Raw genomic sequence first — 111267 nt, forward strand, 5'->3', positions numbered from 1 at the left:
TCACAGCCTGACTGGTGATGTTGACCACCCGTCCCCAGCCGCGCTCCATCATCCCGGGCAGGCTGGCCTGCATCAGCGCGATCGGGGTCAGCATGTTGCCATCCAGCGCCTTGATGAAATCGTCGCGGGTCCAGTCGTTCCACATCCCCGGCGGGGGCCGCCCGCGTTGGTGACCAGAATGTCGATCTGCCCGGCGGCGTCGAGCACCGTGCGGCGTCCCTCGTCGCTGGTGATATCCGCTGCAACCGCGATCACCTCGACGCCGTACTTCGCGCGGATCTCGGCGGCTGCCGCCTCCAGGGCCTCGACCCCGCGGGCGTTCATCACGACTGTGCAGCCCGCCTCGGCCAGCGCCTCGGCGCAGCCGCGGCCCAAGCCCTTGGACGAGGCGCACACCAGCGCGCGTTTTCCCTTGATCCCCAGATCCATACCCATGTCTCCTGCTGTTTCCCCAAGACCTAGCACCCGTCCCCCTCGGCGGCAACGCGCAGGCGTGCGCAACCGCCCGCAACCGCCGATTGACGTTCAACACCCCCTACCCGTAGTATCGCGGCTTGTTCACCCGCAGCCGGAAATCACCCATGTCCGCCCAGCCCCTGACCGCGCGCTCTTCGGCCCCGGCTGCGCATGCGGTCACGGTCTACGCCGCCGACGGTTTGCGCGTGCTCTCTGGCGCGAATGCAGGCGACCCGTTGCCTGCGCCGGTGGACAGCATCCATGGCGATTATTACCGGCTGGCCGAGGACGCCGCACCGATCACCCTGATGCTGGACCTCGAGGCCGGGCGACTGGCCGACGGCAGCGCCTTTGGCCGGGCTGGGGACGCTGTGCAGCTGCAGGGCCGGCTGTCCCTGATGGCCCCCGATGGCGATCTGGTCGAAGTCCTTGTGCTGGCTATCGGCGGTGCGCGGGTTGCGCTGCCGCTGTCCCCGCTGCGCACCAAGCTGACCTATACGCTGATTGCCACCGATGACGCACCCGGCCCGATCCGGCTGGCCGATGTCGTTGCCGGGGCCTTCGCGCGCGGCACCCGCATCGCGCTGGCCGACGGGCGGCAACTGCCGGTCGAGGATCTGCAACCGGGCGACGTGGTGATCACCCGCGACCATGCCGCGCAACCCCTGCGCTGGAAAGGCGCTGTAACGCTGCGGGCGGAAGGGGCTTTGCCCCGGTCGTCGTGTTGCCCGGCGTGATGGGCAATCCCGGCCCGCTGTCGGTCAGCCCCTATCACCGCCTTTTCCTCTATCGCCGCGACGCCCGCGCGCTGGCGGGCGCGGCCGAGCTGCTGGTGCAGGCCCGCCATCTGGTCGATGACGCAACGATCCTGCGCCGTGAGGGCGGGTTTGTTGAGTACTTCTCGCTGGTCTTCGACGCCCACGAAGTCATCTACGCCGAGGGTGTTCCCTGTGAGAGTCTGATGGTCTGCCCCTCGGTCCTGACCCGCCTGCCCGAAGATCTGGCCGCGCCGCTGCGCGATGCCTTCCCCGGTCTCAGCCAACGCCTGCACACCGGCGCCGATCTGCGCCCCGAGCTGGTCTCGCGCCTGCGCGACCGTCCCAGCGCCCTCCGCGCCTGAAAGTCCGCCATGCCCTTTGCCTCTGTCATCGCCGCCACTGACCTTACCGACCGCTCGGCGCAGGTGCCGGGCCGCGCCCGTCTTCTGGCCCGGCAGCCCGGCGCGCGGGTCTTGCTGGTGCATGTGCTGCCCGATGAGGGCAAGAAGCGCCGCAACCGCGATGAGATCGAGGCCGCGCTGACCCGCGTTGCCAGCGACGCAGGGTCGAACGGCATCCGTGTGCTGAGCGGCGAATCCGGCGCGGCGCTGGCCGAGCTGGCAACAACCGAACAGGCCGGACTGATCGTGCTGGGTCTGCACCGCGAGCGGCGGGTGCTGGACCTGTTGCGCCTGACCACGATGGAACGCATCGTGCTGGCCGCCCCCTGCCCCGTGCTGATCGCGCAGCTACCGCCCGAGCGGCCCTATCGTCAGGTGCTGCTGGCCACCGATTTCTCGCCCGGTTCGGCGGCGGCGCTGATCGCTGCCGCGCGGCTGGCGCCTGAGGCCGAATTCCACGCCATTCACGCGCTCGAACCCGGCTCGGCGTTCAGCCGGGGCAGCCGCGACAGCGAGGCCGCGCTGGAAAAGGCCGAAGCCGCGCGCGATGCCTTCCTGCGGACCCCCGGCCTGCCCACGCTTGCCGAACCGCCCGAGATCGTCCCCGGCGGGGTTCATCAGGTGCTGGCTTTCCGGCGCGAGGAACTGGGCGCCGACCTGATCTGTCTGGGTGCGCAGTCGGGCAAAGACCCTCAGACCCTGGGCAATTACGCCCGCGACCTGATGCGCGCGCCACCCACCGATGTGCTGGTGGCCAAGGCCCCCTGACGTCAGGCCGACGCCTCGTCTTCCCAGCGTTTCTGCATTTGCGCGGGCGTGACCGATTCGACGGTTTGCGACAGGATCCAGCGGTGGCCGAACGGGTCCATCACCGTCGCCGTGCGCTCGCCAAACGACTGATCTGCCGGGGCGCGCAGCACAATGGCCCCGGCGTCAGCGGCGCGAGCGACGTCAGCATCGACGGCTTCGGTCGCCAGATGCAGCGTCACCGCTGTGCCGCCCAACGTATCAGGGCTGACCGCGCCGAAATCGGGATACTCATCGCTCAGCATGATCCGTGAGGTGCCGATGGTCAGTTCGGCATGGCCGATGCGCCCGTCACCGGGGTCGATCATGCGGAATTCTTCAACCGCGCCGAAGGCTTGAACATAGAATGCGAGGGCCTTTTCAGCCCCCTTCGCGACCAGATAGGGCGTGACAGACAGCGGCATTGTTTGATCCTTGGCTTGCTTCATATTTATATTTACGTTACGATCCGTAATATAATGAGTCAAGACATCCCCAAACCCCGTGGCCGTCCGCCCAGTCAGGCCGCAAAGCGCAAGGCCTTGGCCGCTGCCTTCGAGATCCTCATGCAGGATGGTTTTGGCCGCCTGACCATCGAAGGCGTCGCGGCGCGGTCGGGCGTTGGCAAGCCGACGCTTTACCGCCACTGGGCGAATGCCAGCGAACTGGCGATGGCCGCCTTGATGGAGGGGCACCCCGCCGCCGCCGCACATCCGACGGGTAGCCTGCACGACAGGCTCGAACAGCAGATTCTGGGTATTGTGACCGCCTTTGCCACCACGCGGGGGCGGCAGATCGGGCTGGCACTGGCGGCAGCGGATCGCGACAGCGAGATGACGCGCGCGTTCCGCAACCGCGTCATCCTGTCCGGGCGCGAGGCTGGGCGGGCGCTGATCGCCGAGGCTGTGGCATCGGGTGAAATCACCGCGCCCCGCGACGGGGACGTATGCCTCGACATGATCTACGCACCGATCTTTTACCGGCTGCTGGTCGGGCATCTGCCGCTGGACAGGGCCTTTGCGTTGGGGCTGGTCGCGCAGGCGATGGCACTGCTGAAGGCCGCGTGACCGCCAAGCCATCTATCGCGGTTCGGCGCTCACCCGACGCGCCGACCGCCGGGTCTGGCAGGTGCTACAGCGCGCCGCGGCCGAGGGCGGCGGCGAGGGCAGCAGGCTCGGGCAGCTCAAACAGGATATCGGCGGTCAGGGTCTGCCCGGTGGCGGCTTCAAGATCGAGGATCATCTCGGTGATCATCAGCGAATCCAGCCCCTGATCGGCCCAGGCGAGCATCGGGTCGACCGCGTCCACGTCTTGCTGCGTGGCAACCGCGATCCAGTCGGCGAAAAAGCCAAGATAGGCGGCATAGGGGTCGCCCGTCCCGGCCAATGCCTGTTTCAGCCGGCCTATCGCCGCGGCGCGCGACTGCGCCGTCTCAGACGCAGCACGTGGGGACCAGTCCAGCAAAACCCGCTCCGGTGTCTCGGCAAGCGCCGCGTCGCTGTCGGCGCGGCGCAGTTTGCCGCTGGTTGTCCACAACAGACTGCCCGTGCGCAACAACAAGACATGCGCCGCCTCAACCCCCGACTGGTCCAGCAACTGCCGCCAGATCTGCGTGGCCAGCGCCTCGCCTTCTGCCAGCCGCCCGGGCGTGATCTCGCACAGCACCGCCACCGCGCCGTCCGGGCGCTGATGCACCGCAACCCGCCCCCGGCGCAGACCGGGGTCGACGCCCTCAAGGCTGGTCTCCAGATCCGACGCATGCAAGGTGCGCCCGTGCCACAGCACGACGTCCTTGATCCGGCCGGTCACGAACAGCTCACCCTGCCACAGAAACCCCAGATCACCGCTGCGCAGATAGGGGCCGGACCCATCGTCCAGCCGGGCACCGAAGGTTGCCTCGCTGGCGTCAGGGCGGTTGTGATAGGCCGAGCCGAGGCTGTCGCCAGCGATCCAGATCTCGCCGATCCTGTCCGGCGGACAGGCGCTGTGCGCGTCGGGATCGACGATGCGCATGGGGTGTGAGGTGCGCACCGGGCCCGACGACACCAGCCGCCGCCCCTGCCCCTTTGCCACCTCGGTCACCTGCCGCTGGTCCAGTGCCGTTGGGTCAAACCATGCGGAAAACGCGCCGTTGCCGCGTGTCGCTCCGGCGACCAGCAGCGTTGCCTCGGCCAGACCGTAGCAGGGCATGACGGCACCGGGCGACAGGCCTGCATCCGCGAAAGTCTCGACAAAGGCGTCGATCGTCTCGGGGCGCACCGGTTCCGAGCCGTTGAGCAGCACGCGGCACGACGACAGGTCCAGTTCGGCCCGACGGGCGGGCGATATGGTGCGCACACAAAGCTCGAAGGCGAAGTTGGGCGCGACGGTGATCGTGCCGCGATACCGGCTGATCGTGTCCAGCCACAGCACCGGACGGCGCACGAAGCTTTGCGGGGACAGGATATAGACCGACCCGCCAAGCCAGCAGGTGAACAAGACACCGCCGACAAGCCCCATGTCATGCTCGGGCGGCAGCCATGTGACGCAGCGTTCGTCCTCACCACTTTGCACCGCGCGCTGGATGGCGTGCATCTGACCCAGCAAGGCCCCGTGCGTCACCACAACGCCCTTGGGCGCGCCGGTCGAGCCCGAGGTATACTGAAGAAAGGCGATATCGTCCGGGCTGGTTTGCGGCGCGATCACCGGCGAGTCGACCGCCGTGTCGACCCGCAGACACCGCGCGCGCACGATTTCGGCGGGCCAGCTGTCGGGCACACCGGCAAGGGTTTGCGTGTCGGTCAGCACCGCCGCGCAGCCGCTCTCGCGCAGGATGGCATCGGCGCGCCCGCGCGCCTTGGCGCTGGACGGAACCGCGACCGGCACTGCCGCGCAACCGGCAAGGAACGCGCCCAGCAGGGCGACGGCAAAGTTCAGACCGGGCTCGAAAATCAGCGCGACCCGCGCGCCCTTGCCACAGTACGCCGCGCGCAGCATCCCGGCGACACCCGAGGCACGCGCGAGCAACGCCGTATAGCTCAGCTCTTCCGGCTCGGACGCAGGCCCGACAAAGGCATACGCCAGTGCTTCGGGCCGCCGCGCGGCGTTCCGGGCGATCTGCTGCGGCAGCAGAAGGGCTTGCAAACTCACGCGCAGTTCACCGGTGCAAGAGCCAGGTCTGGCGGCTGCTCTCGATCTCGAACCCGTGCTCATGGGCAAAGGCCTTGATGTGATCCTGCATGACAAATTTGCCGGTCTCATCCGGCCAGAGCCAGTCGTCGCCGCTCAGGATCGCATGGGGATAATAGGCATAGGCCGCATCCAGATCGTCGCGGTGCTTGAACGCGTCGATATAGATCATCTCCAGCGGGATCTGACGTTCAGAGAGATAGAACAGCGCCTCGGGCGAGAAGCGGCGCACGGGGATGAAGCGCTCTTTGTAGAGCCGCAGGTTGTTCAGCGCGACGCCGTAGTTGCCATACTGGCGCAGCATCTGGACGATGCGCGCGACCTCGGCGTCGTCCATGTGCCAGACGTGACGCGCCATCTGCGGATGGTTCACCATCCTCTCGACATAGGCCGCCCAATTGCCATCCCAGGGGTCCACGCCGATCACGGTCAGGTCGGGCTTTGCCTCCAGCCAATGCCGAACGGACCCGCCCAGAAAACAGCCGACCTCGGCCATCAGGGTGACGTTCTTGTCGACGATCTCACGCGTGATGATCTCGCGCCCGCCCCGTCCGTTGGCGTCGAGGGCCAGCATGAACGGCGCGTGCTCGCCCCAGGGAAATTCCGGCCACGGATTGTCCCGGCGCAGAAACTTGAGCCCGAAGGTGATTTTCGAGCCGGGGAAGACGTCTTCTTTCGGAAAGGACGGCGGCGCTTTGGGGGCCGGTGCAGGCGCAGGCGCGGCAGCAACGGGAACCGACGTGGCGTCAGCGGGGGAGTGCCCGCCCTTGCGATAGAAGAAAATGCTGTGGCCAGACACGCCCTTCCACGCCTCAGCCGGGATAGCGGCGCGGCGCAGGGTGTCCGGTTCAAACAGCGCCAAGGGGTCGATCAGATGCGTCCCGGGGCCCCAGACCTGCGCCAGCAGCGCTTGCATATCCTTGCCGCCAAACACCCGCACATGGTCTTCCTGGCCGAAGCGTTCCTTGCGCGCGGCCTCGGTCAGGGTGGGCGACAGATCCTCGATCGTCGTGTCACCGCGGATCGGCACACAGAGGAAATGCAGGCCGCCCGGCGCAAGAATGCGATCAAGCTGCTGCAACACGCCCGTCACATCGCAGGGCACATGCTCGAGCACATGGCTGTGCACGATGAGATCGTAGCTGTCATCGGCGATCCCGGCGAGATCGCTGCACATGTCCATTTTGCCGACCGTGAACACCTTGCTTTTATAGCGTTCAGGATCGAGATCGACGGCATGATATTTCTCGCCCGACAGCGCCAGAAACCGCCGCCCCAGCCCCAGTTCGGGGGCAAAATGCAGCACGCGCTTGCCCGCTTCAAAGCCGCCCAAGCGTTCAAGCGCCATGTACATCAACCGCGTCCGCTCGACGCCCAGACAGGTTGAACAGCGCGCGTCGCGGCGCCCGCCAAAGTCCTGAAACGTGGTTCCGTCGCAGATCGGGCATTGCTTGGTGGCGGTCATCGGGCTGTGATCCTTCGTCGTCAGGGTCGGTGATGCGGGCGCAGCGGCCCCTGTGCGGGATGTCTGCCGGGTTGCAGTTACAGGGCCCAGTTTACGCATAACGAAGGTCGCGTTGGTGTTACATGTCTCGAGCACGCCACTGCGCCGCACAACAGACAGATGCCCGCCCAGCGAGCGGATCAGATCCGTCAGATCCGCGCCATAGTCAGTGTACACCAGACACGTCGAGCCATCACCCGAGTTATGATACACCGGCGGCTTGAGGTTGATCTCTTGCCCGTCGCGGATTTCGACCCGCGGGCTGGTCGTCTCGGGAAAGGGAAAGTCATTCGGGATCGAGCAGACGTGACACCCACCGGGTCGCAGCACGCGCAGGATCTCGGAAAATGCGGCCTCGATATCGGGCAGATGTTCCATCACGTCGCTGGTGATCACCAGATCAAAACTGTCATCGGCAAAGGTAAGCTGCGTCAGATCCTCGTTGCGCACGCCGTCATCGCGGGTGCTGCCCAAGGGCAGTTCGGGGGTGAAATAGGACTGCACATAGCCGGGCAGACCACGAAAGCGGCGAACGAACGGCCCCCGCAGCGCGGGCTCGAAAATATCGACCGCGTCAAGCAGTCCCTGCGCGATCAGCGCATCCAGCGAAACCGCCTGCCCGCGCGCGAACTCGTCCAGAATGACACCGGCCTGATCGCGCCACCGAAGGGTGAACCGGCACTTCGGACAGGGGTAGGATTCGCGCACAGACCGGTGGTCGCCGCGCACAAACGTACCCGCTGCACCGCAAATCGAGCAAAGCCCGTCGACATCACGTCCCGTCAAAGCCACGCCTTTCCCTTGTCCTTGCCGCGCCACGCGCGGGTCAGTCGTCGTCACCCGGCAAACGCGTCGCGCACCAGATCCCGCAACAGCCCGCTGGCCATCGCAGGCATGCCGACGTGATGGGTGGTCGCCCCCGGAACGGCGATGACCGTCGCGTTGGCGATCCCCTTCACCGCGTCACTGCGCGCGACATCCGGCGCATAGCTTTCGCCGATAACCAGCATCAGATGCGTCTGCGGCTGGCCCGCCAGTACCGGCCTCAGGTCCACCGGCTCGTTGGCCTCGCGAAACAGCTCGGCGTCGCCTTGCCTGAGATGCGTTGCATCGGCGTCGTGGTCGCGCGGGGGCGCAACCAGCCCGGCCAGCGATATCACCGCGTTTGCCTTGATCGCCAGACCAGCGCGCAAGGCGGCGTAGCCCGCCGCCGAACTGCCCATCGTGACGATCTTTGCGCCGCCCAGCTCAGCCGCCAGCCGCTGCAGCCTGTCGTGCAAGTCTTGTTCCCCGGCACCAATCCCGGGCAGGCCGTTCAGAAAGGCCCGCCCAGAGGGATCGCGCAAATAGACGACATTCACCGCAAGATCGGCAAACAGCGCATCCAGATTGCGATTGGGCACATAGTTTACGCCGCCCAGAAAACTGCCGAACACAAACAGCGTCCCTTGAGGATTCTCGGCCCTGACCACGCACAGATCCGCATCCTGCAGCACCCCTGCCCGTGGCGGCGCGTCGCCCAGCGCCTCAAGCGCCGCCAGCACGGAAAGCGCCGTCTCACCGATGCGCGGATCCTGCGTGAGCTGCCGCAGAACCCGCTGCGCCATATCCGCCTGCCCCGCGCGCAGGGCAAACAGGGCGAATTGCAGCTGCCAGTTCTGATCAACCTCGCCACGCTCTGCCTGCGTCGCCAGACGCGCGTACACGGCGGTATCCTGCGCGGCAGGTAGGAAGACCCGGTTGAGCCGGTAGAGCACTCGCCAGTCTGCCGGAAACAGATCGAGCGCGCGCATCAGAGCACGCTGCGCCTGCTCGAAATTGCCCGCCGCTGCCGCAAAGCGGCACAGGCGGCACAGCGCTTCCGAGGTCTCATGGCCCTGACTGATGTCCTGCGCGACGCGCTCGGCCGAGTCGGCCATGCTGGCCGTCATCGGATACAGACGGCTCTGGATGCTTTTGGCATAGGCGGGCAGCGGCCCTGTTTCTTCGGCCTTTTGCAGCAGTTGCAGGGCAAGATCGAAGTCGCCGACCTGCATCGCACGGCTGGCAAGACGCAGCTGCACGGTGCGGCTGTCGGGCTGCCGGGCAAGCGCGTCTTTCAGAAAAGCGACCTGCGCAGACCAGCTGCCCAGCGCGGGCAACAGCCCGTTCACCGCCGCCGCGAGCGCGTTATCATCGGGCGAGAGACGCGCCTGACCATCGCCGAACAATGCAACGGCACCCTCGATGTCACGGTCCTGCGTCAGGGCCTGAATGCCCAGCGCCCAGACCCAAAGATTGTCGGGTGCATCGGCCAGAAGCTGCGTTGCCAGGGCGCGCGCCTCGGCCAACTCACCCGTCGCCAGAAGCAACCGCACCCGCGCGATCCGGGGCGCGACCGACGTGGGTTGCTGGTCCAGAAACGCGGCGATCTGCGATGCGGCGTTAGCGTAGTCTTTCTGTTCGATCAGCCGATTGACCCGTGCATGATCCCAGGTTTCGCTCTTGGCCTGATCCATTATGCCCCTCATTCGCTCTGACGCCCAAAACAAGCGGACACACAACCGAAACGTGTTAGCCGTATCACTACGATACCCGAAGCACCTTTTCCAGCGCGGCGTCGGGATCAGGATCGTCGAACACCGCCGCACGCCTCTGGCGCGGCTGCTCGGCCGTCGCCAGATCGCGCACGGCCTGCCAATGCGCGTGCAGGCGTGTTCCTATCGCGGGATCGAGAGACCGGCGTGGCGCGGTCACAAGCGCAGGCAGGTCGGCCAACGCGGCGGGCCAGTCTGGTGCCAGCTCGTCCTGACGGGACGTTTGCTCGGCCTGCCCCATGAACTTGTGCAGCGCCGGCACCGCCACCAGCCGCGCGGGCGTTCCATAGGCGACCGCGGTGATATGGCCGTGCAGCGAGGCTCCGATATGCACCTGCGCGCCTGCAATCACCGCCGCCACGTCGCGCAGCGCCTCGGCCTCGTCGAAGGGTGCCGTGCGGTCGGGGATCAGGCCGTGCAGCTCTTGCACCAGCGTGTGATCGCCATGGCATCGCCCCAGCGCCAGCAAGATCCCCACCGCGCCAGCCTGCCCCAGTGCCGCATCCAGCGCCGCCGCAAAGCGCGCGACATCCAGCGCGCCAAGGCTGCGGCGCTTGACATGCACGGCGACAACCGGCGTTTGCGCCGTCACGCCGAGGCTGTCCTTGACGGTGCCGAACCGCGCCGCCAGCGATGCAGGAGACCACAGGCGCGGCAGGTCCAGTGCCGTGTCAGGCAGAACCTCTGGCCTGCGCCCCGACCACTGCGCCAGCGCGCGGGCGCTGGCCTCATCGCGCACCATGAAATGGTCGGCCGCCTCGACAACCCGCCGCAACCACGCTGGCGGCGCGCCCGGATCACGCGGTGCCAGCACCCCGGGCGCGTTCCATAGCACCGCTTTGCCGTGCAGCACCGCATGCGCCGTGGCACCGACCCAAAGCGACGGGTAGGCGCTGGCGGCATAGGTCGGCAAACCGAAATCGTGCAGGTGGATGATATTGCCGCCACCAATCAAGACAGCATCGAAACTGTCGATTGTATCGGTCAATTCCTTGAAAGATATGGGCCGGATCGCATCGCGATAGCGGGTCAGTTCCGAGGTCGGCGAAACGGCAACAATCTCGATGCCGATCTCTGCCAGACACGCCTGCGCAATCAGCGGGAACAACAAATCGCCGTAATTCTCGACGTCAAATGTGCCCAGGATGGCGACGCGACGGGTCTGGCGTGCTGCTGCCATCTTCAAGAGCCGCTTGTTTTCGACATGACACCCGTTACCCCTGCATCGGACCATGGAACGCTCGCCGTCGATCCCCTGCCTTCTACCGTTCTGAATTGATTTGCCTATTGCATTAGTAAATCATCCCGGCAACACCCTCAGCAACCGCATTCGTGCGTTTTGACCAAAAGAACCGGACCCTGCGACAGCGCCATGAAAACTCTGGACGGCAAGACCGCGCCGCATCTGACGAACGGCCCCGAGCAAACCGCGCAAGCGCGTTCTTCAGACACGGACAGCGCCTCTTATACTGCGCTGTTAAAACAGGGCGAAGCCCAGTTCAACGCGGGTCAGTTTCACCAGGCCGAGCACCTTTATTCGCAAGCGCTGGACAGGGCCGGACCGACGGCGGTGGTCTTGATCCGTCTGGCCGATATTTGCATTAAAACCGGGGCGCTGGCGGCCGCAGAAACGCATCTTGCGACCTTGCGCAACATCGCGCCGGCATTCCCCTGGACACCGCTGATAGAAGCCGACCTGGCGTTGTGCCACGCTGACAGTGATCGCGCGCTGGTTCATCTGCGGGACGCGCATGCGCGCATGCCGGACAACGCGAAGATCAAGACCCGGCTCGATAAGCTGGCCGAAGAGGTCGAGAAACGGCGCAGCCGGACCGCGCCCGCGCCGCTGCGGATCTGGCCCGCGAAAGGGCTGGCAGATTTCCTGACCGCGACCCCGCAAGAGCGGGTGCTGGTTGTGTCCTGGGACATAGGCCACAACGTGGTGGGTCGGGGGATCACCATGGCGGAAACGATCAGCGATGCCGTGCCCACTGCCGTCGCCGGACCGATGTTCCCGATGTATGGCACCGAGCTGTGGCCGCCGCTGGCCGACGCCGACCGCGCGGTGCCGATCATAGGCTGGAACGCCCCGCATTTTCGTCACCTCGTTGAAGGCTGCTTGCGGCTGGTACAGGAATGGCCGGCAAAGACGGTGTGGATCTCGAAGCCGCGCTTCCCGTCGATGCTGATCGGTCTGCTTTACAAACACGTGCACGGCGCAACCGTGCTGTGCGACCTCGATGACGATGAGCTGGCCTTTGTGAACGGCGAAGCGCCGCGCGATTTTCAAAGCTTTGTCGAGCGCATGGAGCCGCAGGACTGGCAACGCCCGCAAGGCAAGATCTGGACTGAGCTGGGGATGGGCATGGTGCCGATGGTCGATGGCCTGACCGCCTGCAACCCGGTTCTGAGCGCGCGCCACGGTGCGGCTCTGGTCCGGCACGGTCGCCGGGGTTCGGACGCCGAACGCGCGATTGCTGCGCGCGCGCAAACTCGCCTGACGCACGGGTTTGCGCCGCGTGACCGGGTGGTTCTGTTTCTGGGCACCCCGCGTCGGCACAAGGGCCTGTTGGAACTGGCGCAGGCGGTCGTGGCTCAGAATGATCCCGATCTTGTGCTGTGCATTGCCGGATCCGCGGTCGATATCGACATGGAAAACGCGCTCAAGGCCCTGCCCGGCCTGCGCCTGAAACGGCTGTACGAGCAGCCGTTCTCTAGGGTGCTGGACCTGAATGCGATGGCGGATCTTGTGGTGCTGCTGCAAGATCGCGAAAGCCCGATCTCGCACAGCCAGACCCCGGCGAAACTGACCGACGCCGTGGCCGTCGGCTCGCCTGTGCTGATCACCGATGTCCCGCCCGTTGCCGATGTCATCAAGGCCGGGGCCGCCATGGCGATTGCCAAAGGCGAGGTTCTGAGCGAGCGCCTGCGCGCGGTTCTCGCCCAGCCGCGCCCGCAAGGCGTGCATCCGTTCTTTGCGCAAGAGATGGCGTACGGCCCCAACCAGCGTCGCGCGCTGGACGCGATCACGACCGCCCGTCAGTCCACCAAGCGCCTGACCGCCGATGGAGTACGCCTGCTGCAGTTTATCGACACCGAGATGCCGGGCGTCTTGCCCACGGATCTGTCGGCCCTTGCGGCACCGCATTTGCGCAGCGCCCCGCCGCTGTCCCGCACGATCGACCCCGACAAGCCGATCAACGTGGCCTTCTTCTGGAAACAGAACGATTCCGGGCTGTATGGCCGCCGTCAGGACATGCTGGTGCGCGAATTGGCGCGCCGCCCCGAGATCGGGCGCGTCCTGCATATCGACGCGCCGATTGCGGCCAAGCAATTGCAATTCAACGCCAACCCGATGCGCGCCCCGGTTGATAGCGAGCGGCACATGACATCAGCCAACGCGTTGTTGCGGTTGGCGGGACTGGCGGACGAGGGCAATCTGTTTCGCCGCAGCTTTGTGACGGGAACCGCGGGTGACACCGTGCTGGGCACGCGCCTGCTGTCGCCTGACAGCTTCCCCAATGTGGTCGAGTCCTGGCTGCGCGGGCTGGATATGGTCGACAACTGCATCGCTTGGGTCTGCCCGGTGGTCGACGGGTTTTCCGATGTGCAAGCACGGCTCAACTTTCCCTTTATCGTGTCAGATTACATTGACGACCAACGGTTCTGGACGAACTCGGCGCTCAAGGATCAGATGATCCGCGAGAACTATCGTTTCATGGCGCAGCATACCGATTTGGCGCTGGCCAATTGCGCGCCGGTTGCCGACGCTCTGGCTGGCGAAGGGTTGCAGGCGCTGATGGTCCCCAATGGCGTCGACACACCGGCGGCACCCCCGCGCCCGGCGGATGAGATCACGCGGCTGGGGGGGCCGGTGGTCGGTTATTGCGGCAATATGAACGACCGCTTCGATTTCGATCTGGTCGAGTCGCTGTCGCGCGCACGGCCCGATGTGCAGATCGTGTTGATCGGCAAGCTGTCCCTCAAGGCCGAACGGGCGCGGATGCTTGCCTTGCCGAATGTGCATGTTCTGGGGGTCCGGCGTCAGGACGCGGCGCAGGCCTGTATCGCGGGCTTTGATGTCGCCATCGTTCCGCATATCCGCAACGAGATGTCCGACCGGATGAACCCGCTGAAAGTGTACGTCTATCGCTCGCTGGGGGTGCCCGTGGTCACCTCCGGCGTCGCCAATCTGGACGACATGCAGGGCGAGATCCGCGCAGCGACCGACACCGACGGCTTTATCCGCGCCGTAAATGACGCGCTGATCGAAGCGAGCACTCAGCCACGCAAGCAGATGCCCGATGCGCTGAAGAAAGCGCTATCGTGGGAAAGCAAGATGGACACCATCTGGGCGCATGTCAGCGAAGGGTTGCGCGCGCGGTTCGTATAGTGCTCAGATCGCGTCAACGATCAGCGGGCACCGCTCGTAGCCCGAAATGACCGACCAGGTTGCAGGCACGCGCTGCGCTTCCGGCGTCGGTTCGGGCAGGCTCAGCCGCCAGCTGTCCAGCAGCGCATCCAGAAAACGCGCCAGAAACAGACGGCTTGCCAGGGCGCCGGTACAGCCCAAAGGCCCAAAGGCGAAACTTGCGGTCACAGCGCGCGGGCGATCCAGACGCAGCGCATCGGGCGCGTCCCAGATCGCCGGATCGCGATTGGCCGAGACCAGATCGACCAGCACCACACTGCGGGGCGGCAGTGTGACATCGCCCAGATCAAGTGGCTGTAGCCCGGTCTGACGCCACACGTAGCGCAGGCTTCCCAAAAGGCGTTCGACCTCCAGCAGATAGGGGGTGCGCAACGCGGGCTGGGCGCGCAGGCGCTCTTGCAAGGCAGGCGTTTCGGCAAGATTGCACATCATGTTGACGATCAGATGCGTCTGGCCAATCAGCGCCAGAAAGGCCGCAACGACCCAATGCAGGGCGGGTACGTCGGCGCAGGTCGAATTCTCCACGCCCAGCTGTTCAAGCAAGGCGACCGCCGCGGCCGCGCTCGGTTGCACACGCGACATCTCGGAAAAACCCAGCGCTTCGACGTCGTAGATCGTCTGGGCAAGACGGGCATCGGTTGCATTTGCCAGCGCCTCGTCCAGCCCGAACGCCGTCGCCCGCCACCGACCGATCAGCGGTTGCACAAGCCCGGCAGTCACCTCGACGGGTTCCGGCCCGCCGAGACGGTCGCGCAGAAAACCCGCAACATCGAGATGCGGCACCTGCTCGGCCAGACGCTTGGTCAGGGTCATGACCGAGCGCCGCTCGGCATCATTGGGCAGGCGATGGCTGCGACCGGCGCCCCTGAGGATCATGACCAACGCAGGGTCGATCTCTTTCTGGCGTTCGATCTCGCGCTCCAGCGATCTGGACATCACATGATCGACCGTCGCCGCGGGATGGGACAGCACGCTGCGGACATCCGCCATCCGCGACACGCGCCACTTGCCGAACCCGATCCGATGCGGCGCAGCGCTGATGATAGGATCGCGACAGGCATCCGTAAGCGTCGCCCGCCGCCGTGCCTGATTGTCCGCATGGGGCATTGTTGCAAAGGCCTGACGTGACTATGGTCCGGTCAACCTAGGCCTTTCACATCATTGAGGAAAGCGAAATTGGCCGACTCTCCTGAAATCTCGGTTGTCGTGGTTTGCTGGAACATGGCGCGCGAGTTGCCGCGCACGCTTTGGTCATTGTCGCGCGCTTTTCAACAAGGCATCAATGATCTGCGCTACGAGATCATTGTCGTGGACAATGGCTCGGACACCTTGCCCGTTGCCCCCGAGATGGAGCCCGCGCCGCAGATCCGCCGCGTCTCGCGGCCCAGCGCCTCGCCGGTCGGCGCGATGAACGAGGCGCTGGCGCTGGCAAAGGCCCCGCTGATCGGCGCGTGGATCGACGGGGCGCGGTTGGCCTCGGCCAATCTGCTGGCTTGTGTCCGGGCGGCGGCGGCCCATCACCCTGCCCCCGTCATCGCCACGATGAACCGCCAGTTCGGCCCCGCCCACCAGTCGGTCAGCGCGCGCGACGGGTACAACCAGACCGTCGAGGATGCGTTGCTGGAGACGGCGGGCTGGCCAAACCCCGAGGCGGATCTCGTCGCGGTGTCCTGTCCCGAAATGTCCGGCACCTCGGCGGCAATACTGGAAACCAACGCGCTGTTCATGGCGCGGCACACCTGGGACGCTTTGGGGGGCTACGATCCGGCCTTTACCGACGCTGGCGGCGGGATGTGCAACCCGGACATGCTGACGCGCGCCGTGGCCCATCCGGGTACACAGTTGATATACATGAAAGGCGTCTCGACCTTTCACCAGATCCACGGCGGCACATCGACCAGCGATGCGGACAAGACGGTCGCAATGGTCAAGCAAGCCTCGCGGGCCTACAACGCGCTGCGCGGGCATCCGCCGCGCATGGTTCGCAAGAAAGGCTGGGTCTTTGACGCGGCCACCGGCACGCTGGCCAAAGGCTAAGCGCCGTCGAGCTGCGCCGCCTCGGCCGCGACAATATCACGGGATCGTTGCAGGATCGCCTTGTGGCGGCGCAGCGCCTCCGGCGACAGGGCCTTGTCGGGGCGTTGCTCGAGATCGTAGGTGCCGTGATCGCGACCCCGCACCAGCGTCGCAAACCCCCGGCTGCCCTGCCGTTGCGCCACATCGCCGGCGATATAGCGGATTGCAAAGCCGATGCGCCGACCGCTGGGTGCTCGGTTCGGGTGCGACCCATGGACCAGCATGACATGGTGCATCGACATTTCGCCCGGACGCAGCGGGCAATCGACGATCTGGTCCTCATCCACCTCCAGCGCGACCTCTTCGCCCAGCGGCAACATGCTGGACGGCGCGTTGCGGATGGCGTGGCGAACCGGGGTCTTGTGGCTGCCGGGGAGCACGCGCAGGCAGCCCATCTCGGGCGTGCTGGGGGTCAGCGCCAGCCAGACGGTCAGCGCCTTGGGCTGATCCAGCCCCCAACAGGTGCCGTCCTGATGCCACGGCACGGTGTCATCGGACCCGGCGTCCTTGGAGAAAAAGCTCGACCCCCAGCACAGCAGGTCCGGCCCAAGGATCTGCGCCACGGCGTCCAGGATGCGGGGATCGTGAACGACGCCCCACAGGAAGGGAAACAGCAGATGCGCCTTGGCGTTGATCGCCATCGGGAACTGCCCGCCGAACCGCGCTTCTGCGGCCAGCAGCTGGGACAGGATCGCCTCGACCTCGGCCGTTTCTAGCACGGGGATCGGCGCGGCATAGCCGCTCTGGGCAAAGCGCGTGGACAGGGTGTCGGTCATGGCTGGTCCACCGGTTTTGCCGACGAAGCCGCCAGATGCGCCAGCTTGCCGTTTTTGATCACCCGCCCGGCACGGCGGACGATGTCGCTGTGGCGGGCCAGCGCGTCGGGATGCATCTCGCCTTCGGGCGCGCGTTCAAGCGCCATCCCTGACAGGTTGCGGCCCCGCACCAGCGTTGCGGTCGCGCCCTCTTGCCGGACACTGGCCGCGACGTAGCGGATCACAAAGCCCAACCGGCGCTGCGCCGTCGTGTTCCGACCCGAGCCATGCAGCACCAGCGGATGATGCAGCGACATCTGGCCGGGGTTCAGGATCAGCGGGCGCGCCTGTGCCGGATCGACCGTGACCGCCACTTCTTCGCGCGCACCAAGCATGTTTTGCGGATCTTGTGTGTCGAAGTGGCTTAGCTGCCGGGTGTGGGTGCCGGGGACGACCGCCATGCAGCCGGACGCAGGAGTCGACGGGGTCAGCGCCAGCCACGCCGTCGCGCCATCGGTGGCGCTGAGCCCCCAGAAGGTCGCATCCTGATGCCAGGCGACATACCCGTCGGATGCGGCCGGTTTGTCGATCGAACTGCACCCGATGCACAAGATATCAGGCCCCAGAACGCTGGCCACCGCGTCGACGATGCGCGGGTCGTGGACCACGTCCCACAGGAACGGTAGCAACAAATGCGGCTTGATCCGCACCAGCCCGGACAAGCGCCCGTGGCGAGTCTCCTCGATCCGCTCGAAATCGGCCAGCAACTGGCGGGCGTCCGCTGGCGGCAGGGCGTTGATCGGCGCAACCACCCCGTCGCGCGCGAACTGCGCGACGGCTTCGGCGGAAAGCGCATGGGGCATGGGGTGGGCGTCGGTCATCTGTCAGAACGGCTCCTTGTGCGCGACGTCGCCGCCAGACAGGGCCGCTGCCCTGTCGCGGGCGGTGGTGTAGGGAAGCATGGCCCAGAGTGCGTTCTGCTGGCGCATCCCTTCCCCCATCGACAGCGCCGCAAACCGCAGGCGGGCAGCACGGCGTGGCGTGGCCCCGCCGTTGATCGCAGCCGCGATCTGGTTCCAATGCTGCGTCAGCGCACGCTGGACGCCGGACGACAGCGTGGTGTGCGGCTGGCCGACGGCATCAGACAACCGGCCCAGCGCCTGCGCCCAGTCGTTCACCTTGTCCGCGTCCCGGTCCAGATGCTGCACCAGACCGTCGAACTTGCGGTACGCCGGACGCGCGACCAACAGCCCCGGCGTGCCATAGGCAGCCGCGGCAATATAGCCGTGCAGCGACGATCCCGCATAGGCCGAGGCATACGCGATCAGCGCCGCAATATCGCGCAACTGTTCGGGCTGATCGAGCGCCGCGTTCTGGCAGCCCATCGCGGTCAACGCCGCCGACACCTCGCGTGCGATCCGGTCGTCGCTATGCGCACTGCCCAGACCGATCATCACCGGCGTCAGGTTCAGAGCCTTGCACCGCGCGCCCAAGTCTTGCGCAAATACGGCGACGGGCACATCGCCCAGCGAGCGGCGGCGCACGCTGACGGCCAAAATCCCGTCGCGCGTGGTCAACCCGAGGCGCTGCGCCAGCCGGTCGAAATCGCCGCGCAAGCTGGCTTTGGGCCACATCCGCGCAAGGCCGAGCACCGGGTCAGGAACCACCTGCGCTGGGCCACCGGCAGCCAAACCAGCCATGCGGACCGAACCCGGGTCGCGCAGCGACAGGTAATCCGCCGCGTCAAAGGCGGCAGCCGCGAGGCGTTGAAAACCGGGCCGCAGCGGGTGCGGAACCCCGGCGCGTTCCACGCCAGCGGCACATCGCGCAGCGCCGCCGCCAGCGTCGCGCCCAGCCACATCGACGACGCGGCACAGGCCCCGACACCAAGACCGCGGTATTCGTGCAGCATGTCCATGCGGTGCGTGTGGACCAGATACCCGCCGCCGATCACCACGGCGGCGCAGGGCAGATCCGGGTCGAACAACTGCGCAATCGACTGCGACGGCATCGCATCGCTCAACCCGGTTGCCGCACCGGTCGGCGACACGGCCTGCACGCTGTATCCGTGCAGACCCAGCTCATGCTCGGCAATCAGCGGGAACAACAGATCGCCAAAATTGCGCATGTCGAACATGCCGCAAATCATGACGTCGCGGACGTCCCCCCGCTGATCTGCCGCCGTTGTCACGCCGCCGCAGACCTGTCCTTGAGCCGCCTTGCGATATGCTGGGACAGCTCGGCGACGCTGGGATGATCAAAGACTTCAGTGGGGCCCACCTCGATCTCATAGGTCTCTTCCATCATGCCGCACATGATCGTAATCTCAATGGAATCAAGACCATAGTTGTCAAATCGTTCGGCAACCGGGAAAGGGTCCGCAGGAACATCGATGACCGAGGTGATATAGGTCACCATCCAGTTCTGGATAGCCTCGGCATCGGCAGGGTGTGACAGGTGCGCGTCGGAGGTCATGAAGCGCCTTTCATAACAAGAGGGAGGCTGCGAAGTGCGCTTTGAGTATCCCTTACCTTCGTGCGCTGCGCAACCAGACCGCGAATCGAATGAAGGTTGGTTATTGCCGCCTTTATTTGTCGGTTAATTTGATCGCTTTCTACCTGCACTTCTACCGCACGATATGGAGGGTGTGGGCGGGAAAAACGAAATGGATGTCGAGCGGCCGGGCACGCTCGATGATATCGCGGATCGCCCGATGCTGCGCCGCGACAGGCACAGGGCAGGCGCGCAGACCGAGCACCCGCAGCGCAAGACGGACAACAGCGGGCAAACCACTCTCCTTGATGGCCCCAAGGCAACGGCCTACCGCATCTTCGCAAAGTTCTTGGCACACAGCGCGGCTTTGTCGCCCAGTGCGGGCCAAGGCGGTGCGCGCCCCCTTGAGACGCGGCGGGAACCAGTCCAGACAGACCGCACACTTTTGGGCCGCCGTTGCGGCACGGCTCCGACCATGGGACGGACCACCCACTGTCAACGGTGGCGCTCTGCAGCCAATGCCTTGGAATATAAGGATCATCTTTCGTGAAAATCGGCGTCTTTGGCCATCACCCGGACCTGTATCCCGGCTTCAATGCCTTGATGTCCGCCAATTTCGTGTATGGGTTCGCGCGCCTCGGCCATGATGTCACGCTGCTTCTGCCCGAGGTCGGGGTCCGCTCGCAGCACGCGCGGCTTGCCAAGCTCGGCAAGAGCGTGAGCGACCTCGATACCTTCGAGGCCGAAGCCTTCGACATCCGCGTCATTGACCCGGACACGGATCTGGGACGCTTCGATCTGGTCATCTGGCAAAGCTATTTCAAAGAAGATGAGGCCTTCTGGCCCGCCATCCGCAAAGCTGCGCGGCTCGTCGCCAAGAATACACCGCGCCTGCTGGTCGGTGACCCCGATCGCGATGCCCGGATCTTCAAGGGCATCACAAACCGCTATGATATCGTTGGTCTGGCCCTGAACAGCGACTTTGCCCTTGCCGCTGAAAGTTTTGCAACCAGCCAACCCGAAGCCCTGAAGCGCTGCCTGTACCAGCCGCGCGGTTTTCGTCAGGACTGGCTGGTGCCCGATGACACCTTTGACGGCGCGCCGGTTTTCGGCATCGAAAAAGGCGTCGGTGCGTCGGGCGATGAATATTCCTATCTGGCCCCAGTTCTTGAGGAATTGCGCCGTCGCCATGGCACCGTTGACCTGATCGGTGCGCGTTTCGACGACCCGCGCCTGACCACACGGCGCATTGGCCTGTTGCCCGCACGACAATTCTACCGCCAGTTCCTCGCGCCGCTCTGGGCGTATCTGATGATCAATGTCGACCACTCGCGCCAGTCGAAGAACGCCTTTGTCATCAACGGCCGCACCGTTTATCCCGGGCTTTACGAAAACCAGGTCGTCGAGGCCCAGATGGCCGGTGCCGCTGTCGTCGGTCAGGCAGATGCCTTGCCCGAAGAACTGGTTGCGTCGACGATGACGGGGCTACGGTTTGATCGGTACTCCCAGACGGACGAGATTGTCGAATTTCTGGATCAGGTCATCCGCAACCGCCCCACCGTCAGCGCCTCGGCCAAAGCCTGGGCCCGAACCCACCATTCCATCGACGCCATGATCGCACCCCTTCTCGCGATGGCGGCATAAAGCGCCCTATTCCGCCCGCTGGCGCATGACACCGCAAGCGCCGGACCGGCTGAAACGCATCAGAATGTTCTGAAAAAGGAAAAGGATGGTAGCGGAGGAGCGTTCCGGCCAGAAACCCCACGACCTAATGCTTTGTAAAATAACGCTTTGTAAGCTTCGCCAAAGGGGATGAAGGTGGCAAGGGGGACAGTGCCACCTTCGAATCGCCTCTGCAACTGGGCTCGCACACAATCACCCGAAGATTCTGCCGTCAGGAACCGGCTCTCAGAGGACCCTGTGCTGCGCATACTGCCCTGCCCCGTCAAAAGTGGTCCTCGCTGACGTAGACTTTCGAGCCAGAATAAGGCCGAAGGAATAGGACAGAAGAGACATAAGCCGGAAGAGATAGTCGTGAAGATTCGGCAAGCGGACGTTCTGGTATCGGAGGGTCGTCAGTTGCCGAGGCGGTGCGGTCCACCTGGGTAACGCCGTTCACTTACTGCCGCTGGCGCAAGGAGTTTGGCGGTCTGACGACCGACCAGGTGAAACGCCTGAAAGAGCTGGAGAAGGAGAACGAGCAGCTCAGAAGGGACGTGTCGGATCTGGCGTTTGAGAATTTGATCCTGCGCGAACACCCCAGGAAACTTCTGAGCTCCGCCCGTCGCCGAGCCTGCATCGATCACGTGCGGACAATGTCCGGTGTCTCGGAGCACTTGGCCTGCCGGGTGCTCGGACAGCATTGCTCCACTCAACGGACGGTGCCGCGGGGCCGATCCAACGAAGACACCCCAACCGCGAACATCGTCGCACTTGCCTCGCAGTATGGGCGCTACGGCTATCGCCGGATCGCCGTGCTTCTCCGGGAAGCCGGCTGGGTCGTGCACGTGAAGCGTATCGAGCGGATATGGCGACGGGAGGAGCTGAAGGTGCAGCAGAACCAACCGAAGAAAGGCCGGCTCTGGCTGAACAACGGGTCATGCATCCGGCTGCGCCCCGAACATCTGAACGATGTCTGGTCCTACGACTTCGTCGAGAGCCAGACGCATGACGGAAGAAAGTTTCGCATGTTGAACATCGTCAACGAGTTCACCCGGGAGTGCTTGGCGATCCTGATCGACCGGAAGCTCAATTTCATGGCGGTGATCGACGTTCTGACCGATCTCTTTATCCTTTGAGGGGTGCCGACCATGTTCGGTCGGATATTGGCCCTGCGTTCATCGCAAAAGCCGTGTGGGACTGGATCGCCGCGGTCGGGGCGAAGATAGCGATCATCGAACTGGGGAGCCATTCGGGAAACGGTTGCTGCAAGAGCTTCACCTCAATCCTACACCTCAATGGCCGCCCGGGATCATACCGTCGGCGGCGGCGAAATTGCACCCGCTCCTCGGACACTAACGGCAGGGGCCAACCAATTCGTGTGGTCCCACCGAAATTTTGGTTGCGTGAGAGAATTGTGGCGTCGCATTCTACCTGAAGAATTTGGAGTTCTGTGAAATGGTGTGGCGTTTATTTGGGATCGGGTTTGTTATCGCGCAATGCTTCGGCGTCGATGCTGCAGCCCAATCGCTGGGGCCTTGGCATCCGGCCCAATCTTGGTATGCCCCTGGGCATGAAGCCTGCACCAACAATTCAGGTGGCGAATGCCTGAGTCTTCACTGTGCACATGCGGGTCTGACCACCTTGGAGGTCCGTCTCGAGCGGGAGATCACCGAAAGCATTGGAATCACCGTTGATGGGCGCCCGCTGGTGACTTTGCCGGCGGTCCAAGGACGGGCATTGATTACGGACCCACAGCAACACCCGGGGCTGCTCGAGGCTCTGTCCGCCGGACATCGAGCGACATTTAGCACGGGGCAAACCGTCAGCCTGTCAGGGTCGGCCCGTGCCATTCGCGAGACGCTGGAAACCTGCGCCGCCCAGCAACGCGCCTTTGCTACCGGGATGGAAACTTTCGCAGCAGAATTTGATCGTTTTTCCAACGAAAGCACGACGTCTTGGCCCCCTGACGGTCAAGACATCGAATGGGATAGATACCGCAATCAGGGCAGCTTGGTCGCAGATCTGCGCGGACCGGACACCGACCCCTTCATGCGTGGATTGACGGCGCCGCAATGTGAGGAAATTTGTCGCCAGACACGGCACTGTTATTCCTACACCCATTTGAGAGAGCGAAATTCCTGTTATCTTCGGTCGAGCCGCGGAACGTTGCGCGGGCGAAACGGCGCGATCAGCGGCATCCCCATCGGGCGGTGGCATGCCTTATTGACCCCTGTCGCGGCCGGGGGCGGCACGGTGGTCGACCCCACCATGAGCTGGCGGCCGGATGATACGCTGACCTCGTGGACCGAGCGCCGGCGCCATGGCGCGCAACGCTTGGGACTTGCGTGCGGCGTGACCCAGTCCATCGGGCAGACATTTGCAGACGGGCTACGACTGCGGCTTCCGTGGCAGAACATTGTGAGCGTCGGAGATACACTCGAGCTGACCTGGCAAGGTGCGGATCTCGACACCAGAATCCCGATTTGGCTGATGGTGAGTACCAGCGGCCCGGTACGCTTCCACGGGAGCGGTTATTATGCCTTGGGCCCCGAAGCCCCGAACCCTTTCGGCATGACAACCGGCGCCGGGCGCCACCGCGCACTTGTCGCTTTCCATGCGCGGGGGGCAGGTCCCTCGGGAAGTATCCGGATCGAGCCACTGCAGGAAGGTGCGCTGGTCTTGGATGTGCAGGTTGTTGCCTACCAGCGGTCCTGTCGTCGCGAAAGCGTCCATTCTGCGTCACGCGTGTCGGTGGCGGTGCAACCCGGAGAAGCGCGGCTGGTGCTGAACAATCTCCTGGGGCGCCAGACCTATACGCACGAGTTGGATCTCCCCGAGCACGGGCGGAGGATCCTGTTCAACGAGAATCGCCTTTTGGTTCTGGATCGGGCCTCAGGAGCGGAAGTCTTCGAGCGCGGCGGGCAATATTTGAGCCTCTCTCCCACCCATCGTTTTGTCGTGGCACAGCGTGACGGCGCCTTTGACGTCGTGGACATTCTGGACGGTCATGTCGCCGGCCAGCTGAGGGGGGAATTGATCTACTGGGGTATCGGCGACAGCTTTGCGCTATCCAGTTCGACCCCGTGGGGCAAAGTGGATCTCATTTCAACCTTCGGAGATTCCTTTCAGTTGCCGCGAACGCTGACCGGGCCGTCATGCTGCAACATTTCCGAGCGCACGACCCACATCGGCATTGATCTGGAGAATGCGGCGGTGACGATTTGGGGGGGCTCGGGGTACTATGTCGGAGCGTTGCAGAACCCGAATTACAACGTTCGCGAGGACGCACATGGAGGATATTCATCCAGCGGCGCGGGAAGCTTGGCGCTTTATCACCACGCGCTGAATTCTCTTGGCACCGTGGCACCGGTTTCCCTGAGCATGGGCTTCGACGTCGTAGGCGGTCTCACTCAGACTTGGGAGTACCGCGAAAATTTCATCCCCTTTACGGAAGACCGCATCCCCCAACCCTTCGCCGAACGCCTAAGCGCGACTTTCGGCCGCGTTGGATTGGTGCCGACCCCGCTTGATCAAGGGCCGGTCGCCCGTGACCCGCGCACGGCCTTTCACTTGTCGCGTCTTGGCCTTGCCTTGATGGATATGACGGAGGCAGAAGTCCGCCTCGCCTCGTCACCCGAAGTCCCTGAGCATCTGACCAGAGATCCGGCAACGGGTGCCTTTGTCCCGAGCTTTCGCTCGGGCTCCCTCGCGGCGATGCCCTTTGTCGAGCCGATGGCAGAAGAAGCCCGCCAACACGGCTGGCGGTTCACATGGTCGGATGAAAGCCCCGCTGCGATGATGTCCGAATGCTACCACTCGGACTTGAATCAGAATGAGGCTTCAGCGACGCAACTGATGCTTGTGCGGGACGTGGACCGGCTGATTCTGCCTGGACACCGGCGCCGCTCCGCTTTGGGTCAGTCAGGTCTGGTGCACTGCCGGCGCCACCTATGGCTCGCTGCGGCCAACCACGGTGCTCTACATTCACGATTTCGCCGGGCCGGTTCCGCGGGTCAGTGAACAACTCCCGCAATGGCAGGCTTTCTTCTTCGAGAACGCTTCGAGGCCACTGTGGTACGATCACCCCTTTGACATCCGCGGGAACGCGCAGTTCGTACTGTTGATCGCGCGTGGCAACGGAGTCATCGCGTTGTATGACCGCAAGGAACGGGCCCTTGTCAGAACCTTCGAGACCCTTCCTGATGGCGATCTGCTGAGGAGCGCTTATCTATCTGCAGATCAACGCTTCATCGTGCAGGAAAACTCAGATGGCGGGTTTCATATCCATGACGTGATGAATGGCCAGCTTCGGCTGTCCGGGCGCATCGTCGATGACGAGGTGGCGATCTGGACCGAGGACTACCGCTTCGACGCCACGGCCGATGCCGCGAATCTCATTGATCTCGCTTTCGCCGGCCGGTCCCGTCAGTACAGCCTCGACCGCTTTGCCGCCACCCGGCGCATCGACGGCCTGTTGCAAGCCGTTCTCTATGAGGGCCCTGCCGTCAACGTGCCGAGCATGCAGATCCCACCGGACATCGCCGGCAGCATCACCTTGGCGGGGGATCAGATCGAAGCCGCAATTGACGTGGTCTCGGGGAGTGTCACGACGCTCAGCGTGTTTCAGGATGGTGTCCTTACAGATATCGTGCCGCGAGAGGGCTCGCTGGACGGATTGCGGGTGCCGCGACTGCCCGGGGCGCGCTGGGTTTCCATCGTTGCGACAAATGCTCAGGGGCTGGCGAGCAACGCGCAATCGGCCGATCTTGGCCCGAGCGAAAACGATCGGCCTTCTCAAGCCCTGATCGTTGCGGTGAATACCTATAACGACTCGGAGATCCCCTCGTTGGACTTCGCGCTGCGTGACGGCGGACGTTTTGGTGAGGCTCTCGCAGAGGCCGGCAACGAGGTCACCTATCTCGGCAACCTCAATGCAAGCGTGGAGGCGATTCGCGACGCCGTCGCAACACTGGCTGGCGGGCTCACGCCGGGCGAGCAGGGCATCCTGTACTTTGCGGGACATGGCGTGCAGGACCCGTCGGGAGCACTCTATCTCGCGACCTCTGAAACGCGGCTCGACGACCTGCCGGGAACGGCACTGGCCTTTGACGAAATCTCGCGGCTGCTCGCCGAAACCGAAGGTCGAATAACCATTCTCCTCGACACCTGCCATTCGGGGGCCGCAGGGCAAGGCACCTTTGCGACGATGGATGATGTTGTGCGTGGCCTCTCCGAGGTTCCTTCTAACCTGACCATTCTTGCCGCGTCAAAGAGCGGAGAACTGAGCTGGGAGGGCAGCGAATTCGGAGGGGGCGTCTTCACATATGCCCTTCTCAGCGTAATATCCTCAGACCGGGAAGAGCATGATCTCGACCGGAATGGTCGGATCGAGGCTTCCGAACTGGTTCAGGGGGTCAGGTCAATTGTCGCGGCGGCCTCTGGCGACAGGCAAACGCCATGGCTGATGAGTTCGAGGATGGTTGGCGATTATGCGGTTTTCTGACGTTTTCGGTTTCAGCATCGCGTTTTTGGCATCACTTCCCTTGCCGGCGCTGGCCAGTGACTGCTTCGTCTGTGATGACGTCGCCGAACTGGATAGCAACAGTGCCGCCTGTTTCCTTAATTTTTATGACGGATTGCAGGCACAGCTTGACATGGCGCAGACGCCGCGGGTGGAGGTGGACCTGAGTGATTGCGTCGAGGGCGGAGCCGGAAGTACATCGCGTGGCGTAGACCCTTTTCCGATCTTCTTGGGCGGCGGCGATGACACTCCGGCGACAGTGCGTTCCTTGCTGCGATCGCGCTATATTATCGAAAGAAGGAATCTTGGTTGTCTCGCCGACTACCTGCGGCAATATGAGGCTCCGATCGACCCGTCCATTACCATCAACCTGAACGAGGTCTGCCCTTGAACAGAAAAGGCAATGGCTCCATCTTCGGATGGCCCCTGAGCAAGGTGGAGGGTGTCGCACATCTCGTCACCGCATTCGGCGCTTTGCTTGGCGCGGTGGGGGTCATTCTGGCCGTCGTCCAGTACTTTGCCGCGCAAGAGGCGGAACGTGCATCCCACACCCTGTCCTTGATCGACATCTGGGAAACACGTCACTACCGCGACGATTTTGTGGCCCTGCGCGAATCCGCCATGGCCTTTATGGCCAGCGTCCCCGAAGAAGAACAACGCGAGGCGCGCGAAAATGAAACGGCGCGCGCCAATCTTTGGGCACAGATGCGGCGGCATGTGTTTTCGGTTGAAGACGCTGAGCGCCGTTTCGATCGTGTCGTTTCGTTCTTCAGTCGCCTCGGGCTTTGCATCGAGGCGCGTTTGTGCTCAAGGGAAACCGCGCTGCTCTTTTTTGACGATTCCGTCTCCGGCTTCGTTTCATTCTTCGGGCCGGAAATCGAGGGAAGGCAAGATGCTATGCAAAGTTATGGATCGGGCATGATGCTGCTCTACGGGGCTCGCCAGTGAGCTATTCTCGATCACTTGGAAAGTCTTCGCGCTGGTTCAAGCTGTACTCTACCCCTGCTTGTCGGTTTCGAGCTGATTGAAGTAGACCAACGCGGGCGGCGTGGAGCCGCCGGTGGTTGGAGATGGTTATCTACCGGCCAACCCCAGCCTTTGAACCGCACCGGGTTTGCCGGAGGCTAATTGACGTCAGTTACGCGGCCATGGTCTCAGTTTCCAGAGCTGCGTAGAATTTGGCCTCGGCTTCAGCGGGCGGGATGTTCCCGATGGGCTCGAGCAGGCGGCGGTTGTTGAACCAGTCCACCCATTCGAGGGTCGCGTATTCCACGGCCTCGAAGCTGCGCCATGGTCCGCGGCGGTGGATGACCTCGGCCTTGAACAGCCCGTGGATCGTCTCCGCCAGCGCGTTGTCATAACTGTCCCCCACGCTACCCACCGAGGGCTCGATGCCTGCCTCGGCCAGCCGTTCGCTGTAGCGAATGGACAAGTATTGCGACCCGCGGTCGCTAAGGCGAACCAACCCCTTGTCCTTGCCGGGACGGCGATCATGCACCGCCTGCTCCAGGGCATCGAGCACGAAACCGGCATGTGCCGACGTGCTGACGCGCCAGCCGACGATGCGGCAGGCATAGACTTCGATGACGAAGGCGACATAGACGAACCCTTTCCAGGTGGCGACACAGGTGAAATCCGACACCCACAGCCCGTTCGGCGCGGGCACCCGGAACTGGCGGTTCACCTTGTCCAGCGGACAGGGCGCCTTCCTGTCGGGGATCGTCGTCCTGAGCGGCTTGCCGCGGATAATACCCTGAATACCCATACTATCATCAACCTTGCGACCGTGCAGCGGGCCACATCGAAACCCTCACGGCGAAGCTGCCGCCAGACCTTGCGAACGCCGTAGACCCGCCAGTTCTGTTCAAACACACGCCGGATCTCGGGGCCGTAGCGCCTCATCCCTGCGCGCACGGTCCGACCGCCGGGCGGGATCAGCCCGCTTGGCCAGGTGATCGTAACATGTGGACGGGGCAATCGGCAGAACGCTGCAGATCGGTTCGACCCCGTGCGCATTCCGATGCGCATCAATGAAGCCCACCATCACTTCGACCGGCGGTCGAGCCTCTCACGCATCGCTCGAAGCGATGCCGCTCTGCCTTCGAGCATCGCAAAATACGCGCTGGCCTTGCGGAGGATCTCGTTGGCCTGGCGCAGTTCGCGGTTCTCCCGCTCCAGCGCCTTCATCCGCTCGGCCAGTTCGGTGGGGACGCCCGCGCGCTTGCCCCTGTCGACCTCGGCCTTCTTGACCCAGTCATTCAGCGTATGCGCCGAGCAGCCGATCTTCGCGGCAATCGATACGATGGCCTGCCAACGCGATCCGTGCTGGCCTTCGGTGTCCAGCACCAGCCGCACAGCGCGTTCGCGCACTTCAGGGGAAAACTTGTTCGTTGTCTTGCTCATGATGCTCCATCCTACTCAAGAGTTGGAGCCTCCGGCAAACCCGGTGCGGTTCAGAGGTTCACATTGTACTACTCAGACGTCCCGAAACTTGCGCTTGGGAATATCCACCTATCGTGAGAATCTCGAACTGGTACCCGCCAGGAGGCTACCGCGACGAGCTTGAAGGTCGATTTTGTAGCCCAGGTGTAGCCCCAGCCGAAGCGAGCAACCGCGACCACCATAGCTGTGCCTGGAGATCACTGAGTTTCTTCAGGAAAATGTGGTAGCGGAGGAGGGACTTGAACCCCCGACACGCGGATTATGATTCCGTTTAAGTTTGTTGAGAAATAAGGAAAAAATACCAAAATCCCATCCAAGACGACCTAACGAATTCAAGCACTTATCGGCACTCCGCAAACCGGAAAGACGATACCCTTCAAGGATTGCCTTGACGTTCCACGCGGTCCGCATCAGCCCGGCAACTTAAGACTCGATCACGCTTTGCACGACAGCAGTGGCGCTGCGCTCGGTGATGCCCGGCGTCTCACCCCGGCTCACCTGAGGCAGGGCATCGCCGACCGTTATCGACCGCCACGTCGCTTCTAGTTCCGCCTTGGCGTCGTGTCCGGCTCACTCATCACATCGTCGCGAAGGGCGGAGAGCAAACCTTCCTCGCCCTGAATCCCACCGCCACGCAATCGGCATTCCTGCTCACTGCGGACCTTCGACCCAGGCGCGAGGCATGACCGGCCTCAGCCCGAACCGGCAGTTATTCCCTGAAAAACAAAGTTCTGATTTAGGTCGCAGCCCCCTTTTGAGCAAGCCATCGCTGGGAGCGAGACTACCATTTGAGTTTCCGGCTTCTGTGCCTTCATGGTGAAGGAGTGGAGCCAGAGAAGATTGCGCGCATCCAGAACCTGAACTCGGCCACGATCCAAAAGATACTTCAACAGTACCACGGCAAAGAGGGGCGTATTGCCGGACCTACGGAAGTAGGGAGCTGACTGTTTGCAGATGCTGTCACATCGAAACCAGCCCTGCGCGGATTGGTTGCGTCACCTTATCGAAGGTGAATCACGATCCGGGGGCCTGTCGCCGCCCCTGGAAACCCAGCTCGTCAGACGTCGACATTTGCCTCTCCACCGACACCGAACCATACATGAAGGTCCGGCGGCCTGGCACGCGGCGCTGAAGTGCTGAGAGGTGGCTAGAACTTGTTGCACTTCACCTCACCTGTCTCTACACCTTGTGCAGTAGATCCTGTTCCGACCTGTGACCCACGCGCCATATGCCCGCTCTGAGCGCCGCCAGAACGTCTTTTGTTCTTGTTGTGTTCACGCTTGGCGTGTAGCAATCCTAGAAAAAAGGTTCAGGCCCCTCAGCACAGGAAACCCTATCCATGAATTCAGTCGCTTCATCTGCTCTCAGTCCTGAGACCGACTCCGCCGACTCCCCATCATCCTCCAGCAGCAACCCGTCCCGCTACGGCTACTCATCCTCTACAGGGCACTTTGCCGGATTGATGCACGGCGATTCCGCAACAATGCTGAAGAGCCTGCCGGATGACGTTTTCAACGTGGCCGTTACCTCACCTCCATATTTCTGGGTTCGGGATTACGGCTATGACGGCCAGCTCGGTCATGAAGAGTCGGTCGAAACTTATATCGACGCATTGATGGAGGTTTTTGACGAGGTGAAGCGGACGCTTCATCCCGAGGGCGTCTTCTTTTTGAATATCGGTGACACCTATTATTCCGGAAACGGCCAGCCACACGGCAGCGATCCGAAATGCTCATCGCGCAATTTTCTGCGCCGGAAAGTTCGCCCCGTTGATGTTGGCGGATGGGATATCCCGAAGAAAAGCATGATCGGGGTGCCGTGGAAGGTCGCCTTCGCCATGCAGGAACGTGGATGGACGCTCCGTAGCTCGATCATCTGGAACAGGTGCAATTCCTTCGTCGAGCCGACTGCCCGCGACCGTCCGTATCGCCAGTACGAATTCGTCTTCATGTTCGCCAAGAGCCGTTTCTACAGCTTCGACCGCTCAAAGCTGGTCGAGGAAGACGTCTGGAACATTCCCATTGAGCGCAACCGCCGCGCCAACCACAACGCTGCGTTCCCCTCCGAGCTAGTACGGCGCTGCATTGAAGTCGGCAGCCCACCTAACGGCCATGTCCTGGATCCGTTCGTCGGCAGCGGCACAACCGTCCTCACCTCGCTCCTCAACCATCGAAATGTTGTGGGTATAGACATGAGCGGCGACTACATCGACTATGTTCAGGGAGTTGTGGAAGCCGAAGGATTCGAATCAGCAGCGTGGAATGCGGTCACCGACGGTCTGAAACGACCCTCCGCACTCTGGGATGACTGGGCCGGAAACCGGAACAACTTCCGCAAACCAGGGACGAAGAAAAAACAAGAGTGATGCGTGCAGTATTTCGACATACCCACCATAAAGGCGTCCATCGAAGCCCTTAAAGGGATCAGCGCCAACTGGCTGATCCCGGCGTTCGTCTTCGCCGCGAATGATGTTGGAACAGGCGAACTGGTTGATATGTCGAAGAGTCGGGGGACCGACCAGTTCCTCGACAATTACTTCAATGGCAGCCTGATCGGCTTTCCGCCCTTCAGGAGCGGAAACAATCTGCTGCGTCCCCGTCTCAAGGGCGTCAAACAGGAGTTCCCCGGTGACGATGTGATCCGGCAGGACACGAAGATGTGGGGCAACTTGTTCTCCAGTCGCGGATACCGCGAGATGCGTCAGCGCGGGGAACTGGAAGGTGAGAAAGCGACGGTGCGCTTGACCGATGCCTTTCAGCCCGCCTTCGAAGGTGCAATCCCTGCGGCGTTTCAGTTCGAGGATTTCCTAGTCTGGCTGTTCGCCTTCTCAGGCTTCCCGGATGAAATCTCATCATGGCAAGTGCTGTACGACCATCTTGTGACGACCGTTCTGGAACTGCACGAGTTTCAGGAGCCGTACCGGGGCCGCTTCAAGCTGACGCCGGGCCGTGCCTGGCCGCAAACCATTGCGGCCCGTCCCGATAATGGTGTGTTTCAGGAAGAGCTTGCCCCCGCCCAGAAAGCGTTTCTCGCCGCGCCCGCTCCAGAACCTGCGCCCGAAGAGGAAGAAAAGAAACGCCGCCTGAGTCCCGATGACTGGGTTCTCGCAAAGATACGCAGCGCCATTGCGAAAGATAGCGGGCGCTCATTCCTCCTTGCTGGACCGCCGGGAACAGGCAAAACGCGCTACGCGCATGACATTGCCGAGTTTCTTGCGGACGGGGACGAAGATCGCACGCACTTTTTGCAGTTTCATCCGGCCTTCGGCTATGACGACTTCGTTGAAGGGTTCCGTCCGGCGGTGCCCGATGGCGAGGGTGATGAAAAAGCCTCAACGGGCGTCACCTACATTCTTGACCAGCGGCATTTCCTGAAATTTGCCGACAAGGCTCGCCAGAACCCTGAGAAGCTATACGTTCTGGTGATAGACGAACTTAACCGGGGTGATGTTGCGCGCATTTTTGGCGAATTGCTGACATACCTAGAGCTGGATTACCGTGGAAAGGAGTTCAAGCTCGCCATTTCAGGCAAGCCCACGTCGCTGCCCCGAAATCTGATTGTCCTAGCGACCGCCAACCCCTTTGACCGCTCGGTCACCGATCTGGATGACGCGCTTCTCCGGCGTTTTATCGTTATACTGATGGAGCCGGACAAATCGGCCCTCGAGCGCTACCTGAAGGAGAAGGGCGTCGAACAGCGCGTTCTGTCACGGACGCTCAGGCTATTCGACATTCTGAAAGATGCGTTCCCCGCCGGGTTCGGTCACACGAATTTCCTCGGGGTCACAACCATGGAAGACCTTGATGATGTTTGGACGGGGCGGGTGCAGCTCGGACTACAGCGCACGCTCCTGCATGACACGCAGAGATTCGAGGCCCTGCGCGGCGAAATCGAGCAACTGCTTAAAATAGACGAGGAAGCCGAAGCCGCCGGCCAAGACGACGAAGAGGCATAGGGGGTATGGTATGACCGCCCCGGCTCGTGTCATCGAAATCCAGGAACGCGGCTGGCGTTACTTTCCGCGCACCGATCTGGCCGACAAACATGGCAGCTCTCTGATCCTGCCGGAAACACGCAAACTTCAGGCCGTCGAGATCACGGATGTGCCTAACGGTGCGCGGCTAATGGCCTTGGGTTTGATCGGCTATCTGCCGCTGACCAGCGCGATCACGCTTAACATTGTTCCCAAGTTCCCGATCCAGAACCTCTGGACGATGCTGGAGGTGGGCGGGGAGTCCTATGCCCGCATACTTCCGACGCTGCGCCGCTATCAGACCACTTCAAACCCCGCGCCGATCCAGCTTCTTGCGCGCAGTTTCTGCCATTATCTGAAAAACGCCCTCTCCGCAGGGTTTGAGCGTTCATACTACAGCAGGACTGTGAACGGCTATTACAAGCCCCGCGTCGAGTTTGGACAGACGATTGGCAGCTATCTCTCGCGGGGTAATCCGGTCGAAACCGTATCAAGCGTTTTCGAGTTCGGCATCGACAGTCCTATTAATCGCATCGTTAAGGCCGCTTGCCTGCGTTTTTCGGCAATCATGCCGCGGGCAGCGGATTGGGACGAAGACAGAAAGCTCATCGGCTTTGCGCTCGACGCCTTGCAACGTGTGCGGGCGCAGGAGCCAGGCATCCATGACTTCACACTCGATCAAACCGTGTCGTTTCGACTGCGGGCACATTATTCGGGCCTACTGCGGGTCTACCAGCTACTCCTGACTGGAGGCGGGATTGCCTTCACGTTCGAGCCAGGCGGAAAGGAATTACCTTCATTTCTGTTCAATCTTGAAGATATCTTCGAGCGATTTATCCGGCAGACTTTCCTTATCGCGTTACGCGAAAGGAACATCGCTGTTCTGGACGGGAACAAGCATATGGGGCGCTTGTTTGAGGACAACAGATCTTTTCCGACCAAATCCGATTTAATCTTCCGATACGGCAAAAGAAACGTCATCGGGCTTGGGGAAGTGAAGTACAAACCCAAGCTCAAGGAAATCGACCGCTACCAGATTATCAGCCATGTTACAGCCGCCAAGGCGCCGCTTGGCATCCTGTTTTCTCCAGCCAATGAAGGCGAAAGCCAAAAGCTGGAGCGCCTTGGGCGGCTTTCTACGGGCGCACAGTTTTACCACTATCGCGTCGATATCCAGGGCGACATTCGCGCAGCCCAGGCACAGATGGTTGCTGACGTCAGTGCGCTTCTGAATACTCCAGATGCCTAACCATGCTACACGACGCCATAGATGACCTGTTGGGGGTGCCGCACCGCAGCAACCTGTTGCATCTTGTGCGGCGGCTATGGGCCGTGAGTGAACAGCAGGCGTTGTCGATACACGGATCGTTATCGACATCCTAGCCAGACGTCACGAGCACCTTCGCCCTCTCATCACCCCGAAGACCGTTCACACTCTTCGCGAGTAGCTCCCCAAGTACGGCGGGTGCATTTCACCAGCCGCCCATGATCGGGTTATGCTCGCGGGCCGTCTCCGACGGCCGCACGCGGCAGGCCGCTGCCGGTTGAACGCCATGAACGTGCCCGCGTCGCAGCAGAGCTGTTCCGCCACCCTCTTCAACCCACGCGCCGCCAGCCCGCTGCCCGGCGCTAGAATGGCGCAAGGGTATCGCTCAAATCTCCGGGTCGGGCACAAACTGGAGGCCTTGCCCGGCAAGGATTGCCTCGGCGTTCCACGCGGTTTGCATCGGCCCGGCGACCGAGAACACGCTCATGCTCTGCGCGGCTGCGATCGCGCTGCCCTCTGTGATGCCCGGCGTATCTCCCCAGTTGACCTGCGGCATGGCATCGCCAGCCGCCATCAGCCGCCACATGGCTTCCAACTCGGACGTAGCGCTCATGTCCTGCATGAGCCGGTGCGTGGGCGGGGTTTCAAACGTGGCGCTGGGGTCTTTCGCGCAGACCTTCCGGCCTTGGGTGAAACTGTTCGGCCCCCGACCCATCGCCTGAAAGACGATGGACAGCTTGTCGGCCTGAGCCTCGGGAACAATGATGATGCACGGTACTTGGGCCATGTCAGGCGCTCCAATGGTTGTGAAGTTTGAGAATTTCGGCAGGGGTCGCTGCGCGGTCGATGACAAGAGCGTCGGAAATTTGGCCGGACCAGAAGCCGGTAGCCGTGCCTCCCGAGTTGAGGGCGCCGATTGCCATGTCAACGGTGGTGTTCACCGATCCAACCTGTGCATCGGAGTACACCTCTGACCCGTCGAGATAGAGTTTAACGGTGGTGCCGTCCCAACTCACCGCACCTGCATGCCATGCGTTGCGAAGGTCAGGCCCGGCTGAGAGGACACTTGCGCTTTGCAAGCCAACCCCCGCCGCCAGCCTGCCTGACGAGTCCAGAACCAGCCGCGCATGTCCGTTCGGCCCGAGGGTGCATCCGAGTAAGGCCCTGTTTGGCGCGTCTCCATTGAACCGCGACATAATCGTGCCACTCAGACCCAGCTTGAGCGTCGTCATCAGCCGGTCGTCGCTGCCGTCGAAGGAAAGGCCGGTGCTCTGGTAGGTCGGGCGAGCGCCTGCCGTTGGCTGCACGCCGTGGTAGCCAGGGATTTCGCGCACCGACATGTTGTCGATCTCGACATACTGTCCCGGCGCGGTCGGTATGGCGGTGCAGCCGACGTACATAGTTTCCGCCGTTGCTATGAAAACTTCGTTCAGATCGAACGAGCTCGACATGATCAGCCCCGACGCAAGCGCTGCGTTCGCGGCGAGCCGGTTTGAGATATTGCCGACAGTTCCCGTAAAGCCCGTCTGGGTCACACGGTAGAACCCGCCAACCACAAGGCCGGTGATCTCTTGAGACACGCCCATAACTGCCGCCGACGCTGCCGTTACACGGATACGACCACCAACCGAGGTGATAACCTCCGACCCTCGCGCCGCCGACCAACCGGCGACAGCGCTGCCGTCGCCGTTGATCAACTTCTCAGGCCCGGGCGTGGGGCCGGGCGTCTTGCTCAAGATCAGACCCGCAGGGTTTCCCGGCGCGGAAACATTCGTGATGCCCATGCTTGTCAGATACTGCGTGGCCGGGTCGCGGGCATCGAACAAAAGGCCCGTGTCGGACGGGCCGAAGATGGCGGCAGGGGTCCAGCGACGGCCCCCTGCCCGCGTCTGCGTGAGGCCCAGCCCAAGGCCAAGCGACAGCATCAGTCGATCCCCACGATGTTCGTCGCCGTCGTGCCAGTTGCCAGCACCCGCGCCACCCGGAACGGCAAGAGCGATCCCGCCAGCACGCCCACGATCGGCACCGGATCGCCCAGCTCGCCCCCGTTCCAGGGAATAACCATCAGATCGCCATCGCCGCCGACGTAAAGACCGCGCGTCACAAACGCCAGATCCGCGTCGTCGCTGGGCGTGATCGGCCACAGATTTTCACCAGGTGACCCGTTGTGACGGGAAATATGTGTTGCCTTGTCTTTCATAGTGTTTCTCCAAGGGTGAACAGTGTTTCAGGCGCTCGATCGCCACCGCAGCCTATTCGTGGCGAAGGGCGGCACTCAGCCAGTCGGCACAGGCAAGCGTGCGGGCGTTCTGGCGTGCCAGGGCGGCATCGAGGCGCAGGACAGCGACGTCCAAGCGCTCGCCCGTGAGCACGCCGCCGCGCGTGGTGCGGCGACAGTCCTCAGGCGGGGTCGCAAACACCTCGGCCACAGCCGGGGCGGCGCGGGCCGTGCCGATCGAGCGACCGGCAGCAGCAAGGCGCGCGGCGTCAGTTTGCGCGCAGGCGGCGCAGCAGATCGGGACCGACAACGCAAGCAGGGTCAACAGTCGTTTCAAGGCGGTAGTCCTCCAATTGCGCCGCGCGCGCCTCTGCCTCGGCCTCAGCCTCGGCGACGCGCCCGCGCAGTCCCTCGGCGGCGGCGGCAGCGGCCCTTTGCGCCTTGCGCAGGGCGTCGAGCTCGGCCAGCGCGGCGTCACGCTCAACGGCCAGCACATAGCCCGTGCGCGCCTCAGTCACGGCGGCGCGGCGGTCGATCAGGTGCCAGGAATAGGTCGCGACGGCCAAGCCCAGGCCCGCCGCCGCGCCAATCGCCAGGCGCGACGGCATCAGGCCGCGCCGCCCGCGTACCAGGTGCCGACAGTGAAACCGGGGCACGCCTTGGGGGCGTATTGGTTATGCCCGCTCAGGGCCATCGACCCGCCGACCCGGCCCTTGATCGCCTCGATCAGGCGGCGCAGGGCTGCGTCTTGGGCAGGCGTGAAGTTGTCGGCGAAAGCGTCGCGCACCCCCGACCCATGCCCGCCGATCAGGCTGACCCCGATCGTGCCCGCATTGTGCCCCGCAACATGCGCGCCGATTTCGGTCTCACTCCGGCCAGCCATCACCGCGCCGTCGCGGTCGATGATCCAGTGATAGCCAATGTCACGCCAGCCGCGATCCTGGACATGCCAGCGCCGGATCTCGGCGACCTTGTCGGCCAGCGGGCGGTCGTGAAACCAGCTCGGACGGGTTGCCGAACAATGCACGATGACTTCGCGCACCGGATGCCGGGCGCGGCCTTGATAGATCATGGTCTTTCCTTTCAGGGGGTGCGCAGGATCAGCCCTGCGCGGGCGGGTCGAAGATCTTGCCCCTGCGCCTTCAACCGAACATTTTGAACATGACGGGCAAGGCAACCAGCAGCACGACGAAGACCGGGATGCCGACCCGTATGGTGTGCCAGAAGTCGGCGCAGGGTGAGCGCTCAGGGCGGCGCAGGACCGGGTCAGGCATCGTCGCCCCCCTGCTGCGGCGCGATCGACTTGCCGTCGATCAGCCGCTCGATCAGGGTCACGGCCATCAGGCCAACCAGAAAGGAAGCCGCGCAGAGCGTGCCGAGGGCACCCGCGACGTCATCCGGCAAATCGCCGATCCACGGGCGCAGGATGAAGGGCGCGAGAACGCCGACACCAAACGCGGTTGACCCGCCCATGAAGACCACGCGCAGACCTTCGCGCCAGGTTGTCTTGAGCGCAGCCGAGCGAACCGCACCGCCGAGCGCGCCAAAGAACGTGAGCAGTGCGCCCCGTTCATTGAAGATCTGTTGCCACAGGTTCCAATCCATGCGGGCCTCTCACTTTGGGAATTTCGTTGCAATTTGCGAGAAATACGCCGGAAGGCGCGAGATCAGCGGAAGCGACTGCGGCACGTTTCAAAAAACTCCGCGAATTGCCCCAATGTTGTCTAATTTTTTGACGACCACACCGTGTCTCGCCCACTTCAGGGGGGGCAGCCACCGGACCTTTGGTGCCAACCTGGTCCGGTGGCACTTGCCATACCTGCAAAATCCTCTTGGCCTTTAGCCGCGTCAGAGATGACCCTGGGGAGGCAGCAGGCCGTCAGGCTGCCGTCTAAGGCACAGCCCAACGGCATTGGGTCAGTCACTCCGAACCGGCAGCGTCGCCAGAACGTCGGCATCGGTCGGCAGCGTCCGTGCCTCTGCATGCGCGGCATGTTGCCGACACGCGTCGTCACAGGAGGCGGCGGGTGGCAACCCCTTGAAGAATCATCCGAGTACCGTTCAAGTTGTGGACAGCTACGCCGTCGCCCTTCGTTGACGGGGTGGTCAGCCGCCGGGTCTGTGTTCGCCAACCTGGCTCGGCGGCGTTCTTCAATGATGCGTTAGGAGCGACGGCGTCAGGCTGTTGGCCAAGCTTCACACCAGCGGCTTTTGCTCAGTCACTCCAAACCGGCAACGCAGCCAGAACGTCGCCGGCGGTCGGCAGCGTGCCAGCCCCCGCGTGCGCGACCTGCTGGGCGTATGCCTCGACCCAGACGGCATCGCGCCAGGCGATGAAGGTCTGTGCCTCGGCTGACCAGGCCGGGACCGTCGAGTCGCGATATCCGGCGCAGGCGGCGGCTGAGTTGTAGCCAAGCGCCCGCGCCTGCGCCTCGACAAGCGCGTCGATCGCAGCGGTGATCTGCGCTTGCAGCGTTGCCAGCGCCTCGGCGGCGCGGGCCTCGGGGGTCTCGATCGTCAGGGTAAAGCTCATGAGGCGGGTTCCTCGATCCGGGTAGCGGGAAGGCTGATCGCGCCCGAGGACACGGTGACGGTCCAGTCGGTTGCAGGCTGATCGGGCGCGGCGGCGTCGCCCAAGATCACGCGCACCGTGCAGCGGATCTCGCCGCCTTCACGGGTGATCGTGCCGACAAAGGGATGCTCGCCCGAGGGCGTGGCGACTGCGCCTTCGGGCACGCCCGACAGATCAAACGCAGCACCGTCGACGCTCAGGACGTCGCCCGCGACAGACAGGGTGGTTTCGGGTGCGCCGGGCAAGCCCCGGCAGGGAGACAGGGTGATGTGCATGGGGTTGTCCTCAGAACCAGTGACCGACGGCGAAGACATCGACCGTCACGTCGGTTGCATCCGTGCCACTGCTGAGACGGGATGCGCGGATATAGGTGATGCCCGTTGCCGAGGCCGCAGAATTGGAGACGGCAAAGAACCGATCCGCGATCGGCACCGGCGCGCCTTGGCCCGCGAAGGGGAAGAATTTCGGCGGGGCAACGAAGGCCGCAGGCAGCGTCCAGTCCTGCGGCCCGGTGTAGAACGGCGAGGCGCGGGTGCCTGCGCCATTCGCGACCGGACTGCCAAGGTTGAGGCTATGCCAGCAATACTGCGTGCCATCGGCAAAGCGCACATAGCTGCCGTTGGCATTGCTGCCGCGCTCGATCATAGCGCCGGTCGGCACGCCGCCAGCCTGTGACACCGTCCCGAGCATCGAGCCGGTGTGGTGCAGCTTGTACCAGGCCCCCAAGGCACCGCCCGCATAGCGCGCGACATAGAGCGGCGACGTGTTCAGCGCGTTTTGTCTGGCGGCAATCTGCACGCCGTTGTTCTGGTTGAAACCGCCCATGTCGAGCACGGACCAGTTCGCCGACCCCGTCTCGGGCGCGCCGGTCGCATCGGAATAGGCGTAATAGAAACCGGCGCGGCGAACGCTGCCAAGATCGGCCAAGGGACCGTGCGACGCGCCCAGACCAAAGGCACCGACCGGCAACAGCCGCCCCGCGGTTGCGTCGATCGCGCCCGATTGAACCGCGGTGCCGCTCAGCATGCCGGTGATCTCAGCACCGCTGGACATGAGCCGCAGGCGCAGCGCGCCGCCCGTGGCGAACCCGAGGACGTTTGCGCCCTGCCGAAACATCCCCGTGTCAGGGTCGGCGGCGAAGGACAGCGCGGGCGCAGCGACCGTGCCATTCGGAAACAGGCCATTGCCCGAGCCGACAATCGCGACAGCGATCGCTGCTGCCGCCGCTGCCTCATCGCGGAACCCCAGGGCTTTCGCCGCGTGGTGCAGCGCCGAGAACTTGCCCGGCTTTACCGCTGCATCTTCCGGCTTCTCGGCCCAAGCCTCGGCCAGCGCCAGCGCCTCAAGCACCTGCGCAAGGATCGGCGAGACCGGCTGCGCCTGATCCATCAGATCCGCCAGCGTTGCCGTCGCCTCGGGCGGAACCGCGATCAGCACTGCGTAGGTCTCGCCCGTAGCAGGCCAGACCGTCAGCGCGTACTTACCTGTGTAGAGCACGGCGCTGAACTCGCCGCTGGCCCCGGAATGACCGGTGACGATCTTGGGAATGATCGTGGCGCTACCACTGCCGACGATCCCGCCCGCGCGCGAGATCCGGTAAGGCGCGCCCGCAAGCGCGATCCCGCTGGGGTCAACCAGCGTGCCTGTAACTGTGCAAGTCATGGGGGTGCCTCAGGGTTTGGGGGCGGCGGTGCGCGCAAGGGTGTTGCGGGGGCTGGCTGGCGCGATCATGGCGCGGTCACCCGGTACTCGGACCAGAAGAAGGTCGCGCCGCCAAGGTTGATGCGGTACTTGGCACCGGCGGGAACCTCGGCAGAAACGTTCGAGTAAAATGCACCTGACTCGACAAAATGGCCTGCGTTTACCCAGGTCGAACCGCCGTCGTGCGACACTTGGAAATACACGCCCACTCCCCCGCGTCAGCGGTGATCGAGACGTGCAACGGCAGGGGGGTATCGTTGGTGTAGACGGTCACACCCGTGCGGCTGGCGGTCACATCGTACCATTTGCGCGCCGATAGCAGCGCCGCGAGCTTTGCCGGGCTGATCACCGTTTCCGTCGTGCTCACGCCCGCATTCCAGACCGCCTGCGACGCGCTTGTCAGGGTCAGATACCCCTCAAGCTGCGCGAGGGTCACGGCGTCAGCCGGGTCGGTGCCTGCGGCCAGCCCCGTGACCTTGTTGCCCCCCATGGCAAGGGCGGTCGTCGCCGCGCCGAACAGCGACAGCGGATGCACCCAGGCGGTGTTTGCCGGGTTGCGGATCTTCAACGCGCCGCTGGACGTATCGGCCCAGAATTGCCACGGCACAAAGGCCGTCGGGGCCGAGGCCCCGCTATGGTGCGAATTGACCGCCCCAACCAGCGCGTTGATGTTCTGGCGGACCTGCTGCGCGAGGTCGTTCTCGACCGAGAGACTGGGAACCTGTGTCATGCTACCTCATCAAAAGTGACGCGCAGGACCGTGACGATCGGCGCGTAGTCGATAGTTTTGGTGGACAGAAGCGCGCGCGCCTGAACGCCGCGCGCGGTGATTTCGGTGGCATTGATCCGCCGCCACGCCGACCAGCTCGGCGAGCCGGACGGATCGTCAGGCGTGGTGCGCAACTGCACCTCGGCGTCGCACTCGGCATTCTCGGTGCCATCGAAATCGCCCCAGCCGTCGATCGGGCCGGTGCGGCTGTCGAAGATATCGTTGAGCGCGACCGATTCCATGGTGACCACGGCACGGGCGCGCACCGTCTTTGCGGCCCCAAGATCAAGCGTCGTGGCAAAGGTATAGAGGCCCGACAGGGTGATCCCGAACGGCAGATCCCAGCTTTGCACGTCGCCGATGTAGCCGGGGATATCGTCAAACAGCGTTGTGCCCGCGAGCGTCAATTCACCCGCATCAACAGCGGTGCCGTCATGCGCCCCCGAGAACGCGGTATCGGCCTGCAACAGGCCAGCGGTCGAGAACGCCACCGCCTGCGCCGCGTCGGTCTCGACCTGACTGACCGGGCCGGGAATGCCCGTGCTGTCGATCGCGCGCACAAGATAGGTGCCCGGCAGCAACGGCACGATGGCAATCGTGGTGTTGCCGGTCACCTCATCGAGCAGCACCGAGTTTGTCCATTGCGGCGACGCGCTGGACGAATGGCGGATAACGACGCGGCCCCCGATCAGCACGTCCAGATCGAGCGGCACGCGCCACTTGAGGACAGCAAGCCCTCCCGCCGACTGGATCGACACGTCCTGCAAGGCTTGCGGCGGTTGCAGCAGGCCGTGGATCTCTTGCTCATAGGACGCCCAGGGCGAGCGAACACCGAGCTTGGAAATCGCCGCCACGCGGAACGCCCACGGCCCCGGCGTGATATCCTCGATCACGGCGGTTGTGCTGGCCGTGTCGGTCAGCCGGACCCAGTCGCCACCATCCAGACTGCCCTCCAACTCATAGCGCAAGATGCCGTTATGGCTGGACGGCGACCAGGTGATCGTTGCCCGCGCCTTGACCCCGTCGCCCGCGCGCGTGGCATAGAGCGTTTCGACAACATTGGTGATACCGGGCGCGGCCACATCAAAGGCGCTCGGCAGCGTTGTGCGGGGCGCAGCCGCGTAGATCTGTTCCTCGGTCGCGTCCCAAGAATAGACCAGCGGCGAGGTCTCAGACAGGCGCAGCACCGGCATAAGCCCGATGCCATCGGCGACGGGTTGCAGGGTCAGCCCGGTCGCGGCGAAGGGCTTGGCATCGGCCCCCCAGCGGGCGCGGGTCAGCGACACGGTATCACCGGGGCGCACGCGCAAATGCGTCAGGTGCGCCGGCCACTCGACACTGAGTTGGCGGCGCGAAATCTCCAGCTCGATCTTGGCGATCCGTTGGGCCGCGCTTGAGGAGATCGTGAACGGCAGCGTGATATCGCGCCACGCGCGCCGCCCGTTATCCTCGGCCAGGTACACGTCCGACGCATAGATCGGGAAGTCATCCGGCTGCCAATCGTTCTCGGGCGAGATGAACGTGCCGCGCACCGCGTTGAAGCTGCTGGCCCGCGACAGCCGCGTCACCAGCTTGAGCGGCCCCGCTGCGTCATCGTCGGACAGGCTATGCTCGGGCGTGCGATACGCCCCCGACAGGATGCGCCAGACGCCGCCCGAGCGCACCACCTGACCCGCCATCGCCGTCAGCATCGCCTGAATGATCGCCTGCGGCGTCGCACTGGTATCGACCACGCCGTTGATGGTGTAGCGCGGCTCAGTGCCGCCGTCGGCCAGCGCGATCTCTTCGTCGCAAATGTTCGCCTCACCGATCAGATCGTCGCCGTCGATGCCCTGCGGATCACCAATGCCCGCGCCGAGGCCGAAGTCTTCATTTGCCATGTAATCGGCAAGGCACAGGGCGGCGTTGGTGGTGTAGCCGCGCTCGCCGGTGCGCGGGTCCAGAATGTCATTCTTGCCGCGCACAATGGCGGTGACTTTGGGCACGCCCTGCGGATAGGTGTCGGTATCGTAGAAGAACCGGATCGCGATGGCAGCGCACCCGGCAAGGCGGTGATCCGCCGTCCACTTCTCCGTCCAGCCGGGCGCAACGAACGCGGTCTGACCGTCCGTGCCCAGCCGCTTTTCGACAGCCGCACGGTCATAGTATCGGCCTTGCGGAATGCCCTCGGCGTTGAACGCCAGCTCATTGTTGAGATAGATCTCGTCGATCCCCGCGACTTCATGCGCGGCAAGGACGATCACCAGGTGATACAGCTGCTCGCCAAACCGGTTGCCCTCGGCGCTCGATCCCTTGAACACGATGGTGCCGCCCTTGCGGACACGGCCATAGACAATCTCGCGCGGCGCAATCGGTTGCGTGATCGAGACCGTGCGCGAGTTGTTCGCCTGCCCGCGCTGCGAAAGGGCCTGCCCGGCGGCGGACAGCAGCAAGGATGCGCCAAAATTGGCAATCGTTGCGACAAACCCGGTCAGGCCGAACGCGCCCGCAACACCGAGCGTGGCAATTTTTCCGATGATCGCAACCGCGATAGCCATGGCTCACACCCTCCAGGCGGCAGAGCACTGGCCGAGCCGGGCATAGATCAGCCCGGCCTCGCCGACGAAGGCCGCCGACGCGCCGACGCACACGCCAAAGGTCTGCCCATCCATCACCACGTCACCGCGCCGCGCCATCAGCACCGGTATAGGCGCGCCCAAAGCGGCCCCGGCCCCGGTTGCCAGATCCGGCCACCCCAACCGGCGCATGACGCGCGCCGCGCCGATCTCGGTCTTGTAGCGCCCGCGCCAGGCTTGGGCGGCGCTCTCGGTGCCGGTCAGGGCGGCGCGCACATCAGCCGCCCAGGTGGCGCAATCATGCACGCCCCACTGAAACGGTCGCAGGCGCGCAGCCTCGATCTGCTCGGCCAGGATGGTTTCCCATCCGGCGATCCGGGTCACTCGCCCCATGTGTCTTCCTGATTCTGAATGGTGGTGACAAACTCGAACCCCAGATCGCCGGGGTGTTTGACCTGCTGATCTTCATGCGTGTAGCGGCGCACGCGCGGGCGCTGCAGGTCGATCAGCTGGTTCTCATAGCTGATCGAAATGGTGCAGCTGTCGTCGCCCTCATCAATCTGCGGCACGTCCAGCAAGCCGCCGAACAGAAACACCGGGTCCGCAATCAGCGCCCCGGTTTCCTCGAACATGCCCAGCCAGACCTTGCCGCTGTCGCCTTGTCGCGCTTCATCAATCGCGATCTGCACCAGATCCAGCGGCACGCCCGACAGCGCCACGGTCAGGCCCTGCGCGACAACGCCGTTCGATTCCTCGATCGGTGACACCGCGAGCAACTGCCCCGCGCCCGTCCATTCGTGCCCGCCCCAGCTGATCGGGCGGAGGCCAGACCACAGACGCAACGCGCCGCTTTCAAACTGCCCTTCCACGAACAGCGCCAGGCGCGGCGTCTCACTGCGGGCAATTGCGGCGATTGCCGCCGCCGTCATGTCCCGGCTCATAGCGCTTCGACCGCCTCGACCGTGAAGCGCAGCAAGCCGAATTCCACGCCGGTAATCACGGGCGACACCGCCCGCAAGCGAACCGCAGGCGCGGCGATTTCGACGGTCGCGCCATGCTCGGGCGCAGCGCGCAGCGCAGGCACGAAGTTGAGCGTCGCGGCCCCGCTGGACGGCACCACGTCGGCGGTCAGCTGATAGAGACGGGTTTCGTCACCCGTGCCGAGGCTGAAGAAATCGCCCGCCACCAAACCGACGACAGTCCATCCCGCCGTGATCAGGCTGTTGCCCGATTGCCCCGCACCGTTGACCGTGACCGTTGAATGCGCGGCATTGGCAATCGTCGGATCACGGAAAATGAACGGGCGGCGCTTGTTCAGCGTCTGGCTTGCGAAGGCTTCAAACAGGCGACCGCGCGCCTTGACGCCGATGGTGTAAGCCCACCGCTCGCCGCCCCAATCCTGCACCTGCCCGGCATAGGAAAACGGGCTCTGCGTCGCGACCACGGCGCTTTGCAAAAAGCGCTCGGTCTTGGCGCTGCAATTGACGGGAAAATCGACCATCAATACCCCCGCATCTGCGCCGATTTGGTCGCGAGCATTGCCTGTTGAACAAGCGCCGGGGTCCGTGCATCCAGTTGCGCCGCGATTTCCTCGGCGACGCCGCGCTGCGCCCCGCGTGCGTCGATGTTGTAGACGATCGACGGTGCCGCCCCCGCCGAGCGCAACAGCGATGCGGTCTCAAGCGCGGGCGTGATCGCTGCGCCGACCGGCAAATTGAGGATTTCGGGGCCTTCCTCGCCGACGATCGACGGGCCACCGCGCCAACTTTTGGTGCCGCGCGCGTTTTTCCCCAGCAGCCCCCCGATGATCGAGAAGATACTGCCGCCGCCGCTCGCCCCGAGGGATTGAAACCCGCGCATTGCCTGCATGCGGGCCAGTTCAAGGATCAGGCTGACAACCGCCCGCCGCCCCTGCTCGCCGCCCTGTGCCATTGCCATGAAAATGTCAGTGACAGCCCCGATGCCGCGCTCGCCCGCTTCCTGCACGCGCCGCATGCGCTCTGCGGCCTGCTCGGCATTGTCGCCCGCCGTGACATAGGCCGCCGCCATCGCGTCAATCTCGGCGGTCAGTTCGGGCGTGATTGCGCGCCCCTCGGCTTGGGCTGCGGTCAGCAGGCGGGCACGCTCGCGGGCATACTCGATCGCGTCGGCATACTGGATGCCCGAGGCCGCGACCTGCGCCAGCGATGCCGCCTCGGCCAGCAGCGCCTCGGTGCGCTCGCGAATATCGGCCACCGTGCCCGCATAGCCGGTTTCGCTGCCGCCACTGCCGCCGCCAGATTGAACCGGCGGCAAATCAAAGTCGATGTTACGCGGTGCAGGTGGCGGGGCGCTGGCGCGACGACCGCCTTGCATGTCTTGCAACATCGGCACGCCATCAAGCGGCGCGCCTGTATCCATTCCGTAAGGATCGCCCGGCAGTTCCGACGCGAGGCCTCGCGCCTCGGTACGCGCCAGAGCCAATGCCCGCTGCAAGGCCGCAATCTGCGCCTGCGCGTCAGTAGTCGTCACACCGTCAATCTCGCCGAGCGCGGTCAGCGCCTCACCCGCGCGCGTTACAGCGGTTTGCAACTCGCGCTCAAAATCGGCGGCGCTGATTTCACCCGCCTGAAACCGGGAAACCAGTTGCTCCATATCTGCGATCACTGAGTCAAAACTCAGCATTTCGTCAACCATGCCAAGGTCAGACAACTGCCCGGTAACGTCGGCCATTGACCGGGCAACGCGGGTCACATCGCGATCGACGCCGTCAGCCAAGCGCGACACGCCATCAAGCGCCGCCTCGGTACTGTCCGACAGCTCGCGCGTCTCCGCGATCAAAGTGTCGAACCCCAAATCACCCAACACGGCGCGGGCGCGCTCCAGCGAGCCAAACATCCGCTCCAGCATGTCCGCAGGCGTTTCGATGCCGCCCGCGAAAACCCCAACCGCAACGGTATGGAAGAATGCTTGTGCGCGCGCGGTCAACGTGTTGAATTTTTCCTCAAGGATCGAGGCGCGCACAATCAAGTCGCGCTCTACGACCAGCCCGAAATCCCGAGCATTGCCGATCAGTTCTTCCAGCCGATCCGCGCCTTGCGCGACAACGCTGACAAAGCGCTCACCCGCCGTGCCGCCAAAAATCTCATCGCCGATCCGAATGCGGCTCGCATTATCCACGCCTTCCAGGCGGCGCATGATTTCCAACAGCAGCGCCGAGGGGTCTTTCAGGCGGTCAGACAGATCGGCGGCGGTGAAGCCCAGGCGGGTAAACGCCTCAGCTGCCGAGCCGCCGCCCGTCACAATGAATTCGTCGGCGCGCAGGTTCAGCTCGCGAAACCCATCAGCGACGACGTCTTGGCCGACGCGAAACTGGCCGAACACATAGCCCCATTCCTGGAACGCCTCGGGGGTCACGCCCGCATTGCGCGCCGCATCGCCGATCTGCGCCACGTCGCGCATGATGCCACGCACCGCGATCGCCGAGGTCGCAAGCGTCGCCCCTACAGCCGACAGGCCAAGAACGCTTGAGGTCATCCCGCGAATCCCCGCGCGAGACCCGCGTGAAACCCGGTTGCCTCTTGCCGCGCGCCACTCAGGCCGCGCGAGAATTCCGCCGTATCCAACCCCAGCGACGCGCGCAGCCGACCGATATAACCCGCCATCAGTTCCCCCGTTTCTGGCCGCGAATGCGCGCCCGGTAATCGTCCATCGAAATTGAGCCGATCTTTGACGCCATGCTTTGCAGGGCATGGCCCTGCGCCTCTGGCGGCAATGTCTTGCCGGGCGTTGCTTCCAGATCGTCCAGGAAGCGGCGCAGCCCGTCGCCGTCGACATGAGCGCCAACCCATGCCGCCAGCGCGGCATCGGCCAGGCGACGGCGCTTTGCCAGCGCCTCGCCTTTGAGCGCGCGTTGCAGCGCGCGCGGTGTTTGTGCCCAGAATGCCCCCGGTTCAAAGCCTGCGGCGATCCACTCGACCGCAAGCCCGTCAGCCCAAACTCTCAGGCCGACGGGGGCGGCGGATTTCCCGAGGCGTCACCCTCGGCCTTTACCGGGGCAGAGCGTTTTAGCGCCTCGGCGAGACCGTCGCGCAGCGCTTGCCCGTTCTGATCCAGCAGGTCGCCGACAGCCTGCACCGTCAGGCTGGGGTGATGCACAACAGCACAGGCCCAGATCAGCGCCCGCAGGGCTGAAATAGTGCCGCGAAACCCCTGCTCGACCCCGACCAACTCGCGCAGCGGGTCCAGCCCGGCGCGCGACACTACGCTTTCAAATTCGCACAGCGCGTTGACGTCGGCACGCAGGTAAAGGGTGGCCCCGTCAGCCAACGGGACCGCGACCTTTTCAAAAGGGGCGCTGCTCATGCTGCGTTCGCAACCGTCGCCATCAAGCGCCAGGTTGCCCGCATCATGATAACGCCTTTCAGCGCGCCCACCGGCTTGTAATCTTTCAGATACCCCATGCAGGTAACCTGCTTTTTGTTCACGCCGGTGCCGACCGTGATTTCGACCAGGTGCAGTTCTTTCTCGCCGGTCGTGCTGTCGCGAACGTTAAGCTCGGTCAGGGCGGTGTCACCGTCGGACCCGGCGTCCAGCAGCATTTCTTGCGTCCAGTCGACAGCAGGCAAGAGACCCGGCTTGTTTTCCTCGGTCGCACCCGGTGACGCCTGGTGCGTCACATCAAGGTCAGCGGGCATGCGGTCGGGCCATTCGACGTTTTGCAGGCCCTTCATGGAGGTCCAGGAAGGCGTTTCACCGCGACCGACGCGCAGGGTCGACCCGTGCGAAAGCGCGGCAGCAATGGACGTAGCGGGGGCGGGCATAGTGTATCCTTTCAGAGAGGGAGATTGCGGGCGCGCGTGGTTGTCGCGCCAAAGGTCAAAGTCAGAGTTCCGATGCGGGGCGACCCCTCGCCGGAAATCTCGATCGCCGAGGACCGCAACGCAAAGTCGCGGCCCTGCGCTTGCACCCCGGCCTCGATCGGCCCGACCAGCGCCTCGGCGTCGTCGTCAAGGGTATCTTCAAGCTCGGTGCCGTCGCCGCCCTTGTGCGCGCGCTTGACGACCACGACGGCAACGAAGTTCTGGAAATCAGTGTCCTGCGCCGCCGCGTCGCGTTCCTCGGTCGGCGTTGCAATGCCGATCACCGGCAGAGCGTCGGGCGAAAGATTGGTGGTCCAGGCCGAAATGATCGACTTGCCCGCCCAGGTCGGGTTGCCCGCCATTACCACAGCGACAGCGGCGCGCAGATCCTCGCGCAGGGCCTTGCGCTCGGCACTCATCCCGCCACCACCTCAAGCTCGCAGATCAGGTGCGCGTCGGGGGCGGGCGAGCCTTGCGGCCAGATATTCAAGACACGCAAGGTGCCGTCCGCGTCCGAAACCCGATCATCGCGCGCCAGCTCGGGCACCAGATTACGCCGCACGCGCCAGGTCGGCGCGGTGATCAGCACATCGACCCCGTCGGGACCGATCGCCCGCACAGGCGTGCGGCGCAGAATGGACTTAACCACGCGCGCCGAGCCGCCCTGCGGGGTGTAGGGCACGCCACTGCCAAGAACGGCAGCGGCGATCCCGGACATGCCGTCAAACAGCGACGTCACCGCACGGCACCGTCCAGCAGAACGACGCCAAGTGCCGACGGGTTGGCGGCGATTTCCGCCGCCGTGCCCGCCAGCGTGTTGCCGCTGGCCGTGGTGGTAAACACGAAATTCGTGTTGTCCCAATACAGCTTTGCCCCGACGGTCCACGCCTGCGCGGACGTCTTGGCATGGGTGAACACGCCCCGGCGCTGGATCTCGACCTGTGCGCCGGTCAGGGCGTCATTCAGCGCGATGCCCAACAGCGAGCCGATCAGCACGCCCTCGCCCGACTTGACGTCACGCGGGGCGAGGACGCCGACGACCTCGCCCGGTTGAATGTAGTTTTTCATCTTTCAGCCTTTCTCGACAGGGCACCACCGCCCGAAATGCAAAGGGGCGGCACTGCTGCCGCCCCGTTTGGGTTCAGATCATGCGCAGGTCAGATCACGCGCCGCCGTTGAACCAGCCACCGACCCGACCGGCAGCACCCGCGCCGAAATCGTGCTCCAGCGTCCAGGACATGCCCGCGCGCCCAAACACATCTTCTTGGCGCATGCGCGGTGCGCTCGACCCCTCAAGGAAGCCGAACACAAAGAGCGCAGCGTCCGCAGGGTTTGCCAGCAGATACCAGCCGTTCCCGGTCAGTTCGGCGGTCGACATGACCTCAAGCTTGCCCGAGAACGGGTTGGCCTTGTCAGCATCGGCAGGCGTCAGCGGTGCGACGACCTGCTCGGCGACCGTTTCCTTGTCCGGCGAGACCAGCAGGATTTTCGGCGACAGGTTCAGCTTTGCCCCGCCGATCGACGTGTGCTTGCGGATCGCGGCGCGTCCCGCCGCCAGCGTGGTGATGCTGATTGCCGCATTCGCCCCGGCCTTGGTGCCGTCGGCTGCGTTAAAAACCGCGTTGCCGTCGGACAGGTTAGGCCCGGCACCGCCGTTGCCGAAACAGGCCGCAAAGAACGTCGCTTCCTCGAACCGGGCCACCATGCGGCCCTGATCGGCGATCGCATCGGCAATGGCGCCGATATCGTCGTTGATCAGGGTTTGCCGCGTCACGTCAAAGCGGATGCCATACGACCCCAGCGCGACGGTTTCTGCCGACTCGCCAATGGTGCCCGACTTGATTTCTCCGCCTTCGCCCAGCGGGCGCATCATCGGGAAGTCACCGGGGCGAATGATCGAATGCGCCCGGAAATCCTTGAAGGATTTCTCGCGCGCAATCTGGCGGTAAATCGGCACTTGCTCGCGGTAGCGATCGGCCAGCGCCTTATTCAGCGCATTGGACAGCGACAGCGGAAAATCCGACGTCGTGTGCATGTCCATGAACACGCGCAGCCGGTCGTCGGCGGTGCGCAGCGACCCACGGTAGCCCGAGGCGGTCGCCGCCATTTCCGCAAGCGACATGGACATGAACGGGCGGGCGCGCGTGTCGGTCGGATCATTGCGAGCGAATTGCGCAACCAGCGCAGCGGTCATACCCGCGCGGCGCGTGTCGCGCTCATCACGGGTGATACGGGCGCGCGGCCCGGTCGGATTCGGCACGGTATTTCCTCTTTGCTGATAGTGGGCGACAACTTGGCGATAGGTTTGGCGACGCGCGATGAAATCGCCTGCAACCGCTGCCGACTCGCCGTGCATCTCCACCAGGTGACAGATCGCCGACGCATCGCTGGCGGCCGGATCTTCTTCTTCACCGTCTCCGCCGGTTGTGGTGTCGTCACCTTCACCGGAGTTCGTGGTGTCATCCCCCTCGCCGCCGGGCGTGGTATCGTCACCCTCGCCGCCGGTCGTGGTGTCATCGCCCTGCCCTTGGGTCAGGTCGTCGTCGATTTCATCCGGGTCCATGCCCATTCCTTCCATTGATGAACTTGCGGGATTAACCCCGCCGATCCAGGCCATGACGGCCTGACGTGAGGGGCCAGAGGCCCGAGACCCTGCCAGCAAATGCTGGGGGGCATGCTGATAGGCCGCATAGGAAAAGGCGGCGGCGTTTTGCGCGGCGGCATCCTCGGCAATGTCGGCAAAGCCTGCGGCGATCGCCTCGGAGGGCGTGAACCACGTTTCCGCGCGCATCACGTCGCGCGCCGCTTGGGGCGTGATCCCGGCACGGGCGGCATAGATCGAGGCATAGCCGTCAGACATGCGGCCCAGGGCGTCGGCGGTTTCGCGGTGCTCGGCCTCGGTGCCGCGCCCGTCGACAAAAGGCACCGCCGGGTCATGGATCATCAGAACGGCACCGGCGCGCATGGTGATCGTGCTGCCCGCCATCGCGATCAGACTGCCCGCGCTGGCCGCAACGCCGACGATCACCACGTCAACGCCCGGCGCGTAGTCGCGCAACGCGTGGTAAACAGCCAAACCCTCGGTCGCCAAGCCACCGGGGCAGTTCAGCAGGACCGTCACGCGCTCGCCGTGGGCACGCGCCAGCATTGCCCGCACATCAGCGCCGGTAAAATGCGGCTCATCGGGCCACGGCGGTGTGCCGACCATGCCCTCCAGATAGAGATCAGGCATCAAGGTTCCTTTCGGTTTCGGAGGCGTCGCCGGGTGCTACCTGCGGCGTCGCGCCAGGCGCTTTGATCGCGGCGAGATTGGCGCGGCGCTTCATGTCGGCGTCGATTTCGGCGTCGATTTCGGCGGGGTCATAGCCCGACTTGCGGATCTCCGACCGGCGCGAGGAAAGGCCCGCCTCGATCCGCTGAACCGACACCGCCGTTTCAGCTTTCGGGTCGGCGATCACCGGCGGCGGCGGGGTCCATTCAATCCGCGCCTCTTGAAGCGCCTGCGCGTTGTGGCGGTTGCCTGCGTCATAAGCCCATTGCAGCATTGTCCAGGTGCCGATCGGTCGGCAAAGACGCGGGATTGCCATGTGCCACTGCCAGCGCTCGACATTTTGCCCCATGCCGATACGCCCGAGGCGCGCCGAGGAAAAATTGACGTTCGACAGATCGCCGGTCATGTCCTCGTAGGTGATGCCCAGACCGCGCGCGATGCGGCGCAAATGAATGCGCCCGAAGTCATCATATCCGGTGACGTCGGGCGGGCTGGCAAAACTCACCTCATCACTGATCCCGATCCGCTGGATCAGCCCAGGGGCCAGCGATGCGGGAATATTCTGGTTGTCTGCATCCTCGGTGCGCCAGAACGCCGCAAAACAGGCGGCGATCTTCTGGCGCATCAGCTGCGCCTCGTCATTGTCAGACAGCGCCACCAGGTCATCCAGGACACTCGCGAACCAGGTCACGCCGCGCCGCTGGCCGGGCCGATCGACCCGGAACAGGTGTGCAACCCGCGACGCCTCGACCCGGCTGGACGTCAGGCCGCGCATGTTCGACCCGAGCACGGGCGAGCCGGGGTGCTCATCATACAGGTGATAGGCGACCACCCGGTCGCCATCGTATTCGATGCCATCAAAGATCAGGTTGCGCCCGCGCCCGACCGGGCCTTGCAGGCGATCGTCCAGAAACTCAGCCTCAAGCACCTGCACCGAGGCCCCGCGCGTGCCCGGAAGGGGCCAGACCACCAGCGCCTCGCCGTCGGTCACGCACGCGCTGAACGCGAGCGCCTGCAACCCGCCCAGCGTGGACACGCCGTCAACGTCGATCGCCAACGTGTCAAAGCGCGGCTTGATCAGGTCCGCCCAGTCGCGCTTAAGACCCTTGTCCTTGCTTACCAGGCGCGGCTCGATCCCCGTTCCGATCACGTTATTGACGATCACCGACAGCGCCGAGGCGGCAATCGGGTTATTGCGGATCACGTCGCGCGCCACCAGCGACAGGCCGCGCCGGGCGTACATCGCCACCGCGTCGGCGTCGCCATTGACGGCGCGCAGGCTTTCCGAACGGCGGGTCAGATCGCCCGCGCGGTAATGCGCCATGACGCGCATCGCCTCACGGGCTTGCGCACGCTTCACCGCCGCAGCGGGCGAGACCTGCCCGACAATCCAGTCGATTGCGTTCATTGCGGACGCCTCACAAACTGGGGGTAAACCTGCGCCGAGGGGCGCGCCGGGCCTGCTACCTCGGCTTCCATCATTGCGAGGGTCTGCCGCATTTCGGATAAGGTCCGAAACGTCACCATTTCGTCGCCGATCTTGACCGACGCCGCACCTTTGCCGATCGCGCCCTTGAGCGCGTCGACGTCTTCTTGCGTCCAACTCACAACCATTTTCCTTTTCTCGGTGCGATCCACGCGGCGCGCGGCGGCGCGGCGGGGGTCGGCTTTGGGGCCTCGACAGCGGCGCGCGGCCCGACCCAATCGGCAAACGGGTTATCGGCGTCCAGCCGCGCCCAGAACGGCGGCGAACCTTCGGTGATCGTCTCGCCCTTGATCTGGATATGCAGCGCGCGGGCCTGCACCAAATGGTCCAGACTTTCGTTGCGCTGCATGCCCGGCTTCTTGACCCAGCCTTTCGGCCCCCGGCGCTCTGCCGTGAATTCCGCCGTCTCAGCCTCGCCGAACCATTCCGGCAGGCCGCACCAGTTGCGGCCCGGCTCGGTCAGACGCAGCGACGACGCGACCGCGTCTTTCAGCCGATCCGTCGCCATGTGCAGGATCTCGACGTCAGACGCCGCGCGGCGGCGCTTGTTCGCCGAGCGCTCAGGCGCGCGCAGCCAGACGCGGTCGCGGTGCTCGCCCCCCTCGCCCCGTGTCAGAAACCACAGCTTGCCCTGCCCCTCTTTGCGCCGCCCGCGATAGAAACGGTAAGCGTGTTCGGTGGTCGAGCCGCCGCCGTGCATGTCGACGGCCAGCGCCACCGGGCGCAAAACCCAATGCGCGCCGTCAACCGGCCAGCTGCGCGTCGCCAGCCCGTCCAGCACCGCCCAATCCTCGGCGATATCAAAGGGCCTGATCCCGCGCGACGCGCCACCCGGCGCGCCCTCGGGCGGATTGACCAGGTCGAAACGGTCGATCGGCTGGTGCCGACCATCCAGCCCCCAAGCCGTGACACCGACAACAAACCGCCCGCCCTGCACGTCAACCGAGACCGTCAGATACGCGGTCCAGCTGGGCGCGGTTCCCTGCGGCGTCGAATTGCCCGCCGCCTTGTCGCGCAGCGCCTGCACCGACAACTCGCCATCGGCCCCGGCATGGCGCGGCAGATACGGGCGACCAATCGCGGTGTTGGTCACTGTTTTAAGTTGTTCCTCATCCCCGGTGCGATCGAAGGCGGCAACCGCCGTGACCCACAGCCCGACGATTTCTGCCCAGGTCGCAAAGCTCGCCGCCGCGCCGTCAAGCCAGTAAGACGCCATGTCGGTGCGCCGGATCGCCGGATCGCCGAGGCGCACCAGCTCGCGCCCGTTCGCGGCCTCATGCAGCCAGCGGCCCGCCGTGTTCAACTCGCCCTTGAGCTCATGCCCGAAACCCTCGCGGCAATGCGGGCAGATCATCTGCGCCGTGGCCCCGCATTCGGCAGGGTCATTGCTTTCCGCCCACCGCAGCCGCGCAAAGGTCGGTTCAAAGAACGCCCCGCACTCAGGGCAAGGCCAGTACCACCGCCCCCGCGTGCCCGCCGGATAGAGGCTCAGAACCCCGCCCGCGACCGGCGGCGCATCGTGCGGCGTCTTGGCCCGCCACGATTCATCCGTGATCGCCCGACCCGGCGACGACTCGATCACCACCGAGCCGCGCGAGCGCAGCGTGCGGGTGCGCGCCCGCATCATCACATAGCCCGACCCCTCGCCGTCGATCGAGTCTGCCCAGCGGTCAAAGTCGGTGCCCATCACCAGCCGCCCGGTGAAGCTGGCAAGTTTGGTCGCGGTCGGCCAGTCAAAGGTCAACTCGGTGCCGCCGATAAACCGCTTTGAATACTGGTTATCCGCGCCCCTGCCCGCGTCCCGACGCTTGGCGACGTCGGGCGAGTTGCGCACCATCGGCGACCATTTGTTGCGCTCGAATTCCGCTGCCGCCTCGCGGGTCATCTGAAACAGCGCCACCCGCGACGGCTGCGAACAAACCGCGTGAACCGACGCCGCTTGCAGCATCAGCGTTTTGCCCGACTGCGACGGCCCGCAAAACACCGTCGCCGCATAGTCACGTGACACGGTCGTGTCCTGCGGCTCGACCATGTAGGGCGCGTCGGCGCGCCGGTACGGTTGCCACTGCCCGCCGGTATAAACCCGCATATACTTCTCGGCGGCATCCGTGACCGAGATCAGCTCGGGCGGCGTCAACGCGGGCAAGGCCCGGCGCAGGGCGGCGCGCGCGCTGGCATAGGGCGGCAGCGGCTTTATCGTCTCCAATCGCGCCGCTTCCCTGATCACGCGAGGGTCGCCCATCACACGAACCCGTCGCCGCCGTCGCGCTCGGCCAGCTCGGCGTCCTCGATCCGCACCCGCATGGCGTTGATCGCATCCGCCGACGCCCGTTGCACGGCACCGGCCTGCGACGGGGTCAGGCCAAGCTCGCGCTCCAAACGGTCAGACAGACCGTCCAGCCCCTCGCGCACGATCGTCAGCAGCGTGTCGCACAGGTCGATCACCTCATCGAGCGGCACCAGTGACCGCTTGAGCCGTGCTGCCTGATCCCAGGCAACCGAGGCCATCGCCATTTCCTTGCGTTCCTTTGGCGTCAGTGTCGCCTCGGGCTGCGCGACGTCGACGCCCAGGAAATGCGCCTGCAACGCCGTGACCTGCGCTGCGTTGTGCGCCGACGCCGCCTTTTCTCGGGCCTCGCGATCGTTGACCCACGCCCAGCAATGCGACAGCCGGTAAACATAAGAGCGGCCCTGCCCGCCCTCTTGCACAACCGGCATTCCGGCGCGCGTCCACTTCGCAACCGTGTTGACCGTCTTGCCGATCGCCTGCGCAATTTCTTCCTGGTTCATGTCGGCGTCGGCGACACCCTCGGGCAGAGGGAACGCGGCCAGCATGGCGCGCAGATCGTCAGCGACGTCGACCGGCAACAGCGCCGGGGTTTCGGTTTCAGCCATTGCCCAATCACAACCCCTATTCACACCCCAGCGGATCACCCAGCCCCCACCCGAACCGGGGCGCGAATTACCCGCGTGCAGGGTTTCGGCGGGAAGGACCCAAACCGGGGGGTGGTCCAGGGTCAGCGCATGGTCTGGACCGCGCGCTCGAAAGCCCATTTCAGGTTTGGCTCCAGCCGGTCGCGGTAGGTTGCCGCAACCGTGTCCTCGAATTTCAGGCGCGGCGCATAGAGCGGCGCGCGCTTGGCAAAGGTGGCGACCTTCGACAGATCGCCGCCGACTGTCCGCTTCCAGATCCCCGGCGTCAGCCCCCCGTTGCGCGGCACGAAGTAAGACGACCGGCCCCGACGGCGTGCCCGCTTGATCGAGGTTTCGGTCGCGTTCGCGGCCCTGTCCCGCTGCGCCCCTATTTCGGAAAGCGCCTGATTGCGCTCGCCGCGCGACCAGTTGCCGTAACTGTCAACGCGCGCATCCCGTGTCGGCACCACAGCGCGCAGGATCTCGGCAGACACGACGCGCGCCTCGATCAGCTTTTCCAAAGCCGTCTGCTGTCGTGGCCCGCCGCTTTCCTGCACTTTCAGATAATGCCGCCGACCCACCGACGGGCGTTCCTGCACCATTGCAAGCCGCGTCGATTTGGTCGCGCGCCAGACCTGAAAGGCGTTGAGCGTCCAGCGCGTCGGGCGGTCAAAGCTGACTTTCATGCGGTCTTGCAGCGCGGACAGCGCGTCGTCGCCCGTCTTGTTCAGCGCCCAGACCTCGATCTGCGGCAACTGGCGCTGCATGAACTCCCCAGAGCGGCGCAGGAAGTCAGAGGCGTCGACGGCCATCTGGAACACTGCGCACCCCCTTTGGATATGACAACGCCCGCGCCGGGGGTCCGGTGCGGGCGTGATTGGTCATCTTGGGAGTTCTTGTAGCTGCAAGTGACTTAAGGGGGCAACGCCCTTTTTTCACAAAACGTCACGCAGCCTTTCCAGCGCCGCTGACAGCGCCTTCTTGAGCGCGGCAGTTGAAACACCATTCTTTGCCCAACCATGCGACACAAGCACCGCTTCCAAGGGCAAATCGTATAGCGCGACCGCGTCGACCAACGCCCGATCGGTGATCGACCGCCGATCAGGCCCGCCCCGCGTCGACGGTCGAACACGGCGCACCGCCAGCGAGACCCCGTGCCCGATCGCATTGACCGCGCCGTCATAGCGCCGCCCCGCCATCAGGTGCCAATCCATCGCCGACATAGCCCCCGATCCGCCCCCGCTAAGCGGCTGCATGGACGCGAGCGCCGATCTGGGCGACAGCCCCGCCGAATAGCCCTCGACCGTGTCGCGAAAGCGCCGCCCCGCCGAGACCTGACCGGGCGTGAGGAAAAACGGAACATCGTGACGGATCGCGTCGCTTTCCATCCGGTCGAACACGTCGCCCAAACGCAGGCGGGTGCCGTCGTCGTCAGGCCCGGTGACATAGCCCGGTCCATCCGCGCGGCGCTCGCGTCCGACGACCAGCAGGCCCCGCGCCGGGGCGGGCGTCACGATATGCGCGATCTCGGGCGGCACCACCGTGCGCGTGTTCACCAGCTTGCCGCCGTCGCTGACCGCATTCGCAGGCGTGCGCCGCTTAATCTTCATGGGCCGTCTCCAGCGACAGCGCGCCGATCTTCCGGCACTTTTCGGTCGCGGCCCTGCGGCGCTCAAGCCACGCGGTTTCCTCGGCGCTCAGCGCCTCGCCGTCGCGCTCGATCCGCTCAAGCTCTGCCGCCCGCCGCATGGCATTGTCGGCATCCTTGCGAATGGTGCTGACCATGAACGACTTCGGAAAGGACCGGTTCTTCTTGGCCCAGACCAGCAGTTCCGGCGCATAGCCCGCCGCGATCGCCTCTTGCCCGGTCGCGTGCGCAAAGATCGCGCGCAGCAAGGGCGACGCATCATCGGGCGGCGCTTGAATGGCGATCCCCCATTGCAGGACCAGCGGGCCAGCAGGCCAGCGGTCGGACCCCTTGCCTTGCGGGCGCGAGGTGATCTGCTCGGCCAGCGCGGCCAGATTGGCGGCGGTCATATATGCCAGCTTGCGCGCCAGTTCCTCGCGCATGGCGTCAAACTGATCGACCTTCATTCCCGCCGGGCGCAACAACCCCAGCCCGACCAGTGGGTCGATCAGACAGTCCTTAACCCTTTTCTCGCCCGCCTTTTGTGCCTCAGCGTCCATCCTTATTCCCTCGTTTTCTAAGCCAAATCCGTTGCACCTCTCGCCGTGTCGGTTGGTCAATCTCGGTTCCCGCCAGTTTCTTTTCTTATTATTTCTTGTCTTATCAGCCCGGAAACATTCGGAACGAAACAGGCCGCGAACATGCCAAATCGCTCCATAATCGTTCCTAAATCCTTCCGAACCCTTCCGGTTTCCTTCCGCGACCCTTCCAATGGAAGGATACAGGAAGGGTTACAGCCCGGTCGCTGCCCGCCACTCCAGCCCCTCGGCGCGCAACTGGAAAGCCTCCAGTGCGCGGCGCAGGAAGGCCGGGCGGCGCATCTTCTTGGGGAAGTGCTCAACCAAGAATTCGTCAAAGGCGAACAGCGTCGCCTCATCCTTTGCCATCATCGCCGAGGCCCCGGCGCGCATCATCTGCGCGGGCAGGTTCTCGATGCGCTTGCGGGCGCGATCATCCTCGCGCTTCGCCAGCTTGTCGTCGCGCAGCCCAAGCGCGCCCTGAACGGTCTGCAACACCTTGGGATGATAGAGCCGAACGCGGTCGTCATCGCACAGGCACTTTTTCCAGTTGTAGAGCGGCCCGACCGGGCGTTCGCATAGCGCGCGCCATTGGTCCAGCGGCACGCCGACCAGGCGGGCCAGCAGCCGCTCATCGGTCGGCAGGGTGCCGACAGGGTTTTGCGTCTGTGCCAGGTTGAACAGGTCAAACCCGATCGCGCGCACCTCAAGATCGGCCAGCAGCCGAAAGTCGCTTGTCAGCCAGTCGTGAAACCGCCACGCGAGGAAAAAATGGGAATCGAGCCGGTCGTCAGCCCCGATCGGATACTCGAACAAGTCTTCGGTTTCGACTATCTGAAAGGCAGGCTTTGCCATCACTTGCCGCCCCCAACCTTAGCGCCGACGCGGCGATCGAAGCTTTTTGCCAGCGACGCATAGCGCACCTCAAGTTTAGCCAGATCATCCCGAACAGCGCGCGCCTGATCGACCTTGCCTTTCAGCGCTTCAAAATCAGCCTCGACCGCAGCGAATGCGTCGGAACAGCGCTGGCGCAATGCGGCCAAATCATCGGCGTATTGGCCCGCCGCCTCATTGCCGCCGCCTTCACCGAAAAACTCGGCGCGCAGGTCGGCAACCCAACCGGGCAGAGCACCGCGCACCGCCTCGGCAACGGTGCCGTCGGTGTCCGCCCCCCGATAGCGCCCGGCGTCGGCGTCATAGGACACCTGCAACAGTTCCAGGATTTCGCGCTTTTGTTCACGCGTCGGCCCTTTGTCAGTCCCCGCGACGGCTTGAACCGCAACGGGCACGGGCGGCGCGTTGCGCGCCTTTCGTTTCGCTTCACAAGTCATGCACCGCAGCTTTCCTTTGACGATTGACCACCCCTGCCCCCGCAACTTGGCGTGCGCTTGCCCTTCATTGGCGCTCCAGACACCACCCGATGCGCGCGTTATTTCGCACGGGATGACCTCGCCACGCTGGCAGTCGTCACAAGTGGCCTTGACGCGCGAAACAGCGCCGCCGCTCTTTGGCAGAATCTCAAGCATTGAACCTCCCTTTCGCTTCCTCGGCCCGCGCCCGACGGCTGCGCAGCCAGTGTGTTTGCAACTCGCCCAGATAGCGACGCGCTGCCGCCGACAGGGCGCGCAAGGCGGGGTCGCGGGTTTCATATTTTCCCAGCCGGTGCGCCAGCAGAGCGGGCGCAGCCTTGAGGCCGACCCGGCGGAATTCCTTCTTGTCGGCGGCGCGGCAGGCGTCCGAGCAATACCGCTGCCAATCGCGGCGCAGATCGAAAGGCCGCTGACAGTCGGGATTTTGGCACCGCCCCGGCTCACCCAGCGGGCACGCCAGCAGTTCCGCAAAGGCGAAATCTGCAAAAGCTTCCACGTCAAAATGCGGTGCCACTGCATCCGCGACCGGCTCTGCCCGTATGGTCACGCCCTGCCCCCTTTGCCGTCGGCGCTCTGCGCGGCTCTAGGATCGGAAATCGTAGGACGCTGCCGCGCCTCGATCAGGATGACTTTTCCGGCGTCATGGGCCTGCGCAATCGCGCGCGCAACACCGTCGCACTCGCGCCAACCGGGCAGGTTCGGCACATAGACAAAGCGGCACGCCCACAGCATCGGCCCGCACCAGTCCGACCAGAAATCGGCGTCCAGCGCGTGCGCCTCGACGATCCGCTGCCACGGCTTGCCACGTCCTGCCGCGATCATTTGGTGCGCCATGACAACCGGCGAGACGGCGGTCCGGGCCAGAAGGGAAAGGACGTTGGCACATTCAGCCGCATCACGGGCGGCGCTTTCGGCAGCGGCCCAATCAAACACCCCGCCCGGTGCGGCGCGCTTTGTGTAGGGCGTTGCCAGATACACCAACCCAGACGCCCGGTGCGCAACGTCGCGCGACGACTGGCCCCAATGAACCAGCAGCGAGCCGCGCAGATCGTCAAAGCCGTTCATTCAAACACCCCCACCAAAAGCCCCCCGGCACAAGGCCGGGGGCAGTTGAGGCAGTGAACCGGAAAACCCCGGCACGGCACCCCGCCGAGGGCAAGGACACCCCCGACGGAATTCCTGAGACGCAGGGCGCACATCAAGCCGCGCCCCCCGCCTTTTCGACCATGGCCGCGCGCAGTCGCAGGGCTGCGCCGACCAGTTCGTCAATCTCGCGGATCTGGCGGCGCGCTTCCTCGGGCGTGTAGTCGGCAGGATCGCCCGAGGTGGACGAATGCGCCTCGGCGTGGACCTGCAACACGTCGGAAAACTCGCGCGTCAGGGCATGGACGCCCCCGGCGATCGGTCCCGACCAGTCGATCGGCTGGAACACCCCGCCTGCCAGCGTGGCGAAGTGCTGCGCCACCGGCAGCGCGGCGGCTACGTCGACGCGCCCGAGGCGGTCCAGATAGTTGACCCCCAGCCCGCCGGGGCGATCCTCGCGCAACTCGGTGCCATAAGACGCCGACGACAGCGACAGGCCCATATCAGCAGCGGCGTTTTCAACACCCCCGACCGCCACATAAGCGCGGCGCACGGCGTCTTGGATGGTTCCGGGGCGAGAGGGGCGGGTCATGGCCGGGCCTTTCGTGTGAAAATTTTACGGGGGGTTTCGCGTGTTTTCGCGGCGTCTAGCGTGGCAGTGTCGCGGTATGGAAAAGACACGCCGTTCATTCTGCCGCTTCGACCCGCGCCGCCTGATCCAACGGCGGATTGGCAGCCATCCAGGCGCGCACGCGGTCGGCGTTGACCATCGTCGGGCTGGATTTTCTGCGTTTCCAAGCATCCCAGACGTCCCAGCCATAGCCGCATGAACGCCTCAAGACTGACTGAGGCATTACCCCAGCCGCTGCCGCGTACCGTTCTATTTCAGAAAGAAACTGTTCCATTGGCGCACAATGGGGACAAATTTCCCCATTCGTCAAGGGATAATATTCCCGATAGGAAGACGAGGACGCGCGGGGTAAATTTTCCCCCATGAAAACAAGCTTCCGAGACGCTTTCTTCATTGCCCTCCACGAAAGTGGTCGGTCGATGCGTGACGTAGCGATTGCGTCAGGCGTTTCGTATGAACAGCTTAAGAAATTCAAGCAGGGCAAGAGTGAGAAGACAAACGCCGAGGACGCCGCGGCGCTAGCGGCTGCCCTTGGGCACTCTGTTGAGAGCTTGCTTGGCACGGCAGGCGTCAGCGTGCGCAGTATGATTGCGGTCGCCGGAAGGGTCGGCGCGGGGGCAATCGTTAACCTGACCGACGACCACACCAAAGGTGAGGGCCTGTATCAGATCATCTGCCCTCCGCAAATTCAGCCGTCGGGAGTGGTAGGCGTAGAAATCGAAGGTGACTCTATGGTGCCGATCTATCACCCCGGCGACGTTCTGCTTTATTCGCGACACGCGCTTGGGGTTCCCAGCGAAGCCTTAAACAGGATCTGTGTTGCCGAAGACATGGACGGGCACGCATGGGTGAAACAAGTGCGCATCGGCACCGAACACGGCCTGTTCAACCTGATTTCCGCCAATCCGTCCGGGCAGAACATGCTGGACGTGCCGCTGAAATGGGCTGCGCCAGTGCGCCTGCATCTGCCAGCCGAGTTCGTAAAACGTGTCTGATTTTAGGGGGAACCCATGGACAAATACGCCGCCGCCCGCGCCGTCAATCTGTTGCTCACCATACTCGGCTGGGCAACCATTCTTCTGGCCGCCCTTGTGGTTTTCGGCGTTTTTGGACGGCCCGGCCCGGCCGTCGCCATAACTGTCGCGCTGCCGATCGCCCTGGGCGGACTGGTCATCATCGCCGTGGCGCAGATCGCCTCAGCCCAGCTGGACACCGCCGAGAACACGACGCGGATGGCCGACGACATGGCGGCAATTCGGAAACGGCTGACGACGAAGAAAACCACCGGCGCAGGCGGCACGCCATCAGACCAGCCCTTCTCACGGCGGCGAGCTGGAGTGTGAAGGGCTGCGCCTAGCGGACGCTGCTGGATATGTGAGCAATCACCGCGACGCGGAAAACGGTGCTTTCGGTTCATGCGCATCCATCAAATCCCCCAAACAGCCCCGCCTCGCGCGGGGCTTTTTCGTGCGCGCCGGGATGGTAAGCTGGTGGCAGCCTGACAGCGGGTGGCTGACAGCGCGAGTAATTTAGGGGAGTATTATCCCCATTCTGTATTGACAGGGGATTTTTATCCCCATAGCGTCGCCTCACACCCAACCGTGAGAGGCGAGACCTTGACCAACCGCATCGACCTGCAAACCATCCTCGCCGATCCCGCCGCCACGGCGCGGTGGATTAGCTGGCGCGTCAAATTACATGAAGCCCGCCACCAGAACGCCGCACGCTTTGTGTTTTGCTCCACTCAGGGGGCGGCGCAATGATCCAGGTGCGCGGCCTGCATGGCGTCCCGCTCGCCGCCCCCGCCTCGCGTGCGCTGGCCGAGGCAATCGGGCTGACCTTTCAAACCCTCGACCCCGACGCGCTGCCGATGGACGCGCCCGAGCTTTCGCGCAGCCTTTCCCGCCGGGCGCTGCGCGTGCTGCACGCCATCGGTCAAAGCACAAGCACCCCTGACGCGATCCTGGCGACGCTGGCCGTCGACCAGCCGACACAAGATCAGGTCACCGATGCACTTTATCGCTTGCGCAAGTTGGGGCTGGTTGCCCGCGCGGGCACGCATAGCGGCGGGACTAACCGCCCGTCCCTTTGGCGACGCACGCCCTTGGGCGCGGCACGGGCCTTGCTGGACATGACCAGCATTTCCGACAGCGAAATCCTTGACGCCGTGCGCGCGATCAACGCCCGCGATCTGGCGGGGCGTCCGCAATGGTGGCCGGTGACATGCAGCGTGACCCGGCGCGAACCCGCCACTACCGACAAGGTCTGCCGCTACCTTTTCGCGAAAACCAAATCGGCGCGCGCAATCGGCAAGGTTGCGCCTCAGCTTGTCGCGCTGACCGCCTCGGGCGCGTTGATCGCAGCCGACTGGAACCGGGGCGACGTCGTGTCGCGCCTCTACTGGGTCGCAGCTCATGACTGACCCGGCCAAGGCGCACGCCCGGCGTGCGGGCATCCTGTGCGGCGATAGTGCGTTTCAGCGCTTTGCCGGTGAGCGCAGCGGCTTGAGCGGCGCACAATTCACTAGCACCGCCGCCGCCCACTTCCTGCGGCGCGAATGCCAGATCGCCAGCCGCAAAGACCTCGACACCGACGCCGGGGCGCTAGCGCGCTTTGAGGCCCTGACCACTGACTTTGACGCATGGCGCGGGCGCATCCCCGCGCTCCGCTGATCTGTCCAGCCCTGCAATCCCCAGCCCAGCGAGGCCCCATGCCCCCCGATCTTTTGACCAACCTCTTGCCTGTGTTTGTCGTCGCTCTGACCGGCGGTTTCGGCGCGGGCATCGGCTTTTTCACCGCCGCGTGGATCACGCGCAGCGCCCGCAAGGCAGGGTGACCCATGATAGCCCAAGTCCTGCAATTACCCGTCGGCGACGTTGCGTTTTTCCACGACCCAGACAACGCCGCCAAAGCCGCACGGATCGGAAAACCCCCGTTGAAACATGACGCCGATTTCGCCGCCGCCGCGCAGCCCACTTATGACGCCACCGCCGAGGAACTGCGCCAATTCATCGAGCGGTACGAAACCCTTGAGGCAGAGAAAAAGGACATTGCCGACCAGCAGAAGGAAGTCATGGCCGAGGCCAAGGGGCGCGGCTACGACGTCAAAGTTTTGCGCATGATCATCGCCCTGCGCAAACGCGACCCCGACGACATTGCCGAAGAGGAAGCGGTCCTTGACCTCTACAAGACCGCGCTCGGCATGACCTGACCCCCACCCACGCCAAGACACCGTTCGCCATATCACCGGCTGACGTCCCTTTCTGGCCCCGCGCGCCGGGGCCAGCGACAGACGACAGGGAAGACAACACCATGCCCAAGAACCCCGCGCCTCCACGCGCAACGCTGGAACGCCCCAAGCGCCGCTACCACCCCCGCGCGCAACGCGATGCTGAGATCCTCTGCGGAATCGACTGCGGCATGCCAAACCCGGACTGCCGCTGCCTGCGCGCCATGCTCACCGATCGGGGACTGACCGCTGCCACCTCGGCGACCGCGCCTCAAGACAAGCCGAACGCCGAACCGTGCAGTTTCTGCGGCGGACAGGTCCGGGGAGCGGCGCACGCCGACGCAGGCACACTCGACAAGCCGAGCGCCTGCACCGCCCTTGATTGCGCCGCCCGGCGCGAGCAAGGCAGCGCACAGGCCATTGCGCCACGCCACGCGCCCTTGGCCCCCACCCGCCCCGCCTCGGGCCTCTGGCGTACCATCCTGCGCGCCGTGCTCGGGGAGCGGTCGTGACCGCCATGCGTTACCTTTCCGTATGCTCTGGCATCGAAGCCGCAACCGCCGCTTGGCATCCGCTCGGCTGGCAACCCGTGGCATTCTCAGAGGTTGCCGCGTTCCCCGCTGCCGTCCTCGCGCATCACTACGGCAGCAATTTGCCGGGAGAAGAATTGGCGCGCAACGGCGTGCCAAACCTCGGCGACATGACCAAATTCAATGATTGGCCTGACTATGCAATTGACCTTCTTGTCGGAGGAACCCCCTGCCAAAGCTTCAGCGTCGCCGGCCTCAGAAAAGGACTGGCTGACCCGCGCGGCAACTTGGCGCTCGTCTATCTTGGAATACTTAACCGATTCCGCCCGCGCTGGTTCGTTTGGGAAAATGTCCCCGGCGTCTTGTCGTCAAACAGCGGACGGGATTTTGGTGCCTTCCTCGGGGGCTTGGCTCAACTCGGGTATGGGGTCGCTTACAGAGTTCTGGACGCTCAATTCGTGCGAACACGCCGACACCGACGGGCGACCCCCCAGCGACGGCGACGTGTGTTCGTTGTGGGATATATTGGAGATTGGCGACCTGCCGCAGCGGTACTATTTGACCGCGAAAGCTTGCAGCGGCGTGCTGCGCCGAGCCGAGCGACGGGCCAAGCAGTTGCCGCTCTTACTGCAACAGGCGTTGGAACATGTGGCGCAGACGACAATCAAGCACAAGCAGGACACCTGATCCCGGCAGTTGCAAACACCCTGACCGCGCGCATGCACAACGGCGTCAATACGACGCTCGATGAAGGCCAGACGCTGATCGCCTTTGACTGCAAAGGGTCGCAAGTGCAGGTCGCCGACGATGGGTCGCACCCGACATTGCGCAGCATGGGGCATCACAAATCCCACCAGAACGCAGGCGGGCACGCGGCGATTTGTTTTGACACTACGCAGATCACCAGCCCTTCCAATTATTCGCAGCCAAAACCCGGCGATCCATGCCATCCGCTCGCCGCGAGCGCGCACCCGCCGGCTGTCGCCGTTCAAGAGCCGCTTGGAATGAACAACAGAGACAGCGGCGCACGGAATGTCAGCCCTGACGGCTGGGCGGTTCGCCGACTGACACCGCGCGAGTGCGAACGCTTGCAGGCGTTCGGCGACGACTTCACCCGCATACCGTGGCGCGGGAAACCGGCCGAAAAGTGCCCCGACGGTCTTCGATACAAAGCCATCGGCAACAGCATGGCCGTCAATGTCATGGAATGGATAGGCCAGAGAATTGACGCGGTAGACAAGGAGCTTCTAGCAGCATGACACCAGACCAACGCAGCTGCGCCCGCCACGCCCTCGGCCTGCCGAACGGGTCGCGGCAATCCTATCGCAACCACTTTTGCGCGCCGCCCTGCACGACCGCGCACGGCCAGCTTAGCGCACCTGTCGCGGCAGGCCACGCCAGGCGCGAGCAATTGCGGCATGACCTCGATCGCTTCACGCTGACCGCATCGGGCGCACGGCTGGCGCTCGATCCGGGCGAGACCCTTTGCCCCGAAGATTTCCCGAAGGTGCTGCCATGACCGCCCGTGCTACAATCACCGCCGCCGCTATGCGCGAGGCCATAACCGCCGCCAAGCAAGGCGTCCGGGTCGAAGTAAAGCCGGACGGCACGCTGATCGTTGAACCGATCGCAGCTGCGCGCCAGGATGCCGACCCATCGGCTTATGATAGCTGGAGGGCAAAGCGTGGTTAGGGTTAACCTCAAAGGCGTGGCGCGTGCCACGAAGCGCCTCGCCGATGGCAGCAAACAGGTCTACCACTACGCTTGGCGCGGCGGCCCGCGCTTGCCCGGCGCACCGGGAAGCCCTGAGTTTGTCGCCGCCTATCATGCAGCGCATGCCGCGCGGCCTGATCACCACGCCGGGACGTTGACCGGCCTGCTGAACGCCTATCAGCGCAGCCCCTATTTCAACGACAAAGCCGACGCCACAAAGCGCGATTATCTGCGCCACATTCGCACGATCGAAACGAAGTTCGGCGACATGCCGATTGCCGCCCTGAGTGACAGGCGGGTGCGTGGGGATTTTTTCGACTGGCGCGACGAAAAGGCAAAGACCAGCCGCAGGCAGGCCGACTATGCACTTGCCGTGCTGGCGCTCATTCTGGCGTGGGGCGCGGATCGTGGCATGACGCCCGCGAACCCGCTGGAGAAGCCGGGACGCGTCTACCGGGCCAACCGTGCCGACTCGATCTGGACAGAAGCCGACGAAGCCGCTTTCCAGAAGGCCGCGCCGCCGCATTTGGCGCTTGCCCAGATCATCGCTGCCGAAACCGGCCAGCGCCAGGGCGATCTGCTCAAAATGACATGGGCGGCGTATGACGGCGCATCAATCCGCCTCAAGCAATCCAAGAGGGGGCGGCGCGTTGTCGTGCCCTGCACCGCAAAGCTCAAAGAGGCGCTGGACGCGGCGAAGCTGGCGCGCGGTGATGCCGTCACCATCTTGACCACCACGCGCGGGACGCCGTGGACCAGCAGCGGTTTTCGGGCAAGCTGGAACAAGGTTGAATGCGATCTGGCCGGACTGACGTTCCACGATCTGCGCGGCACCGCCGTTACGCGGCTGGCCGAGGCCGGTTGCAGTGTGCCCGAAATTGCGACGATCACCGGTCATTCGCTGGCCGAGGTCGAGACCTTGCTAGATCTCGCACTACTTGAGCCGCAGCCGAGGCATGGCAGAATCCGCGATCGCCAAGCTGGAAAAGCACAGGTCGGGAACGAAAACTGCAAACCAGTCTGCAAACCGCTCAAAGAGAGTCCAGCGCGACGATTGATCAAATGCAGGAATTTCAACGGGATGATGTGGTAGCGGAGGAGGGACTTGAACCCCCGACACGCGGATTATGATTCCGCTGCTCTAACCAACTGAGCTACTCCGCCACGCTGCCGGACCCTTGGGCCTGCTGGCTGGCGGCTTCCTAGGGCAGCCTCGCAGGGGCGTCAAGAGGGAAATGGCGCAGGCTGGCGGTGCTTTGCCCTCTCGCTTTGCGCGGCTGTGCGGTCTAGGTCTGGATCAGCCCGGAGGCCCCATGCAAACCCTGCCCCAGACCCGTGATCTTGTCCTTATCGGCGGCGGCCATGCGCATGCGCTGGTGCTGCTGCGCTGGGCGATGAACCCGCTGGCCGGGGCGCGGTTGACGGTGATCGATCCGCACCCGACCGCGCCCTATACCGGCATGCTGCCGGGCTTGATTGCCGGGCATTACGCCCGCGCCGATCTGGAGATGAACCTTGTGGCGCTGGCCCGACACGCCGGGGCGCGGCTGATTCTGGGGCGGGCGAACGGGCTTGATCCGGTGGCAAAATCGGTCAGCGTGCCGGGGCGTCCCCCGGTGGCCTATGACGTGGTATCGGTGGATGTGGGGATCACCTCGGACCTGCCACAGCTGCCGGGGTTTGCTGAACACGCCGTCGCCGCCAAACCGCTGGGCGGTTATGCCGAACGCTGGGCGCAGTTTCTGGCGAGCGGGCGCGCGGCGCCGCAGATTGTGGTGCTGGGTGCGGGCGTCGCCGGGGTCGAGCTGGCGCTGGCGATGGAGCATCGGCTGCGTGCGGTGCCGGGTCGGACGATCACCGTGATCGAGAAGGACAGCGCGCTGCCGCATCTGGGCGCTTGGGCGCGGGCTCGGTTGCTGGCGCTGCTGGCCGAGCGCGGGATAACCCTGCTGAGCGGCACGCAGGCGGCCGCGATCGAGGCGGATGGCGTCGTACTGGCAGATGGCCGCAAGATCCCCTCGGATTTCACGCTGGGCGCGGCGGGCAGCCGTCCGCAGGGCTGGCTGGCCGATACCGGCCTGCCTCTGACCGACGGGTTCATCACCATCGACCCTGAACTACGCTCGACCGCGCACCCGGATGTCTTTGCGGTGGGGGATTGCGCGCATATGGCCGTCAGCCCGCGCCCCAAGGCCGGGGTGTTTGCGGTCCGCCAAGCCCCGGTCCTGCACCACAACCTGCGCGCCGCGCTGACGGGCGGACCGATGCGCGCCTACCGGCCGCAGCGCGATTACCTCAAGCTGATCTCGCTGGGCGAGCGCAAGGCACTGGCCGACAAATGGGGCCTGCCGCTGGCCGGGCGGGGGCTGTGGTGGCTCAAGGACCGCATCGACGCCAAGTTCATGCGCATGTTCCACACCCTGCCCGCGATGCCCGCCGCCCCCCTGCCCCGCGAACACACGCTGGGTCTGGTCGAGGCCTTGGGCGACAAGCCGATGTGCGGCGGTTGCGGGGCCAAGGTCGGACCGGATGCGCTGCGTCGGGCACTGTCCGGGCTGGCGGCCAGCGGCGCGGTCGAGCTGGGCGCGGGCGATGACGCGGCGGTGCTGGCGATGGGCGAAACGCGGCAGGTGATCGCGACGGACCACCTGCGCGCGGTGACGGAAGATCCCTACCTGATGGCAAAAATCGCCACGGTTCACGCCCTGGGTGATGTCTGGGCGATGGGCGCGAAACCGCAGGCAGCGCTTGTCAGCCTGATCCTGCCGCGCCTGTCCGAAGATCTGCAAAGCCGCACGCTGGCGGAAATCATGGCGGGCGTGTCCGAGGTGCTCAGCGCCGCCGGGGCCAGCATCGCGGGCGGGCACACGACGCAGGGGGCCGAGCTGACGATTGGCCTGACGGTAACCGGGGTTGCGGGGGACCGCATCCTGACCAAAGGCGGCGCGAGGCCGGGCGATGCGTTGATCCTGACCAAGCCGATAGGCTCGGGCACGCTGCTGGCGGCTGAAATGCAGAAACGGGCACCGGGGCGGGCGATGGCGGCGCTGTGGCCCTATCTGACCCAACCGCAGGGCGCGGCGGCGGCTATCCTGTCGCCGGTTGCCCATGCGATGACCGATGTGACCGGGTTCGGGCTGGCCGGGCATCTGGATGAAATGCTGCAGGCGGGCGGCGTGGCAGCGGATCTGGCGATGGCGGCGATCCCGCTGTTCGACGGGGCCGAGGCGATGGCGGCAGCGGGCGTCGCCTCGACCATCGCACCCGCCAACCGCGCCGCCCTGCTGGGCCGCATCGCCGCGCCACAAACCGCCGCGGCGGCGCTGCTCTTTGACCCGCAATCGGCAGGCGGGTTGCTGGCGGCGGTGGCCGAGGCTGACGCCGTTCCGGTGCTGCGCCAGCTCGAACAGGCCGGTTTCACCGCCGCCTGCATTGGCACGATCCGCGCGCTTGACGATCAGCCCGCGTTGCGGGTGATCTGAGCGTCAACCGGCGAAATACTGGTCCAAGATCCGGCGATAGACCGCCTTGAGCTGCCCGATATGTGCGGTTTCGACGTGTTCATCGACTTTGTGCATCGACTGGCCGACCAGCCCGAATTCGACCACCGGGCAGTGGTTTTTCACAAAGCGTGCATCGGATGTGCCGCCGGAGGTCGACAGCACCGGACGAATACCGCATTCGGCTTCGACAGCATTGGCGACCATGTCGGTAAAATCGCCCGGCTCGGTGACAAAACTCTCGCCCGAAATCTTGATGGTCAGTCCCAGTTCGATCCCTGTCTCGGCCTGCACCTGCGCCGCCTGGTCGTGCAGCCATTGCGACAGGCTCGCGCCGCTATGCAGATCGTTGAAGCGGATGTTCAGCGTCGCGCGGGCCAGCGCCGGGATCACGTTGGTGGCCGGGTTGCCGGTGTCGATGGTGGTCAGTGCCAGTGTCGAGGGATCAAACAGCGCGTTGCCCTGATCCAGCTCATGCGACGCCAGCCGGTCCAGCAAACGCACCAGCGCGGGCAGCGGGTTCTTGGCACGGTGCGGATAGGCCGCGTGCCCCTGCACGCCGCGGGCCTCGATCTTGGCGGTCATCGAGCCGCGACGGCCGTTCTTGATCATCTCGCCCATGACCGACGGGCAGGTCGGTTCGCCGACCAGACAATGCGTCATGCGCTCGCCCTCGGCCTGCATCCAGTCGAGCAGCGCCACGGTGCCATCGGTCGCGTCGCCCTCTTCATCACCGGTGATCGCCAGAACCACAGCGCCATCCGGCGGCGTCTCGCGGACGAAATCGACGGCGGCGGCGACAAAGGCCGCGACACCGGACTTCATGTCACAGGCCCCCCGGCCCCAGAGCTTGCCATCGGCCAAAGCCCCCGAGAACGGATCAAAGCGCCAGTCGGCGGCGTCGCCCGGCGGGACGACATCGGTGTGGCCATTGAACCCGAAACTGCGGTTCGCGCCCTTGGCCCCCCAACGGGCGAACAGATTGACCGTCTCATTGCGGTCGACGCGGGTGCAAGCGAAACCTGCGGCGGTCAATTCCGCCTCGAGCAACCCCAGCGCACCACCGTCTTGCGGTGTGACCGACGGGCAGCGGATCAGGCGGGCGGTCAGGTCGATGGCATCAAGCGGTTCGGGCATCCGACATGTCCATAATTCAAAGGTTTTGATCGGCTTAGTAGCCCAGCCCACCCCCTGTCGCAAGTCAGGGCTGGAAACTGCCTATGCACAAACCTCGCATTGACGTGACGAGTGCGACGGGGCAAAGTCTTGGATAACAAATAGTGAAGCCGTGTGATGTTGCACGAGATTCAAGCGAAGCAGTTTTTAACGAGTTCTTGGCAAACCGATGAATGGCAAGGAAACGCGCGTCGCTCGTTTCTGAGAGCCGGGAATGACGGGCGGGCATGAACGACGAAATTATAAGCAACGAGACCCGTCTGACACGCATTCAGGCGCTGGTGGTTGACATTTTAAGCAACCTTCTTCGTGCGCCCATCGACCAAACCGACCACGTGGTGAACGAGGCCATCACCCGGCTGGGCGAGTATTGCGTGCGCGACCGCTCGTATGTTTTCGTTCATGAAGGGGACACCACCAACAACACGCATGAATGGTGCGCCAACGGCATCGATCCGATGATCGAGCACCTTCAGGGCCTGCCCATCGAGCTGTACGGCCCCATCGCCGAGGCGCTGGATCTGGGGGAACCGTTCCACGTACCCGATGTTCAGAAACTTCCCGAAGGGTCGCCCTCACGCGAGGTGCTCGAATCCCAGGAGATCCGCTCGATCCTTTTGGTGCCGATGCGCTCGGAAGGTAAAACCTACGGCTTCGTCGGATTTGACGGCGTGCATAACACGCACGCCTTTTTGCCGGGCGAAGTCTATCTGCTGCAATCTTTGGCGGATGTCATTTGCTCGGTCTTGACCCGCCGTGAAAAAGATCAGGCCGTGCGCGCCGCTCAGGCCGAACTGGCGGGCGAGCGGGCCTTTCTGGCCTCCATTCTGGCGACCTCGGCGATGGGGATCATCGTGATCGATGCCGCGGGGATCATCCAGTTCTGCAACGACTCGGCCGAGTCGATCATGGGCGCGTCGCGCGAACAGATGATCGGCCGTCGCCACGATCTCGCGCGGCTGGGCCTATACCCGTGAGGATGGCACGCCGTTCCAGCCCGGCGAGACACCCTACGACCACACGGTCAGAACCGGCGAGCCGTCGCCCCCCGAACGCTTTGCGCTGCATTGCCCCGAGGGGCTGCGGTATTGCTCGGTCCACGCCGCCCCGGTGCGCGGCGACGCGACCGCGGCGCGGGTGGTGTATGCCCTTGTCGATGTGACGGATCAGGTCGCGGGCGAACGCGCCCGGCAGGATGCTCTGGAAGAGGCGCATCGCGCCAATGCCGCAAAATCGAATTTCCTGGCCAAGATGAGCCATGAAATGCGCACCCCGCTCAACGGCGTGCTGGGCGTGGCCGAGGTTCTCGATTCACTGGTCGTCGACGAGGATCAGCGCCGGATGGTGCATGTGATGCACGAATCCGGCGAGCTGTTGTTGAGCATCATCAACGACTTGCTCGACATGTCCAAGATCGAGGCCGATCTGCTCGAAATCGAGATGACGCCTTTCATCCCGGCGGATCTGGCCAAACGGATCGAGTCGGTCCACACGCTCAAGGCCACCGAAAAGCACATCGGCTTTGACGTGGTGGTCAAGGGTGAGGACACGTCCATGCGTTTGGGCGATCCCAACCGCATCTTGCAGATCATGCACAACGTCATCTCGAATGCGATCAAGTTCACCGAAGAAGGCTCGGTCGAAGTCGAGATGGACTGCACCCAGCCCGACGCAATCACCCTGCTGGTGCGCGACACGGGCATTGGCATGACCGACGAACAGAAAACGCAAGTGTTCGAGGAATTCGGTCAGGCTGACAGCTCGATCGCGCGACGTTTTGGCGGCACCGGGCTGGGCATGCCGATTGTCCGGCGTCTGGTCGAGATGATGGATGGCACGATCTCGCTGGAATCCGTGCCTGATGAGGGCACGGCGGTGATGATCACCCTGCCCCTGCGCCGCACCGACACACCCGAACCGCGCGCGCCGCGCGCCTCGGCGTCGGGCGGCCCTTCGGCGGACCTGCAAGGCATGCGCGTGCTCGCCGCCGATGACAACCACACCAACCGGATGATCCTGGGTGCGATGATGGGTCAGCTGGGGATTTCGTCGTTGCTGGTTCAGGATGGCACCGAAGCCCTAGACGCCTATGGGCGCGAAGGGTTCGACCTGATCATTCTGGACATCTCCATGCCCAATCTCGACGGCGTGTCGGTCCTGCGTGAAATCCGCGCCCGCGAAGCCAAGCGCGCCGAGGAGCTGGGGCCAAAAGCGCCCGAGACCCCCTTGCCCATTGTGGCCTTCACCGCCAATGCCATGTCGCATCAGGTCGAGGGCTATCTTGCCGCCGGGTTCGACGATTGCCTGACCAAGCCGCTTCAGCTGGACCGGCTGCGCTCGGCGCTCAACACCATGGTCGAAGAGCGCGGACGCCGCCACACCCAGCCTGACGGCCGCAGCAACGCCGCCGAGTAACGCGCGTCAGGCGTCGTCCCAGGTCAGGATCGCATCAACTGCCTCTTGCGCTGTTTCCACGAACCGGAACAGCGCAAGATCTTCACGCGAAATGGTGCCCGCCTCGGCCAGCATGTCCCAGTTCACCACATTTTGCCAAAACTCGCGGCCAAACAGCAGGAACGGGATGCGCTTCATCCGGCGCGTCTGGATCAGCGTCAGGGATTCGAACATCTCGTCCAGCGTGCCGAACCCGCCCGGAAACACCACCACAGCCCGCGCCCGCATCAGGAAGTGCATCTTGCGCAGGGCGAAGTAGTGAAAATTGAAGCTCAGTTCCGGCGTGACATACAGGTTCGGCGCCTGTTCATGCGGCAGCACGATGTTCAGACCGATCGACTTGCCGCCCGCCTCGGCGGCGCCCCGGTTGCCCGCTTCCATCACGCCGGGGCCGCCACCGGTGGTGATGATGTAATCGGTGCCACCGCCCTGAATCGAAATCTCGGTCATCAGGCGCGCGAAGATCTGCGCCTCAGTGTAGTAATGGCTCAGATCGGCCAGCATCGGGGTCTTGGCCGTCGCTTTACGCTCGGGCGCAGGGATACGCGCGCCGCCGAACAACACCACGGTCGAGGTCACACCCGCCTCGTTCATCGCCATTTCGGGCTTGAGCAGTTCCAGTTGCAACCGGACCGGGCGCAGCTCGTCGCGGCACAGAAAATCGGCATCGGCAAAGGCAAGCCGGTAGGTCGGCGACAGGGTTTGCGGCGTCTCGGGGATCTTGCGCGCGGTGGCGATATCCTGATGGCTGTCGCGAAACGCATGGGTGCGGTGGTCTGTCATGGTGGTTTCCCTTTCCTCGCCGGTTGGCCCTGAGTATCGTCCGGGACGCGGCAAGGCCAGCCGCCGGAATGACAAGAGGGTGAACCATGGACTGGCGGGCAGAGATCGACGCGGCGGCAACACGGATCGAAGGCCATGTGCGCCGCACGCCGGTGATGGAGATCACGCTGGGCGGCCATACGGTCGAAATCAAGCTGGAGCATATGCAGCACACCGGTGTCTTCAAGGCGCGCGGGGCGTTCAATTCGCTGATCAAGGGACCGGTTCCGGCGGGGGGCGTGGTGGCGGCCTCGGGCGGTAACCACGGCGCGGCGGTGGCTTATGCGGCGGCGTCGCTGGGAATTCCCGCGCAGATCTTTGTGCCCAACATCGCCGGGCCGTCAAAAATCGCCCTGATCGAGCGGACCGGCGCAGGCCTGACCGTGGTGCCCGGCCAGTTCGCCGACGCGCTGAACGCAGCCCTGGCCCATGAGGCCAAAACCGGCGCGATGCAGGTTCATGCCTATGACGCGCCGGGCACGCTGGCCGGGCAAGGCACCTGCATGCGCGAGTGGGAAGAACAGGGCCTGAAAGCAGACACGGTGCTGATCGCGGTGGGCGGCGGCGGGCTGATCGGCGGCGCGATGGGCTGGCTGCAGGGCACGCGCAAGATCGTCGCGGTCGAGCCGGAAACCTCCTGCGCGCTGCATGCGGCGCTGGCGGCGGGCAAGCCGGTGGACGTCGAGGTCTCAGGCGTCGCCGCCAACGCGTTGGGCGCGCGCAAGATCGGCGCGCTGTGCTTTGAGCTGGCGCAGGCGCAGGGCATCGACTGCGTGCTGGTCAGCGACGACGCGATCATCGAAGCCCAGCGCGTGCTTTGGCAAGAGGCCCGCCAACTGGTCGAACCCGCCGGAGCGACGGCGCTGGCCGCGCTGCTCAGCGGGGCCTACAAACCCGCGCCGGGCGAGCGGGTGGCGGTGCTGCTCTGCGGGGCGAATGTCGCACCCGAGCCGATCTAGAGATACCGCCCGCCGCGCTGCAGGACTTCGATCTGATAGCCGTCGGGATCAGCGACAAAGAAGAACCGCGCGATGACCTCACCGGCCGGGGCGAAGTCGACCAGCTTGCGGGGGTGCAGGCCCTCGGCCTCGAACCGCGCATGTTCTGCGGTCACATCCTCGACCGACACCGCCAGATGGCCGTATCCGTCGCCCAGATCATAGGGGACGGTGCGGTCCTTGTTGACGGTCAGTTCCAGTTCGAACCCGGTTTCCGCGTTCGACAGATAGACCAGCGTGAAGGTCGGAAAATCCAGCCGGTCGGCGATCTTGAGCCCGAAAGCCACATCGTAGAACGCAACCGAGCGCGCCTCGTCCAGAACCCGGATCATGCTGTGAATGGCTTTGGCCATGGGGAAGCTCCTTGCCGCAGGGGGACCATGCCGTCTGCCTTGCCACGCCGCCCCACCGGGATGCAACGCCCCGCCTCTGCAATCGCCGGATTGTTTGTCGCCCCCTCGCCCGCTATAGGCAGGGAAATCGCACGATCGAACCCGGAGAGACCCCATGTCGAACGCCAAACTGGAAGCCGCCATCGAAGCCGCCTGGGATGCCCGTGACGGCATCACCCCGGCCACCAAGGGCGAGGTCCGCGACGCCATCGAGCACACCCTCGACGCGCTGGACAGCGGCAAGCTGCGCGTGGCCGAGCGGCAGGAGAACGGCGACTGGCACGTCAATCAGTGGGCCAAGAAAGCCGTGCTGCTGGGCTTCCGTCTGAACGACATGGAAAAACACGCCGGCGGCCCGCAGGGCGGCACGTGGTGGGACAAGGTCGACAGCAAATTCGCCGGCTGGAAAAAGAAGGACTGGGTGAACGCCGGCTTCCGCGCCGTTCCCAACTGCATCGTGCGCAAATCGGCCTATATCGCGCCGGGCGTGGTGCTGATGCCGTCCTTCGTGAACCTCGGTGCCTATGTCGACAGCGGCACGATGGTTGATACCTGGGCGACCGTCGGCAGCTGCGCGCAGATCGGCAAGAACGTGCACCTGTCCGGCGGCGTTGGCATCGGCGGCGTGCTGGAACCGATGCAGGCGGGTCCGACGATCATCGAGGACAATTGCTTCATCGGTGCCCGTTCCGAGGTGGTCGAGGGCTGCATCGTGCGCGAAGGCTCGGTGCTGGGCATGGGTGTGTTCATCGGCAAATCGACCAAGATCGTTGATCGCGAGACCGGCGAGATCATGTATGGCGAAGTACCCGCAGGCTCGGTCGTGGTGTCGGGCTCGATGCCGTCCAAGAACGGCGTGAACCTTTACTGCGCGGTGATCGTGAAACGGGTGGACGCGCAGACGCGTTCGAAGACCTCGATCAACGAGCTGCTGCGCGACTGACCCCAACGACAAGGGGCGCCCTCTCGGACGCCCCCCTCATCGTGTCGAAAAAATACTCCCGCCGGAGGCATCGCCCGGTCGCACCAGCGACCGGGCGATTTCAGTCTCAGGCTTTGGGTGCATCCGGCCACGCGGTCGGATCGGTGTCCAGATCGGGGAACTTGGCCGGATCGAACACCGGCCGCTTGATCCCCGAGTTCAGCTGCGCGCGGTAATCGTTGATGATCCGCAGCGCCACCGGGAACAGCATCATCAGCGCCAGCAGGTTGACCACGGCCAGAATGCCCATCATCGGGTCCGAGAACGAGAACACAAAGGTCGCCCCCGGGGCCACCGCGCCCAGAAACACGATGGCCATGATCGCCACACGCAGGATATTCCGCGCCGTCATGCTGTCGGTCATGAAGCTGAGCGCGTTTTCACCCAGATAATAATTGTACATGATCGACGAGAACGAGAAGAGGAAAATCGCGGCCGTCAGGTAATACTGCGCCCAGGCACCGACATGGCTGACCATGGATTGCTGGGTCAGGATCACCCCGTCCACACCGTCCGCGCCCGGCACGTACACGTCACCCAGCAGGATGATGAACGCGGTGCACGAGCAGATCAGGATCGTGTCGATGAACACCGAAAAGCTTTGCGTGATACCCTGGCTCACCGGGTGACGCACGTAAGCGGTCGCCGCCACGTTGGGCGCAGAGCCGAGACCCGCCTCGTTCGAGAACAGACCGCGACGCAGACCCTGCGCAATCGCCGCCCCGACACCGCCCGCGACAGCCTCGCGGAAGCCAAAGGCGTTGGCGACGATGTCGATGATCACGCCAGGCAGGCTGGTCAGGTTCATCACGATGATCAGCAGCGCCATGCCCAGATAGCCGATGGCCATGACCGGAACCACGACATCCGCCGCCTTGGCGATGCGGTGGATCCCGCCAAAGACGATCACGCCCGTGGCAAGGGACAGCACAACCCCGGTATAGATCCGTGGGATCGACAGGCTGTCGAGCGCCGCGCCCGCCACCGTATTGCCTTGAAACGCGTTGAAGCCGATGGCGAAAGACGCGATCAGGCAGACGGAATAGATGATTGCCAGCCAGCGATAATTCTCGCCAAGCCCGTGGATGATCGACCGGGCCGGACCGCCGCGATAGTCGCCGCCCGGCTCGGTGCGCTTGTAAAGCTGCGCCAGTGTTGCCTCGATCAGCGCCGAGCACATGCCGATCAGCGCAATCGCCCACATCCAGAACACCGCCCCCGGACCGCCTGCGGTGATCGCCACCGCGACGCCCGCGATGTTCCCGCCGCCGACGCGCCCGCCGACAGAAACGAACAGTGCCGCGCGGGCGCTGATCCGGCTGGGGTCAGCATCGGCGTCGCTTCTGAGCACGCGGAACATGCGCTTGAAGAAACGAAACTGCGCGAAGCCACTGGCAATGGTAAAAAACACGCCCAGAACGACAAGGAACGGGATCAGCGCCCAGCCCCACGTCAGATCATTGATCGCGTTGAAGATCGTGTCGAGAAAACCCATCCGTCTGTCCCTTCTGGCACTAACCGCCTTGTCGGCGTCGGGCAGGCACTGCTGCGCGGCCTGCCCCGTTCCGATCCCGAACTGTTTGCCCGAGCTTGCGTCGAACTGTCACAGCTTAGGCGGAAACCGGCGGGACAGACAAGGAAGAGCCGATTTTTTGACCGTCTCTTGGGAAATTGACAACAATGTCAAACCGCCTGCCTGCCAAATGCGCAAATGGCAGCGTGCGCGGTTCAAGTGTCGCTTGCGCGCTCACCCGGTCTTTTGCGGCTTGTCGCCCACCGGGCCGCCCGCGGCTTTCCAGCCGGTGAACCCGTCGGTGATGTGCATCACATTCTCCAGCCCCATTTCCTGCACCAGCCGCGCCGACAGTGCAGAACGCCAGCCGCTTGCACAGTAGAACACGATGCGGTTGCCGGTCTGGAACTGCGGCTTGGCGTAGGGGCTGGTCGGATCGACCCAGAATTCCAGCATCCCGCGCGGGCAGTGAAAGGCGCCGGGGATCATCCCCTCGCGCTCCAGTTCACGCGGGTCGCGCAGATCGACAAAGGTGACGCCCTCTTCGCCATGCACCGCCAGCAGATCGGCGGCGGGGGCGTGGTTTACAACGAGATTGGCCTCGGCGACCATATCGGCGGTTTTCTTCATGGCGTTCTCCCTTTTCGTCAGGCTTTCATGCCGCTTTCTACCGCGCAAGTGCGCATTTCCCAGCCCCCGCCCTGAGGCCCCACCATGCTTTCGCGCCTGCCCGTCCGCCTTGCCTTACTGCCCGTCCTGCTAGCGCAGGCCGTTGCAGTCCGTCGCCGCGCGCTGGTTCTGCCCGAGGCAGCAGGCCCGCGACGGGGCACCACCGGCAGCGGCCCGACCCTGCGCCTGCTGATCGCGGGCGACAGCTCTGCCGCCGGGGTTGGCGTGGCCGTGCAGGATCAGGCACTGGCCGGGCAACTGGTCGCAGCACTTGCGGGCGATTTCACCGTGCAGTGGCGGCTTGAGGCGCGCAGCGGTGCGACGAGCGGGCAGGTTTTACACCATTTACAAGGCCTTGATCTGGGGCCCCTCGACGTTGCCGTGACGGTCTCGGGGGTCAATGACGTCCTCCGTCAGGTATCCTTGCGCCGCTGGCGGCGGCAGCAGGCCGCGCTGTCGCAACTCCTGGTCACCCACGGCGCACGGCAGGTCTGGCGCTGTGGCGTGCCGCCGATGCAGCAGTTCACCCTGCTGCCCCGCCCCTTGCGCGACGTGCTGGGCGCGCAGGCCCGCCGGTTCGACGCGGCGCTGGCGGCGGATTCCACCGGTCCGCTGCATCATCTGCCCTTTGATCCCGCGCGCCTCACGCCCGCGATGCTGGCCGAGGATGGCTTTCACCCCGGCCCGCAGATTTACGCGCTCTGGGCGCGCGAACTGGCCGAGAAAATCCGCCTGCACGCCTGAAAGCGCGCCACCTTCCCCTGCCGCGCCGTTGGCTGTATCACCCCAACCGAACAGCCCGAGGTGCCCGCCATGACCGACAAACCCAAACGCCCGCAAAAGGTCTTTACCCTGTTGGTCGAGGTTGGCCGCTCGGCAGGCGACGGCTTGCCCAAGGGCAGCACCGGCGCCGGTCTGGTCTGCTATGCGGCGGGCGTGGACGAGGCCGAAGCGGTGCGCGAAACCGTGGCGATCCTCAAGCAGGCCGATATGTCGCCGCTCGACGTCACCGGCTACGGCACGCTGGAAGAACGGCTAGAGCAGGGCGACGAGATCGACCCCGAAGAGCGCGCGTTGATGCAGCGCGCGCTGGACGAGAACGCGGTGATCGTGGCGCAGATGACGCCGTTCAACGACTGATCCGATCGGCGCGCAGCCAGCGCGGAAAACGCTGGAGCTTTGCCGCACCCCACCCTAGCATGAAAATGCAATTTCATCGCTGGGCCTCATGACCGACCGACCCTTCCTTTCGCGCGTTCGCAAGATCCTGCCCGACCTGCACCCCGCCGAGCGCAAGCTGGGCGAGTTGGTGTGCAATTTCCCGGGCGAGCTGGCCAGCTATTCGGCCTCGGAACTCGCCGATCTGGCCGAGGTGTCGAACGCCACGGTCAGCCGATTCATCCGCCGTCTGGGCTATAAATCCTATGAGGAGGCGCGCCGCCATGCGCGGCTGGAAAAGGACAGCGGGTCGCGGCTGTATCTGGGCACGGTCAAGGTTCCTGCCCCGCATGCGCCGCAAGCCTATGCCGAGACGGACATGCGCAACATCCAGCGCACCATCGAGGCGATCGACGAGGCCGACATCGACCGTCTGGCCGAGGCGCTGCTGAGCGCGCGCAAGGTCTGGGTGATCGGCTTTCGCGTTGGCGCGCCGCTGGCGCATTATCTGCAATGGCAATTGCTTCAGGTGGTTGAGAGTATCGTGGCGCTGCCAGGTGCCGGGCAGACCATGGGGGAAAATCTGGCCGGGCTGCACCCCGACGATGTGGTCGTCCTGTTCGGCCTGCGCCGCCGCGTGACGCTGATGGAGCCCGTGCTCGCGGCCATCGAAGGCAGCGGCGCGCAGCTGGCCTTCATCACCGACGAGAGCATGCCCACCCACGCCCCCGCCACCTGGCATTTCCGCTGCGCGACCGAATCGTCGGGGCCGCTGTTCAGCCATGTCGGCGTCATGGCCCTGCTGAACCTCGTAGCGAATCGCACCATCGACACCGCCGGTGAGGCCGGGCGCGCGCGTCTGGCAGCGATTGAGGCGCTCAACGACCGTCTGGGCGAGCTGTAAAGCGCCTGTCTTCTGCGCAGAGCGGTGAAATATCGCTTTCGTCCTGTGCGAAAACAGATGACAGGACGCGAAAACATGTTTTCATTGAATCACGTCGGCACGGTGATCGTGAAAATGTGTTTTCATGGCAAGCACCGGGAATCGGGTTCAACCGGTCTGTCCGGCCCCCACAGAGAGGAATTCTTCATGCGCACCGTTCTTATGACCTCCGCCGCCCTTTGCCTTGCCGGGGCCGCCTCGGCTGACACGCTCTCGTTCCGCGTTCTGGGCCAGCCCGTTGGCTCGGGCCTGATCCAGCAACAGGTCGAGCAACCCTTCTTTGAAGGCCTCGCCGCTGCCAGCGGCATGGATGCGACGTTCGATTACCTGCCCGTCGATGTCGCGGGCATCCCCGACAATGACGGTATGCGCGTCGTGCGCACCGGCCTGTTCGACATCGTGTCCTTCCGCGGTCCGCAGGTCAGCCGGGACGAGCCGACGATGCTGGGCCTCGATCTGGTCGGGCTGAACCCCGATTACGCCAGCGGCCGCGCCCATGCCGAAGCCTTCCTGCCCACCGTCAGCACCGCCGTCGAGAGCCGCTTCAACGCCCGCGTGCTGGGTGTCTGGCCCGCCGGTCCGCAGGTGTTGTTCTGCGTCCCCGAAATCACCGGGCTGGCCGATCTTGAGGGCCTGAAGGTCCGCGTCGGTGATCAATCCGCCGCCGCCTTCGTTGCGCAATTCGGGGCCACCGGCGTGCCGATGCCCTTCGGCGAGGTGCAGCAGTCGCTGTCGCGCGGTGTGGTGGATTGCGCGATCACCGGCCCGGCCTCGGCCAACTCGGCGGGCTGGCCCGAGGTGACGACGACCGTGCTGCCGATTGCGCTGCAACTGGCGATGAACGGCTATGTCATCAACAACGACAGCTGGGCCGCGATGAGCCCCGAGCAGCAGACGCAGCTGCAAACGGCGATGGACGGGCTGATCGACCAGATCTGGACGTATTCCGAAGAGCTGTATCAGGACGCGCTGAACTGCAACACCGGTCAACAACCCTGCGTCCACGGCACGCCCTACACCCTGACCGCCGCGCCGATCTCGGACGCCGATCTGGCTGCCGTGGCCAGCGCGCTGGTGGGCAGCTCTCTGCCCGCGTGGACTGCGCAGTGCAACGCGGTCAACCCGACCTGCGAGGCGGACTGGATGGCCACGGTCGGCACCCAGCTCGGCCTGTGATCTGACGAAAGGGCGGTGCCATGAAGACCTATTCCCGTCTGTGTGCGGTGGCCTTCGGCCTGATGATGACGGCGCTTTGCGTCGTCATCTCGGTCGAGACGGTGCTGCGCAAGCTGTTCAACCATTCCCTTGCCGGGGTGGATGAGCTGTCAGGCTACGCCATCGCCATCGGTGCGCCGCTGTGTTTCACCATCGCGGCCATCGAGCAAAGTCACATCCGTATCAACCTGTTGCACATGCGGATGCCGCGCGGGATGCAGGCCGCGCTGAACCTGCTGGCGGCGCTGTCTCTGGCCGCGCTGTCGCTCTATCTGGTGACCTTCACCTATCGCACCGTCGCTGAAACGCAGATGTTCGGCTCGGTCGCGCAGACCCCGTGGATGACCCCGCTGATCTGGCCGCAAACCGCGTGGCTGGTGGCGATGGGCGTCTTCACGCTGGCAACGGTCCTGCTGGCCGTGCGCGCCGTTCTGCTGGCCCTGCGCCGAGACACCAATGCCTTGCTGTCCGACTTCGGCCCCGACGCGGTCGAGGATGAACTGGCCAGCGAGCTGTCCGATCTGGAGCAACGCTCATGAGCATTACCGTCATTGCCCTTGGCTTTCTGGCCATGCTCGCCCTGATGTTCCTGTCCATGCCCGTCGCCGTGGCGATCCTGACCGTGGGCGGCATCGGCGGCTATATGGCTTACGGCATGCCGCTGGTCGAAACCATGGGCGGCGTGGTCTGGGGGACGCTGAACAACCCGGTGATGACCGCGATCCCGCTGTTCATGCTGCTGGGCGAGCTGCTGCTGCGCGGCGGCATCGCCGACAAGATGTTCGACGCGCTGGCGGTCTGGCTGGGGCGGTTGCCCGGCGGCCTGTTGCACACCAACATCGGCACCTGCGCGCTGTTTTCGGCGACCTCGGGCTCGTCGGTGGCCACCGCCGCGACCGTCGGCACCATCGCCCTGCCCGCGCTCAGCGAGCGTAACTACCCGGTGCGCCCCTCGCTGGGCACCTTGGCGGCGGGCGGCACGCTGGGCATTCTGATCCCGCCTTCGGTCAACCTGCTGGTCTATGGCTCGCTCGCCAATGTCTCGGTCGGACAGCTGTTCATTGCCGGGGTGCTGCCGGGGGTGCTGCTGACCCTGCTGTTCATGCTCTACGTTGCCATCAGCTACCCCAACGCCGGGCGCGACAGCGAGGCCATCGCCGTCCCCCGCGCCGAGAAGCTGCGCCTGCTGCGCCATCTGGTGCCGCCCGCGATCATCTTCGGCATCGTCATGGGGTCGATCTATGGCGGGCTGGCGACGCCGACGGAAAGCGCCGCGCTCGGCGTCATGGCCGCATTCTTTTTCGTCTGGAGAAACAAGCGCCTGAACTGGTCTTTGCTGGAGACCTGCTTTGTCCAGTCCGCCCGTACCTCGGGGATGGTGATCCTTGTGATCGTCTGCGCGCTCTTGCTCAACGTCACGCTGTCGATGACCGGCGGCACGCAGGCGGTGACGCGCTGGGTCACCGGGCTGGGCCTGAGCCCGACCATGCTGCTCCTGCTCTTCGTGGTCTTCTACGTCATCCTCGGGATGTTCATGGACGCGATGTCGATGCTGGTGCTGACCGTGCCGATCGCTGTGCCGATGGTGACGGCGCTGGGGATTGATCCCATCTGGTTCGGCGTCTTTGTCGTGGTGATGTGCGAGATCGGGCTGATCACGCCGCCTGTCGGCATGAACCTGTTCGTGGTGCAGGGCGTGCGCAAGGGCGGTGGGGATTTCAACGATGTGATCTGGGGCTCGGTCCCGTTTGTGGTGATCATGATCGTCTTTGCCGGTCTGTTGATCCTTGTGCCCGGCATCGCCCTGCTGCTGCCCGACCTTGCGTCCGGTCGCTGACATGACCGACACGCCCAGACGGTTGCTGATCGTCAATCCCAACGGCAACCCCGAGGTCACGGCCCGCACGCAAGCCTGCGCGGACCGCATCCTTGGCCCGGGCTGCAACGGCTTTGCCGTGCAGCCCGCGGGAAGCCCGCATGCCATCGAGACCCCCGCCGACCGCGCGCTGGCCGAGCCGCTGGCGCTGGCGCTGCTGGCGCAGCATCCGGGCTATGACGCCTATGTCATGGCCTGCTTCGACGACATCGCCATCGCCCCGGCGCGGGCCTTCCTGAAGGCCCCGATCCTTGACGCGGTCGAGGCTTCGGTCGCCGCCGCCCGCAGTCTTGCGCAGCGGTTCAGCATCGTGACCACGGTCGAGGCGATGGTGCCGGGGATCGAGGCTCTGGTCGCGCGGCTGGGTGCTGCCAGCCAGTGCAGCGTCCGCGCGGCGGGCATCGGCGTCGCGGCAGCGGCTGCAGGCGAACCCGAGGCGCTGAGGCGGCTCGACGCCACCATCGTACGCGCGCGGGATCAGGACGGGGCGCAGGCGATTATCCTTGGCTCGGGTGGGCTGACCGGCCACGCCGCGCGCCTGTCGCAACGCCACGGCCTGCCGGTCATCGACGGCATCGAAGCCGCGATCCGCCGGGCCGAGGCGGCCTCCCGCATCGCCGCCAAGATGGCCTGAGCGCCGGTTTAGACGCGCTGCAGGGCACCGGAATCAGCCAGCGCGGCTACCTGCTGCGCATCGCGGGTCTGCTCGACCCGTTCCGGATGTGACAGGAAGTCGCCCCAAACCCGCTCAGTTGGGCAAATACGGCAAATGACGGCCTCCTGCACGACGTCTTCAAAACTCCCTCAAGCAAGTTCGCCGCCCACAGGCTACAGTCGGGAAACAGCGGGCAATGGGCCTTGCTGATCGAGACGAGGAGACTGCACTCATGGACGCCAAAACCATACGTTCGACCAAAGGACGCGGACGCCTGTACGACAGCATTCTTGAAACGGTCGGGGACACGCCCGTCGTGCGGATCAACAACATCGCGCCCGCAGGTGTTCGGGTCTATGTGAAGGTGGAATCCTTCAATCCGGCGGCCTCGGTCAAGGATCGTCTGGCGCTCAACATCATCGAGGCGGCGGAACGCGCGGGCACGCTCAAGCCCGGTCAGACGGTGATCGAGGCGACCAGCGGCAACACCGGCATCGGGTTGGCGATGGTCTGCGCGCAAAAGGGCTATCCGCTGGTGGTGACCATGGCCGAGAGTTTCTCGGTCGAGCGGCGGCGGTTGATGCGGATGCTGGGCGCAAAGGTCGTGCTGACCCCGCGCGCCGAAAAAGGCACCGGCATGTATCTGAAAGCGGTCGAGCTGGCCGCGCAACACGGCTGGTTTCTGGCGCATCAGTTTGAAACCTCGGCCAATGCCGACATCCACGAAGCGACCACCGCGCGCGAGGTCATCGCCGATTTTGCCGGGGACCGTCTGGACTATGTCGTTTCGGGCTATGGCACCGGTGGCACGGTGACCGGGCTTGCCCGCGTGTTGCGCAAAGAGCGGCCGGAAACGCGGATTGTCCTGACCGAGCCGTCCAATGCGCAGCTGGTCGGCAGCGGCGTGGCGCAAGAGCGCAGCGCGGACGGCGGGCCTGCCACGGGCCACCCCAGCTTCGAGCCGCATCCCATTCAGGGCTGGACGCCGGATTTCATCCCCAAGGTGCTGCAAGAGTGCCTCGACACCGGGGGCTACGATCAGCTGATCCCGGTTTCCGGTGCCGACGGCATCGCCTGGGCGAAGAAACTGGCGCAGCGGGAAGGGATCCTGACCGGGATTTCAGGCGGTGCCACCCTCGCCGTTGCCATGGGGCTGGCCGAGAAAGCCGAACCGGGGACGGTCATTCTGGCAATGCTGCCCGATACCGGCGAGCGTTACCTTACCACGCCGCTGTTCGCGGACATTCCCGAAGACATGGATGCCGAAGAATCCGCGTTGTCACTGTCAACGCCGGGGTACCAGATGGGCTGACGCCCCAACGCAACCGCGGACTGGTGCGGCGAAGGGCCCATCCAGACAGCGTTTTCGGCCAAGCGACCCTCGCCCCCGTCACTGGGGGACGAGGCCTGCGCGACCAGACGGTCTGACCTCGCCACCACCTCATGCCGCATTCTAATGCGCCAGCGGCTCAGCAGCGTCACGACAGCCGACCCGCGCCCGCGGGATGGTCGACAGGGGCGACGACGAGAGCGTCGCCGATGTGGCGGCGCGCTTGCCCGCGTTCACCGCGCGGGTTTACGACTCGGAACGACGGGACGCGGCCGTCGGCGACCGCCCCCCAACGAATTCGAAACCCTGCTCATCCGAAAAGCGGCTCAGCTCGGATACCCTCGCATGGTTCAGCCCGTGGGGTTCATCCCGATAAGGGGTCAGTATTGCAAGCCGAATGACAGCAAGGGCCGAGAGCGCGAAAGGTCGAAGACTTGCACGCACCTGAGATGTCTCGGTCGTCTCTCTTCTTGCGTCTTCATGCTCGACCGGGTGCGGTCATTCCCGATCGCGCTCAGGCGTTGGCACCTGCGGCAATCGCGGCGCGCGTCAGTCGCCCGTCTCCGTCGCCCCGTCGCCGATCTGCGCGAGGCGGTAGGCCATTTGCGGCCGCGTAAGGCCAAGAAGGCGCGCGGCCGCCGCGATGTTGCCGCCGGCGTCGGTCAGGGCACCGCGAAGAAGCATCGCGTTGAAGCTGTCGAGGGTGATCTTGCCAGCGCGGAACTCCTCGGCAACACGGCTCCACGGATCGGTTCCGGCAACGGTTGCGGCCATGGGCGAGGCAACGGCTTCCGCCGCCGCCAGGTCCTCTCCCCGGATGATCCCGGGTGTCGCCGCCAACAGCGCTGCACGCCGGATCAGGGTCCGCAGCTGCGGGATGTTGCCCGGCAAGTCGATCTGCGCCAGCCGGGCCAGCGCGTCGTCGCTCAACACCTGGCTTACGGCGCCCTCGGCCGAGGCCATGGCTGGCAGCAACCCGCGTGCGATTGCCGGAATATCGGCGCGGCGCTCTGCGAGCGCGGGCATCTGAATCGGCAGCACGTTCAGGGCATGGGCCAATTCCGGCAGAAAATCGGGCAAGGAAAACAACGCCTCAGTGCTGCACCCGGCCAAGGCGACCACCTGCGGTGGCCGGCCTTTCTCGGCCGTCAGCAGATCAAGCAGCATCCACTGTCGGTCGGCCGACAACGTCTCGATGGCGGAAATCGCCAGCAGCGGCGTGGTGCTGCGCCGCAGACCGTGGGTCTGTCGCAGACTGGCCAGCCGATCGCCCAACTCGGCCGCTTGGGCATGGGTGACGGTGAAGCCGGTCTCGGCCGCGCGTTGCCGGTGGAGCCAGCGCGCCGCGGATCGCAGCCCGGCGCCCGAAGGCCCGGTGATGAGGGCCGGCGCGCCGGACCGCGCGAGGATCTCCAGCCGGTCGCGCACAGGGGCAACGATCAGCGCGTCCAGATCCTCGGGCACGGTGGGGCGCAGCACGCGGGTCGGGGCAAGCGTGGGCTCGCTTGTGTTGCCCAGCACCTCTTCCAGAAACATCCGCACAAAGGGATCGTCGCGGCCCCAGCCGTCCACGGTCTTGCCGACCACGCGGCAGGATTTGTGGCCCATGGCCGAGCAGCTGATCTCCTTGTAGATCACCAGTTTGCGGAAGAAGACGCTGGCATAGCCCGCGGCATAGCCCGTCTGCATCCAGCAGACAGGCTTCGTCGCCCGCCCGTGCGAGCGGTGATAGGCGGATGCCTCGACCGATTCGTGCCAGAGAAAATCGCCGGAAAAACGGTCGTTGGCGAAGTCGAAATCGTTGGAGAGGGTTTCGACCTTCACCGTCCCGGTGACCATGTGCAGCCGCGTGCCAGCCGTGAAGGCATCGCCGGGGTCCAGGGTGGGCCAGGACTTGCGGATGAACTCCGCGTCTTCGCGCCCGGCGCGGAAGCCCAGCCGCAACATCAGCACCATCGCCTCATGCTCGGAATAGCGGCGGATCAGCTGGTCGCGGATGTCCGCGCCGAGGCTTGCACGGGTCAGCAGCATCCGCTCGCCATTGAGCAGAATCGTGCCCTTGGCCGGGCTGAATTCCAGCAGGTCGAGCAGGTCGCGCAGCGTCGGACGCCCACCACGGGTCAGCAGATCATTCTGGGCGCTATCGGTCTTCATGGGGTCACTTCATCATATCATTAACCATCTGTCATCAAATGATGACGCGGCACCGCAGAAAGCCGGGGACTGGAGCGGGCTTCTGCACAGCCTCGGCCCCCTTCCCGGATTAAATTCTGCCTTTCTGGCAAGCCTTTGCGCGCAGTGATGCTCAAACCGCAAGCGGCGGCGCGTTTTTTCCGTTTGACCGATTCCGAGGGCGACCTGTCGGATAAAGGCATCCCATCGGCAAGGTCAGAGGAGGACCAGATGCCCAAACCCGAATTCATCACCGCCCTGCCACCCGAACCGCATGAGGCGATGATTCGCCGCTTCGGCAAGGAAGGCGCCTTCATCCCCGGCGACGACGCGAACAACCCCTGGGTGCCTTTCGGCGATCAGGCGGCGATCAAACATCTTGCATTCGACGTGCGCACCAACACGGCCGCAAACATCCTGTGGGTGAAGGGTGGCGGGCGGATCGGCACCCACAAGCATCGCGGCGTCGTCTCGGCGGTCACGTTGGAGGGGTCGTGGGGCTATTACGAATACGACTGGGTCGCCCGTCCGGGTGATTTCGTCTACGAGCTGCCGGGCACGGCCCACACGCTCTATTCCGATGACCCGAACGGCATGAAGGCGCTGTTCTGGCTCAACGGGGCGATCGAGTTCTTCGACGACAACGGCAAGTACGATTTCACCGCCGACGTCTTCTGGTTCATCGACCATTACGTCAGTTACTGCGAGGCCAATGGCATCGCGATCAACAAGGACATGTTCATCTGAGCCCGGCTCGGATGGATACGGGGAGGAGAACGCGCATGTCCCTGGAGACGATGTTCGACGTGGCGGGCAAGTCGGTGATCGTGACCGGTGGTGCCTCGGGGATCGGACGGGCCTATGCCGAAATCATGGTCGAGAGCGGCGCGCGGGTCTGCGTGCTGGATCTCGATCAGGCGGGGCTGGACCGCACCGTGGCCGAAATCGCCGCGCAGGACTGGCCCGGCACCGTCTGGGCACGCAGGCTGGATGTCAGCGACCGCAAGGCCCTGGCCGAGGCCTTCGATGCGGTGGCGGACAAACACGGCCGCATCGACGTTGTCTTTGCCAATGCGGGCGTCGACGCCGGTCCCGGCTTCCTGACGCCCGAGGGCGCGCGCGACCCCCATGGCCAGATCGACGCCATGCCCGAGGATCACTGGGACCGCGTGATCGCGGTGAACCTGACGGCGGTGTTCCAGACCATCCGCCACGCGGCACGGCACATGAAGGCCACGGGCGGCGGGCGGATCATCGTCACCTCGTCCGTCGCGGCACGGGTGAACGAGAGCTTCGTCGGCACCCCCTACATGCCTGCCAAGGCCGGGGTCGATCACCTCGTGCGGAACGCGGCGATGGAACTGGGCGCCTTCGGGATTCTGGTGAACTGCATCTCGCCGGGGCCTTTTGCGACCAACATCGGCGGTGGACGGCTCAAGAACCCCGCCGATCGCGCGGCGTTCGAGGCGCAATCGCTGCTCGGGCGGATCGCGGATCCGGACGAGATCAAGGGCCTTGCGCTGTATCTCGCCTCGCCGGCCTCGGCCTATGTGACCGGGGCGCAGATGACGATCGACGGGGGATCCTCGCTCAGGGGGTGATCCCGACTGCACCGCGCGGGGACCGAGGAGGCGCCGCGCCAACCACAGATCAGCTTTTTCCCAGGGAGGAAATGGAATGAGCAAGTCGAAGATCTGGACGCCGTCGCGGCGGACCGTGTTGCAGGGGATGGGGGCCAGCGTTGCGGCCCTGTCGGCCCCATCCATCGTTCGCGCCCAGAGCGCGGGCACCATCAAGGTCGGTTTCATCACCCCGGCCACCGGACCGCTGGCGCTGTTCGGCGAGACCGACGGCTTCACCGTGGACCGCATCCGCGAGGCGCTCGGCGGGCGCATCGAGACGGCGGCGGGCACCTACGATCTGGAGATCCTGGTGCGTGACGGCCAGTCCGACCCGAACCGCGCCGCCGAAGTCGCGGCGAACCTGATCCTGAACGACGAGGTGCACATGCTGCTGCCCGCGTCGACCACCGACATCATCAACCCGGCGGCGGATCAGGCGGAACTCTATGGCGTGCCCTGCCTTTCGACCGCGGCGCCGTGGCAGGCCATCGTCTTTCCGCGCGGCGGCGGCGAACAGCCCTTCGAGTGGACCTACCACTTCTTCTGGGGTCTCGACGAGGCGCTCAACACCTTCGTGGGCCTCTGGAACAGCCTGGAGACAAACCGCAATGTCGGCATGCTGTTCCCGCAGAACGCCGATGGCGAGACCTGGGGCAACACCGATTACGGCCTGCCCTCGCCCACGCAAGCAGCCGGGTTCCAGACCAACATGCCGGGCTTCTTCCAGCCGCGCACCAATGACTTCTCGGCGATCATCTCGTCCTTCAAGAATTTCGAGGCGGATATCGTTGGCGGCATCACCTATGTGGACGACCTGACCACCTTTGTGAACCAATGTGCGCAACAGGGCTTCCATCCGAAGGCGATCACCGTCGCCGCGGCGCTGCTCTTCCCCTCGGGGATCGAGGCGCTGGGGGATCTGGGCGAGGGCATGTCGTCCGAGGTTTGGTGGACGCCCGCCTTCCCGTTCCAGTCGTCGATCACCGGCCAGACCAGCCGCGCCGTCGCCGATGCCTGGGAGACCGAGACCGGTCGTCAATGGACGCAGCCCTTGGGCTACAGCCACGCGATCTGGGAAGTCGCCATCGACGCGTTGAAGCGCTCGACCAACCCGCTGGACCGCGCGGCGAACCGCGACGCCCTGCGCGCTACGTCGATGCAGACGCTCATCGGGCCGGTCGATTTCGGTTCCGGGCCGCATCCGAACGTGTCCACCACGCCGATCTTCGGCGGTCAGTGGGTGCGCGGCGAGCGCTGGCCTTTCGAGCTGAAGATCGTGGACAACACCGTCAATCCCCTGTTCGAACCGGAACAGGCGATGGTTCCGCTGCCCTGGTCGGTCTGAGGTCATAGAACGATGGAACGAAACGGAGACAGCGCGCCCCTTCTGGTGGCGCGCGGGCTGGGCAAGTCCTTTGGGGCGGTCCGGGTTTTGCATGATCTCGATTTCGAGGTCCGGCAGGGCGAGGTGCTGGGCATTCTGGGCCCCAACGGGGCAGGCAAGACCACGCTGTTCAACCTCGTCAGTGGCGACATCCGTGATCATGCCGGAGAGATCCGTTTCCGGGGCCGGCCTCTGGCCGGCCCCCGTTCCGCCGTGCGCGGGCCGGGATCGGGCGTACCTATCAGATCCCGCTTCCCTATGCCGGCATGACCACCTTTGAAAACCTGCTCGTCGCCGCGACCTTCGGCGGCGGCATGACCGAAGCGCAGGCCTATGACCATTGCGCGCACATCCTCGAGGAGTGCGAGTTGTCGCCGCGCGCCAATACCGAGGCAGGCTCGCTCACGCTTCTGGATCGCAAGCGGCTGGAACTGGCGCGGGCGCTGGCCTCGAAGCCGGACCTGCTGCTGCTGGATGAAATCGCGGGCGGGCTCACCGATGACGAGGGCAAGGCGCTCGTCGCCCTCATCCGCCGCATCCGTGACGGCGGCACCACGATTGTCTGGATCGAGCACGTCCTGCACGCGCTCTTCGCCGTGGCCGACCGGCTGATGGTGCTCAACTTCGGCGAGAAGATCGCCGAAGGTCTGCCCGCCGCCGTGATCGAGGACCCGGACGTGAAGCGTGTCTACATGGGAGTCGAGGCATGACCCCCCTTCTGTCCACCCACGGCCTGATCGCAGGGTACGGCGACATGCGCGCGCTGCACGGCATCGACCTGACCGTGAACCCCGGCGAGACCGTGGCGCTGATCGGCGCGAACGGGGCCGGAAAATCCACCCTGCTGCGCGCGATCATGGGCCTTCTGCCCGTCGCGCCCGAAATGATCCGCCTCGATGGCAAGCCGGTCGGCGGCCGGGCTCCGCATCACATGGTGCGCGAGGGGCTGGCCATCGTGCCCGAGGGCCGTCGCCTCTTCACCGGGATGAGCGTCGAAGAGAATCTGCGCGTTGCCAGCGAACATGCCGCACAGCCCGTGGCCGAGCCCTGGACACTGGAGCGGGTCTTTGCCCTGTTCCCGATCCTGCAGGAAAAAGCCCGCACGCAGGTCGAGAACCTGTCGGGCGGACAGCAGCAGATGGTCTCCATCGGGCGCGGGCTTCTGGCCCAACCGCGCATCCTTCTGTGCGACGAGATCAGTCTTGGCCTTGCGCCCAAGGTGGTGCGCGAGATCTATGCCGCCCTGCCGGAAATCACCGCGAACGGCACGGCGCTGATCCTGGTCGAACAGGATGTCGGCCTCGCGCAGCGCGCGTCGCATCGTCTCTATTGTCTGCTGGAAGGGCGCGTGACCCTGCACGGCACCTCTGGCGAGATCAGCCGTGACGCGATCTCGGCCGCCTATTTCGGAGCCAGCCATGCACTGGATTGACGGTATCGTCCAAGGCGTCCTTCTGGGCGGCCTTTATGCGCAATACGCCCTCGGCATGGCGCTGATGTTCGGCGTGATGAAGATCGTCAACGTGACCCACGGCGATCTGGTCGTGTTGCTGGCGCTGATCGGCATCTCGCTGGCCAATTTCGCCGGGCTGGGGCCCTGGGCGGTGCTGGCGACGCTGGTGCCCATTGGCGCGGCGCTCGGCTGGCTGCTGCAGCGTGCGCTGCTGAACCGCGTGGTCGGCAATGACCCGCTGCCGTCGCTGATCGCCACGTTCGGGCTGTCCATCGCCCTGCAAAACGCGATGCTGGTGATCTGGTCGGCTGACACGCGGTCGCTGTCGGGCGGCGGGATCCAGCAAGCTTCGATCTCGCTGGGGCCGATCTTCATCGGCGTGCTGCCGCTGATCGTGCTGATCTGCGCCACGCTGCTGACCGGGGGCCTCGATCTGACCATGCGCCGCACCCGCTTCGGCCGGTCGCTGCGCGCAGCGTCTGCGGATGTCGAGGCGGCGGCGATGGTGGGCGTGAACCCCCGCAACGTCTATGCCGCCGCGACCGCGATTGCCGTGGGCATCCTGGGTTTCGCCGCGACGTTCCAGGCAATGCGGTCGACCGTGGCACCTGCGGACGGGCCGTTCCAGCTGATCTATGCCTTCGAGGCGGTGATCATCGGCGGTCTGGGCTCGATCTGGGGCGCTTTCGCCGGGGCGATGATCCTCGGTATCAGCCAGGCCATCGGCTTTCGCATCTCTCCGGGCTTCGGCATCCTTGCCGGGCACCTCGTTTTCCTGGCCGTGCTGGCGATCCGCCCGCAAGGCATCTTCCAGCGCAAATCCTGAGGGGGCCCCCATGTCCAAGTATCGTGTCGCGCGCATGACCCTCTCGGGACGGGTTGCGCTGGTCCTGTTCACCGCCGCGCTTGTGGGGATCTGCGCCATGCCGTGGTGGGCCTCGCAAGGTCTGATCCGCGATGTCGTGACGCTTGCCTGCTATATCGCCGTGGCGCAGATGTGGAACATGCTGGCGGGCTACGGCGGGGTCGTTTCGGTCGGGCAGCAGGCCTTCGTCGGCGTCGCGGCTTACGCGATGTTCGTCCTGGCCCAGACCTTTGGCGTGAACCCGTTCCTCGCCGTGTTCCTCAGCCTGATCGCCCCGGCGATTCTGGCCGTGCCGATCTATGGCCTGCTGCACCGGCTGGAGGGGGCCTATTTCGCCATCGGCACCTGGGTCGTGGCCGAGGCGCTGCGCCTTGTCGCCACCAACATGCCGATGCTGAACGGCGGGGCGGGCATGAGCCTGCGGGTCATGACCCAGTTTTCGGCGCATGAGCGTGCCGTCGCCTCGTCCCTGCTGGCGGCGTCGCTGTTGCTGGTCACGCTTGGCGGCAGCTATCTGTTGCTCCGATCGCGCTATGGCATTGCGCTGACGGCGATGCGCGACAACCCCGTCGCGGCGGCCAGCCAGGGCGTCGATGTGGGGCGGCTGCGGCTGTTGATCTTCATCGCCACGGCCGTCGGCACGGGCTTCGCGGGCGCGGTCTATTTCATGGCACAACTGCGTATCACCCCGCCGTCTGCCTTCGATGCAAGTTGGGCAAACCTTGCGATCTTCATCGTCATGGTCGGCGGCATCGGCAGCCTCGAAGGCGTGATCATCGGTGCGGTGATCTATTTCTTCGCGGACCGCTGGTTCGGCGAATACGGCGCCAGCTACCTGATCGTGCTGGGCCTGTTGACCCTCGTCTGCGCTCTGTACTTCCGGGGCGGGATCTGGGGCCTGTGGTCGAAATGGGTCGAGGCGCCGTGGTTCCCCACAAGACGGCGGCTGATCCGGCTGGACGGAGACAAGGCATGAAGGCGCTGGTGTTCGACGCCTTCGGGCAACCGTTGCGCAAGGCTGAGGTGGCAGACCCCACCTGCGGCGCGGATGAGGTGGTGCTGAAGATCTGCCGCTGCGGCATCTGCGGCAGCGACCTGCACATGACCGAGGATCAGACCTTCGGTCTGCAGGGCGGCGAGGTCATCGGCCATGAATTCGCGGGCGAAGTGCTGGAGGTCGGGCGCGAGGTCACGACGCTGAAACCCGGCGATCTGGTCGCCGCCGCGCCGATCCGCGGCTGTGGCGCGTGCCCCGCCTGCCGCGCGGGCCAGCCTGCGTGGTGCGAAACGGGCATGACCCTGATCGGCGGCGGCTACGGTGAGTTTACGGCGCTGGCACATCATCAGCTGCGCCGGATGCCCGTCGATGTCTCGCTGGCTGATGGGGCGCTGGCCGAGCCGCTGGCGGTGGCCCTGCACGGGGTGATGCGCTCGGGCATGAAGCCCGGCGACCGGGTGCTGGTGGTGGGGGCCGGGGCCATCGGCCTCGCTGTGGTCTATTGGGCGCGCAGGCTTGGGGCCCAGACGGTCGTCGCGGCCGACCTGCACCGCCATCAGGAAGACCGCGCAAGCAGCCTCGGCGCCACGGCCTTCGTGCAATCGGGGCCGGACATGGCGCAGCGCGTGGCCGGGGCCTGCGGGGCTGCGCCGGACATCGTGTTCGAATGCGTGGGCAAGGTCGGGCTGATCGACCATTGCATCGACCTCGTGCGCCCGCGCGGGACGGTCTGCGTATTGGGGCTCTGCACCGGAACCGACCGGCTGGACAGCTTCCGCGCGATCTCGAAAGAGGTGACGGTCATCATGTCGGTGTTCTTCGACATGCACGAATTCCGCACCTCGATCGATGCGCTGGACAAGGGCCGCTTTGCGCCGCAGCATCTGGTGTCTGATGTGGTCGGCCTCGACACGGCACCGGGCGCCTTCGAGGCGCTGCGGCAGCGGACGACCCAGTGCAAGGTGCTGATCGACCCCTTCGGGTGACATCTCCGAGGATTGGCCCGAGGATTTGCGGAGACGATCAACGGGCTGTTCAAGGCCTGAGTTATCCACCACCGGGTCCAAGGTGTCGCTTCGCGACCGTTGACGATGCCAGACTCGGATGGATCGTCGGGTTCGACAACCGCCGCCTGTTCGAGCCTGTCAAAAACATCGCGAAGGCCCGAGCCGAGGCGACCTTCTACGGTGCTTTCGGCTACGGTGCTCGCGGCGCTGAATTCAGGGCCGCATAACCATCCGGAATCAGCCTCTGGCAAGCGCGTCACGGGTCAGAACGTCAGCCCCGTGCAGGCCGATGCCGGAAACCCACCGGGCTTTTCCGGGCGCCGACCAACCGGTTTTCCCGGCTGGAGGCACAAAACTCTGGATGGGTTTAACCTAAAAAATATTGCGATAACATGTGCTTACAGAATTGCATCGCAAACATCAAAATTGTATGCAATTTTCCTTTACAGAATGCAAAATGCTGGTTTAGCGTATCGGGACAGGAGAAATCATGCCTCATACACTGCGCCACAAGATCGCTGACCTTGTTATCAAAGGAGAGCTGAAGCCGGGCGACCGGCTGGACGAACTTTCACTTGCCGACCGCTTCGGCGTGTCCCGGACCCCGGTACGCGAGGCCATCAGGCAACTTGGCGCCTCGGGCCTGATCGAGATCCGGCCCCGCCGTTCTGCTGTCGTGCGGAGCTTTGACCGGGCCGAGTTGAGCGAAGCCTTCGAAGCGATGGGAGAGATCGAAGCCCTGTGCGCGTCTCTGGCCGCCGTGCGCATGAACGAAGCCGAGCGGCTGAAGCTGCGTGCACTCATGGCCGCGTCGCAGGATGTCAGCTTGCGCAATGACAGGTCCGCCGCGCTTGAGATGGATTTCGAATTCCATGGCCATCTGCATGACGGCGCGCGCAACCGGATGCTCAAGACGGTGGCCGAGGAAACGCGGCTCCGGATCACGCCCTACAGCGCCGCGCTTTTCATGATGGAAGACTACAACGCCGATCTTAAATTCCCGCACCTGCAACACGCAGCGATCGCCGACGCTGTTCTGGCCGGAAATGGCAAGGAAGCCGCGCGGCTGATGCGCGAACACATCGCGCAGGCGCTTATCTCGCTCCAGCAATTCTTTGAAGACACGCAGTCGCGGTCAGACGCTCCCAAAGTGAAAGGCGAAGTCAGGTGACACATTCGTATAAAGGACCCGGACGCGCGCCGATGTATGCCACCGAGGCGATGTGCGCCACGTCGCATCCCGCGGCGGCCCGCGTTGCCCTCGACATTCTGGGCCAAGGCGGAAACGCCGTCGATGCCGCGGTCGCCGGTGCCGTCGTGCTGGGGTATTGTGAACCCGCGATGGCCGGGCTGGGCGGCGATGTCTTCGCGCTGATCCACGACGCAAAGACCGGGGAAAGCCGGGGACTGAACGGATCGGGGCGCGCCCCTGCCGCGCTTCATGCTGCCGATCTGCGGGCCCGGGGCATGACGGCGGTGGGTCTCGACTCGATCCATGCCGTAACCGTGCCCGGCGCCGTCGATGCCTTCGACCGGCTGATCGCGCAAGAGGGGCGGCTCGATCTGGCGACGGTGCTTGCGCCGGCGATCCGCGTGGCCGAGCGCGGCGTGCCGGTCCATCGCCGCACTGCCATCGACGGGACGACGTTTGCGGGCCGGCTGCAGGGCGCAGGGCGGCAGCACTTCCTGCGTGACGGGCAGAGCTATCGCGAGGGCGACCTCTTCACCGCCCCCGGACAGGCAGAGGCGCTACGCCTGATTGCCCGCGACGGCGCGCGCGCTTTCTACGAAGGCCCGGTGATGGAAGATATCCTTGCCACGCTCAGGGCAGAGGGCGGCCTGCATACGGCCGAGGATTTCGCAAAGACCGAGGCCACCCCGGTCACGCCGATCCGGCGCGCGTACCGCGGCCATGACCTTGTCGAACTTCCGCCGAACGGTCAGGGAGCGACCGCGCTTTTGCTGTCCGGGCTTCTGGAGCGGTTCGATATCGCCCGTCTCGATCCGAAGGGCGCCGAGCGCGTCCATATCGAAGCCGAAGCGACGCGGCTGGCCTATGGCGCGCGCAACCGTTTCATCGGCGATCCGGGAGAGGGAGCGCTGAACCTCGACGGGATGCTTTCCGAAGCGGCCATCGACGAAATGGCGGGTCAGATCGATCTGACCCGCGCGGGACAGCCCCTTTCGCCACGCCCCGAGGCGCTTCACAAGGATACCGTCTATATCACCGTGGTCGACGGCGAGGGCCTGTGCGTTTCGCTGATCTACTCGCTCTTCTGGCCTTACGGATCGGGGTTCGCGTCCGAGAGGTTCGGCATTCCGCTGCAAAATCGCGGTGCCGGGTTCACCTTGCAGGAAGGCCATGTGAATGAGCTGATCGGCGGCAAGCGCCCGCTGCACACCCTGTTGCCCGGTTTGCTTGAGGTTCCGGGCCAGTATGCAATGCCGTTCGGCGTGATGGGCGGCGCCTATCAGGCGACGGGACACGCCCATTTCGTTTCGAACCTCGTCGATTTCGGAATGGATGTTCAGGCGGCGATCGACGCGCCGCGCAGCTTCCTCGACATCACGTCGGGCAAGCTGGAGATCGAAAGCACCTTCGACGAAGCGGTCGCGGCCAGACTTGCCGAGATGGGGCACACAGTGACGCGTGCAGCCATCGGCATGGGCGGGGCGCAGGCGATCCGCCGGGACGCCGCGACCGGGCTTCTGACCGGCGGCAGCGATCCGCGCAAAGACGGCCTGGCTCTGGGGATCTGAAATGACCACGCAGCCCCCCAGAACCCGTATGAAAATCAGTTTTTCCGGGACGCTGCGCGGGGTTGCTGCCCTTGCTGTCGTCTCTCTGCTGATGGTGCAGATCGTGATCGTCGCCCTGCGCTATGTCTTCTCGCTGGGGGCGCCATGGGCGACGGATCTGCTTGCCTATCTGTTCTTCCTCATCGTGTCGCTGCCGATGGCCGGGGTCATCCTGAACAATGAGAGCGTCAGGGTCGACGTGTTCAGCGATCGGTTCTCGCCGCGCACCCGCCGCGCCATCGACCGGATCGCGTTGCTGGGCCTTCTGTTCCCGGCGGCAGGCTGGGCCGCATGGACCTCGGTGCCGATGGTGCGGACATCGTGGCGGGTTCTCGAGAGTTCGCCCACCCTCGGAGGCCTGCCGGGCTTTTTCATCCTCAAGACAGTGACGGCGCTGGTGTTCGCCACGCTCGCTCTGGTCGCGCTGATCGTGGGCCTGCGTCCCAGTCTCTACGGAAAGGAAGACGACAGATGAGCGCTGTGCTTCTGGCTCTTCTCGGTGTTCTGCTGCTGGGTGGCATCCTGTCCGGCGCGCCCGTCGGCTTCGTCCTGCTGGGTGTCCCGACGCTGGTGGCGTTTCTGGGGGCATCGCTCGGCGTCTTCGACCTTGCCTTTCTCTCGGCCTTCCCGTCGCGGGCCTTTGGCATTCTGACCAACGACGTCTTCCTGTCGGTGCCACTTTTCGTGCTGATGGGCGGGCTGCTGGAGCGTTCCAGCATCGCCAAACGGATGATGCTGACGGCCGGGGCGCTGTTTGGCAACCGACGGGGTGGCATGGCCTATGCGGTCGTGATCGTCGGGGCCTTGCTCGCCGCCTCGACCGGGGTGATCGGCGCGACCATCTTCATGCTGGGTCTGATCGCGATGCCCGCCATGTTGCAGGCGGGGTATTCCAAGTCGCTGGCCTCGGGCGTCATCTGCGCCTCGGGGTCGCTGGGTCAGATCATCCCTCCATCGATCCTGCTGATCCTGCTGACCGACCAGATTTCTTCGGCGTATCAGGCCGGGCGGCGATCGGCCGGGGAATGGGCGGTCGAGCCGGTCTCGGTCGGTGACCTGTTCGCGGGCGCCTTCATTCCGGGCCTGATGCTGGTCGGGCTTTACCTTGTCTACATCTTCGTCACCTCGCTGCACCGCCCCGAAAGCTGCCCGCCGGTGATCCAGCGCGACGAACAGGGAAACAGAACCCGGCCCGGTCTGGGCGAAGTGACCTATTCGCTGGTTCTGCCGCTGCTTCTGATCCTGATCGTTCTCGGGTCCATCCTTGGAGGGATTGCCACCGCAACCGAGAGCGCGGCGCTTGGGGCCGCGGGAGCACTTGTCATGACGGCGATGGACCGCGACGGGGTGCCCCGCTGGCGGTGGGCGCTCATGGCCACCGTCCTGCCCGCCGCGTTCGCCTTGGTGCTGGTCAAGGTTCTGGGCGGTGCACAGGCCTCTCCGCTGGTCGCCGGGATCGGCACCGTGGCGCTGGTGACGCTGAGCATCGGCACACTTGCCGCGCTGGTGCAGGAAATTCATCGCGGCGGCATGTGGGACGTGACGCTGAGCACCGCGAGCATGGTGTCCATGCTGACCTTGATCGTGCTGGGGGCGACCATGCTGTCGCTGGTCTTTCGGGGCTTGCATGGCGAAGCCATCGTCGAGGAGTTTCTCCACGGGCTTCCGGGCGGCAGCATCACGGCGGTGCTGGTCGTCATGGCCATCATCTTCGTGCTCGGCTTCATCATCGAATATGTCGAGATCATCTTCATCGTCGTGCCGATCGCCGGTCCGCCGCTGATGGCCGCCGGGGTCGACCCGGTGTGGTTCGCCATCCTCGTAAGCCTGAATCTGCAAATCAGCTTCCTCACGCCGCCCTTCGGCTACGCGCTCTTTTACTTCCGGCGCGTCGCGCCTCCGGCCGTGCAAACCATCGACATCTACAAGGGGATCGTGCCGTTCATCTTCTTGCAGATGGTCGCGCTGACCATTGTCTTCCTGGTCCCTGACCTCGCGACGTGGCTGCCGAACGTGATCTACCATTGAACGGCGCAGACAACAGGGAACAAAAGAAAATGAAAAGAAGAACATTCCTCTCCAGCGCAGCTGTCGCTCCGGCGGCTCTGGCGGCCCCCACGATTGCGCGTGCGCAGGCGCAACATAACTGGAAACTGGTGACTTCAGTGCCGCGTGGCCTGCCCGGTCCGGGTGTCTCGGCCCAACGCTGGGCCGACCGCATCACGCAGATTTCCGAAGGAGCGATCAACGTTCAGGTGTTCGGCGCAGGAGAGCTCGTCGCGCCCTTCGCCACGCAGGAGGCCGTCGAAAGCGGCACGGCCGAGGTCTATCACGGCTCAGGGACGTGGTTCTCGGGCCGAGACATCGCGCATGCCTTCTTCACCGCCGCACCGTTCGGCCTGACCTATGACGAGATGCACGCCTGGATGTATTTCGGCGGCGGTCAGGAGCTTCTGGACGAATTCACCAACGACCGGGGCCTGAAGATCTTCATCGGCGGCGGCTCGGGTGTTCAGACCGCCGGCTGGTTCAAGCGGGAAATCACCTCGCTCGCCGACCTTCAGGGGCTGAACTTCCGCGCCGCCGGGCTCTACGGCGAAGTGCTGCGCAAACTGGGGGTGAACCCGACCTCGATCCCGCCCGGTGACATCTTTGCAGCCCTTCAGGCGGGTACGCTGGACGGGGCCGAATGGGTGGGGCCGTCCAACGACCTCGCCTTCGGCCTGCAGAACGTCGCAGGCTACATGTATGCACCGACGCCCGTCGAAGTTTATGGCGGCATCGAGTTCGGGATCGGCATGGAGGTCTGGGAGGCACTGACCGACAGTCAGCGGCTCATGGTCGAAACGATCACCGAGGCGGAAGCCAACAAATCTTACGCCGACACGTTCCATGCGAATCTCGCCGCCTTCGAGAGGCTGCGCTCGAATCCCGACCTGACCATTGGTGAGTTCCCCGACGATGTCTGGAACGGGATCGAAACGGCCTGCGCCGAAGTCATCGAAGAGGTGAAAGAGACCAGCGCGTTCCACCGCCGCTTCGTCGATGCCTACTACGACTATGTGCGGCAAGCGACCGGCTACAAGCAATTCTACGATACCGGGTTCATGGTGCGTCGTCAGAACTTCTTCATGTGACACCAAGGGCGGACCCGTCGTCGGGCGGGTCCGCGCCAGATCGAAAGACACCCCTTCATGACCATGGATCCCGTGCTGCTTGTTCAGCTGGTGTTGTTGCTGCTGGTTATCGGCGCGTTTGCCGGCGTGCTGGCGGGCCTTCTCGGCGTCGGCGGCGGTATCGTGCTCGTACCCGCCTTCTATTACGGCTTCACGCTTCTGGGCTTTGGCAGCGACGAACTGATGCAGATCTGTATCGCGACATCGCTTGCCACGATCGTCGTCACCTCGGGCAGGTCGCTTCACGCCCATAACAAACGCGGTGCCGTCGACTGGGCCATTCTGAAGAGCTGGGCGCCCGGCATCCTGATCGGGTCAGCCATCGCGGTGTTTGTGGCGGCGCAGTTGCGCTCCACCACGTTGCAGGGAATCTTCGGCGTGCTGGCGCTGATCGTCGGCCTGTACATGGCGTTCGGACGCGAAAGATGGCGGCTCGCCCCCGAGATGCCCGGCGGTTTCGTGCGGGCCGCGTGCTCGCCGCTGATCGGCTTCCTGTCGGTGCTCATGGGGATCGGCGGCGGATCGTTCGGCGTCCCGTTCATGACGCTGCACGGGGTCGCCATTCACCGCGCGGTGGCAACGGCTGCGGGCTTCGGCCTGTTGATCGCGGTGCCGTCCGTGATCGGCTTTGCCTTCCTTCCCATTGCCATACACCCGCCCCTGACACTGGGGGCCATCAATATTCCAACCTTTCTGGTCGTGGTGTCGATGACGCTTCTGACCGCGCCTCTTGGCGCGCGCCTGGCACATGCGACGCAACCTGTTCTGCTGAAACGCCTATTCGGTGTGTTCCTGATTCTGGTTGCGCTCAACATGCTGCGCCGCGCGCTTGGGCTCTGACGTGGATGAGACAGCCATGACCACCGATATCCCCGCCTATTCCGGCCCCGACCTCTGCGCCCTGAGCGCGGTGGCGGTGGTCGACCTGCTGCGCCGCGGTGACGTGTCGCCCGAGGAACTCATCGCCGCGTCAGAGACGCGCCACGCCCAGACAGACCCCGCCGTCAACGCGATGCCGACCACCTGTTTCGACCGTGCCCGCAAGGCTGCCCGGTCGCTGCCAGCACCCTCCGAGACGCGCGGCGCGCTCTATGGTTTGCCCGTGGGCATCAAGGACCTGACCGCGGTCGAGGGGGTGCGCACCACCTGGGGCACGGCAGCGCTTGCAGAGTACGTGCCCGAGGCGTCAGACCCTCTGGTCGAGCGAGATCGAACGACGCGGGGGTCTTGTCATCGGCAAGACGAACACCCCGGAATTCGGCGCCGGTGCCAACACCTTCAACGCCATCTTCGGCGCGACCCGCAACCCGCATGACACGCGGCTCAATCCGGCGGGATCGTCGGGCGGGGCGGCAGCCGGGCTGGCGGTGGGCCAGACCTGGCTGAGCCATGGATCCGATCACGGGGGCAGCCTGCGCACACCGGCCGCGTATTGCGGTGTCGTCGGCCTGCGCCCCAGCCCCGGCCTGGTGGCGGGCGGCCCCGCGCAGGCGGGCTACATCACCGAGGGTGTACAGGGGCCGATGGCCCGGTCGGTCACGGACCTTGCCCTGTTTCTCGACACGATGACCGGGTTCGACCCGCGCTACCCGCTGTCATACCCGGCCGATCCCGCGCCCTACCGGGACGCCGTCACCCGCGCCGAGCCTGCCGGCCTGCGCATCGGGTATCTGCCCGACCTGTCCGGCGAAAGCGCCGTCGACCTCGAGATGCGGGATCATATCGACACGGCGATGACCCGCATGGCAGCAGCGGGGGCGGCGGTCGATACCGTGACCCCGGACCTGTCGGGCATGCGCCGCGCCTATTATGTGCAGCGCGGCCTGTTGTGGGCGACGCTCATGCGCGACATCGACCCTGCGGTCCGGGCAAAGTTCAAACCGACGCTTGAGGGCAACCTGCGCGACGGGCTGGCACTGACCATGGACGACATCATCGAGTCGCAGCTGATCCGGTCGCGGCTTTACGACACGATGCAGGCGGTCTTTGACCATGTCGACGTACTGGCCTGCCCGGTGGTGGGGACGATGCCGCACCCGGTCGAGGAGGAATGGGTGCGGCGGATCGACGGGAAAGAGCTGACGTTCTACATGGATTGGCTGGATTGCGGGTTCCTTGCCACCGCGCTCGGACTGCCCGCCCTGTCGGTGCCGGTGGGGCGCAATGCGGCGGGGATTCCGGTGGGACTGCAACTGATCGGCAAGCCGCGCGGCGAGCGGGACCTGCTTGCCGCAGCGCGCAGTGTCGAACTGGTTTTCGGCGGCCCCCTGCCGGTGATCGACCCGGTTGTCCGCCACAGTTAAGCGGGCCTTTTCTCAGGCGAGAAAGATGCCCGCTACCCGCCTGCGTCCTGTGGCGGGCGACGGGTCCTGCACGGCACCCACCGGCGCTCTGGACGTGGCCGTCCCTCCGGCCGGTGCAACAAACAAACCAGTGATACCGCGAGAGGGCGATCTTTTGGGTCATTGCCACGGTTGGTTTCGGCTTTGGCGCCGAGGTGTCGGCATCAGCGAGTGGCAACTGCGCAGTCGGCAGAATGCCCAGAAGGACTGCCGCACCAGTCTAGTCACTGACCTGACCAGCAGGCCTAAAGAACCTGATCAGGCGGCCTTTTCTGTCGGTCATCGGTTGGAGTTTGAAGGTCATCGCGCCCTTGGTGCGACCGATCAGAGGGGTCGTCGGCTCCACCGTTTCGGCGGCCCGCCCCGCGATTATTCGGGCGAACAACCGCGCTGACTTCTTCCTGCAGCGGGGACCACTGCCCTTGCAGATGCGCGTGATTTTTCTGGTTCATGGTGCAGGTATAAAGCCTGACAGCGGTCACGGGCATGGATTGCATCGACTGATCCAGACCGAAAGGTCCTGTATCTGCAGTCATATCTCCGCAGAAACAGGCATCGACCATCGACGTTTTTTACCACCGGGAAATGCGGCGCTGTCATCGTGCACGACTCAGCACTGAAGCCGGCACGCGCCGCACCTCTCGGGCGCGTCGATCTGCACGGCGGGGCCGCTGAAAACTCCAATAAAATAACGGCTTTTCAGCTGAATGCACTTAATGATGGTTTATAACTCAACAAATATCTGGCCACGTTTCCCGCCGCGCGCTAGCCTGAGTCAATCGCACATGGGAGGATAGCCAAGATGCCAACACTCGTCGTGAACGGGACCAGCATGGATTTCGATGCCGAGCCCGATACCCCCCTGCTGTGGGTCCTGCGTGAGCAGCTGGGCCTGACCGGCACCAAATACGGCTGCGGCGTCGCTGCCTGCGGCGCCTGCACCGTCCATATCGACGGAATCGCCACCCGGTCTTGCCAGATGCAGATCCAGGACATCCGACCGGGCGAGGAGATCACCACAATCGAGGGCCTGTCGCCCGACCGCTCGCACCCGATCCAGCAGGCCTGGGCCGAACTGGACGTGCCGCAATGCGGCTATTGCCAGTCGGGTCAGATCATGGCCGCCGCAGCCTTTCTGCACGATTTCCCCGAACCCACGGACGAGGACATCAAGGAGAACATGACCAATCTGTGCCGCTGCGGGACTTACAACCGGATCAAGGCGGGCATCAAGCGCGCCGCCGAACTCAGCTGAGGGGGGACACCATGACACATCGCTTCACCTTGTCCCGCCGGTCGTTTCTGGCCGGGACCGCCGCTGCTGGCGGCATGTCGCTGGGCTTTTCGCTGCCCGCGCTGGCGCAGGACGCCCCAACCGGGGATATCCCCGAGATGAACGCCTGGGTTGTCATCAACCCTGACAATACCGTCGTCGTCCGCATCGCCAAGATCGAGATGGGCCAGGGCACGCTGACCGGCCTTGCCCAGTTGGTGGCCGAAGAACTGGAATGCGACTGGGACAACGTCACCTGGAGCTATCCGACTCCGGGCGAGAACGTCGCGCGCAGCCGGGTCTGGGGCTCGTTCGGCACCTTCGGCAGTCAGGGCATCCGCACCTCGCACCAGATGGTGCGCGAAGGCGGTGCCGCGGCGCGCATGATGCTGGTGCAGGCCGCCGCGAACCGCTGGGGCGTCGATGCCGGCACGCTGAGCGTGTCCAAGGGCGTGATCACCGGGCCGGGCGGCGAGACGCTGACCTATGGCGATGTCGCCTCGGACGCGGCCAGTCTTGAAGTGCCGACCGAGGTGACGCTGAAGGATCCCGCCGATTGGACCATCGCGGGCGCGCGGGTGCTGCGGCTGGATACCACGGGCAAGCTTGACGGCAGCCAGAAATATGCCATCGACCTGAAGATCGACGGCATGATGCTGGCGGCGATCAAGCAAACGCCGGTCATGGGCGGCAAGATTGCCAGCATCGACGCCGACGCCGTGATGGGCATGCCCGGCGTGCAGCGCGTTGTGCAGATCAGCGACGAGGCGGTTGTCGTCGTCGCTGATACCTGGTGGCGCGCGAAGACCGCGCTGGAAGCGTTGCCGATCGAATGGGAACTGGGCGAGAACGCCAGCTTCGGCATGGCCGATCTTGAAGCCATGCTGGATGAGGGGCTCAGCGCCACCGAGGCTTTTGTCGGCAACCAGTCCGGCGATGTCGCCGCCGCGTTCGAGAGTGCTGCCCAGGTGATCGAGGCCGATTATCACTATCCCTGGCAGCATCACGCGACCATGGAGCCGATGAACGCCATGGCGCTTGTCACCGACGACAGTTGCGAGGTCTGGGTGCCCACGCAGAACGCCGAGACGGATCTGGCGGTGGCGGCGGAAACCACCGGGCTGGAAATCCCGCAATGCGAGATCCACCGCATCAATCTGGGGGGCGGTTTCGGGCGCCGGGCCTCGTCGGCGGATTACACCGTCGCCGCGCTCAAGGTGGCGATGGAGATGAAGGGCACGCCGGTCAAGGTGATCTGGAGCCGTGAGGAAGACAGCACGCATGGCACCTATCACCCCACCACCAAGGCCCGGATGCGCGGTGCGCTGGATGCCGATGGCAACCTGACCGCGTTGCACATGCGGATCTCGGGGCAGTCCATCTTCGCCGGGCTGATGCCCTTTGCCCTGCAGAACGGCATGGACCCGCTGACCTTCCAGGGTCTGCAGGCCGATGGCACCGAAGGGCAGTTCGGGTATACCGTCCCCAACCTTCTGGTCGATCACGCGATGCGCAACCCGCCGGTCCGTCCGGGTTTCTGGCGCGGGGTGAACAACAACCAGAACGCGTTCTATCTGGAAAGCTTCATGGACGAGCTGGCGGATGCAGCGGGTAAGGATCCGCTGGAATTCCGCCGGGGCCTGATGCAGAACCATCCCAAGCACCTTGCCGTGCTCAACAAGGTGGCCGAGGGCATCGGCTGGGACACGCCCGCGCCTGAAGGCCGGTTCCGGGGCCTGTGCCAGCATATGGGCTATGGTTCCTATGTGGCGGCGGCGGCGGAGGTGTCCGTCGATGACCGTGGCGCGCTGACGATCCACAAGATCGTTGCCGCCACCGATTGCGGCCATGTCGTCAACCCGCAGCAGGTGGAAGCGCAGATCGAAGGCTCGTTCGCCTATGGTCTCAGCGCCGGGCTTCTCAGCCAGGTGACGATGGAGGAGGGCCGGGTTCAGGAAGAGAACTTCGACACCTATCCCATCGTATCCATGTGGGAGATGCCCGCGGTCGAAAGCCACCTGATCCCCTCGGGCGGATTCTGGGGCGGGGTGGGCGAGCCGACGATCTTCGTCGCCACGCCCGCCGTGATGAACGCGGTCTACCGTGCCACCGGGCAGCGCATCCGCGAGCTGCCGCTCAGCAAGCACGACCTGACGCCGCAGTAACGGCGCCCTGCGGGTGGCCCCGTTGTGGGCCACCCGTCCGAGTTCCCTCGGAAAAAAGGACTTCATGATGCGCAGTTTGCTGGTTCTTTTGCTGGTTCTCTTGCCGGGCCTTGCCGCAGGCGGGGCGCAGGCGCAGGTGCCTCCGCCGGGTGCCACGATGTGTTCGGGCTGCCATGGCGAAGGCAGCATTCTGCCGCTGGACGACTGGACAGCGGCTCAGATCGTCGCCGCGATGGCTGGCTTCAAGGACGGCAGCCGCCCCGCCACGCTGATGCCCCGTCTCGCCGCCGGTTTCTCGGATCAGGACATCGCGGCCATTGCCGACTGGATCGCTGCAGGGGGGATGAGCCATGACACTCGATAGACGCCAGGTGATCGTCGCTGCCGGTGGCGCGGTGGCCGCACTGGCCCTGCCCCGCCGCCTGTCCGCGCAGAACCGGGGCCGCGTCGTCGTGGTCGGCGGCGGGTTTGGCGGTGCCACGGCGGCGCGCGCGCTGGCGCGGCTGGGGCATGAGGTGACGCTGGTGGAACGCGACGCCACCTACGTGACCTGTCCGTTCTCGAATGCCGTGCTCGGCGGGTTCATGGAACTGGAGTCGCTGAGCTTTCCGCTGGCGGGCGCCACGCTGGACGGCATGCGCCTGATCGAGGACAGCGCCGTGGACGTTGACCCTGACGCCCGGACGCTGACACTGGCGGGCGGCGCGGTGCTGCACTGGGACCGGCTGGTGCTCTCGCCCGGTGTCGAGTTCCTCTATGACGCGCTGCCCGGCTATGACGAGGCCGCGACCGAGCGCATGCCGCATGCGTGGAAAGCCGGGCCGCAGACCGCGCTGCTGCGCGCGCAGCTTGAGGCGATGGCGGATGGCGGGCTGGTGGTCATCGCGCCGCCCGCCAACCCGTTCCGCTGCCCGCCCGGCCCGTACGAACGCGCCAGCCTGATCGCGCACTACCTGGCACAGGCCAAGCCCGCGTCGAAGATCCTGATCCTGGACGCCAAGGAGACATTCTCCAAGCAGCCCCTGTTCGAAGAGGCCTGGGCGCGGCTCTACCCCGGCATGATCGAGTTCCGTCCGCCGTCGATGGGCGGGCGGGTGATCGGCGTCGATCCTGCGGCGATGACCTTGCAGACCGAATTCGGCACTGTCGCCGCTGCCGTCGCCAATGTGATCCCGCCCCAGCGCGCCGGGGCCATCGCGCAGGTGGCCGGGGTCAGGGATGAGACCGGCTGGTGCCCGGTGTCCGGCGTGACCTTCGAATCCGATCTGGTGCCCGGCATTCATGTGATCGGCGACGCCTGCGCGCCGGGGGCCATGCCCAAATCGGCGTTTTCGGCGAATGCGCAGGCCAAGGTGCTGGCGCAGGCGCTGGATGCGCTGTTCCGGGGCGAGGAGCCGCAAAGCCCGCGCCTGATCAACACCTGCTACAGCCTCGCCGCGCCGGATTTCGGCTTTTCCGTCGCCGGGGTCTATGCCGAGGCCGAGGGCAAGCTGACCGAGCTTGCGGATGCAGGCGGGCTGTCGGCTCTGGAGGCACCGGCGCAAGACCGCGCGCAGGAGGCGGATTATGCGAGGTCGTGGTATGCGGCAACGGTGCGCGAAGCCTTTGGCGGCTGAGAAGCGGCGGCGGGGTAAGGTGGGGTTGAACCCCACCCTACGGGCCGCGCTGGCCGCGCTGGCGCTTTCGGGCACGGCGGCCGGGGCCGACGGGCTGGCCACGCCCCTGACCGGCACGCCCGGCGATCCGGCGCGCGGCGCGCAGATCGTCACCGATCCGCAGCACGGGCTGTGCACGCTGTGCCATGCCGGGCCCTTCCCGCAGGTCGCCTTCACCGGCACGCTGGGGCCGGACCTGACCGGCGTAGGCGCGCGGCGCACACTGCCGGACTTGCGCCAGCAGATCGTCGACAGCCGCCGGGCCAATCCCGACACGATCATGCCACCCTATCATGCGACCGAGGGCCTGACGCGGGTGGGCGAACGCTGGCAGGGCACTACCTTGCTGACAGCGCAAGAGGTCGAAGACGTCGTTGCCTATCTTGCCACACTGACCGGAGACGCGCCATGACCCTGACCCGCCGCACCACGCTTGCCACGCTGTTGGGGGGGCCGCTGGTGCTGCGGTTCGGCCCTGCGCGGGCGACGCCGGAAACGATGCAAACCGCGATCGACGGGTTCACCGGCGGCGCCGAGATCACCGAAGGGCGGGTGACCTTGCGCATCCCGCTGCTGGTCGAGAACGGCAATTCTGTCCCGCTCACCGTTTCCGTCGACAGCCCGATGACGCCGGAAGATCATGTCGAACAGATCGCCATTTTCAACGAGATCAACCCCTTGCCCGACACGGCGCGCTTTCACCTTACCCCGCGGTCGGGCCTTGCCATGGTCGAAACGCGCATTCGTCTGAACGGCAGCCAGACGGTGCACGCCGTCGCCCGCCTGAGCGACGGCAGTTTCTGGTCCGCCGCGACCGAGGTGATCGTCACCGCCCCAGCCTGCCGCGAGGTCTGAGCATGTCCGTCCTGATCAACGTCCCCGAAACCGCCGCCCCCGGCGAGATCGTGACGATCCGCATCCTGATCCAGCACCCGATGGAGACGGGCTTCCGCACCGGGCGCGACGGCGCGCTGGTGCCGCGCGACATCATCGAAAGCGTCGCCTGCCTGTATCAGGGCGAAGAAGTCTTTCGCGCCGATCTGTTCCCGGCGATCACCGCCAATCCGATCCTCAGCTTTCATCTGCGCGCCGGGGAAACCGGGCGGGTCGAATTTGTCTGGACCGATAATTCCGGCGTCACCGCGCGCGATGGCCGGTTGCTGACCGTCGCATGATCCGCGCCGCCGTCCTTGCCGGCATCGTGCTTGCCCTGCCCGCCGGGGCACAGGACCGCCGCACGGGCTATGACGACATGAGCCCGGCCCTGCAGGCAATGCAGGACGACCCGCTGAATCCGGCGGCGTTCTGGCTGATCGA

The 111267-nt window shown here is 64.8% G+C and carries 115 protein-coding genes, 1 tRNA gene, 5 pseudogenes and 1 other annotated feature (2 of these 122 cut by a window edge); of the genes and pseudogenes, 63 read left to right on the forward strand and 58 right to left on the reverse strand.

Annotated features, from left to right (window positions below; all coding sequences use genetic code 11):
* A pseudogene (locus tag OKW52_RS20115) lies at positions 1–435 on the reverse strand (SDR family oxidoreductase) (it extends 350 nt beyond the left edge of the window).
* A 419-nt stretch (positions 436–854) separates the two neighbouring features.
* Here OKW52_RS20115 and OKW52_RS20120 point away from each other — a divergent pair.
* Positions 855–1576, forward strand: a pseudogene (locus OKW52_RS20120) (Hint domain-containing protein).
* A gap of 9 nt (positions 1577–1585) precedes the next feature.
* Positions 1586–2383 (forward strand): universal stress protein, encoded by a 798-nt coding sequence (locus OKW52_RS20125; protein ID WP_264507282.1) that lies wholly within the window; start codon positions 1586–1588, stop codon positions 2381–2383.
* Positions 2384–2385: 2 nt separating this feature from the next.
* Here the strand turns inward: OKW52_RS20125 and OKW52_RS20130 are convergent, their stop codons facing one another.
* Positions 2386–2826 carry a VOC family protein gene (locus OKW52_RS20130; RefSeq protein WP_264507283.1) on the reverse strand — a complete coding sequence of 147 codons (441 nt, stop codon included), beginning with the start codon at positions 2824–2826 and terminating at the stop codon, positions 2386–2388.
* A 54-nt stretch (positions 2827–2880) separates the two neighbouring features.
* On the opposite strand from OKW52_RS20130, the gene OKW52_RS20135 reads away from it, so the two are divergent.
* Positions 2881–3468 (forward strand): TetR/AcrR family transcriptional regulator, encoded by a 588-nt coding sequence (locus OKW52_RS20135; RefSeq protein ID WP_264507284.1) that lies wholly within the window; start codon positions 2881–2883, stop codon positions 3466–3468.
* Positions 3469–3532: 64 nt separating this feature from the next.
* Here OKW52_RS20135 and OKW52_RS20140 read toward each other — a convergent pair whose 3' ends face one another.
* The 4 genes from OKW52_RS20140 to OKW52_RS20155 form a co-directional block, all read right to left on the reverse strand.
* Entirely contained in the window at positions 3533–5530 is a 1998-nt protein-coding gene (locus tag OKW52_RS20140) for an AMP-binding protein (RefSeq protein ID WP_264507285.1), read from the reverse strand.
* 7 nt (positions 5531–5537) lie between these two features.
* Positions 5538–7865: a class I SAM-dependent methyltransferase gene (locus OKW52_RS20145; protein WP_264507286.1), complete on the reverse strand. Its 2328-nt coding sequence runs from the start codon at positions 7863–7865 to the stop codon at positions 5538–5540.
* A 44-nt stretch (positions 7866–7909) separates the two neighbouring features.
* Positions 7910–9571 (reverse strand): tetratricopeptide repeat protein, encoded by a 1662-nt coding sequence (locus tag OKW52_RS20150; RefSeq protein WP_264507287.1) that lies wholly within the window; start codon positions 9569–9571, stop codon positions 7910–7912.
* Between the two features lie 67 nt (positions 9572–9638).
* Entirely contained in the window at positions 9639–10829 is a 1191-nt protein-coding gene (locus OKW52_RS20155; RefSeq protein WP_264507288.1) for a polysaccharide pyruvyl transferase family protein, read from the reverse strand.
* 192 nt (positions 10830–11021) lie between these two features.
* On the opposite strand from OKW52_RS20155, the gene OKW52_RS20160 reads away from it, so the two are divergent.
* A complete protein-coding gene (locus tag OKW52_RS20160; RefSeq protein WP_264507289.1) occupies positions 11022–14042 on the forward strand; it encodes a glycosyltransferase in 3021 nt (1006 codons plus the stop codon).
* Positions 14043–14045: 3 nt separating this feature from the next.
* Here OKW52_RS20160 and OKW52_RS20165 read toward each other — a convergent pair whose 3' ends face one another.
* On the reverse strand, positions 14046–15053 hold the full coding sequence (locus tag OKW52_RS20165; RefSeq protein ID WP_264507290.1) for a cytochrome P450: 1008 nt from the start codon (positions 15051–15053) through the stop codon (positions 14046–14048).
* Positions 15054–15257: 204 nt separating this feature from the next.
* On the opposite strand from OKW52_RS20165, the gene OKW52_RS20170 reads away from it, so the two are divergent.
* A complete protein-coding gene (locus OKW52_RS20170; RefSeq protein WP_264507291.1) occupies positions 15258–16118 on the forward strand; it encodes a glycosyltransferase family 2 protein in 861 nt (286 codons plus the stop codon).
* On the opposite strand, the gene OKW52_RS20175 is transcribed toward OKW52_RS20170, so the two are convergent.
* The 5 genes from OKW52_RS20175 to OKW52_RS20195 form a co-directional block, all read right to left on the reverse strand.
* A complete protein-coding gene (locus OKW52_RS20175; protein WP_264507292.1) occupies positions 16115–16933 on the reverse strand; it encodes a phytanoyl-CoA dioxygenase family protein in 819 nt (272 codons plus the stop codon). The two genes, OKW52_RS20170 and OKW52_RS20175, sit on opposite strands and share 4 nt — an antisense overlap.
* The gene (locus OKW52_RS20180; protein WP_264507293.1) at positions 16930–17793 is read right to left on the reverse strand and encodes a phytanoyl-CoA dioxygenase family protein; all 864 of its coding nucleotides are present in this window, start codon (positions 17791–17793) and stop codon (positions 16930–16932) included. Before OKW52_RS20180 ends, OKW52_RS20175 begins: the two co-directional genes overlap by 4 nt.
* A gap of 3 nt (positions 17794–17796) precedes the next feature.
* Positions 17797–18771: a polysaccharide pyruvyl transferase family protein gene (locus OKW52_RS20185; protein ID WP_319800488.1), complete on the reverse strand. Its 975-nt coding sequence runs from the start codon at positions 18769–18771 to the stop codon at positions 17797–17799.
* 328 nt (positions 18772–19099) lie between these two features.
* On the reverse strand, positions 19100–19387 hold the full coding sequence (locus tag OKW52_RS20190) for an acyl carrier protein (protein WP_264507295.1): 288 nt from the start codon (positions 19385–19387) through the stop codon (positions 19100–19102).
* A gap of 151 nt (positions 19388–19538) precedes the next feature.
* The gene (locus tag OKW52_RS20195; RefSeq protein WP_264507296.1) at positions 19539–19700 is read right to left on the reverse strand and encodes a hypothetical protein; all 162 of its coding nucleotides are present in this window, start codon (positions 19698–19700) and stop codon (positions 19539–19541) included.
* A gap of 251 nt (positions 19701–19951) precedes the next feature.
* On the opposite strand from OKW52_RS20195, the gene OKW52_RS20200 reads away from it, so the two are divergent.
* From OKW52_RS20200 to OKW52_RS20225, 6 genes and pseudogenes are all read left to right on the forward strand, one after another.
* Positions 19952–21049, forward strand: a complete 1098-nt coding sequence (locus tag OKW52_RS20200) for a glycosyltransferase (RefSeq protein WP_264507297.1) — start codon at positions 19952–19954, stop codon at positions 21047–21049.
* A 354-nt stretch (positions 21050–21403) separates the two neighbouring features.
* Positions 21404–22367: pseudogene (locus OKW52_RS20205) on the forward strand (IS3 family transposase); the annotation flags it as partial.
* Between the two features lie 155 nt (positions 22368–22522).
* Entirely contained in the window at positions 22523–25087 is a 2565-nt protein-coding gene (locus tag OKW52_RS20210; RefSeq protein WP_264507298.1) for a PAN/Apple domain-containing protein, read from the forward strand.
* Positions 25041–26570: a caspase family protein gene (locus tag OKW52_RS20215; RefSeq protein WP_264507299.1), complete on the forward strand. Its 1530-nt coding sequence runs from the start codon at positions 25041–25043 to the stop codon at positions 26568–26570. The genes OKW52_RS20210 and OKW52_RS20215 overlap by 47 nt, the downstream gene beginning before the upstream one ends.
* Entirely contained in the window at positions 26557–26979 is a 423-nt protein-coding gene (locus OKW52_RS20220; RefSeq protein ID WP_264507300.1) for a hypothetical protein, read from the forward strand. The genes OKW52_RS20215 and OKW52_RS20220 overlap by 14 nt, the downstream gene beginning before the upstream one ends.
* Positions 26976–27536, forward strand: a complete 561-nt coding sequence (locus tag OKW52_RS20225) for a hypothetical protein (RefSeq protein ID WP_264507301.1) — start codon at positions 26976–26978, stop codon at positions 27534–27536. Before OKW52_RS20220 ends, OKW52_RS20225 begins: the two co-directional genes overlap by 4 nt.
* 190 nt (positions 27537–27726) lie before the next feature.
* On the opposite strand, the pseudogene OKW52_RS20230 reads toward OKW52_RS20225, so the two are convergent.
* Positions 27727–28991, reverse strand: a pseudogene (locus OKW52_RS20230) (IS3 family transposase).
* Positions 28558–28710, reverse strand: a sequence feature (AL1L pseudoknot). (Overlaps the previous pseudogene by 153 nt.)
* Positions 28992–30369: 1378 nt before the next feature.
* Here OKW52_RS20230 and OKW52_RS20235 point away from each other — a divergent pair.
* The 3 genes from OKW52_RS20235 to OKW52_RS20245 are packed head-to-tail and all read left to right on the forward strand — an operon-like array spanning position 30370 to position 34252.
* A complete protein-coding gene (locus OKW52_RS20235; protein WP_264507302.1) occupies positions 30370–31395 on the forward strand; it encodes a DNA-methyltransferase in 1026 nt (341 codons plus the stop codon).
* A 3-nt stretch (positions 31396–31398) separates the two neighbouring features.
* Positions 31399–32985, forward strand: a complete 1587-nt coding sequence (locus OKW52_RS20240; RefSeq protein WP_264507303.1) for an McrB family protein — start codon at positions 31399–31401, stop codon at positions 32983–32985.
* A gap of 10 nt (positions 32986–32995) precedes the next feature.
* Positions 32996–34252, forward strand: a complete 1257-nt coding sequence (locus tag OKW52_RS20245) for an McrC family protein (RefSeq protein ID WP_264507304.1) — start codon at positions 32996–32998, stop codon at positions 34250–34252.
* A gap of 403 nt (positions 34253–34655) precedes the next feature.
* Here OKW52_RS20245 and OKW52_RS20250 read toward each other — a convergent pair whose 3' ends face one another.
* From OKW52_RS20250 to OKW52_RS20430, 37 genes are all read right to left on the reverse strand, one after another.
* Entirely contained in the window at positions 34656–35057 is a 402-nt protein-coding gene (locus OKW52_RS20250; RefSeq protein WP_264507305.1) for a hypothetical protein, read from the reverse strand.
* A gap of 1 nt (position 35058) precedes the next feature.
* Positions 35059–36195 carry a LamG domain-containing protein gene (locus OKW52_RS20255; protein WP_264507306.1) on the reverse strand — a complete coding sequence of 379 codons (1137 nt, stop codon included), beginning with the start codon at positions 36193–36195 and terminating at the stop codon, positions 35059–35061.
* A complete protein-coding gene (locus OKW52_RS20260) occupies positions 36195–36470 on the reverse strand; it encodes a spike base protein, RCAP_Rcc01079 family (RefSeq protein WP_264507307.1) in 276 nt (91 codons plus the stop codon). The genes OKW52_RS20255 and OKW52_RS20260 overlap by 1 nt, the downstream gene beginning before the upstream one ends.
* A gap of 52 nt (positions 36471–36522) precedes the next feature.
* A complete protein-coding gene (locus OKW52_RS20265) occupies positions 36523–36813 on the reverse strand; it encodes a hypothetical protein (RefSeq protein WP_264507308.1) in 291 nt (96 codons plus the stop codon).
* Positions 36758–37096: a hypothetical protein gene (locus OKW52_RS20270; protein WP_264507309.1), complete on the reverse strand. Its 339-nt coding sequence runs from the start codon at positions 37094–37096 to the stop codon at positions 36758–36760. The genes OKW52_RS20265 and OKW52_RS20270 overlap by 56 nt, the downstream gene beginning before the upstream one ends.
* On the reverse strand, positions 37096–37560 hold the full coding sequence (locus OKW52_RS20275) for an N-acetylmuramoyl-L-alanine amidase (protein WP_264507310.1): 465 nt from the start codon (positions 37558–37560) through the stop codon (positions 37096–37098). Before OKW52_RS20275 ends, OKW52_RS20270 begins: the two co-directional genes overlap by 1 nt.
* A gap of 70 nt (positions 37561–37630) precedes the next feature.
* Entirely contained in the window at positions 37631–37762 is a 132-nt protein-coding gene (locus OKW52_RS20280; RefSeq protein ID WP_264507311.1) for a hypothetical protein, read from the reverse strand.
* A complete protein-coding gene (locus OKW52_RS20285; RefSeq protein ID WP_127109951.1) occupies positions 37755–38093 on the reverse strand; it encodes a hypothetical protein in 339 nt (112 codons plus the stop codon). The genes OKW52_RS20280 and OKW52_RS20285 overlap by 8 nt, the downstream gene beginning before the upstream one ends.
* Positions 38094–38703: 610 nt before the next feature.
* Positions 38704–39021: a hypothetical protein gene (locus tag OKW52_RS20290; protein WP_264507312.1), complete on the reverse strand. Its 318-nt coding sequence runs from the start codon at positions 39019–39021 to the stop codon at positions 38704–38706.
* A complete protein-coding gene (locus OKW52_RS20295) occupies positions 39018–39335 on the reverse strand; it encodes a hypothetical protein (protein WP_264507313.1) in 318 nt (105 codons plus the stop codon). The genes OKW52_RS20290 and OKW52_RS20295 overlap by 4 nt, the downstream gene beginning before the upstream one ends.
* A 10-nt stretch (positions 39336–39345) precedes the next feature.
* Positions 39346–40722 carry a hypothetical protein gene (locus OKW52_RS20300; protein ID WP_264507314.1) on the reverse strand — a complete coding sequence of 459 codons (1377 nt, stop codon included), beginning with the start codon at positions 40720–40722 and terminating at the stop codon, positions 39346–39348.
* A gap of 65 nt (positions 40723–40787) precedes the next feature.
* Positions 40788–40964 (reverse strand): hypothetical protein, encoded by a 177-nt coding sequence (locus tag OKW52_RS20305; protein ID WP_264507315.1) that lies wholly within the window; start codon positions 40962–40964, stop codon positions 40788–40790.
* The gene (locus OKW52_RS20310) at positions 40922–41491 is read right to left on the reverse strand and encodes a hypothetical protein (RefSeq protein WP_264507316.1); all 570 of its coding nucleotides are present in this window, start codon (positions 41489–41491) and stop codon (positions 40922–40924) included. Before OKW52_RS20310 ends, OKW52_RS20305 begins: the two co-directional genes overlap by 43 nt.
* On the reverse strand, positions 41488–44067 hold the full coding sequence (locus OKW52_RS20315; protein ID WP_264507317.1) for a phage tail protein: 2580 nt from the start codon (positions 44065–44067) through the stop codon (positions 41488–41490). The genes OKW52_RS20310 and OKW52_RS20315 overlap by 4 nt, the downstream gene beginning before the upstream one ends.
* A 3-nt stretch (positions 44068–44070) precedes the next feature.
* Positions 44071–44478 (reverse strand): DUF6950 family protein, encoded by a 408-nt coding sequence (locus OKW52_RS20320; RefSeq protein ID WP_264507318.1) that lies wholly within the window; start codon positions 44476–44478, stop codon positions 44071–44073.
* The gene (locus OKW52_RS20325) at positions 44466–45026 is read right to left on the reverse strand and encodes a hypothetical protein (RefSeq protein WP_264507319.1); all 561 of its coding nucleotides are present in this window, start codon (positions 45024–45026) and stop codon (positions 44466–44468) included. The genes OKW52_RS20320 and OKW52_RS20325 overlap by 13 nt, the downstream gene beginning before the upstream one ends.
* Positions 45023–45586: a hypothetical protein gene (locus OKW52_RS20330; RefSeq protein WP_264507320.1), complete on the reverse strand. Its 564-nt coding sequence runs from the start codon at positions 45584–45586 to the stop codon at positions 45023–45025. The genes OKW52_RS20325 and OKW52_RS20330 overlap by 4 nt, the downstream gene beginning before the upstream one ends.
* Positions 45586–47601, reverse strand: a complete 2016-nt coding sequence (locus tag OKW52_RS20335; RefSeq protein WP_264507321.1) for a phage tail tape measure protein — start codon at positions 47599–47601, stop codon at positions 45586–45588. The genes OKW52_RS20330 and OKW52_RS20335 overlap by 1 nt, the downstream gene beginning before the upstream one ends.
* Before the next feature lie 465 nt (positions 47602–48066).
* A complete protein-coding gene (locus OKW52_RS20340) occupies positions 48067–48429 on the reverse strand; it encodes a hypothetical protein (RefSeq protein WP_264507322.1) in 363 nt (120 codons plus the stop codon).
* Entirely contained in the window at positions 48426–48887 is a 462-nt protein-coding gene (locus tag OKW52_RS20345) for a phage tail protein (RefSeq protein WP_264507323.1), read from the reverse strand. Before OKW52_RS20345 ends, OKW52_RS20340 begins: the two co-directional genes overlap by 4 nt.
* 11 nt (positions 48888–48898) lie before the next feature.
* On the reverse strand, positions 48899–49345 hold the full coding sequence (locus tag OKW52_RS20350) for a hypothetical protein (RefSeq protein WP_264507324.1): 447 nt from the start codon (positions 49343–49345) through the stop codon (positions 48899–48901).
* Positions 49342–49665, reverse strand: coding sequence for a head-tail joining protein (locus tag OKW52_RS20355; RefSeq protein WP_264507325.1), 324 nt, complete (start codon positions 49663–49665; stop codon positions 49342–49344). Before OKW52_RS20355 ends, OKW52_RS20350 begins: the two co-directional genes overlap by 4 nt.
* Complete coding sequence (locus OKW52_RS20360; RefSeq protein WP_264507326.1) at positions 49662–49994, reverse strand: DUF2190 family protein; 333 nt, start codon at positions 49992–49994, stop codon at positions 49662–49664. Before OKW52_RS20360 ends, OKW52_RS20355 begins: the two co-directional genes overlap by 4 nt.
* A 94-nt stretch (positions 49995–50088) precedes the next feature.
* Positions 50089–52158 carry a head maturation protease, ClpP-related gene (locus OKW52_RS20365; RefSeq protein WP_264507327.1) on the reverse strand — a complete coding sequence of 690 codons (2070 nt, stop codon included), beginning with the start codon at positions 52156–52158 and terminating at the stop codon, positions 50089–50091.
* Positions 52151–53605: a phage portal protein gene (locus OKW52_RS20370; RefSeq protein ID WP_264507328.1), complete on the reverse strand. Its 1455-nt coding sequence runs from the start codon at positions 53603–53605 to the stop codon at positions 52151–52153. Before OKW52_RS20370 ends, OKW52_RS20365 begins: the two co-directional genes overlap by 8 nt.
* On the reverse strand, positions 53602–53805 hold the full coding sequence (locus OKW52_RS20375; protein ID WP_264507329.1) for a phage head-tail joining protein: 204 nt from the start codon (positions 53803–53805) through the stop codon (positions 53602–53604). Before OKW52_RS20375 ends, OKW52_RS20370 begins: the two co-directional genes overlap by 4 nt.
* Positions 53802–55889 carry a phage terminase large subunit family protein gene (locus OKW52_RS20380; protein ID WP_264507330.1) on the reverse strand — a complete coding sequence of 696 codons (2088 nt, stop codon included), beginning with the start codon at positions 55887–55889 and terminating at the stop codon, positions 53802–53804. Before OKW52_RS20380 ends, OKW52_RS20375 begins: the two co-directional genes overlap by 4 nt.
* Positions 55890–55924: 35 nt before the next feature.
* Positions 55925–56578, reverse strand: coding sequence for a terminase small subunit (locus tag OKW52_RS20385; RefSeq protein ID WP_264507331.1), 654 nt, complete (start codon positions 56576–56578; stop codon positions 55925–55927).
* Between the two features lie 122 nt (positions 56579–56700).
* Positions 56701–57417 carry a hypothetical protein gene (locus OKW52_RS20390; RefSeq protein ID WP_406622290.1) on the reverse strand — a complete coding sequence of 239 codons (717 nt, stop codon included), beginning with the start codon at positions 57415–57417 and terminating at the stop codon, positions 56701–56703.
* Between the two features lie 114 nt (positions 57418–57531).
* Positions 57532–58206 carry a hypothetical protein gene (locus tag OKW52_RS20395; protein WP_264507332.1) on the reverse strand — a complete coding sequence of 225 codons (675 nt, stop codon included), beginning with the start codon at positions 58204–58206 and terminating at the stop codon, positions 57532–57534.
* Positions 58196–58783, reverse strand: a complete 588-nt coding sequence (locus tag OKW52_RS20400; protein ID WP_264507333.1) for a hypothetical protein — start codon at positions 58781–58783, stop codon at positions 58196–58198. Before OKW52_RS20400 ends, OKW52_RS20395 begins: the two co-directional genes overlap by 11 nt.
* Positions 58784–59014: 231 nt before the next feature.
* The gene (locus tag OKW52_RS20405) at positions 59015–59656 is read right to left on the reverse strand and encodes a hypothetical protein (protein WP_264507334.1); all 642 of its coding nucleotides are present in this window, start codon (positions 59654–59656) and stop codon (positions 59015–59017) included.
* Complete coding sequence (locus tag OKW52_RS20410) at positions 59656–60327, reverse strand: hypothetical protein (RefSeq protein ID WP_264507335.1); 672 nt, start codon at positions 60325–60327, stop codon at positions 59656–59658. The genes OKW52_RS20405 and OKW52_RS20410 overlap by 1 nt, the downstream gene beginning before the upstream one ends.
* Entirely contained in the window at positions 60320–60718 is a 399-nt protein-coding gene (locus OKW52_RS20415; RefSeq protein ID WP_264507336.1) for a hypothetical protein, read from the reverse strand. The genes OKW52_RS20410 and OKW52_RS20415 overlap by 8 nt, the downstream gene beginning before the upstream one ends.
* Positions 60715–61236, reverse strand: a complete 522-nt coding sequence (locus tag OKW52_RS20420) for a DUF1937 family protein (RefSeq protein ID WP_264507337.1) — start codon at positions 61234–61236, stop codon at positions 60715–60717. Before OKW52_RS20420 ends, OKW52_RS20415 begins: the two co-directional genes overlap by 4 nt.
* 133 nt (positions 61237–61369) lie before the next feature.
* A complete protein-coding gene (locus tag OKW52_RS20425) occupies positions 61370–61846 on the reverse strand; it encodes a hypothetical protein (protein WP_264507338.1) in 477 nt (158 codons plus the stop codon).
* Positions 61847–61940: 94 nt separating this feature from the next.
* Entirely contained in the window at positions 61941–62159 is a 219-nt protein-coding gene (locus OKW52_RS20430; protein ID WP_264507339.1) for a hypothetical protein, read from the reverse strand.
* Positions 62160–62247: 88 nt separating this feature from the next.
* Here OKW52_RS20430 and OKW52_RS20435 point away from each other — a divergent pair, with 88 nt between their 5' ends.
* The 11 genes from OKW52_RS20435 (at position 62248) to OKW52_RS20485 (ending at position 68450) form a co-directional block, all read left to right on the forward strand.
* Entirely contained in the window at positions 62248–62880 is a 633-nt protein-coding gene (locus tag OKW52_RS20435; RefSeq protein WP_264507340.1) for a S24 family peptidase, read from the forward strand.
* A gap of 15 nt (positions 62881–62895) precedes the next feature.
* Positions 62896–63228 carry a hypothetical protein gene (locus OKW52_RS20440; protein ID WP_264507341.1) on the forward strand — a complete coding sequence of 111 codons (333 nt, stop codon included), beginning with the start codon at positions 62896–62898 and terminating at the stop codon, positions 63226–63228.
* Positions 63229–63501: 273 nt separating this feature from the next.
* Positions 63502–63648 carry a hypothetical protein gene (locus OKW52_RS20445; RefSeq protein WP_264507342.1) on the forward strand — a complete coding sequence of 49 codons (147 nt, stop codon included), beginning with the start codon at positions 63502–63504 and terminating at the stop codon, positions 63646–63648.
* Positions 63645–64307, forward strand: a complete 663-nt coding sequence (locus tag OKW52_RS20450) for a hypothetical protein (RefSeq protein WP_264507343.1) — start codon at positions 63645–63647, stop codon at positions 64305–64307. The genes OKW52_RS20445 and OKW52_RS20450 overlap by 4 nt, the downstream gene beginning before the upstream one ends.
* Positions 64300–64557: a hypothetical protein gene (locus tag OKW52_RS20455; RefSeq protein ID WP_264507344.1), complete on the forward strand. Its 258-nt coding sequence runs from the start codon at positions 64300–64302 to the stop codon at positions 64555–64557. The genes OKW52_RS20450 and OKW52_RS20455 overlap by 8 nt, the downstream gene beginning before the upstream one ends.
* 38 nt (positions 64558–64595) lie before the next feature.
* The gene (locus OKW52_RS20460) at positions 64596–64721 is read left to right on the forward strand and encodes a hypothetical protein (protein WP_264507345.1); all 126 of its coding nucleotides are present in this window, start codon (positions 64596–64598) and stop codon (positions 64719–64721) included.
* A gap of 99 nt (positions 64722–64820) precedes the next feature.
* The gene (locus tag OKW52_RS20465; RefSeq protein WP_264507346.1) at positions 64821–65096 is read left to right on the forward strand and encodes a DUF2312 domain-containing protein; all 276 of its coding nucleotides are present in this window, start codon (positions 64821–64823) and stop codon (positions 65094–65096) included.
* A 101-nt stretch (positions 65097–65197) separates the two neighbouring features.
* On the forward strand, positions 65198–65626 hold the full coding sequence (locus tag OKW52_RS20470) for a hypothetical protein (protein ID WP_264507347.1): 429 nt from the start codon (positions 65198–65200) through the stop codon (positions 65624–65626).
* A 5-nt stretch (positions 65627–65631) separates the two neighbouring features.
* Positions 65632–66903, forward strand: a complete 1272-nt coding sequence (locus tag OKW52_RS20475) for a DNA cytosine methyltransferase (RefSeq protein ID WP_264507348.1) — start codon at positions 65632–65634, stop codon at positions 66901–66903.
* On the forward strand, positions 66900–67163 hold the full coding sequence (locus OKW52_RS20480; protein ID WP_264507349.1) for a hypothetical protein: 264 nt from the start codon (positions 66900–66902) through the stop codon (positions 67161–67163). The genes OKW52_RS20475 and OKW52_RS20480 overlap by 4 nt, the downstream gene beginning before the upstream one ends.
* 99 nt (positions 67164–67262) lie before the next feature.
* Positions 67263–68450 (forward strand): tyrosine-type recombinase/integrase, encoded by a 1188-nt coding sequence (locus OKW52_RS20485; RefSeq protein WP_319800489.1) that lies wholly within the window; start codon positions 67263–67265, stop codon positions 68448–68450.
* Here the strand turns inward: OKW52_RS20485 and OKW52_RS20490 are convergent.
* Positions 68445–68521: transfer RNA gene (locus tag OKW52_RS20490), tRNA-Met, on the reverse strand. The genes OKW52_RS20485 and OKW52_RS20490 overlap by 6 nt on opposite strands.
* Positions 68522–68670: 149 nt before the next feature.
* On the opposite strand from OKW52_RS20490, the gene selD reads away from it, so the two are divergent.
* Entirely contained in the window at positions 68671–70839 is a 2169-nt protein-coding gene (gene selD / locus OKW52_RS20495; RefSeq protein ID WP_264507350.1) for a selenide, water dikinase SelD, read from the forward strand.
* A 3-nt stretch (positions 70840–70842) separates the two neighbouring features.
* On the opposite strand, the gene dapE is transcribed toward selD, so the two are convergent.
* Positions 70843–71994 carry a succinyl-diaminopimelate desuccinylase gene (dapE, locus tag OKW52_RS20500; RefSeq protein ID WP_264507351.1) on the reverse strand — a complete coding sequence of 384 codons (1152 nt, stop codon included), beginning with the start codon at positions 71992–71994 and terminating at the stop codon, positions 70843–70845.
* Between the two features lie 266 nt (positions 71995–72260).
* On the opposite strand from dapE, the gene OKW52_RS20505 reads away from it, so the two are divergent.
* Both OKW52_RS20505 and OKW52_RS20510 read left to right on the forward strand, forming a co-directional pair.
* Positions 72261–73010, forward strand: coding sequence for a GAF domain-containing protein (locus OKW52_RS20505; protein ID WP_264507352.1), 750 nt, complete (start codon positions 72261–72263; stop codon positions 73008–73010).
* Between the two features lie 133 nt (positions 73011–73143).
* Positions 73144–74448: an ATP-binding protein gene (locus OKW52_RS20510; RefSeq protein WP_264507353.1), complete on the forward strand. Its 1305-nt coding sequence runs from the start codon at positions 73144–73146 to the stop codon at positions 74446–74448.
* A 6-nt stretch (positions 74449–74454) separates the two neighbouring features.
* Here the strand turns inward: OKW52_RS20510 and OKW52_RS20515 are convergent, their stop codons facing one another.
* On the reverse strand, positions 74455–75270 hold the full coding sequence (locus OKW52_RS20515; RefSeq protein WP_264507354.1) for an LOG family protein: 816 nt from the start codon (positions 75268–75270) through the stop codon (positions 74455–74457).
* Positions 75271–75356: 86 nt separating this feature from the next.
* Between OKW52_RS20515 and OKW52_RS20520 the strand changes: the two genes are divergently transcribed.
* Entirely contained in the window at positions 75357–76268 is a 912-nt protein-coding gene (locus tag OKW52_RS20520; protein ID WP_264507355.1) for a threonine/serine dehydratase, read from the forward strand.
* Here OKW52_RS20520 and OKW52_RS20525 read toward each other — a convergent pair.
* A complete protein-coding gene (locus tag OKW52_RS20525; RefSeq protein WP_264507356.1) occupies positions 76265–76660 on the reverse strand; it encodes a VOC family protein in 396 nt (131 codons plus the stop codon). The genes OKW52_RS20520 and OKW52_RS20525 overlap by 4 nt on opposite strands.
* 154 nt (positions 76661–76814) lie before the next feature.
* Between OKW52_RS20525 and dapD the strand changes: the two genes are divergently transcribed.
* The gene (gene dapD, locus OKW52_RS20530) at positions 76815–77642 is read left to right on the forward strand and encodes a 2,3,4,5-tetrahydropyridine-2,6-dicarboxylate N-succinyltransferase (protein ID WP_264507357.1); all 828 of its coding nucleotides are present in this window, start codon (positions 76815–76817) and stop codon (positions 77640–77642) included.
* 106 nt (positions 77643–77748) lie between these two features.
* Here the strand turns inward: dapD and OKW52_RS20535 are convergent, their stop codons facing one another.
* Both OKW52_RS20535 and OKW52_RS20540 read right to left on the reverse strand, forming a co-directional pair.
* A complete protein-coding gene (locus tag OKW52_RS20535) occupies positions 77749–79176 on the reverse strand; it encodes an alanine/glycine:cation symporter family protein (protein ID WP_264507358.1) in 1428 nt (475 codons plus the stop codon).
* Positions 79177–79428: 252 nt separating this feature from the next.
* Entirely contained in the window at positions 79429–79824 is a 396-nt protein-coding gene (locus OKW52_RS20540) for a rhodanese-like domain-containing protein (protein ID WP_264507359.1), read from the reverse strand.
* 84 nt (positions 79825–79908) lie between these two features.
* Here OKW52_RS20540 and OKW52_RS20545 point away from each other — a divergent pair, with 84 nt between their 5' ends.
* The 8 genes from OKW52_RS20545 to OKW52_RS20580 all read left to right on the forward strand — a co-directional run bounded on the left by OKW52_RS20545 (position 79909) and on the right by OKW52_RS20580 (position 87022).
* The gene (locus tag OKW52_RS20545) at positions 79909–80607 is read left to right on the forward strand and encodes an SGNH/GDSL hydrolase family protein (RefSeq protein WP_264507360.1); all 699 of its coding nucleotides are present in this window, start codon (positions 79909–79911) and stop codon (positions 80605–80607) included.
* Between the two features lie 69 nt (positions 80608–80676).
* Positions 80677–81003, forward strand: coding sequence for a hypothetical protein (locus tag OKW52_RS20550; protein WP_264507361.1), 327 nt, complete (start codon positions 80677–80679; stop codon positions 81001–81003).
* Between the two features lie 88 nt (positions 81004–81091).
* Entirely contained in the window at positions 81092–81925 is an 834-nt protein-coding gene (locus OKW52_RS20555; RefSeq protein ID WP_264507362.1) for a MurR/RpiR family transcriptional regulator, read from the forward strand.
* 186 nt (positions 81926–82111) lie between these two features.
* Positions 82112–83140: a TRAP transporter substrate-binding protein gene (locus OKW52_RS20560; RefSeq protein ID WP_264507363.1), complete on the forward strand. Its 1029-nt coding sequence runs from the start codon at positions 82112–82114 to the stop codon at positions 83138–83140.
* Positions 83141–83160: 20 nt separating this feature from the next.
* Positions 83161–83718: a TRAP transporter small permease subunit gene (locus tag OKW52_RS20565; protein ID WP_264507364.1), complete on the forward strand. Its 558-nt coding sequence runs from the start codon at positions 83161–83163 to the stop codon at positions 83716–83718.
* Complete coding sequence (locus OKW52_RS20570) at positions 83715–85016, forward strand: TRAP transporter large permease (protein WP_264507365.1); 1302 nt, start codon at positions 83715–83717, stop codon at positions 85014–85016. The genes OKW52_RS20565 and OKW52_RS20570 overlap by 4 nt, the downstream gene beginning before the upstream one ends.
* A gap of 1 nt (position 85017) precedes the next feature.
* The gene (locus OKW52_RS20575; RefSeq protein WP_264507366.1) at positions 85018–85689 is read left to right on the forward strand and encodes an aspartate/glutamate racemase family protein; all 672 of its coding nucleotides are present in this window, start codon (positions 85018–85020) and stop codon (positions 85687–85689) included.
* Between the two features lie 253 nt (positions 85690–85942).
* On the forward strand, positions 85943–87022 hold the full coding sequence (locus OKW52_RS20580) for a PLP-dependent cysteine synthase family protein (RefSeq protein ID WP_264507367.1): 1080 nt from the start codon (positions 85943–85945) through the stop codon (positions 87020–87022).
* Between the two features lie 567 nt (positions 87023–87589).
* On the opposite strand, the gene OKW52_RS20585 is transcribed toward OKW52_RS20580, so the two are convergent.
* Complete coding sequence (locus OKW52_RS20585) at positions 87590–89194, reverse strand: XylR N-terminal domain-containing protein (RefSeq protein ID WP_264507368.1); 1605 nt, start codon at positions 89192–89194, stop codon at positions 87590–87592.
* Positions 89195–89443: 249 nt separating this feature from the next.
* Here OKW52_RS20585 and OKW52_RS20590 point away from each other — a divergent pair, with 249 nt between their 5' ends.
* The 17 genes from OKW52_RS20590 to OKW52_RS20670 all read left to right on the forward strand — a co-directional run bounded on the left by OKW52_RS20590 (position 89444) and on the right by OKW52_RS20670 (position 104818).
* Positions 89444–89959, forward strand: coding sequence for a 2,4'-dihydroxyacetophenone dioxygenase family protein (locus OKW52_RS20590; protein ID WP_107751125.1), 516 nt, complete (start codon positions 89444–89446; stop codon positions 89957–89959).
* A gap of 35 nt (positions 89960–89994) precedes the next feature.
* The gene (locus OKW52_RS20595; protein WP_264507369.1) at positions 89995–90813 is read left to right on the forward strand and encodes an SDR family NAD(P)-dependent oxidoreductase; all 819 of its coding nucleotides are present in this window, start codon (positions 89995–89997) and stop codon (positions 90811–90813) included.
* Between the two features lie 76 nt (positions 90814–90889).
* The gene (locus OKW52_RS20600; RefSeq protein ID WP_264507370.1) at positions 90890–92179 is read left to right on the forward strand and encodes an ABC transporter substrate-binding protein; all 1290 of its coding nucleotides are present in this window, start codon (positions 90890–90892) and stop codon (positions 92177–92179) included.
* A gap of 12 nt (positions 92180–92191) precedes the next feature.
* Complete coding sequence (locus OKW52_RS20605) at positions 92192–92488, forward strand: ATP-binding cassette domain-containing protein (protein ID WP_264507371.1); 297 nt, start codon at positions 92192–92194, stop codon at positions 92486–92488.
* Positions 92485–92928: an ABC transporter ATP-binding protein C-terminal domain-containing protein gene (locus tag OKW52_RS20610; RefSeq protein WP_264507372.1), complete on the forward strand. Its 444-nt coding sequence runs from the start codon at positions 92485–92487 to the stop codon at positions 92926–92928. Before OKW52_RS20605 ends, OKW52_RS20610 begins: the two co-directional genes overlap by 4 nt.
* Entirely contained in the window at positions 92925–93650 is a 726-nt protein-coding gene (locus tag OKW52_RS20615; protein WP_264507373.1) for an ABC transporter ATP-binding protein, read from the forward strand. Before OKW52_RS20610 ends, OKW52_RS20615 begins: the two co-directional genes overlap by 4 nt.
* Positions 93637–94497, forward strand: a complete 861-nt coding sequence (locus OKW52_RS20620) for a branched-chain amino acid ABC transporter permease (protein ID WP_127105399.1) — start codon at positions 93637–93639, stop codon at positions 94495–94497. Before OKW52_RS20615 ends, OKW52_RS20620 begins: the two co-directional genes overlap by 14 nt.
* Positions 94498–94507: 10 nt before the next feature.
* Positions 94508–95512 carry a branched-chain amino acid ABC transporter permease gene (locus OKW52_RS20625; RefSeq protein WP_264507374.1) on the forward strand — a complete coding sequence of 335 codons (1005 nt, stop codon included), beginning with the start codon at positions 94508–94510 and terminating at the stop codon, positions 95510–95512.
* Entirely contained in the window at positions 95509–96519 is a 1011-nt protein-coding gene (locus tag OKW52_RS20630) for a zinc-dependent alcohol dehydrogenase (RefSeq protein ID WP_264507375.1), read from the forward strand. Before OKW52_RS20625 ends, OKW52_RS20630 begins: the two co-directional genes overlap by 4 nt.
* A gap of 511 nt (positions 96520–97030) precedes the next feature.
* On the forward strand, positions 97031–97711 hold the full coding sequence (locus OKW52_RS20635; protein WP_264507376.1) for a GntR family transcriptional regulator: 681 nt from the start codon (positions 97031–97033) through the stop codon (positions 97709–97711).
* Between the two features lie 32 nt (positions 97712–97743).
* Positions 97744–99300: a gamma-glutamyltransferase family protein gene (locus tag OKW52_RS20640; RefSeq protein ID WP_264507377.1), complete on the forward strand. Its 1557-nt coding sequence runs from the start codon at positions 97744–97746 to the stop codon at positions 99298–99300.
* A 28-nt stretch (positions 99301–99328) separates the two neighbouring features.
* A complete protein-coding gene (locus tag OKW52_RS20645; protein ID WP_264507378.1) occupies positions 99329–99814 on the forward strand; it encodes a TRAP transporter small permease subunit in 486 nt (161 codons plus the stop codon).
* Entirely contained in the window at positions 99811–101367 is a 1557-nt protein-coding gene (locus OKW52_RS20650; protein ID WP_264507379.1) for a TRAP transporter large permease, read from the forward strand. Before OKW52_RS20645 ends, OKW52_RS20650 begins: the two co-directional genes overlap by 4 nt.
* Before the next feature lie 29 nt (positions 101368–101396).
* Entirely contained in the window at positions 101397–102476 is a 1080-nt protein-coding gene (locus OKW52_RS20655) for a TRAP transporter substrate-binding protein (protein ID WP_264507380.1), read from the forward strand.
* A 63-nt stretch (positions 102477–102539) separates the two neighbouring features.
* Positions 102540–103355 carry a sulfite exporter TauE/SafE family protein gene (locus OKW52_RS20660; RefSeq protein WP_264507381.1) on the forward strand — a complete coding sequence of 272 codons (816 nt, stop codon included), beginning with the start codon at positions 102540–102542 and terminating at the stop codon, positions 103353–103355.
* Between the two features lie 16 nt (positions 103356–103371).
* Complete coding sequence (locus OKW52_RS20665) at positions 103372–103830, forward strand: amidase family protein (RefSeq protein ID WP_264507382.1); 459 nt, start codon at positions 103372–103374, stop codon at positions 103828–103830.
* Positions 103748–104818: an amidase gene (locus OKW52_RS20670; RefSeq protein ID WP_264507751.1), complete on the forward strand. Its 1071-nt coding sequence runs from the start codon at positions 103748–103750 to the stop codon at positions 104816–104818. Before OKW52_RS20665 ends, OKW52_RS20670 begins: the two co-directional genes overlap by 83 nt.
* Positions 104819–105080: 262 nt before the next feature.
* On the opposite strand, the pseudogene OKW52_RS20675 reads toward OKW52_RS20670, so the two are convergent.
* Positions 105081–105185, reverse strand: a pseudogene (locus OKW52_RS20675) (IS5/IS1182 family transposase); the annotation flags it as partial.
* A gap of 474 nt (positions 105186–105659) precedes the next feature.
* Between OKW52_RS20675 and OKW52_RS20680 the strand changes: the two are divergent.
* The 8 genes from OKW52_RS20680 to soxA form a co-directional block, all read left to right on the forward strand.
* On the forward strand, positions 105660–106112 hold the full coding sequence (locus tag OKW52_RS20680; RefSeq protein ID WP_264507383.1) for a (2Fe-2S)-binding protein: 453 nt from the start codon (positions 105660–105662) through the stop codon (positions 106110–106112).
* A gap of 11 nt (positions 106113–106123) precedes the next feature.
* Positions 106124–108295, forward strand: coding sequence for a xanthine dehydrogenase family protein molybdopterin-binding subunit (locus tag OKW52_RS20685; protein ID WP_264507384.1), 2172 nt, complete (start codon positions 106124–106126; stop codon positions 108293–108295).
* A gap of 64 nt (positions 108296–108359) precedes the next feature.
* The gene (locus tag OKW52_RS20690; RefSeq protein WP_264507385.1) at positions 108360–108659 is read left to right on the forward strand and encodes a c-type cytochrome; all 300 of its coding nucleotides are present in this window, start codon (positions 108360–108362) and stop codon (positions 108657–108659) included.
* A complete protein-coding gene (locus OKW52_RS20695; RefSeq protein WP_264507386.1) occupies positions 108646–109911 on the forward strand; it encodes an NAD(P)/FAD-dependent oxidoreductase in 1266 nt (421 codons plus the stop codon). Before OKW52_RS20690 ends, OKW52_RS20695 begins: the two co-directional genes overlap by 14 nt.
* Positions 109912–109936: 25 nt before the next feature.
* Positions 109937–110362 carry a sulfur oxidation c-type cytochrome SoxX gene (gene soxX / locus OKW52_RS20700; RefSeq protein WP_264507387.1) on the forward strand — a complete coding sequence of 142 codons (426 nt, stop codon included), beginning with the start codon at positions 109937–109939 and terminating at the stop codon, positions 110360–110362.
* The gene (locus OKW52_RS20705) at positions 110359–110805 is read left to right on the forward strand and encodes a SoxY-related AACIE arm protein (protein ID WP_264507388.1); all 447 of its coding nucleotides are present in this window, start codon (positions 110359–110361) and stop codon (positions 110803–110805) included. The genes soxX and OKW52_RS20705 overlap by 4 nt, the downstream gene beginning before the upstream one ends.
* A gap of 2 nt (positions 110806–110807) precedes the next feature.
* Positions 110808–111125 carry a thiosulfate oxidation carrier complex protein SoxZ gene (gene soxZ / locus OKW52_RS20710; RefSeq protein WP_127105384.1) on the forward strand — a complete coding sequence of 106 codons (318 nt, stop codon included), beginning with the start codon at positions 110808–110810 and terminating at the stop codon, positions 111123–111125.
* Positions 111122–111267, forward strand: partial view of a sulfur oxidation c-type cytochrome SoxA gene (soxA, locus tag OKW52_RS20715; protein WP_264507389.1) — the start only. 607 nt of this gene lie beyond the right edge of the window; the window shows 146 of its 753 coding nt (coding positions 1–146); its start codon is at positions 111122–111124; its stop codon lies beyond the right edge, outside the window. The genes soxZ and soxA overlap by 4 nt, the downstream gene beginning before the upstream one ends.

Origin of the sequence: Pararhodobacter zhoushanensis (assembly GCF_025949695.1) — a bacterium.
GTDB classification, from domain to species: Bacteria; Pseudomonadota; Alphaproteobacteria; order Rhodobacterales; family Rhodobacteraceae; genus Pararhodobacter; species Pararhodobacter zhoushanensis_A.

Excerpts from the sequence above, each read along its gene's own strand:
- OKW52_RS20125 (WP_264507282.1), top strand. The coding sequence starts at position 1,586 with ATGCCCTTTGCCTCTGTCATCGCCGCCACTGACCTTACCGACCGCTCG.
- OKW52_RS20130 (WP_264507283.1), bottom strand. The coding sequence starts at position 2,826 with ATGCCGCTGTCTGTCACGCCCTATCTGGTCGCGAAGGGGGCTGAAAAG.
- OKW52_RS20135 (WP_264507284.1), top strand. The coding sequence starts at position 2,881 with ATGAGTCAAGACATCCCCAAACCCCGTGGCCGTCCGCCCAGTCAGGCC.
- OKW52_RS20150 (WP_264507287.1), bottom strand. The coding sequence starts at position 9,571 with ATGGATCAGGCCAAGAGCGAAACCTGGGATCATGCACGGGTCAATCGG.
- OKW52_RS20155 (WP_264507288.1), bottom strand. The coding sequence starts at position 10,829 with ATGGCAGCAGCACGCCAGACCCGTCGCGTCGCCATCCTGGGCACATTT.
- OKW52_RS20160 (WP_264507289.1), top strand. The coding sequence starts at position 11,022 with ATGAAAACTCTGGACGGCAAGACCGCGCCGCATCTGACGAACGGCCCC.
- OKW52_RS20175 (WP_264507292.1), bottom strand. The coding sequence starts at position 16,933 with ATGACCGACACCCTGTCCACGCGCTTTGCCCAGAGCGGCTATGCCGCG.
- OKW52_RS20180 (WP_264507293.1), bottom strand. The coding sequence starts at position 17,793 with ATGACCGACGCCCACCCCATGCCCCATGCGCTTTCCGCCGAAGCCGTC.
- OKW52_RS20190 (WP_264507295.1), bottom strand. The coding sequence starts at position 19,387 with ATGACCTCCGACGCGCACCTGTCACACCCTGCCGATGCCGAGGCTATC.
- OKW52_RS20210 (WP_264507298.1), top strand. The coding sequence starts at position 22,523 with ATGGTGTGGCGTTTATTTGGGATCGGGTTTGTTATCGCGCAATGCTTC.
- OKW52_RS20220 (WP_264507300.1), top strand. The coding sequence starts at position 26,557 with ATGCGGTTTTCTGACGTTTTCGGTTTCAGCATCGCGTTTTTGGCATCA.
- OKW52_RS20235 (WP_264507302.1), top strand. The coding sequence starts at position 30,370 with ATGAATTCAGTCGCTTCATCTGCTCTCAGTCCTGAGACCGACTCCGCC.
- OKW52_RS20245 (WP_264507304.1), top strand. The coding sequence starts at position 32,996 with ATGACCGCCCCGGCTCGTGTCATCGAAATCCAGGAACGCGGCTGGCGT.
- OKW52_RS20250 (WP_264507305.1), bottom strand. The coding sequence starts at position 35,057 with ATGGCCCAAGTACCGTGCATCATCATTGTTCCCGAGGCTCAGGCCGAC.
- OKW52_RS20255 (WP_264507306.1), bottom strand. The coding sequence starts at position 36,195 with ATGCTGTCGCTTGGCCTTGGGCTGGGCCTCACGCAGACGCGGGCAGGG.
- OKW52_RS20260 (WP_264507307.1), bottom strand. The coding sequence starts at position 36,470 with ATGAAAGACAAGGCAACACATATTTCCCGTCACAACGGGTCACCTGGT.
- OKW52_RS20270 (WP_264507309.1), bottom strand. The coding sequence starts at position 37,096 with ATGCCGTCGCGCCTGGCGATTGGCGCGGCGGCGGGCCTGGGCTTGGCC.
- OKW52_RS20275 (WP_264507310.1), bottom strand. The coding sequence starts at position 37,560 with ATGATCTATCAAGGCCGCGCCCGGCATCCGGTGCGCGAAGTCATCGTG.
- OKW52_RS20280 (WP_264507311.1), bottom strand. The coding sequence starts at position 37,762 with ATGCCTGACCCGGTCCTGCGCCGCCCTGAGCGCTCACCCTGCGCCGAC.
- OKW52_RS20285 (WP_127109951.1), bottom strand. The coding sequence starts at position 38,093 with ATGGATTGGAACCTGTGGCAACAGATCTTCAATGAACGGGGCGCACTG.
- OKW52_RS20290 (WP_264507312.1), bottom strand. The coding sequence starts at position 39,021 with ATGAGCTTTACCCTGACGATCGAGACCCCCGAGGCCCGCGCCGCCGAG.
- OKW52_RS20295 (WP_264507313.1), bottom strand. The coding sequence starts at position 39,335 with ATGCACATCACCCTGTCTCCCTGCCGGGGCTTGCCCGGCGCACCCGAA.
- OKW52_RS20300 (WP_264507314.1), bottom strand. The coding sequence starts at position 40,722 with ATGACTTGCACAGTTACAGGCACGCTGGTTGACCCCAGCGGGATCGCG.
- OKW52_RS20310 (WP_264507316.1), bottom strand. The coding sequence starts at position 41,491 with ATGACACAGGTTCCCAGTCTCTCGGTCGAGAACGACCTCGCGCAGCAG.
- OKW52_RS20315 (WP_264507317.1), bottom strand. The coding sequence starts at position 44,067 with ATGGCTATCGCGGTTGCGATCATCGGAAAAATTGCCACGCTCGGTGTT.
- OKW52_RS20320 (WP_264507318.1), bottom strand. The coding sequence starts at position 44,478 with ATGGGGCGAGTGACCCGGATCGCCGGATGGGAAACCATCCTGGCCGAG.
- OKW52_RS20325 (WP_264507319.1), bottom strand. The coding sequence starts at position 45,026 with ATGAGCCGGGACATGACGGCGGCGGCAATCGCCGCAATTGCCCGCAGT.
- OKW52_RS20330 (WP_264507320.1), bottom strand. The coding sequence starts at position 45,586 with ATGGTCGATTTTCCCGTCAATTGCAGCGCCAAGACCGAGCGCTTTTTG.
- OKW52_RS20335 (WP_264507321.1), bottom strand. The coding sequence starts at position 47,601 with ATGACCTCAAGCGTTCTTGGCCTGTCGGCTGTAGGGGCGACGCTTGCG.
- OKW52_RS20340 (WP_264507322.1), bottom strand. The coding sequence starts at position 48,429 with ATGAGCAGCGCCCCTTTTGAAAAGGTCGCGGTCCCGTTGGCTGACGGG.
- OKW52_RS20345 (WP_264507323.1), bottom strand. The coding sequence starts at position 48,887 with ATGCCCGCCCCCGCTACGTCCATTGCTGCCGCGCTTTCGCACGGGTCG.
- OKW52_RS20350 (WP_264507324.1), bottom strand. The coding sequence starts at position 49,345 with ATGAGTGCCGAGCGCAAGGCCCTGCGCGAGGATCTGCGCGCCGCTGTC.
- OKW52_RS20360 (WP_264507326.1), bottom strand. The coding sequence starts at position 49,994 with ATGAAAAACTACATTCAACCGGGCGAGGTCGTCGGCGTCCTCGCCCCG.
- OKW52_RS20365 (WP_264507327.1), bottom strand. The coding sequence starts at position 52,158 with ATGCCTGATCTCTATCTGGAGGGCATGGTCGGCACACCGCCGTGGCCC.
- OKW52_RS20370 (WP_264507328.1), bottom strand. The coding sequence starts at position 53,605 with ATGAACGCAATCGACTGGATTGTCGGGCAGGTCTCGCCCGCTGCGGCG.
- OKW52_RS20385 (WP_264507331.1), bottom strand. The coding sequence starts at position 56,578 with ATGGCTGAAACCGAAACCCCGGCGCTGTTGCCGGTCGACGTCGCTGAC.
- OKW52_RS20395 (WP_264507332.1), bottom strand. The coding sequence starts at position 58,206 with ATGAAGATTAAGCGGCGCACGCCTGCGAATGCGGTCAGCGACGGCGGC.
- OKW52_RS20400 (WP_264507333.1), bottom strand. The coding sequence starts at position 58,783 with ATGGACGCTGAGGCACAAAAGGCGGGCGAGAAAAGGGTTAAGGACTGT.
- OKW52_RS20405 (WP_264507334.1), bottom strand. The coding sequence starts at position 59,656 with ATGGCAAAGCCTGCCTTTCAGATAGTCGAAACCGAAGACTTGTTCGAG.
- OKW52_RS20410 (WP_264507335.1), bottom strand. The coding sequence starts at position 60,327 with ATGCTTGAGATTCTGCCAAAGAGCGGCGGCGCTGTTTCGCGCGTCAAG.
- OKW52_RS20420 (WP_264507337.1), bottom strand. The coding sequence starts at position 61,236 with ATGAACGGCTTTGACGATCTGCGCGGCTCGCTGCTGGTTCATTGGGGC.
- OKW52_RS20425 (WP_264507338.1), bottom strand. The coding sequence starts at position 61,846 with ATGACCCGCCCCTCTCGCCCCGGAACCATCCAAGACGCCGTGCGCCGC.
- OKW52_RS20430 (WP_264507339.1), bottom strand. The coding sequence starts at position 62,159 with ATGGAACAGTTTCTTTCTGAAATAGAACGGTACGCGGCAGCGGCTGGG.
- OKW52_RS20435 (WP_264507340.1), top strand. The coding sequence starts at position 62,248 with ATGAAAACAAGCTTCCGAGACGCTTTCTTCATTGCCCTCCACGAAAGT.
- OKW52_RS20440 (WP_264507341.1), top strand. The coding sequence starts at position 62,896 with ATGGACAAATACGCCGCCGCCCGCGCCGTCAATCTGTTGCTCACCATA.
- OKW52_RS20450 (WP_264507343.1), top strand. The coding sequence starts at position 63,645 with ATGATCCAGGTGCGCGGCCTGCATGGCGTCCCGCTCGCCGCCCCCGCC.
- OKW52_RS20455 (WP_264507344.1), top strand. The coding sequence starts at position 64,300 with ATGACTGACCCGGCCAAGGCGCACGCCCGGCGTGCGGGCATCCTGTGC.
- OKW52_RS20460 (WP_264507345.1), top strand. The coding sequence starts at position 64,596 with ATGCCCCCCGATCTTTTGACCAACCTCTTGCCTGTGTTTGTCGTCGCT.
- OKW52_RS20470 (WP_264507347.1), top strand. The coding sequence starts at position 65,198 with ATGCCCAAGAACCCCGCGCCTCCACGCGCAACGCTGGAACGCCCCAAG.
- OKW52_RS20475 (WP_264507348.1), top strand. The coding sequence starts at position 65,632 with ATGCGTTACCTTTCCGTATGCTCTGGCATCGAAGCCGCAACCGCCGCT.
- OKW52_RS20480 (WP_264507349.1), top strand. The coding sequence starts at position 66,900 with ATGACACCAGACCAACGCAGCTGCGCCCGCCACGCCCTCGGCCTGCCG.
- selD (WP_264507350.1), top strand. The coding sequence starts at position 68,671 with ATGCAAACCCTGCCCCAGACCCGTGATCTTGTCCTTATCGGCGGCGGC.
- dapE (WP_264507351.1), bottom strand. The coding sequence starts at position 71,994 with ATGCCCGAACCGCTTGATGCCATCGACCTGACCGCCCGCCTGATCCGC.
- OKW52_RS20505 (WP_264507352.1), top strand. The coding sequence starts at position 72,261 with ATGAACGACGAAATTATAAGCAACGAGACCCGTCTGACACGCATTCAG.
- OKW52_RS20515 (WP_264507354.1), bottom strand. The coding sequence starts at position 75,270 with ATGACAGACCACCGCACCCATGCGTTTCGCGACAGCCATCAGGATATC.
- OKW52_RS20520 (WP_264507355.1), top strand. The coding sequence starts at position 75,357 with ATGGACTGGCGGGCAGAGATCGACGCGGCGGCAACACGGATCGAAGGC.
- OKW52_RS20525 (WP_264507356.1), bottom strand. The coding sequence starts at position 76,660 with ATGGCCAAAGCCATTCACAGCATGATCCGGGTTCTGGACGAGGCGCGC.
- dapD (WP_264507357.1), top strand. The coding sequence starts at position 76,815 with ATGTCGAACGCCAAACTGGAAGCCGCCATCGAAGCCGCCTGGGATGCC.
- OKW52_RS20535 (WP_264507358.1), bottom strand. The coding sequence starts at position 79,176 with ATGGGTTTTCTCGACACGATCTTCAACGCGATCAATGATCTGACGTGG.
- OKW52_RS20540 (WP_264507359.1), bottom strand. The coding sequence starts at position 79,824 with ATGAAGAAAACCGCCGATATGGTCGCCGAGGCCAATCTCGTTGTAAAC.
- OKW52_RS20545 (WP_264507360.1), top strand. The coding sequence starts at position 79,909 with ATGCTTTCGCGCCTGCCCGTCCGCCTTGCCTTACTGCCCGTCCTGCTA.
- OKW52_RS20550 (WP_264507361.1), top strand. The coding sequence starts at position 80,677 with ATGACCGACAAACCCAAACGCCCGCAAAAGGTCTTTACCCTGTTGGTC.
- OKW52_RS20555 (WP_264507362.1), top strand. The coding sequence starts at position 81,092 with ATGACCGACCGACCCTTCCTTTCGCGCGTTCGCAAGATCCTGCCCGAC.
- OKW52_RS20560 (WP_264507363.1), top strand. The coding sequence starts at position 82,112 with ATGCGCACCGTTCTTATGACCTCCGCCGCCCTTTGCCTTGCCGGGGCC.
- OKW52_RS20565 (WP_264507364.1), top strand. The coding sequence starts at position 83,161 with ATGAAGACCTATTCCCGTCTGTGTGCGGTGGCCTTCGGCCTGATGATG.
- OKW52_RS20570 (WP_264507365.1), top strand. The coding sequence starts at position 83,715 with ATGAGCATTACCGTCATTGCCCTTGGCTTTCTGGCCATGCTCGCCCTG.
- OKW52_RS20575 (WP_264507366.1), top strand. The coding sequence starts at position 85,018 with ATGACCGACACGCCCAGACGGTTGCTGATCGTCAATCCCAACGGCAAC.
- OKW52_RS20580 (WP_264507367.1), top strand. The coding sequence starts at position 85,943 with ATGGACGCCAAAACCATACGTTCGACCAAAGGACGCGGACGCCTGTAC.
- OKW52_RS20585 (WP_264507368.1), bottom strand. The coding sequence starts at position 89,194 with ATGAAGACCGATAGCGCCCAGAATGATCTGCTGACCCGTGGTGGGCGT.
- OKW52_RS20590 (WP_107751125.1), top strand. The coding sequence starts at position 89,444 with ATGCCCAAACCCGAATTCATCACCGCCCTGCCACCCGAACCGCATGAG.
- OKW52_RS20595 (WP_264507369.1), top strand. The coding sequence starts at position 89,995 with ATGTCCCTGGAGACGATGTTCGACGTGGCGGGCAAGTCGGTGATCGTG.
- OKW52_RS20600 (WP_264507370.1), top strand. The coding sequence starts at position 90,890 with ATGAGCAAGTCGAAGATCTGGACGCCGTCGCGGCGGACCGTGTTGCAG.
- OKW52_RS20605 (WP_264507371.1), top strand. The coding sequence starts at position 92,192 with ATGGAACGAAACGGAGACAGCGCGCCCCTTCTGGTGGCGCGCGGGCTG.
- OKW52_RS20610 (WP_264507372.1), top strand. The coding sequence starts at position 92,485 with ATGACCACCTTTGAAAACCTGCTCGTCGCCGCGACCTTCGGCGGCGGC.
- OKW52_RS20615 (WP_264507373.1), top strand. The coding sequence starts at position 92,925 with ATGACCCCCCTTCTGTCCACCCACGGCCTGATCGCAGGGTACGGCGAC.
- OKW52_RS20620 (WP_127105399.1), top strand. The coding sequence starts at position 93,637 with ATGCACTGGATTGACGGTATCGTCCAAGGCGTCCTTCTGGGCGGCCTT.
- OKW52_RS20625 (WP_264507374.1), top strand. The coding sequence starts at position 94,508 with ATGTCCAAGTATCGTGTCGCGCGCATGACCCTCTCGGGACGGGTTGCG.
- OKW52_RS20630 (WP_264507375.1), top strand. The coding sequence starts at position 95,509 with ATGAAGGCGCTGGTGTTCGACGCCTTCGGGCAACCGTTGCGCAAGGCT.
- OKW52_RS20635 (WP_264507376.1), top strand. The coding sequence starts at position 97,031 with ATGCCTCATACACTGCGCCACAAGATCGCTGACCTTGTTATCAAAGGA.
- OKW52_RS20640 (WP_264507377.1), top strand. The coding sequence starts at position 97,744 with ATGTATGCCACCGAGGCGATGTGCGCCACGTCGCATCCCGCGGCGGCC.
- OKW52_RS20645 (WP_264507378.1), top strand. The coding sequence starts at position 99,329 with ATGAAAATCAGTTTTTCCGGGACGCTGCGCGGGGTTGCTGCCCTTGCT.
- OKW52_RS20650 (WP_264507379.1), top strand. The coding sequence starts at position 99,811 with ATGAGCGCTGTGCTTCTGGCTCTTCTCGGTGTTCTGCTGCTGGGTGGC.
- OKW52_RS20655 (WP_264507380.1), top strand. The coding sequence starts at position 101,397 with ATGAAAAGAAGAACATTCCTCTCCAGCGCAGCTGTCGCTCCGGCGGCT.
- OKW52_RS20660 (WP_264507381.1), top strand. The coding sequence starts at position 102,540 with ATGGATCCCGTGCTGCTTGTTCAGCTGGTGTTGTTGCTGCTGGTTATC.
- OKW52_RS20665 (WP_264507382.1), top strand. The coding sequence starts at position 103,372 with ATGACCACCGATATCCCCGCCTATTCCGGCCCCGACCTCTGCGCCCTG.
- OKW52_RS20680 (WP_264507383.1), top strand. The coding sequence starts at position 105,660 with ATGCCAACACTCGTCGTGAACGGGACCAGCATGGATTTCGATGCCGAG.
- OKW52_RS20685 (WP_264507384.1), top strand. The coding sequence starts at position 106,124 with ATGACACATCGCTTCACCTTGTCCCGCCGGTCGTTTCTGGCCGGGACC.
- OKW52_RS20690 (WP_264507385.1), top strand. The coding sequence starts at position 108,360 with ATGATGCGCAGTTTGCTGGTTCTTTTGCTGGTTCTCTTGCCGGGCCTT.
- OKW52_RS20695 (WP_264507386.1), top strand. The coding sequence starts at position 108,646 with ATGACACTCGATAGACGCCAGGTGATCGTCGCTGCCGGTGGCGCGGTG.
- OKW52_RS20705 (WP_264507388.1), top strand. The coding sequence starts at position 110,359 with ATGACCCTGACCCGCCGCACCACGCTTGCCACGCTGTTGGGGGGGCCG.
- soxZ (WP_127105384.1), top strand. The coding sequence starts at position 110,808 with ATGTCCGTCCTGATCAACGTCCCCGAAACCGCCGCCCCCGGCGAGATC.